107 protein-coding genes and 1 tRNA gene (2 of these 108 cut by a window edge) are annotated in these 113,778 nt (G+C 71.2%); 56 read left to right on the forward strand and 52 right to left on the reverse strand.

Annotated features, from left to right (window positions below):
- Window positions 1-157, forward strand: partial view of a hypothetical protein gene (locus ABZ459_RS04000; protein ID WP_357965510.1) — the 3' portion only. The gene continues 149 nt to the left of window position 1, outside the view; only the last 157 of its 306 coding nucleotides appear in the window; its start codon lies beyond the left edge, outside the window; the stop codon is at window positions 155-157.
- A gap of 33 nt (window positions 158-190) precedes the next feature.
- Here the strand turns inward: ABZ459_RS04000 and ABZ459_RS04005 are convergent, their stop codons facing one another.
- The 3 genes from ABZ459_RS04005 to ABZ459_RS04015 all read right to left on the reverse strand — a co-directional run bounded on the left by ABZ459_RS04005 (window position 191) and on the right by ABZ459_RS04015 (window position 1,429).
- Window positions 191-334 carry a hypothetical protein gene (locus ABZ459_RS04005; protein ID WP_357965512.1) on the reverse strand — a complete coding sequence of 48 codons (144 nt, stop codon included), beginning with the start codon at window positions 332-334 and terminating at the stop codon, window positions 191-193.
- Window positions 335-377: 43 nt separating this feature from the next.
- Complete coding sequence (locus ABZ459_RS04010; RefSeq protein ID WP_357965514.1) at window positions 378-524, reverse strand: hypothetical protein; 147 nt, start codon at window positions 522-524, stop codon at window positions 378-380.
- 110 nt (window positions 525-634) lie between these two features.
- Complete coding sequence (locus tag ABZ459_RS04015; protein ID WP_357965515.1) at window positions 635-1,429, reverse strand: GNAT family N-acetyltransferase; 795 nt, start codon at window positions 1,427-1,429, stop codon at window positions 635-637.
- Between the two features lie 155 nt (window positions 1,430-1,584).
- Here ABZ459_RS04015 and ABZ459_RS04020 point away from each other — a divergent pair, with 155 nt between their 5' ends.
- A complete protein-coding gene (locus ABZ459_RS04020) occupies window positions 1,585-2,958 on the forward strand; it encodes a hypothetical protein (RefSeq protein WP_357965518.1) in 1,374 nt (457 codons plus the stop codon).
- A gap of 27 nt (window positions 2,959-2,985) precedes the next feature.
- Window positions 2,986-3,831 carry an FkbM family methyltransferase gene (locus ABZ459_RS04025; protein ID WP_357965520.1) on the forward strand — a complete coding sequence of 282 codons (846 nt, stop codon included), beginning with the start codon at window positions 2,986-2,988 and terminating at the stop codon, window positions 3,829-3,831.
- On the opposite strand, the gene ABZ459_RS04030 is transcribed toward ABZ459_RS04025, so the two are convergent.
- From ABZ459_RS04030 to ABZ459_RS04065, 8 genes are all read right to left on the reverse strand, one after another.
- The gene (locus tag ABZ459_RS04030) at window positions 3,808-4,077 is read right to left on the reverse strand and encodes a hypothetical protein (protein WP_357965521.1); all 270 of its coding nucleotides are present in this window, start codon (window positions 4,075-4,077) and stop codon (window positions 3,808-3,810) included. The two genes, ABZ459_RS04025 and ABZ459_RS04030, sit on opposite strands and share 24 nt — an antisense overlap.
- The gene (locus ABZ459_RS04035) at window positions 4,074-4,346 is read right to left on the reverse strand and encodes a hypothetical protein (protein WP_357965524.1); all 273 of its coding nucleotides are present in this window, start codon (window positions 4,344-4,346) and stop codon (window positions 4,074-4,076) included. Before ABZ459_RS04035 ends, ABZ459_RS04030 begins: the two co-directional genes overlap by 4 nt.
- A 145-nt stretch (window positions 4,347-4,491) precedes the next feature.
- Entirely contained in the window at window positions 4,492-5,124 is a 633-nt protein-coding gene (locus ABZ459_RS04040) for a helix-turn-helix domain-containing protein (protein ID WP_357965526.1), read from the reverse strand.
- 51 nt (window positions 5,125-5,175) lie between these two features.
- Window positions 5,176-6,120, reverse strand: a complete 945-nt coding sequence (locus ABZ459_RS04045) for an LLM class flavin-dependent oxidoreductase (protein ID WP_357965529.1) — start codon at window positions 6,118-6,120, stop codon at window positions 5,176-5,178.
- Between the two features lie 105 nt (window positions 6,121-6,225).
- Entirely contained in the window at window positions 6,226-6,912 is a 687-nt protein-coding gene (locus tag ABZ459_RS04050) for an alpha/beta fold hydrolase (protein WP_357965532.1), read from the reverse strand.
- Window positions 6,909-7,385 (reverse strand): ester cyclase, encoded by a 477-nt coding sequence (locus ABZ459_RS04055; RefSeq protein ID WP_357965535.1) that lies wholly within the window; start codon window positions 7,383-7,385, stop codon window positions 6,909-6,911. The genes ABZ459_RS04050 and ABZ459_RS04055 overlap by 4 nt, the downstream gene beginning before the upstream one ends.
- A 9-nt stretch (window positions 7,386-7,394) precedes the next feature.
- Entirely contained in the window at window positions 7,395-8,300 is a 906-nt protein-coding gene (locus ABZ459_RS04060) for an NADP-dependent oxidoreductase (protein WP_357965538.1), read from the reverse strand.
- Window positions 8,301-8,488: 188 nt separating this feature from the next.
- Window positions 8,489-10,186, reverse strand: coding sequence for a hypothetical protein (locus ABZ459_RS04065; RefSeq protein ID WP_357965541.1), 1,698 nt, complete (start codon window positions 10,184-10,186; stop codon window positions 8,489-8,491).
- 259 nt (window positions 10,187-10,445) lie between these two features.
- On the opposite strand from ABZ459_RS04065, the gene ABZ459_RS04070 reads away from it, so the two are divergent.
- Both ABZ459_RS04070 and ABZ459_RS04075 read left to right on the forward strand, forming a co-directional pair.
- Window positions 10,446-10,817, forward strand: a complete 372-nt coding sequence (locus ABZ459_RS04070) for a hypothetical protein (RefSeq protein ID WP_357965543.1) — start codon at window positions 10,446-10,448, stop codon at window positions 10,815-10,817.
- Between the two features lie 16 nt (window positions 10,818-10,833).
- Entirely contained in the window at window positions 10,834-11,211 is a 378-nt protein-coding gene (locus ABZ459_RS04075; RefSeq protein WP_357965546.1) for a hypothetical protein, read from the forward strand.
- 71 nt (window positions 11,212-11,282) lie between these two features.
- Here the strand turns inward: ABZ459_RS04075 and ABZ459_RS04080 are convergent, their stop codons facing one another.
- Together ABZ459_RS04080 and ABZ459_RS04085 are read right to left on the reverse strand one after the other, a co-directional pair.
- A complete protein-coding gene (locus ABZ459_RS04080) occupies window positions 11,283-11,741 on the reverse strand; it encodes a GNAT family N-acetyltransferase (RefSeq protein ID WP_357965548.1) in 459 nt (152 codons plus the stop codon).
- 746 nt (window positions 11,742-12,487) lie between these two features.
- On the reverse strand, window positions 12,488-12,826 hold the full coding sequence (locus ABZ459_RS04085; RefSeq protein WP_357965550.1) for an NUDIX hydrolase: 339 nt from the start codon (window positions 12,824-12,826) through the stop codon (window positions 12,488-12,490).
- Between the two features lie 397 nt (window positions 12,827-13,223).
- Here ABZ459_RS04085 and ABZ459_RS04090 point away from each other — a divergent pair, with 397 nt between their 5' ends.
- Together ABZ459_RS04090 and ABZ459_RS04095 are read left to right on the forward strand one after the other, a co-directional pair.
- Window positions 13,224-19,433 (forward strand): RHS repeat-associated core domain-containing protein, encoded by a 6,210-nt coding sequence (locus tag ABZ459_RS04090; protein ID WP_357965552.1) that lies wholly within the window; start codon window positions 13,224-13,226, stop codon window positions 19,431-19,433.
- Between the two features lie 39 nt (window positions 19,434-19,472).
- Window positions 19,473-19,976, forward strand: a complete 504-nt coding sequence (locus tag ABZ459_RS04095) for a hypothetical protein (protein ID WP_357965554.1) — start codon at window positions 19,473-19,475, stop codon at window positions 19,974-19,976.
- A gap of 338 nt (window positions 19,977-20,314) precedes the next feature.
- On the opposite strand, the gene ABZ459_RS04100 is transcribed toward ABZ459_RS04095, so the two are convergent.
- Complete coding sequence (locus tag ABZ459_RS04100; RefSeq protein ID WP_357965557.1) at window positions 20,315-20,458, reverse strand: hypothetical protein; 144 nt, start codon at window positions 20,456-20,458, stop codon at window positions 20,315-20,317.
- 58 nt (window positions 20,459-20,516) lie between these two features.
- Between ABZ459_RS04100 and ABZ459_RS04105 the strand changes: the two genes are divergently transcribed.
- Window positions 20,517-20,642, forward strand: coding sequence for a hypothetical protein (locus ABZ459_RS04105; RefSeq protein WP_357965560.1), 126 nt, complete (start codon window positions 20,517-20,519; stop codon window positions 20,640-20,642).
- 50 nt (window positions 20,643-20,692) lie between these two features.
- On the opposite strand, the gene ABZ459_RS04110 is transcribed toward ABZ459_RS04105, so the two are convergent.
- The 7 genes from ABZ459_RS04110 to ABZ459_RS04140 form a co-directional block, all read right to left on the reverse strand.
- A tRNA-Val gene (locus ABZ459_RS04110) sits at window positions 20,693-20,764 on the reverse strand.
- Between the two features lie 17 nt (window positions 20,765-20,781).
- Window positions 20,782-21,723 carry an ROK family protein gene (locus ABZ459_RS04115; protein ID WP_357965562.1) on the reverse strand — a complete coding sequence of 314 codons (942 nt, stop codon included), beginning with the start codon at window positions 21,721-21,723 and terminating at the stop codon, window positions 20,782-20,784.
- A gap of 174 nt (window positions 21,724-21,897) precedes the next feature.
- Entirely contained in the window at window positions 21,898-22,227 is a 330-nt protein-coding gene (locus ABZ459_RS04120; protein WP_352321053.1) for a hypothetical protein, read from the reverse strand.
- Between the two features lie 14 nt (window positions 22,228-22,241).
- A complete protein-coding gene (locus ABZ459_RS04125; RefSeq protein WP_357965566.1) occupies window positions 22,242-22,703 on the reverse strand; it encodes a peroxiredoxin in 462 nt (153 codons plus the stop codon).
- A 29-nt stretch (window positions 22,704-22,732) separates the two neighbouring features.
- Window positions 22,733-23,161, reverse strand: a complete 429-nt coding sequence (locus tag ABZ459_RS04130) for a DUF3052 domain-containing protein (protein WP_352321051.1) — start codon at window positions 23,159-23,161, stop codon at window positions 22,733-22,735.
- A 118-nt stretch (window positions 23,162-23,279) separates the two neighbouring features.
- On the reverse strand, window positions 23,280-23,687 hold the full coding sequence (locus tag ABZ459_RS04135) for a secondary thiamine-phosphate synthase enzyme YjbQ (protein ID WP_357965569.1): 408 nt from the start codon (window positions 23,685-23,687) through the stop codon (window positions 23,280-23,282).
- Between the two features lie 9 nt (window positions 23,688-23,696).
- Window positions 23,697-23,993, reverse strand: coding sequence for a DUF1918 domain-containing protein (locus tag ABZ459_RS04140; protein ID WP_357965572.1), 297 nt, complete (start codon window positions 23,991-23,993; stop codon window positions 23,697-23,699).
- A gap of 959 nt (window positions 23,994-24,952) precedes the next feature.
- On the opposite strand from ABZ459_RS04140, the gene aceE reads away from it, so the two are divergent.
- From aceE to ABZ459_RS04155, 3 genes are all read left to right on the forward strand, one after another.
- Window positions 24,953-27,751: a pyruvate dehydrogenase (acetyl-transferring), homodimeric type gene (gene aceE / locus ABZ459_RS04145; RefSeq protein WP_357965575.1), complete on the forward strand. Its 2,799-nt coding sequence runs from the start codon at window positions 24,953-24,955 to the stop codon at window positions 27,749-27,751.
- 201 nt (window positions 27,752-27,952) lie between these two features.
- Entirely contained in the window at window positions 27,953-29,452 is a 1,500-nt protein-coding gene (locus ABZ459_RS04150) for an alpha/beta fold hydrolase (protein WP_357965577.1), read from the forward strand.
- Window positions 29,453-29,462: 10 nt separating this feature from the next.
- Complete coding sequence (locus ABZ459_RS04155; protein WP_357965580.1) at window positions 29,463-30,209, forward strand: maleylpyruvate isomerase family mycothiol-dependent enzyme; 747 nt, start codon at window positions 29,463-29,465, stop codon at window positions 30,207-30,209.
- Window positions 30,210-30,404: 195 nt separating this feature from the next.
- Here the strand turns inward: ABZ459_RS04155 and ABZ459_RS04160 are convergent, their stop codons facing one another.
- From ABZ459_RS04160 to ABZ459_RS04170, 3 genes are all read right to left on the reverse strand, one after another.
- A complete protein-coding gene (locus tag ABZ459_RS04160) occupies window positions 30,405-30,767 on the reverse strand; it encodes a VOC family protein (protein ID WP_357965583.1) in 363 nt (120 codons plus the stop codon).
- A gap of 73 nt (window positions 30,768-30,840) precedes the next feature.
- The gene (locus ABZ459_RS04165) at window positions 30,841-31,569 is read right to left on the reverse strand and encodes a YafY family protein (RefSeq protein ID WP_352357678.1); all 729 of its coding nucleotides are present in this window, start codon (window positions 31,567-31,569) and stop codon (window positions 30,841-30,843) included.
- 86 nt (window positions 31,570-31,655) lie between these two features.
- A complete protein-coding gene (locus ABZ459_RS04170) occupies window positions 31,656-32,678 on the reverse strand; it encodes a PHP domain-containing protein (protein ID WP_357965587.1) in 1,023 nt (340 codons plus the stop codon).
- Between the two features lie 90 nt (window positions 32,679-32,768).
- Between ABZ459_RS04170 and ABZ459_RS04175 the strand changes: the two genes are divergently transcribed.
- The 9 genes from ABZ459_RS04175 to ABZ459_RS04215 all read left to right on the forward strand — a co-directional run bounded on the left by ABZ459_RS04175 (window position 32,769) and on the right by ABZ459_RS04215 (window position 40,956).
- Window positions 32,769-33,170: a hypothetical protein gene (locus tag ABZ459_RS04175; protein WP_357965590.1), complete on the forward strand. Its 402-nt coding sequence runs from the start codon at window positions 32,769-32,771 to the stop codon at window positions 33,168-33,170.
- 1 nt (window position 33,171) lies between these two features.
- Window positions 33,172-34,317 (forward strand): glutathionylspermidine synthase family protein, encoded by a 1,146-nt coding sequence (locus ABZ459_RS04180; protein ID WP_357965593.1) that lies wholly within the window; start codon window positions 33,172-33,174, stop codon window positions 34,315-34,317.
- Window positions 34,318-34,341: 24 nt separating this feature from the next.
- The gene (locus ABZ459_RS04185) at window positions 34,342-34,773 is read left to right on the forward strand and encodes a DUF350 domain-containing protein (RefSeq protein WP_357965596.1); all 432 of its coding nucleotides are present in this window, start codon (window positions 34,342-34,344) and stop codon (window positions 34,771-34,773) included.
- A 95-nt stretch (window positions 34,774-34,868) separates the two neighbouring features.
- The gene (locus ABZ459_RS04190) at window positions 34,869-35,993 is read left to right on the forward strand and encodes a helix-turn-helix domain-containing protein (RefSeq protein ID WP_357965870.1); all 1,125 of its coding nucleotides are present in this window, start codon (window positions 34,869-34,871) and stop codon (window positions 35,991-35,993) included.
- 103 nt (window positions 35,994-36,096) lie between these two features.
- Complete coding sequence (locus tag ABZ459_RS04195) at window positions 36,097-36,993, forward strand: ACP S-malonyltransferase (protein WP_357965598.1); 897 nt, start codon at window positions 36,097-36,099, stop codon at window positions 36,991-36,993.
- The gene (locus ABZ459_RS04200) at window positions 36,990-37,943 is read left to right on the forward strand and encodes a beta-ketoacyl-ACP synthase III (protein WP_357965600.1); all 954 of its coding nucleotides are present in this window, start codon (window positions 36,990-36,992) and stop codon (window positions 37,941-37,943) included. Before ABZ459_RS04195 ends, ABZ459_RS04200 begins: the two co-directional genes overlap by 4 nt.
- 80 nt (window positions 37,944-38,023) lie before the next feature.
- Entirely contained in the window at window positions 38,024-38,263 is a 240-nt protein-coding gene (locus ABZ459_RS04205; protein ID WP_125639869.1) for an acyl carrier protein, read from the forward strand.
- Window positions 38,264-38,299: 36 nt separating this feature from the next.
- Window positions 38,300-39,532, forward strand: coding sequence for a beta-ketoacyl-ACP synthase II (gene fabF, locus ABZ459_RS04210; RefSeq protein ID WP_357965603.1), 1,233 nt, complete (start codon window positions 38,300-38,302; stop codon window positions 39,530-39,532).
- A complete protein-coding gene (locus ABZ459_RS04215; protein ID WP_357965605.1) occupies window positions 39,532-40,956 on the forward strand; it encodes a carboxyl transferase domain-containing protein in 1,425 nt (474 codons plus the stop codon). The genes fabF and ABZ459_RS04215 overlap by 1 nt, the downstream gene beginning before the upstream one ends.
- Before the next feature lie 136 nt (window positions 40,957-41,092).
- Here ABZ459_RS04215 and ABZ459_RS04220 read toward each other — a convergent pair whose 3' ends face one another.
- Window positions 41,093-41,587 (reverse strand): DUF3145 domain-containing protein, encoded by a 495-nt coding sequence (locus ABZ459_RS04220; RefSeq protein ID WP_352323642.1) that lies wholly within the window; start codon window positions 41,585-41,587, stop codon window positions 41,093-41,095.
- 176 nt (window positions 41,588-41,763) lie between these two features.
- On the opposite strand from ABZ459_RS04220, the gene ABZ459_RS04225 reads away from it, so the two are divergent.
- The 4 genes from ABZ459_RS04225 to ABZ459_RS04240 all read left to right on the forward strand — a co-directional run bounded on the left by ABZ459_RS04225 (window position 41,764) and on the right by ABZ459_RS04240 (window position 46,490).
- Entirely contained in the window at window positions 41,764-42,777 is a 1,014-nt protein-coding gene (locus ABZ459_RS04225) for a S8/S53 family peptidase (RefSeq protein WP_357965608.1), read from the forward strand.
- Between the two features lie 72 nt (window positions 42,778-42,849).
- Complete coding sequence (locus tag ABZ459_RS04230; RefSeq protein WP_352357697.1) at window positions 42,850-43,410, forward strand: sigma-70 family RNA polymerase sigma factor; 561 nt, start codon at window positions 42,850-42,852, stop codon at window positions 43,408-43,410.
- A complete protein-coding gene (locus ABZ459_RS04235; protein ID WP_357965611.1) occupies window positions 43,407-43,868 on the forward strand; it encodes a hypothetical protein in 462 nt (153 codons plus the stop codon). The genes ABZ459_RS04230 and ABZ459_RS04235 overlap by 4 nt, the downstream gene beginning before the upstream one ends.
- A gap of 69 nt (window positions 43,869-43,937) precedes the next feature.
- The gene (locus tag ABZ459_RS04240) at window positions 43,938-46,490 is read left to right on the forward strand and encodes a CHAT domain-containing tetratricopeptide repeat protein (protein ID WP_357965614.1); all 2,553 of its coding nucleotides are present in this window, start codon (window positions 43,938-43,940) and stop codon (window positions 46,488-46,490) included.
- Window positions 46,491-46,503: 13 nt separating this feature from the next.
- Here ABZ459_RS04240 and ABZ459_RS04245 read toward each other — a convergent pair whose 3' ends face one another.
- From ABZ459_RS04245 to ABZ459_RS04260, 4 genes are all read right to left on the reverse strand, one after another.
- Window positions 46,504-47,316 carry a sulfurtransferase gene (locus ABZ459_RS04245; RefSeq protein WP_357965617.1) on the reverse strand — a complete coding sequence of 271 codons (813 nt, stop codon included), beginning with the start codon at window positions 47,314-47,316 and terminating at the stop codon, window positions 46,504-46,506.
- A complete protein-coding gene (locus ABZ459_RS04250; RefSeq protein ID WP_357965620.1) occupies window positions 47,313-48,425 on the reverse strand; it encodes a nucleotide pyrophosphatase/phosphodiesterase family protein in 1,113 nt (370 codons plus the stop codon). Before ABZ459_RS04250 ends, ABZ459_RS04245 begins: the two co-directional genes overlap by 4 nt.
- Window positions 48,426-48,517: 92 nt before the next feature.
- Entirely contained in the window at window positions 48,518-49,108 is a 591-nt protein-coding gene (locus ABZ459_RS04255) for a DUF5998 family protein (RefSeq protein WP_352323634.1), read from the reverse strand.
- Between the two features lie 96 nt (window positions 49,109-49,204).
- Window positions 49,205-51,874: a GNAT family N-acetyltransferase gene (locus tag ABZ459_RS04260; RefSeq protein WP_357965623.1), complete on the reverse strand. Its 2,670-nt coding sequence runs from the start codon at window positions 51,872-51,874 to the stop codon at window positions 49,205-49,207.
- 167 nt (window positions 51,875-52,041) lie between these two features.
- On the opposite strand from ABZ459_RS04260, the gene ABZ459_RS04265 reads away from it, so the two are divergent.
- Window positions 52,042-52,935, forward strand: coding sequence for a sugar kinase (locus ABZ459_RS04265; protein WP_357965626.1), 894 nt, complete (start codon window positions 52,042-52,044; stop codon window positions 52,933-52,935).
- A 51-nt stretch (window positions 52,936-52,986) separates the two neighbouring features.
- On the opposite strand, the gene ABZ459_RS04270 is transcribed toward ABZ459_RS04265, so the two are convergent.
- Entirely contained in the window at window positions 52,987-55,074 is a 2,088-nt protein-coding gene (locus ABZ459_RS04270) for a RecQ family ATP-dependent DNA helicase (protein WP_357965628.1), read from the reverse strand.
- A gap of 155 nt (window positions 55,075-55,229) precedes the next feature.
- Between ABZ459_RS04270 and ABZ459_RS04275 the strand changes: the two genes are divergently transcribed.
- Window positions 55,230-56,057, forward strand: a complete 828-nt coding sequence (locus tag ABZ459_RS04275; RefSeq protein ID WP_357965631.1) for a hypothetical protein — start codon at window positions 55,230-55,232, stop codon at window positions 56,055-56,057.
- On the opposite strand, the gene ABZ459_RS04280 is transcribed toward ABZ459_RS04275, so the two are convergent.
- Complete coding sequence (locus ABZ459_RS04280) at window positions 56,047-56,883, reverse strand: TauD/TfdA family dioxygenase (protein WP_357965634.1); 837 nt, start codon at window positions 56,881-56,883, stop codon at window positions 56,047-56,049. The genes ABZ459_RS04275 and ABZ459_RS04280 overlap by 11 nt on opposite strands.
- A gap of 123 nt (window positions 56,884-57,006) precedes the next feature.
- Between ABZ459_RS04280 and ABZ459_RS04285 the strand changes: the two genes are divergently transcribed.
- On the forward strand, window positions 57,007-59,508 hold the full coding sequence (locus ABZ459_RS04285; protein ID WP_357965637.1) for a DNA topoisomerase IV subunit A: 2,502 nt from the start codon (window positions 57,007-57,009) through the stop codon (window positions 59,506-59,508).
- 90 nt (window positions 59,509-59,598) lie between these two features.
- On the opposite strand, the gene ABZ459_RS04290 is transcribed toward ABZ459_RS04285, so the two are convergent.
- Window positions 59,599-59,973 carry a VOC family protein gene (locus ABZ459_RS04290; RefSeq protein WP_357965639.1) on the reverse strand — a complete coding sequence of 125 codons (375 nt, stop codon included), beginning with the start codon at window positions 59,971-59,973 and terminating at the stop codon, window positions 59,599-59,601.
- Between the two features lie 51 nt (window positions 59,974-60,024).
- Between ABZ459_RS04290 and ABZ459_RS04295 the strand changes: the two genes are divergently transcribed.
- Entirely contained in the window at window positions 60,025-60,591 is a 567-nt protein-coding gene (locus ABZ459_RS04295; RefSeq protein ID WP_357965641.1) for a thioredoxin family protein, read from the forward strand.
- Window positions 60,592-60,597: 6 nt separating this feature from the next.
- Here the strand turns inward: ABZ459_RS04295 and ABZ459_RS04300 are convergent, their stop codons facing one another.
- Window positions 60,598-60,918 carry a hypothetical protein gene (locus tag ABZ459_RS04300; RefSeq protein WP_357965643.1) on the reverse strand — a complete coding sequence of 107 codons (321 nt, stop codon included), beginning with the start codon at window positions 60,916-60,918 and terminating at the stop codon, window positions 60,598-60,600.
- Between the two features lie 139 nt (window positions 60,919-61,057).
- Here ABZ459_RS04300 and ABZ459_RS04305 point away from each other — a divergent pair, with 139 nt between their 5' ends.
- A complete protein-coding gene (locus tag ABZ459_RS04305; protein WP_357965646.1) occupies window positions 61,058-61,552 on the forward strand; it encodes a carbonic anhydrase in 495 nt (164 codons plus the stop codon).
- Here ABZ459_RS04305 and ABZ459_RS04310 read toward each other — a convergent pair.
- From ABZ459_RS04310 to ABZ459_RS04320, 3 genes are all read right to left on the reverse strand, one after another.
- Window positions 61,533-62,549 carry a cytochrome d ubiquinol oxidase subunit II gene (locus ABZ459_RS04310; RefSeq protein ID WP_357965649.1) on the reverse strand — a complete coding sequence of 339 codons (1,017 nt, stop codon included), beginning with the start codon at window positions 62,547-62,549 and terminating at the stop codon, window positions 61,533-61,535. The two genes, ABZ459_RS04305 and ABZ459_RS04310, sit on opposite strands and share 20 nt — an antisense overlap.
- A gap of 2 nt (window positions 62,550-62,551) precedes the next feature.
- On the reverse strand, window positions 62,552-63,907 hold the full coding sequence (locus tag ABZ459_RS04315; RefSeq protein WP_357965652.1) for a cytochrome ubiquinol oxidase subunit I: 1,356 nt from the start codon (window positions 63,905-63,907) through the stop codon (window positions 62,552-62,554).
- 1,349 nt (window positions 63,908-65,256) lie between these two features.
- Complete coding sequence (locus ABZ459_RS04320; protein WP_357965654.1) at window positions 65,257-67,323, reverse strand: DNA topoisomerase IV subunit B; 2,067 nt, start codon at window positions 67,321-67,323, stop codon at window positions 65,257-65,259.
- A gap of 247 nt (window positions 67,324-67,570) precedes the next feature.
- On the opposite strand from ABZ459_RS04320, the gene ABZ459_RS04325 reads away from it, so the two are divergent.
- Window positions 67,571-67,801 carry a hypothetical protein gene (locus tag ABZ459_RS04325; protein ID WP_125639804.1) on the forward strand — a complete coding sequence of 77 codons (231 nt, stop codon included), beginning with the start codon at window positions 67,571-67,573 and terminating at the stop codon, window positions 67,799-67,801.
- 552 nt (window positions 67,802-68,353) lie between these two features.
- Here ABZ459_RS04325 and ABZ459_RS04330 read toward each other — a convergent pair.
- A complete protein-coding gene (locus tag ABZ459_RS04330) occupies window positions 68,354-69,055 on the reverse strand; it encodes a GNAT family N-acetyltransferase (protein WP_357965658.1) in 702 nt (233 codons plus the stop codon).
- Window positions 69,056-69,115: 60 nt separating this feature from the next.
- Between ABZ459_RS04330 and ABZ459_RS04335 the strand changes: the two genes are divergently transcribed.
- Entirely contained in the window at window positions 69,116-69,862 is a 747-nt protein-coding gene (locus ABZ459_RS04335) for a peroxide stress protein YaaA (RefSeq protein ID WP_357965661.1), read from the forward strand.
- 66 nt (window positions 69,863-69,928) lie between these two features.
- On the opposite strand, the gene ABZ459_RS04340 is transcribed toward ABZ459_RS04335, so the two are convergent.
- From ABZ459_RS04340 to ABZ459_RS04350, 3 genes are all read right to left on the reverse strand, one after another.
- On the reverse strand, window positions 69,929-71,596 hold the full coding sequence (locus ABZ459_RS04340; RefSeq protein ID WP_357965663.1) for an RNA polymerase sigma factor: 1,668 nt from the start codon (window positions 71,594-71,596) through the stop codon (window positions 69,929-69,931).
- A gap of 242 nt (window positions 71,597-71,838) precedes the next feature.
- A complete protein-coding gene (locus ABZ459_RS04345; protein WP_357965666.1) occupies window positions 71,839-73,929 on the reverse strand; it encodes a SpoIIE family protein phosphatase in 2,091 nt (696 codons plus the stop codon).
- Between the two features lie 206 nt (window positions 73,930-74,135).
- A complete protein-coding gene (locus ABZ459_RS04350; RefSeq protein ID WP_357965668.1) occupies window positions 74,136-74,705 on the reverse strand; it encodes an HhH-GPD-type base excision DNA repair protein in 570 nt (189 codons plus the stop codon).
- A 141-nt stretch (window positions 74,706-74,846) separates the two neighbouring features.
- Here ABZ459_RS04350 and ABZ459_RS04355 point away from each other — a divergent pair, with 141 nt between their 5' ends.
- The 6 genes from ABZ459_RS04355 (at window position 74,847) to ABZ459_RS04380 (ending at window position 79,704) form a co-directional block, all read left to right on the forward strand.
- Window positions 74,847-75,071 carry a hypothetical protein gene (locus ABZ459_RS04355; protein WP_352357735.1) on the forward strand — a complete coding sequence of 75 codons (225 nt, stop codon included), beginning with the start codon at window positions 74,847-74,849 and terminating at the stop codon, window positions 75,069-75,071.
- Between the two features lie 141 nt (window positions 75,072-75,212).
- Window positions 75,213-76,703, forward strand: coding sequence for a hypothetical protein (locus ABZ459_RS04360; RefSeq protein WP_357965873.1), 1,491 nt, complete (start codon window positions 75,213-75,215; stop codon window positions 76,701-76,703).
- A gap of 10 nt (window positions 76,704-76,713) precedes the next feature.
- Window positions 76,714-77,484: a thioesterase family protein gene (locus ABZ459_RS04365; protein WP_357965671.1), complete on the forward strand. Its 771-nt coding sequence runs from the start codon at window positions 76,714-76,716 to the stop codon at window positions 77,482-77,484.
- A 20-nt stretch (window positions 77,485-77,504) separates the two neighbouring features.
- Window positions 77,505-78,260, forward strand: a complete 756-nt coding sequence (locus ABZ459_RS04370; protein ID WP_357965674.1) for a 5-oxoprolinase subunit PxpA — start codon at window positions 77,505-77,507, stop codon at window positions 78,258-78,260.
- Entirely contained in the window at window positions 78,257-78,874 is a 618-nt protein-coding gene (locus ABZ459_RS04375; protein WP_357965677.1) for an allophanate hydrolase subunit 1, read from the forward strand. Before ABZ459_RS04370 ends, ABZ459_RS04375 begins: the two co-directional genes overlap by 4 nt.
- Window positions 78,871-79,704, forward strand: a complete 834-nt coding sequence (locus ABZ459_RS04380; RefSeq protein WP_357965679.1) for a biotin-dependent carboxyltransferase family protein — start codon at window positions 78,871-78,873, stop codon at window positions 79,702-79,704. The genes ABZ459_RS04375 and ABZ459_RS04380 overlap by 4 nt, the downstream gene beginning before the upstream one ends.
- Here ABZ459_RS04380 and ABZ459_RS04385 read toward each other — a convergent pair.
- The gene (locus ABZ459_RS04385) at window positions 79,682-80,500 is read right to left on the reverse strand and encodes a PhzF family phenazine biosynthesis protein (protein WP_357965682.1); all 819 of its coding nucleotides are present in this window, start codon (window positions 80,498-80,500) and stop codon (window positions 79,682-79,684) included. The two genes, ABZ459_RS04380 and ABZ459_RS04385, sit on opposite strands and share 23 nt — an antisense overlap.
- Window positions 80,501-80,559: 59 nt before the next feature.
- On the opposite strand from ABZ459_RS04385, the gene sthA reads away from it, so the two are divergent.
- Together sthA and ABZ459_RS04395 are read left to right on the forward strand one after the other, a co-directional pair.
- Entirely contained in the window at window positions 80,560-81,963 is a 1,404-nt protein-coding gene (gene sthA, locus ABZ459_RS04390; RefSeq protein ID WP_357965685.1) for a Si-specific NAD(P)(+) transhydrogenase, read from the forward strand.
- Between the two features lie 62 nt (window positions 81,964-82,025).
- Window positions 82,026-82,940: a DMT family transporter gene (locus tag ABZ459_RS04395; protein ID WP_357965687.1), complete on the forward strand. Its 915-nt coding sequence runs from the start codon at window positions 82,026-82,028 to the stop codon at window positions 82,938-82,940.
- Here ABZ459_RS04395 and ABZ459_RS04400 read toward each other — a convergent pair.
- Both ABZ459_RS04400 and ABZ459_RS04405 read right to left on the reverse strand, forming a co-directional pair.
- Complete coding sequence (locus tag ABZ459_RS04400; protein ID WP_357965690.1) at window positions 82,926-83,654, reverse strand: DoxX family protein; 729 nt, start codon at window positions 83,652-83,654, stop codon at window positions 82,926-82,928. The genes ABZ459_RS04395 and ABZ459_RS04400 overlap by 15 nt on opposite strands.
- Window positions 83,655-83,689: 35 nt before the next feature.
- Window positions 83,690-85,219, reverse strand: a complete 1,530-nt coding sequence (locus ABZ459_RS04405; protein WP_357965693.1) for an MFS transporter — start codon at window positions 85,217-85,219, stop codon at window positions 83,690-83,692.
- 254 nt (window positions 85,220-85,473) lie between these two features.
- Here ABZ459_RS04405 and ABZ459_RS04410 point away from each other — a divergent pair, with 254 nt between their 5' ends.
- The 7 genes from ABZ459_RS04410 to ABZ459_RS04440 all read left to right on the forward strand — a co-directional run bounded on the left by ABZ459_RS04410 (window position 85,474) and on the right by ABZ459_RS04440 (window position 96,236).
- On the forward strand, window positions 85,474-87,204 hold the full coding sequence (locus ABZ459_RS04410; RefSeq protein ID WP_357965695.1) for a hypothetical protein: 1,731 nt from the start codon (window positions 85,474-85,476) through the stop codon (window positions 87,202-87,204).
- A gap of 15 nt (window positions 87,205-87,219) precedes the next feature.
- A complete protein-coding gene (locus tag ABZ459_RS04415) occupies window positions 87,220-88,116 on the forward strand; it encodes a haloalkane dehalogenase (RefSeq protein WP_357965697.1) in 897 nt (298 codons plus the stop codon).
- A gap of 64 nt (window positions 88,117-88,180) precedes the next feature.
- The gene (locus tag ABZ459_RS04420) at window positions 88,181-90,529 is read left to right on the forward strand and encodes an AAA family ATPase (RefSeq protein ID WP_357965700.1); all 2,349 of its coding nucleotides are present in this window, start codon (window positions 88,181-88,183) and stop codon (window positions 90,527-90,529) included.
- Window positions 90,530-90,612: 83 nt separating this feature from the next.
- Window positions 90,613-91,596 (forward strand): ABC transporter permease, encoded by a 984-nt coding sequence (locus ABZ459_RS04425; protein ID WP_357965703.1) that lies wholly within the window; start codon window positions 90,613-90,615, stop codon window positions 91,594-91,596.
- Window positions 91,596-92,495, forward strand: a complete 900-nt coding sequence (locus tag ABZ459_RS04430) for an ABC transporter permease (protein ID WP_357965705.1) — start codon at window positions 91,596-91,598, stop codon at window positions 92,493-92,495. Before ABZ459_RS04425 ends, ABZ459_RS04430 begins: the two co-directional genes overlap by 1 nt.
- Window positions 92,492-94,522 (forward strand): ABC transporter ATP-binding protein, encoded by a 2,031-nt coding sequence (locus tag ABZ459_RS04435; protein ID WP_357965707.1) that lies wholly within the window; start codon window positions 92,492-92,494, stop codon window positions 94,520-94,522. Before ABZ459_RS04430 ends, ABZ459_RS04435 begins: the two co-directional genes overlap by 4 nt.
- A gap of 19 nt (window positions 94,523-94,541) precedes the next feature.
- Entirely contained in the window at window positions 94,542-96,236 is a 1,695-nt protein-coding gene (locus ABZ459_RS04440) for an ABC transporter family substrate-binding protein (protein WP_357965708.1), read from the forward strand.
- Window positions 96,237-96,243: 7 nt separating this feature from the next.
- Here the strand turns inward: ABZ459_RS04440 and ABZ459_RS04445 are convergent, their stop codons facing one another.
- Window positions 96,244-96,876, reverse strand: a complete 633-nt coding sequence (locus ABZ459_RS04445) for a LysE family translocator (RefSeq protein WP_357965710.1) — start codon at window positions 96,874-96,876, stop codon at window positions 96,244-96,246.
- A 70-nt stretch (window positions 96,877-96,946) separates the two neighbouring features.
- Here ABZ459_RS04445 and ABZ459_RS04450 point away from each other — a divergent pair, with 70 nt between their 5' ends.
- Entirely contained in the window at window positions 96,947-98,044 is a 1,098-nt protein-coding gene (locus ABZ459_RS04450; RefSeq protein WP_357965712.1) for a winged helix DNA-binding domain-containing protein, read from the forward strand.
- A 10-nt stretch (window positions 98,045-98,054) separates the two neighbouring features.
- Here the strand turns inward: ABZ459_RS04450 and ABZ459_RS04455 are convergent, their stop codons facing one another.
- Together ABZ459_RS04455 and ABZ459_RS04460 are read right to left on the reverse strand one after the other, a co-directional pair.
- On the reverse strand, window positions 98,055-98,306 hold the full coding sequence (locus ABZ459_RS04455; RefSeq protein ID WP_352326656.1) for a hypothetical protein: 252 nt from the start codon (window positions 98,304-98,306) through the stop codon (window positions 98,055-98,057).
- A 79-nt stretch (window positions 98,307-98,385) separates the two neighbouring features.
- On the reverse strand, window positions 98,386-99,492 hold the full coding sequence (locus ABZ459_RS04460; protein ID WP_357965714.1) for an MFS transporter: 1,107 nt from the start codon (window positions 99,490-99,492) through the stop codon (window positions 98,386-98,388).
- A 79-nt stretch (window positions 99,493-99,571) separates the two neighbouring features.
- Here ABZ459_RS04460 and ABZ459_RS04465 point away from each other — a divergent pair, with 79 nt between their 5' ends.
- From ABZ459_RS04465 to ABZ459_RS04475, 3 genes are all read left to right on the forward strand, one after another.
- Window positions 99,572-100,030, forward strand: coding sequence for a hypothetical protein (locus tag ABZ459_RS04465; RefSeq protein WP_352326658.1), 459 nt, complete (start codon window positions 99,572-99,574; stop codon window positions 100,028-100,030).
- A gap of 91 nt (window positions 100,031-100,121) precedes the next feature.
- Window positions 100,122-100,568, forward strand: a complete 447-nt coding sequence (locus ABZ459_RS04470; RefSeq protein ID WP_357965716.1) for a carboxymuconolactone decarboxylase family protein — start codon at window positions 100,122-100,124, stop codon at window positions 100,566-100,568.
- A gap of 308 nt (window positions 100,569-100,876) precedes the next feature.
- On the forward strand, window positions 100,877-101,050 hold the full coding sequence (locus ABZ459_RS04475) for a hypothetical protein (protein ID WP_357965718.1): 174 nt from the start codon (window positions 100,877-100,879) through the stop codon (window positions 101,048-101,050).
- 64 nt (window positions 101,051-101,114) lie between these two features.
- On the opposite strand, the gene ABZ459_RS04480 is transcribed toward ABZ459_RS04475, so the two are convergent.
- The gene (locus ABZ459_RS04480) at window positions 101,115-101,735 is read right to left on the reverse strand and encodes a pyridoxamine 5'-phosphate oxidase family protein (protein WP_357965719.1); all 621 of its coding nucleotides are present in this window, start codon (window positions 101,733-101,735) and stop codon (window positions 101,115-101,117) included.
- A 34-nt stretch (window positions 101,736-101,769) separates the two neighbouring features.
- Window positions 101,770-102,288 (reverse strand): helix-turn-helix domain-containing protein, encoded by a 519-nt coding sequence (locus ABZ459_RS04485; RefSeq protein WP_357965721.1) that lies wholly within the window; start codon window positions 102,286-102,288, stop codon window positions 101,770-101,772.
- 46 nt (window positions 102,289-102,334) lie between these two features.
- Here ABZ459_RS04485 and ABZ459_RS04490 point away from each other — a divergent pair, with 46 nt between their 5' ends.
- Entirely contained in the window at window positions 102,335-103,678 is a 1,344-nt protein-coding gene (locus ABZ459_RS04490) for an MFS transporter (protein ID WP_357965724.1), read from the forward strand.
- Between the two features lie 12 nt (window positions 103,679-103,690).
- Here the strand turns inward: ABZ459_RS04490 and ABZ459_RS04495 are convergent, their stop codons facing one another.
- Both ABZ459_RS04495 and ABZ459_RS04500 read right to left on the reverse strand, forming a co-directional pair.
- Window positions 103,691-104,776, reverse strand: coding sequence for a PrsW family intramembrane metalloprotease (locus tag ABZ459_RS04495; RefSeq protein ID WP_357965727.1), 1,086 nt, complete (start codon window positions 104,774-104,776; stop codon window positions 103,691-103,693).
- A gap of 75 nt (window positions 104,777-104,851) precedes the next feature.
- A complete protein-coding gene (locus ABZ459_RS04500; protein WP_357965729.1) occupies window positions 104,852-106,057 on the reverse strand; it encodes an amidohydrolase in 1,206 nt (401 codons plus the stop codon).
- A 117-nt stretch (window positions 106,058-106,174) separates the two neighbouring features.
- On the opposite strand from ABZ459_RS04500, the gene ABZ459_RS04505 reads away from it, so the two are divergent.
- Genes ABZ459_RS04505 through ABZ459_RS04515 form a run of 3 tightly spaced genes read left to right on the forward strand, consistent with a single transcriptional unit; the run spans window position 106,175 to window position 107,570 of the window.
- Window positions 106,175-106,639 (forward strand): hypothetical protein, encoded by a 465-nt coding sequence (locus ABZ459_RS04505; RefSeq protein WP_357965732.1) that lies wholly within the window; start codon window positions 106,175-106,177, stop codon window positions 106,637-106,639.
- 29 nt (window positions 106,640-106,668) lie between these two features.
- Entirely contained in the window at window positions 106,669-107,067 is a 399-nt protein-coding gene (locus ABZ459_RS04510) for an ester cyclase (RefSeq protein ID WP_357965734.1), read from the forward strand.
- A gap of 53 nt (window positions 107,068-107,120) precedes the next feature.
- Window positions 107,121-107,570 (forward strand): pyridoxamine 5'-phosphate oxidase family protein, encoded by a 450-nt coding sequence (locus tag ABZ459_RS04515; protein ID WP_357965737.1) that lies wholly within the window; start codon window positions 107,121-107,123, stop codon window positions 107,568-107,570.
- Here ABZ459_RS04515 and ABZ459_RS04520 read toward each other — a convergent pair.
- Window positions 107,518-108,921: an MFS transporter gene (locus ABZ459_RS04520; protein WP_357965740.1), complete on the reverse strand. Its 1,404-nt coding sequence runs from the start codon at window positions 108,919-108,921 to the stop codon at window positions 107,518-107,520. The genes ABZ459_RS04515 and ABZ459_RS04520 overlap by 53 nt on opposite strands.
- Window positions 108,922-109,020: 99 nt before the next feature.
- On the opposite strand from ABZ459_RS04520, the gene ABZ459_RS04525 reads away from it, so the two are divergent.
- Together ABZ459_RS04525 and ABZ459_RS04530 are read left to right on the forward strand one after the other, a co-directional pair.
- Window positions 109,021-111,582: a glycosyl hydrolase family 18 protein gene (locus tag ABZ459_RS04525; protein ID WP_357965742.1), complete on the forward strand. Its 2,562-nt coding sequence runs from the start codon at window positions 109,021-109,023 to the stop codon at window positions 111,580-111,582.
- A gap of 172 nt (window positions 111,583-111,754) precedes the next feature.
- Entirely contained in the window at window positions 111,755-112,585 is an 831-nt protein-coding gene (locus ABZ459_RS04530) for a glycerophosphodiester phosphodiesterase family protein (protein WP_357965745.1), read from the forward strand.
- A gap of 61 nt (window positions 112,586-112,646) precedes the next feature.
- On the opposite strand, the gene ABZ459_RS04535 is transcribed toward ABZ459_RS04530, so the two are convergent.
- On the reverse strand, window positions 112,647-113,778 hold the end of the coding sequence (locus tag ABZ459_RS04535; RefSeq protein ID WP_357965747.1) for a vitamin B12-dependent ribonucleotide reductase. It continues 1,688 nt past the right edge of the window; only the last 1,132 of its 2,820 coding nucleotides appear in the window; the start codon falls outside the window, past its right edge; it ends in the stop codon at window positions 112,647-112,649.

Here is a 113,778-nt window from a genome sequence, read left to right on the forward strand (position 1 = left end):
TTCCGGCAACTACGCCGTGGTCATCCGCGTCACCCATCCGGACCCCACGGTGGGCTCGTGGCCGGAGGTCGGCCCCTGCGTCTCCCCCGGCCAGCGGTCGGAGTACACGCCGTACCACAACATCCCGTTCACCGTCACCGGCATCACCTACTGCTGAACCGGGAACGGCCGGGCAGCCGGTCTCCGTCGCCTACGTGACGATGAGACCGGCGTCCGCCAGCACGGACATGAACAGGCCGCCGCACAACAACGCGATGGGCCACACCCGCTGGGTGAGGGCGACCAGGATCCCGGCGAGGAGTGCCAGCAGAGCGACGATGGTGAGGGCGTCCATGTGAGTGTTCCTGCCCGTAGGGGGTGGTCTCAGCCGCTGGGGGTCAGAGCTGGCCCAGCTTCGGGATGAGCTCGCTGAGCACCCAGAGCGCCAGACCGAGTGCGAGCAGGTTGACGCGCGCGCCGCCGATGTTGAAGGCGGACAGGACGAAGCAGGCCAGGGCGAGGATGAGCAGAATGAGAGTGATCATGCCGGCTTCCACTTCTGTAGCTGGGGTGGTTGCACAGCGCTACCCGTGATCATCCGATGTAGGCATGACCGCCCGTACGTCCGCCTGACCGGGCCGGACCGAGAGGCTCGTCAGGCCGGGGCGAGTTGGAGGAAGTGGATCGCCGTGTTGGCTCGGCAGCCGATGCGTTCGTAGACCGGCTGCCCGGCCGGCGTGGCGTGGAGGACCAGCCGCCGGTGCCCGCTCCGCCTGCCGCCTTCGTGGATCGCCTTGCGGGTGACGGCCTCGCCGTACCCCTTGCGCATCTCCGCCGGCAGGGTGGCGACCAGCGCCAGGAAGATCGAACGTGGGCCGGCGACGGTGGCGGCGCAGGTCACCGGCCGTCCGTCGCGGTATCCGAGGTAGGCGTGCACGTCTCCGCGCCACAGTTCGGAGCCGGCCAGGGCGAGCCTGCCCGCCTCGGGCGTCATGCCGTAGGCGCGTGCGTTGATGTCGCCGTACGCGGCGAGCTGCTCCTCGTTCTGCACCCGCCGGAACTCCAGGTCCGGATGATCCGGCTCAGGCACGGACAGGTCCCCCGCCATGCCCCGGCCCGAGAACGCCGGCTCCAGCCCGGCCTCGGCCGCGCGCCGGAACAGGCTCTCCCGCGCCTGAGGGCTCAACAGATCCTCGAAGATCCACAGATATCCGCTCTCGGACCTGGCCCTCATGAAGGACGCCGCCCGTGCCAGCCGGTCGCCGAGCGCGTCCGCCGGGATGTCCGTACCGGCCAGGGTCACGGTGTTCCAGAAGCCGAAGGGGCTGTCGGCCCACATGTGCACGACGCCGTCGTCCGTACCGATCCGGCCGCCTCTGTCCCGTACCAGCTCGCTCCAGACGGCGACGAGATGGTCCCTGGACTCCACGGCCTCTTCGAGCGATGACACAACCGGCCCCTTTCCCAAGGAGACGCCACCAGAGGCTCAAGCGGATGGTACGACGCGGGCCCGCCGGCCGTAGCCACTCTCCATGACAACCTTCCCTGCGGTACCCGGCTGTGCTTCCCTTAGGGGTGGCGACCGAAGGGTGGTATCTCGAAGAGATGAAGCGCGATGACTCCCGCTCCATCAACGCCTTGCGCGCCACGTCCCAATTCGCCGCCCTCGAACCGATCTGGGCCGGCATCAGTTCCACCATGCAGCTGCGGGCCCTGCTGGTGTTCGGGGCGCTCTTCAACGAGCGGGTCTACGTGCATGACACGCAGCTCGTGGACAACCCCAGGATCGTGGGCGACTTCAGCAGGTCGGACCTGCGGGAGAACAACTTCTACCGGCTGCTCAGAGATCTCGTCGCGACGGGTGTCGTCGCGGTCGGGCTCCGCGCCCACAACTACCTCTACCAGGAGGACCGGCTCGATCCCTGTGACTCTTTGGCCGCGGTGCTGAACAGCTGGAAGCGGAACAGCCCCGACGGGAAGGGCTGGGTCGTCTCGCCGGTCTCGGCCGCCCGCGACCGCATGATCAAGGAACTTGACGGCGTTCTCGCCGGAGACGGTTCCGTCGTCGTCCGCTATGACTATGTCACCGCCAAGGACGACTTCATGCGGCAGGTCCGCGAGGCCGCCAACGCGCCCGGATCGGTGCTGAGCGGCCTGCTGTCGGCGCAGCCGATCGAACTGAGAAGACGGTACGACGACATCCTGTCGAGGCCGCGGTTCTCCCACACCCCCATCTTCGCGCTGCTCCACGACTCCGGACTGCCGGTGAGCAGCGAGCTGATCCAGATCCACGGCCTCTTCGACGAGACCGCACACGCACGCGCGTTCAACGCGAGGATCATGGGCTCGGACTGGACCTCCGGGGACGGCACCGGCCTCGCCGAGGCCGTCCTCACCGATGCTGGCCGTGCGCACAGCCGGCCGGATCCCCAGCTCGACATGCGGGAGCTCGTCGAGACGGCCTATCGGATGGTGGAGGGGCCGCCGCCCGACCTGCTGGCCATGCTCCGTTTCGAGGAGATCGTCGAACTGCGCGAACAGGCCAGGGAGCTGTTCGAGATCCAGTCCTACCTCGAAGTCTCCGACGCCCGTGACGCGGACGACGCGCTGGCCACGGCCCTGGCCGACTGCGCCGCCGACTACTGGCAGCGCATATGCGACCACATCCGGGCGACCCGCCCCCATCTGGCGGTCAGATCCACGAAGCTCGGCATCTTCCTGCGCAGGAAGATGCCCGGACTGGCGAAGGTCGCCGAACGGTTCGCGATGACCGGTCTGTCGACGCTCACCGAAGTGGCGGTCAACGCGGTCCCGGTGGTCGGGGGCCTGCTGGGCGAGGAGGCGAAACGCAGCATGTTGCGGCGTGCCAACCTGGAGTTCGTCTTCTTCGCGGACTCCTCGCGCATGCGGGAACTCAGGAGCTTCTATCCACACCGAAGCTGGATCTCCTCCGACGCGAGATCGATCACACGTGGGTGAGCGCGGAACACCTCCCCGGGAGTCCTGATGCCGACGACACCTTCCCTCTCGCAGTGCGACGGACTCACCTGGGCCCTCCGGCCCGCCAGCGGTGACCGCGTCGGTCCCGGGCCGCACGAGCAGGACATCTGGCGCCTCCTGCGGTCCTTCGCCGAGCCGGGCTCGGCGTTCCTCGACGTCGGCGCCCACGTCGGCCACTACGCCCTACGGATGGCCAGGGCGTTCACGAAGGTGATCGCCGTCGAGCCGAACCCGGTCGCGCTGCGCGCGTTGCACCTCAATCTGCAGCTCAACGACCTGGGCAATGTCGACGTCCATCCGGTGGCCGCCCACGACTCCGGCGCACGACTGCGACTCTGGGATCCCTACGACGTCACCGCCGGCCCCTGCACGCGTACGCTCGCCGCCGGCGAGCCGGCGACCATCCCCGCCGGCTGCGCCACGTCCGCCCTCCACCACGGCGAGGAGGGGTACGGCGCGTTCCTCGGTGAGGCCGACGCCCTGCCGATCGATCTCATGACCTCCCGGTCCCGGGAGAGGATCCGGCTGGTCAAGGTGGACATCGAGGGTCATGAGGGGAAGGCGCTGGCAGGCGCGGCCGAGACGATCGCCCACCACCAGCCGGCCCTCCTGATCGAGATGCACGACTCCATGTACGGCGAACGCATCAGGGAGGAGGTGATCGAGCAGCTCGCGCGGCACGACTACGCCTGGTACGACTTCTCGCTGTACCAGCGGTCGAAGATGACGCGGTCGGACATGTGCCCTTACATCTACGCCGAGCCGGTCAGCACGCGGCGGATGCGGGACGTCCGCGACTTCGCCGTACGGGCGAACGAGGGCGCGGCGTCACGCTGGGTGACGACTCCGTGAGACGGTCAGGATCACCAGGCTCATCTCCTCGTGCCGCACCCAGCACAGGGCCTCGAAGTCGCCTATCTCCGCCTTCAGCAGCCCCGCTTCCTTGTCGATCGTGCGCAGCAGGCCCGAGTCGAGGTCGGTGGAGAGATACTCCAGGCAGTTGACGACGAACGTGGCGGCCATCGGCTCCGCAGCGTGCACGGCCCGGATCTGCCGCACCGCCGATGACGAGAGCTGGATCTCGTAGTAGCCCTTCATGAGGCCAGCTCACGGCGCAGGTCGCTGAGCCGCATCGTCTCCATGCCGCTCTCGAGCTCCGCGATCAGCCTCAGCCCCGACAGCCGGTCGGCGGCATCCTGAGCCTCGTTGAGCAGGTCGACGCCGGCGGCGGCCACCTCGTAGGGCACCACCGCGGCCACGAGGCGGCCGTCCTGCTCCAGGAGCACGACCTCGCCCGCGGTCGCCTGGTCGATGGCTTCCTGGACGGCGGCAGCGGTGGCGGGGATCCGCAACGTGCGATTTCGCATGGCAGGTGGCTCTCCGTTCGCGGGCTGCGCGGCCCCTTCGGCTGAAGAGTCCTTACCCCCGGGACCTCCACCACAATACGTCGCCGCCGTTACGGAGGCGTGGCAGCCGCTGCACATCGACCTGGCGATCGGAGAGTGTGGCCGGCTAGCTCGTGTGCAGGCAGCCCGGGGCGGAGAGACGGGCGACGCCGGCGAGCACCCGGTCGAGTTCGGCCAGCGCGTCCGCCAGCGCTGCCCGCTGGTCCGGGGCGCGGGCGATGTCCTGGGCGATCTCGCAGATCCCGCCGTACAGCAGCGAGGTGGCGGGGTCGAGCGGCCGGTCCGGGATGCAGCCGGCCTCGATGGCGATGGCCAGCCCGCGCCGCATCTGCTCCTTGCACCCGGCCTGGATGTCCCGCATGGCGGTCCAGCCGAGCGCGCCCGGCGCCTCGACCAGCGTGATCTGCCGTACGGCGGGTTCGAGGGACGCCTCCAGCAGCCGCCGGCAACCCGCCGACACCCCGCGCCACGGGTCCCGCTCGGCCTGGAACGCCTCCCGGACGATCACCGAGAGCGCCTTCTGCTCGGCGGCGTAGACCTCGCGGAAGATGTGCTCCTTGTTGCTGAAGTGGTGGTAGAACGCGCCACGCGTCACGCCGGCCCTGGCACAGATGTCGTCCACCGCGGTGGCGGCGAATCCGTCGCCGACGAAAAGCTCACGCGCCGCCGCGACCAGGGCGCCCGTGGTCGCCTTGGTGCGCTCGTGCTGGCTCCGCCGCACCCCCGTGCTCTCTGCCACCCGTGTGTCTCCTCTTGCTCCGAACCCGAGATGAGAAGACCATATGCGGCGTCACGGGTGCCCGTTCAGGTGGAGCAGGGGCAGTACCCGGGCCGCGACCGTCTCCAGGGCCGCGTGATGGTCGTCGGCGGCCAGCCGGATGACGACGTGTCGGGCTCCCGCCCGGATGTAGGAGTTCAGCCATTCGGCGGCGTCCGAGGGCCGGCCGGCGAACATGGCCTGGATCTTCTCCACCGCCTCCAGCCTGGCGTTGTAGTAACGCTCGATGCTCCGCCGCAGGGTCTCGCGCGCCTGCGCGGGGTCGTCGTCCAGGGACAGCGTCGCGTACAGGGCGTGGGTGACCGGACGGGACCCCTCCTGCTCGATGGTCGCCCGCTCGCGGGCGTAGTCCGCGACGGCGGGCGGATAGGGCAGCCAGCCGTCGGCCAGGCGGGCCACCCGCCGCAGCGCCGGCTCGCCGCTTCCGGCCAGCCAGATCGGCGGGCCGGACGGACGGGACGGCGTCGGGACCAGGGAGACGTCGCGGAAGTCGAAGTGCCGGCCGGTGAACGAGGCGCCCTGGCCGCCCCACAGCCGCCGCATCGCCTCGATCGACTCCTCGAGCCGGCTGACCCGAGTCCTGAACGGCACGCCGATCGTGTCGAACTGCGCCTCCGTGCTCGCGTTGGGAAAACCGCCGCCCATGCCCACGATCAGGCGTCCGCCGGCGATCCGGTCCAGCGAGGCGAGCTGGTGCGCCAGCAGGATCGGATGCCGGAGCGCGGGCAGCAGCACCGCGGTGCCGAGCGTGAGCCGCGGGGCAGTGACGGCCACGGCGGACAGCAGGAGCAGCGGATCGACCCGCGGCCGGGTCAGCGGGCTGTCACCGGCCCATACGGAGTCGAACCCGAGCGCGTCGGCGTGCCGGGCCTGGGCGATCATCAGCGCCGGGTCGTCGTCGCCGCGTACGGCCTGGTCGCGGGTCGGCAGCAGGTAGCCGACCTTCACTTCGGCCATGTGGCCGCCTCTCTACGTGGGTGGACCGCCGCAGCGGCGGGACCTCGGTTCACCGGAGCGGGCTCGGCCGCCCGGTCCGGCGGCGGACCGGGCGGCCGGGCCGGCTCAGGACGGGTGCTGCATCAGGACGTCCGCCAGCGCCCGCGGCGCGGTGACCATGGCGTCGTGGCCGACGTCCAGGACGGTGGTCTCCCAGCCGTGCTCGCCGGCCAGCCGCGCGAACGGCATGGGGCCCCCGGGCGTGCAGAGCACCGCTCGGCACGCGATCGTGTCGACGGCTCCGGACAATCTGGTCGGATCGGAGAACGTGCGCCGGGGATGGGCGGTCAGCAGGGGCTCCAGCCAGGCCACCTGATCCGGTTCCGTCACGCCGACGGCGGCCGCCGCCGAAGGCGGGATCATGCCGTCCACGGTGGCCGACCCGATCCAGTCGAGGAAGAACGCGGGAGCCAGGTCGTCCAGTGACTCCCCGTCGCGGGCCGCCCAGGCGTCGACCATGACGATCCGCGAGACGCGTTCCGGCGCGCGGTCGGCGGCCTCGCGCACCACCAGACCGGCGTAACTGTGGCCGACGAGCACGACGTCGCGCAGATCCTCGTACCGCAGCAGGCCCAGCAGGTCGTCCACGTGCGTCCGCAGGCCGACCTCGGGGCCGGCCAGGTGGGCCCGCTCGCCGAGGCCGGTCAGCGTCGGGGTGTGGACCTCGTGACCGGCCTCGCGCAACCGCGCGGACACCTGCCGCCAGCACCAGCCGCCGTGCCAGGCCCCATGGACCAGGACGTACGTCGTCATCGCGACACCGCCCGCGCCCGCTCGCGCCAGGCGGCGAACCGCGCCGCGACGGCGGCGGTGGACAGCCCGAGCTGCTCGCACATCTGGTGGAGGTCGAAGAAGAACCGCTCGTGCGCGATCAGCCCGTCCCGCACTCTCCAGTGGCAGGCGAACGGCAGCGCGAAGGCCCTGCCCGTGGCCGGGATGCCCACCAGGCTCTGCGTCATGGTGCCCCGGACCGTCCCGGCGCCGACGACCAGGTCGTCCGCCGCCGCGAGGTACTCCAGCTCCACGCCGTAGTCGGGGAAGGTGCGCAGGAACGCGGCGGTCTGCCGGGCGACCTCGTCGATGCCGGTTGCGACGGCCCGGAACGCGATCGTCTCGAAGACGGTGTCCGTACTGCAGTACCGCAGAGCCTCCTGGACATCGGCGCGGCTCTTGGCCCGCGCGTAGGCCCGCACCACGTCAGCGGGTGGGATGTGCTGTTCCGACACTGCTCCTCCTCAGTTCGGCTCGCCGACGGCGAGCACGACCTTGCCTCTGGTACGCCCCGCCCCGACCAGATCGTGCGCCTCGCCGGCCCGCGCCAGCGGGAACACCGCGTCGACGTGCACCTTCAACCGGCCCTCGGCCACGAGCCCGGCCAGCGCGTCGAGCCCGGCGCCGTCGGGATCGACGAGGTAGGCCGCGGCGCGCACGCCCAGCTCGGTGGCGCGCTCGTGCAGGCCCGGCGTCCAGGCCGCCTGCCCGCTGACCGGGATGCCGCCCGGCCGCAGGCACTCCAGCGCCCTGAGCCCGGCCTCGCCACCGAACATCTGGACGACGACGTCCATGTCCCGCGCCACGTCGGACACCACGGTCGTGGAGTGGTCGATCACTTCGTCGGCCCCCAGTTCGCGGACGAAGGCGTGCTTGGCGGCGCTCGCGGTGCCCGTCACGTGGGCGCCGCGGGCCGTGGCGATCTGGACCGCCAGGTGTCCCACGCCCCCGGCCGCCCCCGCCACGAGGACCCGCTGCCCCGGCGCCACGGCGGCGACCTCGGTCAGCATCTGCCACGCCGTCAGCCCGGCGAGCGGCAGCGCCGCCGCCTCGGTGAAGCCCATGCCCTCCGGCATACGGGCGAGGTGACGGGCGGGGGCGGTGACGTACTCGGCGTAACACCCTCCGGCCCGCGGGAACCACGGCATGCCGAACACCCGGTCGCCGGGCTGGAAACGGGTCGTGCCGTAACCGGTCCTCACCACGGTGCCCGCGACGTCCCAGCCGTTGATGAACGGCAGGTCCAGCACCCGGTTGTACGCCTGCCCCCGACTGGTGAAGACGTCCACCGGATTGACCCCGGCCGCCATGACCTCGACCAGTGCCATGGTCTCGGCCTCTCCCCACGCCGACTGCAGCATCGCCCGCATGACCGCCCCCTCCTGGAGTGTTTGACGACGCCACGGATGTTACATACATACATCATGTATGTAAATGCGAGCGAGAGGTGTGCCAGGGTGGCGAACCGACGGTCCTGGGGTCCTACGGTCCTACGGCCGGCGAGGCCGGCGCCGGTGGCCGGAAGCGCTGATAAGCCCCCGGCGCGCCCGGCCTCCGATCAGGACTTCAGCTTCAGCCGCTTCCTCGACGCGCCCGGGAACACGACGACCAGGTGCTGCTCCCCCGCCTCGCCGACCCGCACGTGGACACGGAGCCGGTAGCGGCCCTTCCCGGCGATCGCCAGGTTCGGCATCGGCGCACCCGCGCCCACGTCGCCGCCGTCGGCCATCTCGGGCACCGCGAGCCGGCCGCCGCGGCTGACGATCGGCACCTCGTGGACCTGGTCCCAACCGGCCGTCCGCGGTGGCGGCGCGGTGCGGAAGGCCTTCACCGTGAGGCACAGATCGACGACGTCCTCGACGTGCCCGATGAGCGCCGTGCCGCGGGCCACCCCGATGAGGGCGCCGTCTTCGTAGGACCGGGCCGTCGCCAGCTCCGCCTCCTCCATGGCCGCCTCGCCCTCGCCGTCCTGGACCAGGTATCCGGGATCGCCGTCGACGAACAGGAAATACTTGGCCGTGGCCTGGACGACACCCTTCGTCCGGGGCCACGGGTCCCGGCACTTCGCGTTCTCCCCGGCGATGTAGGCCGCGCTCGCCGCCTCCGTCTCCGCCGTCGACCGCAACAGGTCGGGACGGGTGGCGCCGATGATCTCCGGACAGACGTAGACGAGCTCCTCGGGGTCCACCCGCCAGGCGGCCCGGCCGCTGCCGGCCCGCGCGAGGATCGTCTCCTGCTCGCCGGTGTCCTTCGCACGGCACAGCGCCCGTCCGTACGCGAGGACCGCCTGGTCCGACGTGGTGTCCGGGAACATGGGCGGTCCTGCGCCGTCTCCGCTGCGCGCCCGGCACAGGAACACGGCGTCGCGTTCCGCGGGTTTCACGTCGCCGAAACTGGGCCGGTCGTAGCAGTCCGCCGACCCGGCGGTGTAGGTCAGGCGCGCGTTCTGCTCCGGGTTGATCAGTACGACGAGCGACAGCACGGCCACGGCCGCCACCGCGACGCGGAACCCGCGCCGCCGGACGGCCGGGAGATCCGCCGGACGGCCCTCGGCGGGCAGTTCACGAGCGGTCGCGGCGATCCACACGGTGCTGACGAGCCCCACCGCGTCCATCACGACCAGCGTCGCCAGACCGCCGCCGTAGTCCCCCCCGATGAGGAGGTTGAACGGGATCGCCAGCGCGTAACCGCCCACCGACAACAGCCCGGCGATCTGCGTGCCCCGGCTCCAGCGGCCGTCACGCCACTGCCCGAGGACGGTGACGAGCGTCGCCAGGACTCCGCCGCCGGTCAGGCCCAGGTCGAGGACGCCGCTCGGTCCGAGCTCCGGAAGGTCGAGTTCGTCGAGCAGTCCGTTGGCCACCCCGACCAGCTCGACCGCGAACAGCACTCCGGCCGCCCCGCGCAACAGGCGGGACCGCCACCGGATGACGAGCAGGTAGAGGACGTCGATCGCGGCCCACAGAACGAGCGTGAATGCCGCATCGACCGCGTCCGGGAGCAGCGCGATCGGGTACCACAGCACGAGCCCGTAGGCCACCGCCAGATACAGCAGCCGGCGCAGCGCCTTCTCCCTGCGGTCCAGCGGCCCCGGTACGGGGGCACGCAGGATCAGCCACAGGAGCGCGGCCTTCACCAGGGCGGCCCCGAACAGCGCCAGAGAGGCTGAGCTGTCGGACCCGTCGCCCGGGTAGAGATCGCCGAAAGTCGGCGGCGACCACTCGGCGGCCACCCAGAGCCAGGTGTCGCCGAGCACCAGTCCCGTGGCCGCCGCCAGAAGAATCAGACTTACTAATCCGATCCTGATAAACCGCCATAAATGTTCCGAAGACACGGGACGCGATCTTAGTGCGGCAATGCCACTCAGGCAGACACAGCGGATCAAACGATGCCGTACCGGTGGTGATCTGGTTTGATCATCACTGTTCGACCGGCATCAGCGCGCACGGGAGACCGCCTTGACCGCAGACAGCCGCACTTGGAATTCCCGCAGAACCGGGTACGTCATCGTCGTCATGCTCGTTCTGCTCGCCTGTCCGGCCGAAGGCGTGCACCTGTTCGGCGGGCGCACGGAACGCATGCGCGAGGTCTATGGCGGCGCCTTTCAGGTGGCGCATCCGGAGCACCACGTCGCCGTGGGCCAGGACGTGAGCGTGGGCCCTCTGTCGATGAGCATGGCGGCCGGCGGTTTGCAGTTGGGTTCGGGGCAGCTCAGCCGTCCGGCGTACGGACAGATGGTGACCGACGTGCTGGGCCGGACCTCCGCTCCCCCGCTTCCGGAGACGACGATGACCCCGTTGTTGCGCTCGTTCCACGGCGGCGAAGAGGCGGACGAGCCGGCCAGATCTCAGGCACCGCCAGGCGATAGCAGCCCTGGACGAAAATGAATTCTTCACCGCCGTCGTGGAACTGGCCGCCCCCATGACCGAGAACGAAGTGACCACCACCCTGGGCGTGCGAGGACTCCGATCGGACGCCGTATTTCTGTTCCTCTCCGGATCGCGCGGGGCCGCCGGCAAACCTGTCTACTGGCGGTCGTGCGCGGTCTACGGCACCGAATGCGAGAACACCTCGCCGATCGAGCTGTACAGACGCTGGGCGGCCAAGTTGCAGTGGACCGACGCACTGAGCCTCAAGTCTTTCGGGCTCGATCTCTTTCGTTTACGTCAGGCGGCACACGAGGGCAAGATCTATGGACTCGTCACCTCCGGATACTCGAAACCGGCGCTCGCCGAGCTGATCGCGAAGCCTGGAGTACGCACGATCAAGATCGTCACATGATCGCCCATAGCGGGATGACCACCGCTTGAGTCGAATCGCCGACGGTCATTGCACGATCGTTCACCCCTGCCTCAGAACGACAGCTTGAACCCGTCGTGGCTGCGTACGAAGCCGAGCGAGCCGTAGAAACGATGGGCCTCGGTGCGGCGCTTGTTGCTGGTGAGCTGGACCAGGGTGCAGCCGCGGGCGCGTGCCCGCTCGATCGCCCAGGTGAGCAGTTCGCGCCCGAGCCCTTCCCCACGTCGATCGGCACGCACCCGAACCGCCTCGATCAGCGCCCGCTCCTGCCCGTGCCGTCCCAGGCCAGGGATGTACGTCAACTGGAGGCAGCCGACGACCGTACCGTCTCCCTCGTCCAGAACGATCATCTCGTTGCGCTCGTCGGTGTCGACGTCCTGGAAGGCCCGCTCGTACGCCTCGTCGACCTCAACGGTCCGCGGATCGACCACGGTGTCCTCATCAGCCAGAAGCGCGATGACCGCGGGCAGATCCGGGCGCGTCGCAGTACGAATTCTCACGCCCCAGAGCATGCCAGGCACCTGAGCACAGTCGAGCGGCAGTCCCTCGGGAGAGCTCCCGCCCCGGCTGATGACACGTTGACGCCACTCTATCCGCGTGAAACGGATATGCGTCGCCGTGAGAGGAAGGCAGCGAACAACGTGGCCCCACCTGCGGCGATCAGTACGGTAGCGGGGATCTTGACGAGGTTCCGCAGGTCTGTGCAGTTGTCCAAATGGTGCAGCCTGTCGGCCAAGGCGGAGGACGGATCGAGCTGCGTCCAGGTGACTCCGACAAATGCCGAGCCGCAAGATGCACCGCCTGACGTAACGGACATCAGGCCGCTGAGAATGCCCGAGCCGATCAACAGGAAGGCGACGAACGCCATCGCTCTGGGAGACATGCCAGTCCTCACGTGGATCCAACCGCAGTGGATCATTTCATGGCGAGGCTTGAGTCGGGAAGACGTCTGCCCAGCCAGGGGGACAACAAGCGTCATCATCGGTGAAGCCCGGAAGCCTCACGTTCGGGACATTCGAATATGCTAATTGACGGCAATCTCGGCCCATGCGCAATTGACATCGGAGATGTGCAGAAAGCTGCCGAGCAGGCATACCCCGATCGTCTCGCCACCTGTCACGAGATCCACATTCACGTATCCCTCGATACAAGCTTTGGCGACGCCGCAGAGCGGGCCACCAAGAATCGCTCGGGGAAATCATCTGCCAGTGCCTCGGTCGGCATCGGTGGTCGATGTCCAAGGCACTCATGCTGCGGTCTACGGCGGCATCAAGGTTGCCGAGCCGCCGAGGTCTGTCGGGGCCGGCGGCGAGCCGGAAGAACGTCGTGCGCCGTGGCTGGCCGCGATCTTCACGAGGCCTGCGGTCCACCGCAATGGCCCGACGATGGCGACTTCGGCCAGACCGGCCTCCTCTGCGACTTCCCGCCGGACAACCTGTTCCGGGCTTTCATCCGGCAGGACCCTCCCGCCGGAACCTGGTTGCCGACTTCGGGCGCGTCGACATGATCGAAGACAAAGGGCTTCGCGGGGGCCGGTAACGGAGGACGTAGGCGGCGACGCGGAGCCTTTGGACCAGACATCCCTCCAGCACCCCAAGCGCCGATCTCGGAGGGCGTTCGCCAGAGCCGAGGACTTGACACCCCGGACACATGGCCCAGCGGGTCAATCCCTCCGTTGCCTACTTGTGCGTGCTGCCGGGAAGGGCCGCGCGAACAGGGTGTGATCGAAATCACACTCTCCAAGACGATGGGGAAGCGGTTGCCATGACAGGGCGGTTGACCATCGAACATGATCGCTGTTGATGACTGGCCGTGACTGTTCGCATCGGGAAGGCAACCTTCTCGGCATTGACCGATCTTTGATCGTCGCTCACTGTTCCCATTGATCGTCCTTATGTCTGCTTTAGGTCATTGAAGGCCTCCTCGCCCGAGGTCTGCGTCAGCGTGCCTAGAAGGGGAGCGGTATGCGGGTTCGGCGTATGCGGATGTGGTGGGTGACCCTCGCGGCAGTCTTAGTGGCATCGCTCCTGGTGTCCGGGCTGGGCGTCCCCGAACCACTGATGACACCGGCGGCCGCCGCCGGACCGGATCCGGAACAGCCGGTCGACGGGCAGCCACCTCCGCACAAGAAGGCCGTCAAGGGCGCAGAGGAGACGTCCCCGAAGGTGACCACCGTCAAGCCGGTCTGGCCCAAGCAGGGCAGCGCCGTGGTGGACATGCCCACGGAGGGCAAGGTGGTTGACGCCGGGTCCCTGCCGGTGCGGGTCGGTTCGGTCAAGGGCGGTTCGCCCAGCAAGGTCAAGGTGGAGACGCTGGCTCCGGACGCGGTGCGCGCGCTGGGCGGCGTCGGCCTGGCCGCACAGCTCGTGCGGGCCGATGACGCCGGTACGGCGGGCGCGGTGCGGGTGGAGTTTTCCTACGCCGCCTTCCGGGACGCCTACGGCGGCAACTGGGCCGGCCGCCTGCAACTGTTACGCCTTCCCGCCTGTGCCATGCAAAGCCCGCGCCCGCGCGAGTGCGTCGTACGCCCGGCCGTGGTGAAGGCCACCAACGACATAAAGGCCGGAACACTGACGGCCGATGTAGAGGCGTCGCCCGCCAACGCGACACAGCCTCAGCCGAAGCCGCTCACGCGTGGCAAGGACGCCAAGGTCAACGCGCTCCAGGCGGCGGACGCCGCTCAGGCGGCACAATTGGCCGCGGGATCGGTATATCTCCTGGCGGGCGGTTTGACCGGCTCGGATGGGAACTGGGGCGCTACCGATCTGAAGCCGTCGGGGACCTGGCAGGCCGGCGACTCCGGCGGCGGGTTCAACTACGAACTGCCGCTGCCCAAGGTGCCGGTGACGGCCGGGGACGGGCCGGATCTGGCGCTCTCCTACGATGCCTCCTCCGTGGACGGGCAGGGCGACTGGACCAACAACCAGTCCACCGCCGTGGGCGTGGGCTGGGAACTGAACGCGGGCTTCATCGAGCGACGCTACCGCCGCTGCTACGCCGACAACTACTACGACCCGTACACCGCCGAACTGATCTGGACCGCGGAGGAGAAGGGCATCGGCGGGGGCGCGCTCTGCTGGGAGTCGCCCGATTCCACCGATCCCGCAGGATCAGAGCTGGTGTTGAACGTGAGCGGCAGGTCGGCTCAGATCGTCAAGGACGCCACCTCGGGAACGTGGAAGACGGTCCCGGACTTCGGCTGGCGGATCGAGCAGGTCGCCGGTGGGGCGGACGGTCAGCCGTACTGGAAGGTCAGCAACCAGCAGGGGGAGGTGTGGCGGTTCGGCTTCACCAAGGACGCGCAGTGGCAGGTGCCCTACATCGGCAACGACTCTGGGGAGCCCTGTTACACCAAGTATCAGAACAACGACATCCCGCCGACATGTACCGGGGTGTGGCGGTGGAATCTCGATCAGCAGGTCGACCGTAACGAGAATGTCGTCGACTACGGCTACTCTTCCGAGACCAACTACTTCTGCCTGCCCTCGTGCGCGCACGAGCTGTACAAGGTGCTTCCGTACAACAGCGGCGGCTTGCTCCACCAGGTCGCGTGGGGGCACAACAGCCAGGTCAGCGGCAGCGTGCCGACAGCGCGCACCACGTTCAACACGGTGGACCGGGACGTCGCCGACTGGCCCACGGACTTTCGCTGCACCCAGGCCCAAGGATGCGCGAACGACAAGATCGCGTTCTACGGCACCAAGAAGCTGACCTCGGTCCTGGCCGAGTCGCTCAACCCCTCCACCAATGGTTGGGACCAGGTCGAACGGGTGGATCTGAAGCAGTCCTGGATCTACCAGCGCACCGATTTCGGCCCGCCGCGCGATCCCGCCTTGTGGCTGGACACGGTGCGGAAGACGGGGCTGGCCGGATCGCCGGTCACGTTGCCGCCGCAAGATTTCGACGCGGTGATGCTGGCCGGGGCGATGGATTACACCAACAACTCCGACTGGCCCGACCAGCTGTCGTGGCGGATGGTGCCGCGCATATCCTCCGTCGCCAACGGAATGGGGGGCCGCGTCGAGATCGCCTACGCTCAGAACGATCCATGCGGCGGCGGCAAGGGGCGGGACGGTTCCAACTACTTCGCCGACAAGACCGGCGACTGCTTCGACAAGGACAAGGGCAGTGACCCCGAAGCCGGCTACGAATCTTGGACCCGCTACTACAAGCAACTGACGACCAAGGTCGTCGAGCGGGACATGGTGGCCGGTTCACCTGACATGGTGCACGCCTACGAATACCTCGGCGCTCCCCTGTGGCTCACTCCGCCCCAGATCGTCGAGCCCGGCAAGGCGCCCGAGAAATCCGACTGGCGTGGGTACGGTGCGGTCCGCACGGTTGAGGGATCCGGTAGCGACGCATCGGCCTACACCGTGCGCACGACTACGTTCTTCCGCGGCGGCGGGGGGCAGATCACCGACTTCGACGGCAACACTGTCACCGACGCGGCACTGCTACAGGGAAATGTGCTGCAGGAGCAGGCGTGGAAGATGACCGCGCTCTCCCCACGCGCATACACGGAGATGTCGTCGACGCGATACGAGTACACCGTCCGAACCTCCGGCAACGGACCTGGCACCAACGATCCCGCCTTCGTCCTGAAGACTCGGGAGCGTTCGCGCGAAGCGGTCACCGGCGGAGCATGGCGGTACACCGACACCAGGACCGCCTACAACTCCGACGGTCTCCCCATCAAAATCAACGATTACGGCCAGGACGGCGTCAGCACCGATAACAGCTGCGTCTCTACCACCTATGCCCGCAATACCGATGCCGGCCAGTACCTGGTCGCCTTCCCTTCGGTGGTGGAGAAGCACACCGGCGACGACTGCACCGCCGGTGCCCTCATCGGCAAGACGGTCACCCTGTACGACCAGGGGTCAGATCCGGCCACCAACAAACCCAGCGACGGCAACACCACGGAGAACCGGTCCTACACGGACGCCTCCACCTTCTCCCCGACGAAGGCGTCCTTCGACGGGTACGGCAGGCCGTTGACCACCACCGACCCGCTCGGCAAGACCACCAGGACGACGTACACTCCGGCGATCGGCTGGCCCAAGGACGGGATCATCACGACCAACCCGCTCGGCCAGGTGGTCACCGCCAAGCGGTCTCACCTGAACGGCGCCGTCGTCTCGTCCACGGACGCCAACGGGAAGGTCACCGAGTCGGACTACGACTCGCTGGGTCGCACCACCGCGCTGTGGCGGCCGGGACAACCACGCAGCGGTGGCACTCCCAGCGCGACCGTCACGTACGACATCCCTTGGGATGGCAATCTCGGCCAACCCACTGCGGCGGTCAAGACGACCACGAAGCGCTTGCTGACCGGGACCGGATCCTCCGCAGTGTGGACCAGCACCGTCAACTACGAGGACGGGCTCGGTCGCAATCGTGAGGTGCAGACCGCCTCCCCCTCTGGTGGCCGGATCGTCGCCGTTACCGCCTATGACGCCCGTGGCCTGGAACTCGCGGCTTCCGGGCCGGTCTACAACAGCGCTGTGCCGGGCAGCAGCCTGCTCAATCCGGCGTTGACCGACCTGCCGCAGTGGATCAAGACGCTGTACGACGATCAGAAGCGTCCGATGGCGGCCATCTCCTACCACCTGGGCACAGAGCTGCGCCGGACCACCACGGCCTATCCAGGCATGGACAGGACTGAGGTCACCCCGCCGACGGGAGGGAAGACCGCCACTGTCACCGACGCCTTCGATCGCAAGGTCAAGGTCGAGGAGTGGACGGGTGCCGGCAGTCACAACGACTCAAGCTACGGCTACGACCTCAACGGCAACATGACCTCGATGACGGACGCCAACGGCAACGTCCGCGCCAACACCTATGACTGGCTCGGCCACCCCGCCACCGCCTCCGATCCCGATGCCGGCAAGTCCAGTTACGGCTACGACGCGGCAGGGCGGCTGGCCTGGAGCATCGACGGCAAGGGGCAGAAGGTCTCGCACAGCTACGACGACCTCGGGAGGCCCACGTTCCTGTGGTCCGGTGACGCCGACACCGGCGTCAAACTCGCCGAGTGGACCTACGATGCCGTCGCCAAGGGGCAACTCTCCGCCTCGACCCGCTTCGTCGACGGGCAGCCCTACACCGACACCATCACCGGCTATGACGGGGACTACCGCGCCACCGCCAGAAAGGTCACCATTCCCGCCGGTGAGGGGAGCCTGGCCGGAGAGTACGCCCTCACCTCAACCTACGACGCGGCTGGAAACCTGCGCGAGCAGACTCTACCGGCCGCCGGCGGCCTGCCCGCCGAGAAGATCACCCACAGCTTCACCGGGCTAGGCCTCGTCAAGGGCTTGACCTCGGATCTGGGCGGTGGTTTCACCTACCTCAAGGACACCGCTTTCACGGCTACGGGCCAGCTCGCGACGCGTCTCCTGGGCGCCGCCGGACAGATCAAGCGCAGCCTGGAGCGTGACCCGACCACCGAATGGCTGGCACGAGTCACCACCCAGACCAAAGCCGACACCGCCAGCCCGCAAACCGTTCAGGACGACCGCTACGGCTACGACACTGCAGGGCAGGTCGCCCGAATCCTGGACGCCACTTCCGCCATCCCCGGCAGCAGCGACGGCCAGTCGGAATGCTTCACCTACGACGCTCTGCGCCATCTGAAGACGGCCTACACCACCACGGCCGGCTCCTGCGCCGGGCAGGGAGACGGCCAAGGCGCCGACCCATACCAGCAGGCCTACGGCCATGACAAGGTCGGCAACCTCACCAGCCTGACCCACAACGCCACGACCGCCACCTACTCCTATCCCGGGGCCGGTGCCGGTGCTGTCCGTCCGAACGCCGTCACCGCGATCAGCCGCCCCGATGGCACCGACAGCTACTCCTACGACGGCAACGGCCAGCTCACCTCCCGCACCGTCGCGGGCAAGCAGTCCACCTTCGACTGGAACGAACTCGGCCAGCTCGCCTCGGCCACGGTCGACGGCAAGAAGACCTCGATGATCTACGGCGCCGACGGCAACCGTCTCATCAGGCGTGATCCCGACGGCAGCAGCACCCTCTACCTGGGCAGCACCGAACTCAAGCTCTCCGCCGGACAGATCACCGCAAAGCGGTACTACACCAGCGCGGATGGTGCGCAGATCGCCCTTCGCGAGGCGAGTGGCGTGACCTGGCTGCTGTCCGGCTCGCAGAACAGCGCCCAACTCGCGATCAACGACAGCAGCGGCGCTGCGGCCCGCCAGCGCTACCTGCCGTATGGCCAGCGCCGCGGCGGCGACCAGTTGCCCTTCACCGACCGCGGATACCTCGGCAAGGTCGAAGATGGCTCCACCGGCCTGGACTACCTTGGCGCTCGCTACTACGACCCAGCCATCGCCAGATTTGTCTCCACCGACCCCGAGCTCGACCCGCGAGCACCTGAATGGGCCAATCCGTACTCTTACGCGGGAAACAACCCCATCGGAATGTCAGACCCGAGCGGTCTGCGAACCAACCCCTGTGGCGAGACACTGGCCACGCCGTGCGACGACAAACCCGCGGGATACGAGTACTCCAACGAACTCCTCCTCAAGCTGGACCCGGTTCGGAAAGAAAGCCCAGTTGAGTACTTCTCGGTACATCCGCACTGGTCGCCGACAGACTACGGACGCCCGTACGGCGTCGGCAAGCCGAAGGCGCGGGACTGGTGGGTCAAGCAGCAGCTGAAGGCGCTCGCCGTCGGCGCGGTCTTCAAGGAGTGGCCCATCGCGGCCTACCTGCTCAGCCACTGGTTGGACAACACGGGCCAGGCCGTACGGGTCAGCGTGGAGGCGTTGATCAAACTCAGCGCCACACTCGCGAAGAACATCGAGAAATTCCTACAGAAACATGAAGGGGATATCGTCTTCGATTCCGGCTGGCGTAGCACGCGATTCAACGAGAAAGAGAACCTGGATCTGTACTATGCCTTCAACGGGTATCAGTACCGGATCCACGGATACTCGTTCACGAAGAACGGGAAAACTTACCAGTCGTACACCGTGGAGTTCTACAAGCGATACAACTTCGGAAACAGCCGTGAGAATCGCGGCCCAGGCCCCGTGTTCAAGACCCCCCAGCCTGCGATCTCGAATCTGCACACAGTCGGGCTGGCCCGGGACTTCGATGTCTACGGGTCGATGCGGTCGACCCGGGCCACCCCGAACGTAAAGCCGAAGGATATCGACTGGCCCGGACCAGGATAGTGTCATGGTATGGTGAGGCCCCTGCGTAAGGAGCGGCGCGTGGATATGGTCGTGAATAGATTCGGAGTGCTTTTCTTGCTCACGGTTCTCGTCGGCGCTCTGGGCGCATGCTCGTCGGGCCCTCCGCTGACCGACCGCAATCCGGATCCACGCGCACTCCCCGGCACAGCGCCCACTCTCAAATTCGACAACGTACTGGGCGACCATCAGATATCGCTCCCGCAGACCGCTGCCGGCATAAAGTTCAAATCCCGGATGGACAACGATCCTTACTGGCTGGAGCTGGCCTTCTCGGTGGACTGCGCTCAGGGACCCGCCTTCTTCAAGAAGGAGGGGCTCGAACGGCAGGACGACGACGGGGACCTCTATGACGAGACCAGGGTCGAGGAGGCGGCACGTTCCTTCGGGATAGAGCCGAGCCAATATTCGGTCCGCGGAACGTACGCCAAGGCCCCCGACGAATTCCGCAACAGCAAAATGGGAGTGCTGCTGGCCGGCGCGGGCAAATGCCAAGTGATCATCCTGTCCGATCGCTACAACTAGCGGACGGCCCCGGGAAAGGAGCTTCTCCTTTCCCGGGGCCGTCCGAACGCTTGGCTCGCCGAAGTTTTTCCGCCCCAGCTTCGCGAAGCTGGGGCACTGAACCTTTCCAACTTGGGTGGCCTGTGCGACGCCGTGATTCTGAAAGACGGCGATGCCTTGCAGAGATGGCCAGCCTCACCGGGGCTGGAGCGTAGCTTGCGAAGGATCTTCCAGCTCTTCAGGGTGCGCACCGCACCTGTGGCTCCCTGATACACCTTGTCGGCCAATGGACCGGATTTGGACCCGCGCGGCACTTGGTTGTGGCCGACGAGGAGTCGCCTGTGAACATCTCGACGAGTTCACGGATGCGGAAACAGCGCGCTGATCTTCACCGGAGCACGCGGCGGCATCCTCCGGCGCGGCAACTTCCGCCGCGCGGCCAAGTGGAACGCCAACACCAGGAAGATCGGCTTCCCGGCCTGCAGTTCCATGATCTCCGGCACACCGGAAACACGATCGCCGCCGGGCTCTGGCTCGAGCCTCAAAGATCTCATGCAGCGCGTGGGACACGACATCGTCCGAACCGCGCTGATCTACCAGCACAGCGCGGCGGAGACAGACTGCAACATCGCCGACGCCATGAACACCAAGATCGAGGGGAGCCCCGCACCGGCTGATGGCACGTGAATGGCATGCAGCCCCGTTTCCGCGATGGGAAACGGGGCTGTTCTACGAGGTGGGCGGTACTGGGTTCGAACCAGTGACCCCTCGCTTGTAAGGCGAGTGCTCTACCGCTGAGCTAACCGCCCCCTGATCGGCACTAACCTTACGACACCAGAGGGGCCGATCGCACATTCACCGTCCAGCCGGGGCCCAGTTCGGGGCGGCCGGCGGCGCGCCAGCCCAGCAGGGCGGCGCCCAGCATGCCGGCGTCGACGCCCAGCGCGGCCGGGACGAGCGGAGGCGCGTCCCGGAAGGCCAGGCGCTTGACCAGGCGGGTACGCACGGGGTCGAAGAGCGCGGGACCGGCCTCGGCCAGGCCGCCGCCGAGGACGATCACCGAGGGGTCCAGCAGCAGCGTGTACGTCGCCAGAGCGAGCGACAGAGCCTCCACGGCCTCGTCCCACACCTCGATGGCGATGGGGTCGTCCGAGGCGACCACCTGTTCGGCGCGTACGTCCTCCACGCCCGCGCGCTGACTGTAGCGGCGGCCGACCGAGGCCGCCGAGGCGTACGTCTCCAGGCAGCCGAACTGGCCGCACGCGCACTGTTCGCCGTCGGGGAAGACGGGGGTGTGGCCGATCTCGCCGGCCCAGCCGGAGGAGCCGCCGTACGGGTCGCCGTTGATGATCGAGGCTCCGGCGATACCGGTGCCGATGGGGAGGAAGAGGAAGTCGGAGACGCCCCTTCCGGCGCCCAGGATGCTCTCGGCCAGCCCGCCCGTGCGGACGTCGTGGCCCAGCATGACGGGGATGTCCAGGGTGGTGAAGTTCGAGGCGGGGACGTCACGCCAGCCCAGGTTCGCCGCATAGAGAGCCGCGTTCGCGGACACCAGCCCGGGGACGGCCAGACCGACGCCTGCGGGTTCGCCGTCGCCGGAGGAGGCCAGGTGGCCGATGAAGTCTGAAATGGCGGACACGACCGCCTCAGGGCCCTCCGCGCGAGGAGTGTGGCGCCGCTCGCTCAGCAACACCTCACCGGACTCGCTGACCAGGCCGCCCTTCATGGACGTGCCACCGACGTCGAGCGCGACGACGAACGAACTCATAGCGGACACGAAAGGAGACGATAGCGCAGGTCAGCAAATGTCTGAAAAGGCGCTTGAGAATCTCTCAGCTGGAAGGGTGGCACGGCGCCACGGTCCAGGACGGCCACACCAGGGCCCTGAACTGGCGATCAACCACCCGACGCCAGAGCCTTGGGCTCAAGATCACCCGGGCGGTCAGGCCCTGCCCAGCACTCGGTTCAGCGCCGCCTCGACCTCCGCCGACAACCCCGGCGGAGCACCCGACCCCACGTACGCCCCCTGTTCCTCGAACCCCTTCGGCGCCCGGGCCTGCCGGACGGCGCCGCAGCCGCGGCACTCGATCTCCCCCAGCCGGCAGATGAGCGCGGTAGACCCGCAGGTGGCGCAGGAGTCGAGGTCGAGGTCGTGCAGCCGTTGACAGTCCGGGCAGATCAGCACCTGGGACTCGTTGCGCACCCCGCGCTGCCACGGGCTGGCGCCACGGACCGGGTCGGTCTGCCGGGCCCCGCATCGGTAGCAGGGCATCGTTCCCTCCGAGGTCAAGAAATGTCGGCGAGTGCCTTGACGTAGTCGGCGACGTCACGTGCCGAGGAGATCGGACTGATCACCGACCACCGGATCACGCCCTCGCCGTCGATGACGAAGGTCCCCCGACGTGCGAGCCCCTTCGCCTCATCGAACACACCGTACGCCTGGGCGACCTGTCCATGTGGCCAGAAATCGGAGAGTAGGGCGAATCCGTAACCTTCCCGATCGGACCAGGCACGCAAGGCGAACACGGAGTCGACCGACACGGCGAGCACCCGCGCGTCGAGAGGCTGGTCACGCAGCGCGGTGAGCTCGCCCTCGCAGATCCCGCTGAAGGCAAGCGGATAGAAGACCAGCACGACCTTCTCGCCCCGGAACATGGACAGTCTCACCGGGGCGCCGTGCTGATCCTGCAGCTCGAAATCCGGAGCCAGTGCGCCGACCTCGGCAGGATGTGCGTTCACAGCCACCATCCTGCCGTATCGGCCGGCCTCGGAGTTTCCTAACGTCGGCCCTTCGGGGCGACGAGCCTGGTCCCGGACCAGTCCGGTGCGGCTGAGATGCTGCTGGTCTGCGAGAGACCCGCGGTAGCGGCATCCTCCCCGATGTCGCTCGGCTCCACGTGGCCATCGCGCCCGGCCTTGGGAGTCAGCAGCCAGATCTGGCCGGCTTCGGCGAGTGCTCGCATGGCGTCGCTGAGGGCGTCGAAGAGGTCCCCGTCGCCGTCGCGCCACCACAGCAGCACCACGTCGACAACGTCGTCACTCTCCTCGTCCAGCAGCTCGTTGCCGGTCAGGTCCTCGATGGAGTCGCGAAGCTCGTCGTCGACGTCCTCGTCCCAACCGATCTCCTGCACCACCTGACCCGGCTTGAGGCCGAGTCGTTCGGCCAGGCCGCGCTCGCCCTGCGCCTGACCCGCGGTCGCGCTCACGTTTATCCCTCCTGCTTGAGTGGCCCCGCTCTATGCGGTTTATCGCTTCGGCACAGTCCACACGCTGTGACCCTCAGTCGTCAACGGTCGCCACGGGTACGGCCGTAGTCGGCCAGAATCAATCTGACAAAAACGACAGGCGAACCTGGCGTTGCGTGTTGTCGACATTGAGGTCGACCAGCGCGACGGACTGCCATGTGCCCAACGCCATTCTCCCGCCCAGCACGGGGATCGTGGCGTACGGCGGGATCAACGCGGGCATGACGTGTGACCTGCCGTGACCGCGCGAACCGTGGGCATGACGCCAGCGGTCGTCGGCCGGGAGCAGGTCTCGCAGCGCGGCGAGCAGGTCGTCGTCGCTGCCGGAGCCGAGCTCCAGCAGCGCCACGCCCGCGGTCGCGTGCGGCACGAAAACGTGCAACAGGCCGTCATTTCCCTGCGCGCGCACGAATTCAGCGCATTCAGCGGTGATGTCGTGCACGGTCTCACGTGAACCCGTGGCCACGGAGATGATTTCTGATCTCACAGGGAAATCCTACTGAGGCACAACGACCGCATCAGGGCCGGGAAAGACCAGCCCGGTGTGGCCGTCGTCGAACCGCACCATGTACGGAGGCCCGCCATCCGTGCCGTGGACCTCGGTGATGACGCCGCTCCGATCCCCTTCGCCGACGGTGTTGCCGTGCATCAGGAGGCGGTCTCCTGCCGTCGCATTCATACCTTCCACATTGGTACGACGGATGGCCCAGGAAAAGAGCGGATCCCAAGGATGGCGTTTTTTTGCCCGGTATTCATGGGGGCCGAAAATGATGACCGAAACGTTACGCGGCACGGGCGCGGCGTTTCGGCCGTCACGGCCGGACCGTGGTCGTCGGATCACCTGACCATCAGGGCGTTGTCGCTGGTCAGAGCCTGGACGGCGGGGTCGCGTCCGGCTCTGTCGCCTGATGGTTCCGATATGGCCTCATTTCGGCAGCGGCCCGGCCGAGAGCCGTATGTGCGGGCCGGAACGAGATCGCATCCGGCATGGCCAGATGGGCCGCGAGCAGAGACAGCGGCTGGATGCGCGGTGGAGGGCCGACTCGACAAGAGACACAAGGAGAGCAGACGCCCAGGAGCCGGACATAGCTTCCTGTGGGCAGGAAGCCGCCCGGCTCCGCGACGGGCCCCACGGCTCCCTGCGCTCCCCGGGGGGCCACCGTGCGGACACTTCGGGCGGCGGGCGCGGGTGTGCGACCCGTCTGAGGGGCGGCCCGTCTCGGGTGCGGCCGGTCTCAGGCAGCCGGTCTCAGGCAGCCCGTCTCAGGGGCGGCCCGTATCGGATGCGCCCTGTCGCAGGCGTACAGCTCCAGGAGAACTCGGAGGGCTTCCCCCGAGCCCTCCCCTGGAACCGGCCGCATTCCGTGAAGGCCCGTGCGGCGGTTCCGGAGCGCGTACAGAAGCAAGGAGAAGAGGTGTGCGTGTGCCGCCCTCCCGGCGGACGCCGCCCCGCCGGGCTCCACCGGAAAGTGGGTGGCTAGACTCGCGCGGCGCGGCGCGGCCGCCCCCGCCGGGTGAGGACCGCCCCGTTCGGGGGAGGGGTGAGGGCGGAGGCCGACCCACCGGGCCAGCCCCCTAGGATTGGGGGGAAATTTCGTCCGTTTTCTAGTCTTGTTAAATTGCTCCACCGATGTAACCTTTGGTGGCGATTCGTCCTACCATCGGTGGTCTAGGCCACCAACATGGCCCTGCCAGCAGGGACGCTCTGGTTACCCGTCAGTAGAGATGCGTTTTCTACGACTAGCGACCAGGATGGAAAGCGACCCAGACCAGACTTCAGTCATTCTCGGAAGGCGAGACCCAGTGGCTTCCGGACGCCAGCGATTCTCGATCATCAGCGACGGCCTACCCAGCCAGCTGCCTGATGTCGACCCCAGTGAGACCAACGAGTGGCTCGAGTCTCTCGACAATGTCGTCAAGACCGAAGGCCGCACCAGAGCCCGCTACCTCATGCTCCGCATGCTGGAACGGGCCCGCGAGCACCAGGTCGGCGTGCCGGGCCTGCGCAGCACCGACTACATCAACACGATCCCGCCGGAGCGCGAGCCCTGGTTCCCGGGCGACGAGCACGTCGAGCGGCGCATCCGCGCCTACATCCGGTGGAACGCCGCGGTCATGGTGTCGCGGGCCAACGCCCGTACGAACGTGGGCGGTCACATCGCCACCTACGCCTCGGCGGCCTCGCTCTACGAGGTGGGCTTCAACCACTTCTTCCGCGGCAAGGACCACGGCGAGTCGGGCGACCAGGTGTTCTTCCAGGGCCACGCCGCGCCGGGCATCTACGCCCGCGCCTTCCTGGAGGGCCGCCTCAACGAGGCCCAGCTCGACGCGTTCCGGCAGGAGCTGTCGCACGGCTTCCACGGCCTGCCCTCCTACCCGCACCCGCGGCTCATGCCCGACTTCTGGGAGTTCCCGACGGTCTCCATGGGCCTCGGCCCGATCGGCGCGATCTACCAGGCGCGGTTCAACCGCTACCTGCTCAACCGCCAGCTCAAGGACACCTCGCGCAGCCACGTGTGGGCCTTCCTCGGCGACGGCGAGATGGACGAGCCCGAGTCGCTCGGCGCGATCGGCCTGGCCGCCCGCGAGGAGCTGGACAACCTCACGTTCGTCATCAACTGCAACCTGCAGCGGCTCGACGGCCCGGTACGCGGCAACGGCAAGATCATCCAGGAGCTGGAGTCGTACTTCCGCGGCGCCGGCTGGAACGTGATCAAGGTCGTGTGGGGCCGCGACTGGGACCCGCTGCTCGCGGCCGACGTCGACGGCGTGCTGGTCAACCAGATGAACACCACGCCCGACGGCCAGTTCCAGACCTACTCGGTCGAGACCGGCGGCTACATCCGCGACCACTTCTTCGGCGGCGACCCGCGCCTGCGCAAGATGGCCGAGCACCTGTCCGACGACGACATCCGCAAGCTGTCGCGCGGCGGCCACGACTACCGCAAGGTCTACGCGGCCTTCAAGGCGGCCCGTGAGCACGTCGGCCAGCCGACGGTGATCCTCGCCCAGACCATCAAGGGCTGGACGCTGGGCAAGGACTTCGAGGCGCGCAACGCCACCCACCAGATGAAGAAGCTCACCAAGGCCGAGCTGAAGGAGTTCCGCGACCGGCTCTACCTGCCGATCCCGGACTCGGCCCTGGAGGGCGAGCTGCCCCCGTACTTCCACCCGGGCGAGAACGACCCCGAGATCCAGTACATGAAGGAGCGCCGCGCGGCGCTCGGCGGTGTGCTGCCCAAGCGGGTCATGCGCGCCAAGCCGGTCAAGCTGCCCGGCGACGACGTCTACAGCCAGTTCCGCAAGGGCTCGGGCAAGCAGCAGGTCGCCACCACCATGGCGTTCGTGCGCCTGCTGAAGGACCTCATGCGCGACAAGGAGATCGGCCACCGGTTCGTGCCGATCATCCCCGACGAGGCCCGCACGTTCGGTCTCGACGCCATGTTCCCGACGGCCAAGATCTACTCGCCCCACGGGCAGACGTACGAGGCGGTCGACAGGGAGCTGCTGCTGTCGTACAAGGAGGCCGTGCAGGGGCAGATCCTGCACGAGGGCATCAGCGAGTCGGGCTCGATGGCCTCGACCATCGCGGCCGGCACCTCCTACGCCACGCACGGCGAGCACATGATCCCGGTCTACATCTTCTACTCGATGTTCGGGTGGCAGCGCACCGGCGACCAGATGTGGCAGATGGGCGACCAGATGGGCCGCGGCTTCCTGCTCGGCGCCACCGCCGGCCGCACCACGCTCAACGGCGAGGGCCTGCAGCACGAAGACGGCCACACGCCGCTCATCGCCTCGACGAACCCGGCCGCGGTCTCCTACGACCCGTCCTGGGCCTTCGAGGTCGCCCACATCGTCAAGGACGGCCTGCGCCGCATGTACGGCGAGCAGCCCGAAGACGTCTTCTACTACCTGACCGTCTACAACGAGCCCTACCTGCAGCCCGCGCAGCCGGCCAACCTCGACGTCGAGGGCCTGCTCAAGGGCCTGTACAAGTTCGCCGAGGGTCCGCAGACGCAGGGCCCGAAGGCCAACATCCTGTCCTCCGGCGTGGCGGGTCCGTGGGCCATGGAAGCCCAGCGCCTGCTGGCCGAGGAGTGGGGCGTGTCCGCCGACGTGTGGTCGGCGACGTCGTGGTCCGAGCTGCGGCGCGACGCGCTGGCGTGCGAGGAGCACAACCTGCTCAACCCCGACGCCGAGCAGCGCGTCCCGTACGTGACGCAGGCGCTCTCGCAGGCCAGCGGCCCGTTCGTGGGCGTCAGCGACTACATGAAGGCGGTCCAGGACCAGATCGCGCAGTGGGTGCCGGGTGACTGGTCCTCGCTGGGCACCGACGGGTTCGGCCTGTCCGACACCCGCTCGGCGCTGCGTCGCCACTTCCACGTGGACGCCGCCTCGATCACGCTGGCCGTGCTCACCCGGCTGGTCAAGCGGGGCGAGCTCGACGGCGAGGTGCTGCGCGAGGCCATCGCCCGCTACCACCTGAAGAACGGCGTCACCGAAGCCGGCGGCGCGGAGAGCAACGACACCCAGTCGATGGGCGTCTGAGTCATCCGGAAGGGGCGCTCCCGCGAACTGTTTCTCGCGGGAGCGCCGTCATGTCCGGGGCCTCCGCTCCGTTCGACGGATGAGGCGGCACGTCCAGGAGGGGTACGTGCCGCCTCACCCAGGGCCGCCTCACCCAGGTTCGACGCGAGGTCCCGTATCGTGGGCACTACTTCCCCCGAAGACACGAAGGGGAATGTACGTATGCGACGCGTCCTAGCCGCCGCCCTGCTCGTGACGGCCGCGGGCTGCGCGAGTGCACCCGCGGAGCCCGCCACCGACGGGCCCGCCGCCGACACCGACCAGATCGCGTGGGGGCCGTGCACCGACATCAAGCGCCCGGACGGCGAGCCACCGGCCCAGCAGGACGCCTCGGTGCGCTGCGGGAAGCTGGCGGTGCCCCTCGACTACTCCCGGCCCGACGGCGACAAGCTGGAGCTGGCGCTCATCAAGCTGGCGGCCACCGATCCGAAGAAGCGGCTCGGCTCGATGGTGTTCAACTTCGGCGGGCCCGGCGCCTCCGGCGTGGACACCCTCGACCAGGCCGCCAAGGCGCTCACCTCGCTGCGCGCCCACTACGACCTGGTCAGCTTCGACCCGCGCGGCGTCGAGCGCAGCGCGGGCGTACGCTGCGGCGACAGCGCGCAGATGGACCGGTTCGTCTCCCTGGACACGCTGCCCACCAACGCGCAGACCCACCAGGAGAGCCTGGACGCCAACAAGGAGTTCGCCCAGCTCTGCCAGCAGCACTCCGGCAAGGTCCTCCCCTACGTCGGCACCGTGAACGCCGCCCGTGACATGGACCGCATCCGCGCCGCCGTCGGCGACCCCAAGCTCAACTACGTCGGCATGTCGTACGGCACCCAGCTCGGCGCCGTCTACGCCACCCAGTTCCCGAAGAACGTGGGCCGCATGCTGCTCGACGCGCCGCTCGACCCGACGGTCACCTTCGAGCAGCGCACGCTGACCCAGACCCGCGGCTTCCAGCAGGCGTACGAGAGCTTCCTGCGCAGCTGTGTCAAGGGCGGCTGCGAGGTCGGCAAGGACGTGACCACCGCGAACGCCAACGTCGAGAACCTGATGAACCGGCTCACCACCAAGCCGCTGCAGGTGGACGGCCGGAAGCTGACCCAGGGCCTGGCCTCCACCGGCGTGGCCGCCGCCCTGTACTCCGAGCTGACCTGGCCGTTCCTGGAGAAGGCGCTCGGCGAGGCGCTGAAGGGCCACGGCGAGGCGCTGATGTACCTGGCCGACTCCTACACCGGACGCTCGGAGGACGGCACCTACTCCACGCAGATGACCAGCTTCCCGGCCATCACCTGCGTGGACACCGCCGAGCGGCCCAGCGAGGCCGAGCTGCGGCGCACCGAGGCGGCGGCGCTGCGGATCTCGCCGCTGTTCGGCAGCGAGGGCTCGGGCGGGTTGTGCCGGGTGTGGCCGGCCAAGGGCAGCAACCAGGCGCGGCACGTCAACGCCACCGGGTCGGCGCCGATCCTGGTCGTGGGCGGCAAGGGCGACCCCGCCACGCCGTACCAGTGGGCGCCGCGGCTGACGGCCCAGCTCAGGACCGCGCGGCTGGTGACGTACGAGGGCGAGGGGCACGGGGCGTACCTGTCGGGCAGCAAGTGCGTGCAGGGGCTGGTGGACGCGTACCTGGTGGAGGGCAAGCTGCCCGCCAAGGGCGCGACCTGCCCGGCGGCCTAGTGTGTGACGGGTGACCGACAACGACACCTTCGTCGCCCGGATCGAGGGCGAGGCCGCGCGGCTGGCGGCGCTGACGACCGACCTGTCCGTCCCGGTGCCGACGTGCCCGGGATGGACGTTCGGCGACCTCGTCACGCACGTCGGCCGGACCCATCGCTGGGCCACCTACGTGCTGCGCAACCAGGTCCAGGAGCGCGTCTGGTCGCGGCAGGTGCCCAGCGGCCTGGCCGAGGGCGCGAACGGCGACGCCGCCTGGCTCATGGAGGGCGCCGCCGACCTCCTGGACGTGCTGCGCACCACCGACCCGGACCTCGCGGTGTGGACGTGGGGCCCGGACCTGCGGGCCCGATGGTGGGCGCCCAGGATGCTCTTCGAGCTGGTGATCCACCGGGTCGACGCCGAGCTCGCACTCGGCCTCGACCCGGAGATCCCGGCGGCGACCGCCGTGGACGGCATCGAGGAGTTCCTGCACAACCTGCCGTACGCGTCCTGGGTGACCAGGTCGCTGGCCGGGCTCGGCGCGGAAGGGGCCACGATCCACCTCCACGCGAGCGATCTCGACGGCGAGTGGACCATCACGCAGGGCGCCGACGGGGCGGTCAGCTGCCAACGCGGCCACACCAAGGGCGACGTCGCCGTGCGCGGCCCGGCGAGCGAACTGCTCCTGCTGCTCTACGGTCGGCGGCCCCCGCGCTCGCCGGCCGTCTTCGGCGACCACGACCTGCTGACCCGCTGGCTGGCGGCCGCCGCCTTCTGATGCGAACCCCCTGCCGGGGAAGGGGCCCTGGACGCGCCGCCGCTCGGCGATCGGCGGCGTGTCCAGGGCGGGTGAACCGCTCCCAGGCGGGACGGCCCCCGTCGCGCGGCCCCGGTTCGGCGGGGAAGGTGCTTCCCCGGGGGCGCGATCGCGGCAACGTCCCGCGAGCTCCGGCGGCGTCGGCCGCCGGAGGGCTCACCTGCGGTGGAAGACTCCGAACAGGCTCCCCGAGACGTCACGCAGATAGGCGAAGTCGGTGCCGGCGCCGTCGTCGATCACCTTCATCTCGACCTTGCCGCCGAGCGACTCACTCTTGGCGCACGCGGCCTCGACGTCGGCGACCTGCACGTGGAACACCGCGTGGGCGGGGAAGTCGCCCTTGGTGTTGAACAGCCCGCCGCCGGGCCGCTCGCCGCCCGGGTAGCCGATCATGCGGTAGTCGACCGGGCCGTCGTCGTCGCGGCTGAACGACCAGCCGAACAGCTCGCCGTAGAAACGTTCGGCGCCTTCGGGGTCGTCGGTGGCGATCTCGAACCAGGTCACCGTGTTGTCCATCATCGTCTCCTCGTCTTTCGAACAAGACAACGATGTATCGCTATGGCGACAACCCTATGTCGGTGTTTTCGCATGATTAATCGAGCATGGTTCCGCGGACGACCATCTCCGGCACGTCGGGGGCGAACCCTTCGAGCGGCCGCTCCGGGCAGCGCTCGACGGTGACGACGGCCGCGGCGATGCGGTCGAGCCGGAAGACCCGGACGTCCTCCCGCAGCCGGCACCACGCCACGAGGTACCAGAAACCGCCGCGCCCGCCCAGGAACACCCCCGGCTCGACGTCGCGCGAGGTGAGCGCGCCCTTGGCGTCGGCGTAGTCGAGCCTGAGCACGCGCCGCCGCAGCAGCGCCTCCTCGATGGCCCTGGAGATGCCCTCGGCGCCGAGCGGCCGGCTCGGGGAGCCGGGCTCGGGCGGCTCGCTGACGAGCTGCACCCGCCGCGCCAGCTCCCTGGCCAGGTCGCCCTCGGGCCCCGGCATGGCCGAGACCACCTTGCGTAACGCGCTGCGGGCCTGGCGGCCGAACGGCTGGTCGCCGGCCTGGCTGAGCGCCACCGCGATGGCCACCGCCTCGGCCGGGGTGAAGTTGAGCGGAGGCAGCGACATCTTCTTGTCGAGGGCGTAGCCGCCCCTGCGACCGGGCTCGGCGTAGATCGGCACCCCGGACCCCTGCAACGCGGTGATGTCGCGCTCGATGGTGCGCACGCTGACCTCGAACCGCTCGGCGAGCTCGCGGGCGGAGCGGCAGCGTGGCGCGATGGCGCGCAGGTCCTCGACGAGCGCATAGAGCCGGTCGGTACGGTTCACAGCCGGAACGCTACGCGCCGCCACCGACAATCACCGGCCCCGCGCGGCCCCCGCGACAACGACCTGGCTCCGCCGCCACCCAGGGCTCACCCCGCCGTCCACTCCAGCAGCCGGTCCAGGGGCCAGGTGTTGACGATCCGCGCGGCCTCGATCCCGCAGCGGGCCGCCCGCTCGCAGCCGAAGCGCAGCCAGTCGAGCTGCCCGGGCGCGTGCGCGTCGGAGTCGATCGAGAACACGCACCCCGTCTCGTACGCCAGCCGCATGAGCCGCTTGGGCGGGTCGAGCCGGTCGGGCCTGGAGTTGATCTCCACGGCCACCCCGAACCGCCGGCACGCCTCGAAGACCAGCTCGGCGTCGAACTCCGACTCCGGCCTCTTGACCCCGCGCTCGCCGCCCGCCCGCACGACCCGCCCCGTGCAGTGGCCGAGAACGTCGACCAGGGGGTTCGCGACGGCGGTGACCATGCGGCGGGTCATCTCCTCGCGGTCCATACGCAGCTTGGAGTGGACGCTGGCCACCACCACGTCGAGCCGGGCGAGCAGGGCCGGGTCCTGGTCGAGCGAGCCGTCGAGGTGGACGTCGACCTCGATGCCGGTCAGGATCCGGAAGGGCGCCAGCCGTTCGTTGAGCCCGGCCACCACGTCGAGCTGCCGCTCCAGCCGCTCGGCCGACAATCCCTTGGCCACGGTCAGGCGCGGCGAGTGGTCGGTCAGCGCCCAGTACTCGTGCCCGAGCCCTCTGGCGGCCTCGGCCATCTCCTCGATCGGCGAGCCGCCGTCGGACCAGTCGGAGTGGCTGTGCAGGTCGCCCTTCAGCGCCTCGCGCAGGGCCGCGGTCTCGGCGTCGAGCTCGACGCCCTCGGTGGCCCGCAACCTACGCAAATACGTCGGAACCTGACCGTCGAGCGCTTCGTTGATCACGAGGGCGGTGACCTTGCCGATGCCGGGGAGGTCGCCCAGCCCGCCGGCTCCGGCCAGCCGCGCGAGCTCGCCTTCCGGCAGGTCGTCCACGACCGCGGCCGCGCGGCGGAACGCGCGGACCCGATAGGTGGGCTCACCTGCGCGTTCGAGCAGAAAGGCGATCTCGCGCAGGGCCTGGACCGGTTCCATGAGTCATTCATACCCGAGCCGACGACCACCGGCATTGAACGGGGGCGAAGCGCACCGATAGGCTGATTCGCCCAGGAAAGCAGGAGCTAGATGGCACACCCGCCGCGCAAGCCGGCCCCCCCACCCCCGCGCAAATCGTCCAAGGCCGTACCACTGACCATTCTCGGGGTCCTGTCGGTGATGCTGGTGGGCTACTGCGCCGCGACCCAGGACGACGACGACGTCACCGCCGACTGCGTGGTGCAGCTGGAGGACGGCACGTACGAGGTCGTCGACGACGACTACTGCGACGACGACGGCGGCAGCGGCGGCGGGTCCCACTACTACGCCGGTTCGCGCGGCGCCTACATGTGGTACTACGGCGGCCACCGGGTCGGCAACCGCATGCAGGGCGGCACCACGTACCGGCCGTCCGACGTGAACATCTCCAGCCGCAACGGCAAGTCGATCCAGCGCGGCGGCTTCGGCAACAGCTGGGGCGGCGGGAGCTGACGTGCGCCGCGAGCATGGCATCGCCCGGCCCGGCTGGGAGAGGACGATCGAGAGTCAGGGCCTGGCCTACCACCGGGCGGCCCACCCCGAGGGCCTGAGTAGGCCCTACTGGGACGAGTCGGTGCACTACGTGCTGTCCCTGGAGGAGGTGGAGTCGCTGGAGGAGCAGGTCGAGGAGCTGCACGGCATGTGCCTGCGGGCCGTCGAGCACGTCGTCTCCACCGGCCGCTACGCCGACTTCGCCGTCCCCGAATGGGCCAGGGACGCCGTGGCCCGCTCCTGGGAGCGCCGCGACCCCCACCTCTACGGCCGCTTCGACCTGCGCTACGACGGCACCTGCCCGGCCCGGCTGCTGGAGTACAACGCCGACACGCCGACGTCGCTGGTGGAGTCGTCGGTGATCCAGTGGTTCTGGCTGCAGGACGCCCACCCCGGCGACGACCAGTGGAACTCCCTGCACGAGCGGCTCATCGAGCGCTGGCGCGAGCTGCCGCTGCCGCCCGGCCCCACGCACTTCGCCTTCACCAACGCCGACGAGACGGGCGAGGAGGCCATGACGGTCGCCTACCTGCAGGAGACCGCCGAGCAGGCGGGCCGGCGGACGGTCGCCGTCGCCATGGAGGACATCGGCTGGGACGAGCTCAACCGCCGTTTCGTCGACGCCGGGGACGAGATGATCCGCTCGGCGTTCAAGCTCTACCCCTGGGAGTGGATGCTCGCCGACGACTTCGGCCGGCACGCGGTGCGCCACTCCACCTGGATCGAGCCGCTGTGGAAGGCGCTGCTGTCGAACAAGGCACTGCTCGCCGTGTTGTGGGAGCTCTACCCCGGCCATCCCAACCTGCTGCCCGCCTACCTCGACGGGCCGCGCGAGCTGACCTCCTACATCGCCAAGCCGCTGCTGGGCAGGGAGGGCGCCTCGATGCGCATCGTCACCCCCGAGGGCACCCAGGAGACCCCGGGCCGTTACGGCCGGGAAGGCTACGTCTTCCAGGGGTTCGAGGCCCTGCCCGCCTTCGAGGGCCAGCGGCCGGTGCTCGGGGCCTGGATGGTCGCCGACGAGGCCGCCGGGCTCGGCATCAGGGAGACCACCGGCCTGATCACCGACGACACCTCCTCCTTCGTCCCTCATCGCATCGCGATCTGAAGCACCCCCGTGATTGGAAATGACGTGACCCTTCTCGAAGTCCTGGCCCGCGGCGCCGGCGCGATCGCCGCGTACGCCGCCGTCGGCGTGATCCTCCTGATCGTCGGCTTCTACGTGATCGACTGGGCCACGCCCGGCAAGCTGAGCGAGATCATCCGCACCGAGCGCAACGCCAACGCCACGCTGCTCACCACGTCCGCGCTGGCGGCGATCGGGCTCATCGTGGCCGCGTCCATCTGGTCCTCCGGCGGCCGGCTGGCCGAGGGGCTCGCGGGCACGGCCGTGTTCGGGCTGGTCGGCATCGTGGTGCAGACGGTGGCGATGCTGGTGTTCGACAAGGTCGTCGGGATCTCCGTACGCGAGCTGGTGAAGGAGCCGGAGCTGCAGCCCGGCGCGCGCCTGCTGGCGGTCACCCACGTGGCGATCGGCCTGATCACGGCGGTTGCGGTCATCTGAAACACCACCGTTCCGGTCATCGGAACCGACCTGGCACTCTAGGAGGCGTGACAGACCGGACCCGGGAGGACACCACGCGAAGGCTCGAGCGCGCCATGGGCGCGCTCGGCACGGCGGCGATGGCCCGCATGGACGACCAGCTCCCCTGGTTCCGCGCGCTCAGCGCCGAGGACCGCTCGTGGGTGGGCCTGGTGGCCCAGGCCGGCATCGCCGCGTTCGTGGAGTGGTTCCAGCACGCCGGCGAGAACCGGCCGACGCCCAGCATCGAGTTCTTCGGCACGGCCCCGCGCGAGCTCAAGCGCTCGATCTCGCTCCAGCAGACGGTCGACATCGTCAGGGTCGTGGTCGAGGTGGTCGAGGCCCAGACCGACGAGCTGGCCGCGCCGGGCGGCGAGGACCAGCTCCAGCAGGCCATGCTCCGCTACACCCGCGACGTGGCCTTCGCCGCCGCGCACGTCTACGCCCGCGAGGCCGAGGCCCGCGGCTCCTGGGACGCCAGGCTGGAGGCGCTGATCGTCGACGCGCTGGTGCGCGGCGAGGTCGACGACGGCCTCCACTCCTGGGCCGCCGCGCTCGGCTGGACCTCCTCCCCCGTCGTCGTGATCGCCGGGCACGCCCCCGACGACGACCCGCGCGCGGTCATCGACGGCCTGCGCGACAAGGGCCGCCGCATCGGCATGGACCTGCTGGCCGGCGTGCAGGCCGACCGGCTGATCGTGATCGTGGGCGGCGCCGACAGCGTCCACGACGCGGCCCGGCAGGTCGTGGCGCGCTTCGGCGTGGGCCCGATCGTCATCGGTCCCGAGGTCCCCGACCTGCACGCCGCCGCGCGGTCGGCGCGGGCCGCGCTGGCCGGGCTGAAGGCGTCCGCGGGCTGGCCGGACGCCCCCAGGCCGGTGCACGCCGAGGACCTGCTGGCCGAACGCGCCCTCGACGGCGACGCCGACGCCAGGGAGCAGCTCATCGAGAACGTCTACCTGCCGTTGGCCGGCACACCCCTGCTCGATACGCTGGCCACCTACCTCGAACAGGGCACCTCCCTGGAGGCGACGGCCCGGCTGCTGTTCGTGCACCCGAACACGGTCCGCTACCGTCTGAAGAAGATCACCGAACTCACGGGCTACCAGCCCACCGAGGGCAGGTCGGCCTTCACGCTGCAGGTCGGTCTCATCCTGGGCCGGCTTTCCGAAGGCGCCGCGGCATGGCGGGCCCTAACGTAACATTCCCGAAATCTTCACTGTAGGGTTCCTACAAAACACCCGGGACAAAGTTCGTACGGATCTCCATCCGCGTGTCGAAGTTCTACAGGGCATGGTGGTTTTTGTGCTTGTACTCGTCGCTCCGGGCCAAGGCGCCCAAACCCCAGGCTTCCTGACCCCCTGGCTCGAGTTGCCCGGTCTGGCCGACAGACTCGGTGCGTGGTCGGAGGTCGCCGGGATCGACCTGGTCGCCTACGGCACCACCGCCGACGCCGACGAGATCCGCGACACCGCCGTGGCCCAGCCGCTGCTCGTGGCCGCCGCGCTGGCCGCCGCCGAGGCGCTGGGGGCCTCCCCCGACCTGCTGGCCGGCCACAGCGTGGGCGAGTTCGCCGCGGCCGCGCTGGCCGGGGTGCTCACCTCCGAACAGGCGCTGGGCCTGGTCCGCGAGCGCGCCCAGGCCATGGCCAAGGCCGCCGCCGTCACCGAGACCGGCATGACCGCCGTGCTCGGCGGCGTGGAGGCCGACGTGCTGGCCGCGATCGAGCGCCACGGGCTGACCCCGGCCAACATCAACGGCGCGGGCCAGATCGTGGCGGGCGGCACGCTGGAGCAGCTCGCCGCCTTCAAGGACGACGCGCCCGCCCGCGCCAGGCTCATCCCGCTCAAGGTGGCCGGCGCGTTCCACACCGGTCACATGGCCCCCGCCGTCGACGCCCTGCGCGAGGCGGCCTGGAACGTCGTGCCCGGCGACCCGCAGGTCACGCTGCTGTCCAACGCCGACGGCCGGCCCGCCGCCACCGGCGCCGAGTTCGTCCAGCGGCTCATCTCGCAGATCAGCAGCCCCGTCCGCTGGGACCTGTGCATGGCGACGATGGCCGAGCTGGGCGTGACCAAGATGATCGAGCTGCTGCCCGGCGGCACGCTGACGGGGCTCGCCAAGCGCGGCCTGCGCGGCGTCGAGACCGTGGCGCTGAAGACACCCGACGACCTCGACGCGGCCAGGGAGCTGATCAAGTGAGGATCCCCGACATCGCCCCCGGCGCCCGGATTCTGGCCCTCGGCCATTACCAGCCGGACAACGTCGTCACCAACGACGACCTGGCCAAGACCATGGACACCAACGACGAGTGGATCCAGTCCCGCGTCGGGATCAAGGAGCGCCGGGTCGCCTCGGCCACCGAGTCCGTCGAGGACATGGCGGTCCAGGCCGGCGGCAAGGCGCTGGCCGCCAGCGGCCTGACCCCCGACGAGATCGACCTGGTGATCGTGGCCACCTGCACGCTGGAGACCCAGATCCCCAACGCCGCGGCACTCGTGGCCCACCGGCTGGGCATCCAGTCCCCGGGCGCCTTCGACGTCAACGCCGCCTGCGCCGGCTTCTGCTACGCGCTGGCCACCGCCAGCGCCGCGGTCCGCGGCGGCGCCGCCAGGAACGTGCTGGTCATCGGCTCGGAGAAGCTGTCGCAGTGGGTCGACTGGACCGACCGGTCCACGGCCGTGATCTTCGCCGACGGCGCCGGCGCCGCCGTGGTCGGCCCGACCGACACGCCCGGCATCGGCCCGGTCGTCTGGGGCAGCGCCGGCGACAAGTCCGAGGCCATCTCCATCGCCGACCGCACGAAGTTCCTCTCCCAGGAGGGCCAGACGGTCTTCCGCTGGGCCACCGCGCTGCACCCGGTGGCCCTGGAGGCGTGCGCCCGCGCCGGGGTCGACCCCTCGGAGCTGGCGGCGTTCGTCCCCCACCAGGCCAACCTGCGCATCATCGAGGCCATCGCGCGCAAGCTCGGTGCCGACAAGGCCGTCATCGGCCGCGACATCGTCACCGCGGGCAACACGTCGGCGGCCTCCATCCCGCTCGCGCTCTCGCGGATGCTGGAGCGCGGCGAGGTCCGCTCAGGCGACCTCGCGCTCATCCTCGGCTTCGGCGCCGGTCTGACCTATGCGGGCCAAGTGATCGAGATTCCGTAGGATCCGGTACGGCTCCCGCCGTACCTCAGCTCGTACGGCGGACGCCGTACAGAAACCAGAAATGAAGGAGAAATAGCGACATGGCTGCCACCGAGCAGGAGATCCTCGCGGGCCTCGGCAAGATCATCAACGAGATCACCGGCATTCCGGCCGGCGAGGTGACCCCCGAGAAGAGCTTCGTCGACGACCTCGACATCGACTCCCTGTCCATGGTCGAGATCGCCGTGGCCGCTCAGGACGAGTTCGGCGTCGAGATCCCCGACGACCAGCTGAAGAACCTGAAGACGGTCAAGGACGTCCTCAACTTCATCCAGGCCTGACGCCCAACAGTTCTGACCAGTAAGGAGCGCGAAAACGTGAGTGCGAACCGGGTACGTGTCGTCGTCACCGGGCTCGGCGCGACGACGCCCGTCGGTGGAGACGTCACCTCGACCTGGACGGCGCTCCTCGCCGGTCAGTCGGGTGTGGAGACCCTCACCACGGAGTGGATCGACTCCGTCCCCGTGCGGTTCGCGGGGACGGCGGCGGTCGACCCCACCGAGGTGCTGCCCCGCCCCGAGGCCCGCCGTCTCGACCGCAGCGAGCAGTTCGCCATGGTCGCCGCCAGGGAGGCCTGGCAGGACGCCGGCGCCCCCGAGGTGGCTCCCGAGCGGCTGGGCGTCGTGGTCTCCAGCGGCATCGGCGGCATCACCACCACCCTGACCGCGTACGACACGTGGAAGGAGCGCGGCTGGAACCGGCTGTCGCCCTTCACCGTGCCGATGCTCATGCCCAACGGCCCGGCCGCCTGGATCGGCATCGACCTGGGCGCCCAGGCGGGCGTGCACGCCACCGTCTCCGCCTGTGCCTCCGGCGCCGAGGCGATCGGCTACGCCATGGACATGATCCGGCTCGGCCGCGCCGACGTGGTGGTCGCCGGCGGCACCGAGGCCGCCATCCACGGCCTCAACATCGCCGCCTTCGCCGCCGCGCGGGCGATGTCCACCCGCAACGACGACCCGCAGGGCGCCTCCCGGCCGTGGGACCGCGACCGTGACGGGTTCGTGCTCGGCGAGGGCGCCGGCATCGTGGTGCTGGAGTCGGAGGAGCACGCCAAGGCGCGCGGCGCGCGCATCTACGCCTACGCCTCCGGCGTGGGCTACTCGGCCGACGCCCACCACATCACCCAGCCCGAGCCCGAGGGCCGCGGCATCATCATGGCGATGACGCAGGCGCTGACCGACGCCGAGATCACCGGCCTCGACGTCAAGCACGTCAACGCGCACGCCACCTCCACCCCGGCGGGCGACGTCGGCGAGGTGCAGGCCGTGGCCAAGGCCATCGGCACCCACCCGCTGGTCACCTCGACCAAGTCCATGACCGGTCACCTGCTCGGCGGCGCCGGCGGCATCGAGTCCGTCTTCACGATCAAGGCGCTGCAGGAGCGGATCGTCCCGGCCACCATCAACCTCGACAACCTCGACGACGGCATCGAGGTCGACATCGTCCACGGCGCCAACCGCTCGCTGCCGCAGGGCGACATCGCCGCGGTCAACAACTCCTTCGGGTTCGGCGGGCACAACGTGACCGTCGTCTTCAAGGGGGCTTGATGACCGTACTGGACAGCCGGGTGGTGGGTGAGGGCTCCGGCCAGGAGCCCGCCGACCCCCGCGATCCAGTCGTCCGCCTGGCAGCGCTGCTCGACGAGGGCTCGCTGCGGCTCATCACCCCGCAGGACAACAGCGGCGTCCTGGCCGCCATGGGCAGGATCGAGGGCGTGCCCGTCGCGGCCTTCTGCAGCGACGCGCGCTTCCAGGGCGGCGCGATGGGCAGCGAGGGCTGCGAGCACATCGTGCACGCCTACGACGTGGCCGTCCGCGAGCGGGTGCCGGTCATCGGCATCTGGCACTCCGGCGGCGCCCGGCTCGCCGAAGGCGTCGAGTCGCTGCACGCCGTCGGCCGGGTGTTCGCGGCCATGACCAAGGCGTCGGGCGTCGTGCCGCAGATCTCGGTGGTCGTCGGCCCGGCGGCCGGCGGCGCCGCCTACGGCCCGGCGCTCACCGACCTGGTGATCCTGGCCGACACCGGCCGCATCTTCGTGACCGGCCCCGACGTCGTGCGCAGCGTCACCGGCGAGAGCGTCGACAGCGAGGCGCTGGGCGGCCCCGAGCCGCACAGCAGGCGCAGCGGCGTCGTGCACGTCGTCACCAAGACCGAGGCCGACGCCTACCTCCAGGCACGCCGGCTCGCCACGCTGCTCGGCCACCAGGGCCGGGTGCGGCCCGGCGCGGTCGAGGAGGTCGACTTCTCCTCACTGCTGCCGGAGTCCGCGCGCCGGGCGTACGACGTCAAGCCGCTGGTCAACGGCCTGCTCGACGAGGCCGGCGTCGAACTGCACGCCAAATGGGCGCCCAACGTCGTCACGTCGCTGGGCCGCCTCGGCGGCCGGACGGTCGGCGTCGTCGCCAACAACCCGCTGCGGCTGGGCGGCTGCCTCGACGCCACGTCCGCCGAGAAAGCCGCTCGCTTCGTACGTATGTGTGACGCCTTCGGAGTGCCATTGGTTGTCCTCGTGGACGTGCCCGGTTACCTGCCGGGCGTCGGCCAGGAGCACGACGGCGTGGTCCGGCGCGGCGCCAAGCTGCTGCACGCCTTCGCCGAGGCGTCGGTGCCCCGGGTCACGCTGGTCACCCGCAAGGCGTACGGCGGGGCGTACATCGCGATGAACTCGCGGGCGCTGGGCGCCACCAAGGTGTTCGCCTGGCCGACCACCCAGGTGGCGGTCATGGGGGCCGTGGCGGCGGTGCGCGTGCTCAAGCGGCGCGAGCTCGCCGCGGCGCCCGAGGAGGAGCGGCCCGCGCTGGAGCAGCGGCTCGCCGAGGAGCACGAGAGGCTCGCCGGCGGCCTGGCACGGGCCCAGGAGCTGGGCGTCATCGACGAGGTGATCAAGCCCGCGGAGACGCGCGGCGCCATCGCCAAGGTGCTCGCCCAGGCCACCCCGGCCAGGGGCGCACACGGCAACATCCCGCTGTAGAGGTCGGTTCCGCGAAAGGCCCCGCACCGAGACCCGGTGCGGGGCCTTTCCGTTGTTCGAGAAGCCGGGGGGCTCAGGGCATGACGTGCCTGCCGCGGGCCGCCCCCGGCAGGCGCTCGGCGGGAGGTGGGTCAGGTCAGACGGCGGCGTGCAGCCAGCGGACGGGAGCGCCGTCGCCGGCGTACCTGAACGGCTCCAGCTCCTCGTCCCACGGCCGGCCGAGCAGCTTGTCGAGCTCGTCCTCCAGCACGCACCGGCCCTGGGCGGCCATCATCATGGCGGCACGCAGGCGGTCTTCGGGGATCATGATGTCGCCGGCCGCGCCGATGACCGCGGTGAAGGCGCCGAGCGTCGGCGTGTAGGCGTGTCTGGAGCCGTCGACGCCGGGCGAGGGATCCTCGGTGATCTCGAATCTCAGGCGCTGCCAGCCCATGAGGGAAGAGGCGATGGCCGCCGCGATGCCGGCGCGGCCCTCCCACTCCGCCTGCGCGCGCACGACGTTCGGCGCGGCTGGTTGCGGTGTCCACGTCAGATCAACGGGCACGCCGAGGACACCCGCGACTGCCCATTCGATGTGAGGGCACAGCGCGGGCTGAGCCGAGTGGACGTAAAGGACGCCACGAGCAGACACCGGACCTCCCGTTTCGGTACGAGGTGCGCCTTCCCCAACGGCCTCGCCCCGGGATGATCACAAGTGACTAGGGGAAGACTACCGTCGGTCGCCATCGGACACCAGAGGGGGGCCATACCAAGTTGGTGCGGGCGTGTCACGTGACAGTTGTGGCGGGCGGGGAAACATACCGGCTCATGGACATGCAATCTGTCGGCGAGGCGTTCATCCGGCCAGGTCAGGTGCTGGTCGACCGGGGCGCGGTGTCGGCCGCCGCCCGCTGGACGCAGGCGGTCTCCGAGGCCGACGGGGTCACCGTCCTGCACCTGTCGGCCGGGGTGGACCCGTGCGAGATCACCGCCGAGCTGCGCGACCGGGGCTTCCGGGCCTCACCCAACCACGTGCTCACCGGACAGCCGCTGTTCTTCGGCGGGCCGGCGTCCCGGCCGTTCCCCACGCCGCCGGTCTCCTTCCGGCCGGCCAGGTCGCGTTCGGAGGTGGTCGTGGCCCTGCTCGACACCGGCGTGGCCAAGCACCCGTGGTGGTCGGGCAGCGACTGGTACGCCAGGCTCGGCCCGGAGAGCGCCGACGCGGCCCAGGGGGCGCAGGCCGGGCACGGCACGTTCGTGGCCGGCCTGCTGACCCGCCGGGCGCCGGGCGCCAGGCTGCGGGTCCGCCGGGTGCTCGACGGCGACGGCCTGGGCGACGAGGCGACCGTGGTGCGCACCCTCCACCGCATGCGCGAGGACCCGCCCCAGGTGCTCAACCTCTCCTTCGGCTGCCACTCCTTCGACGACCGGCCGCCGCCCCTGCTGTCCGACGCCATCGGCGCGCTGAAGGACACGGTGACGGTGGCCTGCGCCGGCAACACCGCCTCCGACCGGCCGTTCTGGCCCGCCGCCCTGCCGTGCGCGGTGGGCGTGGCGGCCCTCGACGCCGCCCAGGAGCGCCGCGCGCCCTTCTCCGGGTACGGCACCTGGGTCGACGCCTGCGCCCGCGGCGACTGGCTGACCAGCAGTTTCCTGGACACGGGCGAGTTCGCCGGCTACGCGGCCTGGAGCGGCACGTCGTTCGCCACCGCACTGGTGTCGGGGGCCGTGGCCGACGCCGCCCGGCGCGAACCGGCCAAGGAAGCCGTCGAACGACTGCTCGACCCCCGGCAGTCCCGGCAAATTCCCGATCTGGGAGTTCTCGTACCCACGAGTCTGTAGAGTTTACGCTCAGTCCTCGGCCAATCACGCGGAGGCAGGATGACCTCCCCGTTCGGGACGAAAGGAGGCCGCATGAGCGACTTGCGCGATCCGGCGGAGCTGCTCCGCGACGCGGCCGACGGCGACCGATCCGCCTGGGACGAGATGGAGTCCCGGTTCGGCCCGCGCATGTGGGCGCTGGCCCGTTCGTGCGGGCTGGGCGAGGCCGACGCCGCCGACGCGGTCCAGGGCGCCTGGCTGCGGCTGCTCCAGCACATGCACGACATCCGCGACCCCTCGCGGGTGGGCGGCTGGCTGATGACCACCACCCGCCGTGAGGCGCTCCTCCTGCTGCGGAAGGAGCCGTCGGGCCTGCTGGTCGCCGATCCGGAGGGCAGGCCCACCTTCGGGGCCGTCGAGGAGCCCGACCCCGCGTCCGCCGTGCTGGAGGCCGACGGCAGGCGTCTGCTGTGGAAGTCGGTCTCCGCCCTGCAGGAACCCTGCCGCACTCTGCTGCAGCTGGTCGCGACCGATCTCGGAAACCAGCAGATGGCGATGCGGCTCGGGTTGCCCGTGGGCAGCGTGGGGCCGACCAGGGCCCGCTGCCTGGAGAAACTGCGCACTCTGCTCTCACTACAGGAGACAGCGCAATGATCAACGACGAGTACTTCCTGGCCGCGCTCCGGCTGGCCGCCGGCATGGATCCGATGCCCGGGCACGTGTCGGCCGCCGCGCGTGACATCTACGGGCTGCGCGTTCCCCAGGCGGTGACCGCCAACCCGGCCGACCACGGCGGGGGCCGCGCCGCGCGGTCCGGTGCGCCCGACCGCGACGACGGCTCCCATCTGGTGCGGTTCGTCACCGACGGTCTCACCTTCGACCTGGAGGTGACCGTGGGCGACGGGCTGATCGACGTCGCCGGGCAGATCTTTCCCGATCCCGGGGAGGGCGCCGTCATCGACGTGCGCACCCCCCACCTGACGCTCACCCGGCAGGTCACCCAGAACGGCCGGTTCGCCGCCACCGGGCTGCCGCCCGGATGGCTGAGCGTCGTGTACCACCGTCCCGGTCACGCCCCCGTCCAGACCAGGTGGGTGCGCATCCGGCCCTGACGCCGCCGCCGCCCAGGCACGCGCCCGCGCCGTACGCCCCCACCCCTCCTCCCCGCCGGTCAGCCCGCCATGAGCGTCACTTCTCCCCCACCAGGATCAGCAGCCGACCACGGTCCGCTCGTCGAGGCGGCCGAGGCCGCCGTGCTGCGCGCGCACGTCGATCCCGAGCAGGCCCTTTACGCCGGCCGCACCGTCCTGGCCGCCGCCCGCCGCGCCGAGGCCCCCGAGGCCGAGGCGATCGCGCTGCGCGCCATGGCGCTGGCCGCCCGCGAGCTGGGCGATCTCCTGGCCGCCGAACACTGCCTGCGGCAGGCCATCGCCATCCCGGGCGCTCCGGCCGAGCGCCAGGCCCAGGCGCGGCTGTCGCTGGTCACCGTGCGCACCGAGCGCGGGCACCCGCTCCAGGCCCTGCGCGTGGCCGCCCTGGCCTGGGCCTACCTGTCGCCGCTCGACCGCGCCAAGCTCGACACGCAGCGCGCGGTCGCCCTGGCCCACCTGGGCCGCCACCAGGAGGCCATCGCCGCCTGCGACCGGTCGCTGCGGGCCCTCGTGTCCGCGCCCGGCACGGTCGACGACCGGCGGTTCCTGGCCGGCGGCCTGCTCAACCGCGGCCTGATCCACGCCTACCGCGGCGACTGGGACGCCGCCATGCGCGACATCGCGGCCTGCCTGCAGATCGCCCAATACGCCGGCCTGCGCCACCTGGCCCGGCTGTCGGCCGCCAACCTGCCGTTCCTCGCCGTGCGGCGGGGGGACATCGCGGGCGCGTTCGAGCACTACCGGGAGGCCGAGGACACCCTGTTCGGCTTCCCCGAGCGGCTGGCCACGATGCGGGCCGACTTCGCCGGCGCGCTGCTGGCGGCGCACCTGCCCGGTGAGGCCAGGGCGATGCTGAGCCTGGCCGTGCCCGATCTGGAGTCGTCCGGCGCGCAGGTGGCGCTGGCCGAGGCGCGGCTGAAGCTGGCCCAGGTCGAGCTGCTCACCGGCGACCCCCACCGGGCGCGGCAGGTGGCCGAGCAGGCGGCGCGCGAGCTGGCCGAGCAGGAGCGGCTGTCGTGGCTGCCGCTGGCCGGCGAGGTCGTCCTGCGCGCCCGGCTGGCGGTCGGGCCGGTCACGTCCGAGCTGGTCACCGATCTGATCAAGTGCGCCGACGAGCTGGAGGACGTCTCCTCGCACGTGGCCGCCGCCGCGGCGCTGCGGCTGAGCGCGGCCGAGGCGGCGCTCTCCGTCGACGACCATCCGGTGGCCTCGGCCCAGTTGCGCAGGCTCACCCGGCACGCCGAGCGCGCCGAGCGCTGGATGCCGGCCGGCACCCGCCTGACCTCGCTGGCCCCCGAGCCGCAGACCACGCAGCTCGCGCAGATCCCGGCGACCGTACGCCAGCACGCCCTGGCTCTGGAGGCGGCGCTGCGGGAGGACGTCACGGGGGCGCTGCGGGCGGTCCGCGACGGGCTGGCCGAGGTGAGCGGGCAGGTGGAGACGTTCGAGGATCCGGCGCTGCGGGCGCACGCGGCCCGGTCCGGGGAGCGGCTGGCCGCCTTCGGGCTGGGCCTGGCGGTGCGCGACGGGTGCGCGGGCGAGGTGTTCGAGTGGGCCGAGCGGTGGCGCGCGGTCGCGGCGCCGGAACACGCGTGCGGCCTGGTGGAGATCGACCGGGTCCGGGCGGCGCTCGACGGCGCGGCGCTGGTGGAGTTCGTGGCCGACGAGGAGACGCTGCTGGTGGTGCTGATCACCGCCGACCGGCTGATCCTGCGGCGGCTGGGCGACGTGCGGCAGGCGCGTGAGGCGATCATGCGGCTGCGCCACGCCCTGCGTCAGTGGGGTGCGGGGCTCGACGTGGCCGGTCCCGCCCAGGCGCTCACCGAGCTGACCGACGCCGGCGCGGAGCTGGAGCGGCTGCTGCTGGGGCCGCTCGTGGCCGAGCTGGGTGACCGGCCGCTGGTGGTGGTGCCGGTGGGGCCGCTGCACACCCTGCCCTGGGGTGCGCTGCCGGGGCTGCGTGAGCGTCCCGTGAGCGTGGCGGCGAGCGCGGCGGCGTGGGTGGGCGCGCGGCGGCGGGCCCGCGTGCGGGAGGGAGCGCCGGTGGTGCTGGCGGCGGCCGGGCCCGAGCTGGCGCACGCGGAGGAGGAGGTGGCCCGCGTGCTGGCCTGCCATCCGGGCGCGCGGGCGGTGCCCGGCCGCAGGGACGACGTGCTGGCGGCGCTCGGCGAGGCCGACGTCCTCCATCTGGCCGCGCACGGCGCCTTCCACGCCCGCAGCCCGCTGCTGTCCGGCATCACCCTCGGCGACGGGCAGCTCATGGCCTACGACCTGCTGGGCCTGCACCGCGCGCCGGAGCTGGTCGTGTTGTCGGCGTGCAACTCGGGCATGGCCCGTACGCCGGCGGAGGGGGCGCCGCTGGGGCTGCCGGGCACGTTCCTGGCGCGTGGGAGCTCGTGCGTGGTGGCGGGGATGGTGCCCATCGGGGACGAGGCGGCGATGGCCATGATGGGCGCCTTCCACGAGCTGCTGGCCGCCGGGCAGGCGCCGGACGCGGCTCTGGCCTGCGCGTCGGCCAAGACCGGCCTGCTGGGGTTCGTCTGTTTCGGGGCGGGCGACCGGCCGCTCCACCCGGCCGGCTGACCGCGTTCCGGCCTCAGCCGGTGGCCACCGGGCGGGCCGGGTCGGCGACCCAGTTCGACCAGGAGCCGACGTAGAGCGCCGCGGCCACGCCGGCCAGCTCCAGGGCCAGCACCTCGTGGGCGGCGGTGACCCCCGACCCGCAGTAGGCGCCCACCGGGACGCCCTCGCGCACGCCCAGCCCGGCGAAGCGGTCGCGCAGGACGGCGGGGGCGAGGAACCTGCCGCCCTGGTCGACGTTGCCGGTCGTGGGCGCGTTCACCGCGCCGGGCACGTGCCCGGCCACCGGATCGACGGGCTCGACCTCGCCCCGGTACCGTTCGGCGGCGCGGGCGTCGAGCAGCACGCCCTCGGCGGCCACCGTGGCGGCTTCGTCGGCGGTCAGCGTCGGCATGCCGCCGGGCCTGGCGGTGAAGTCGCCCGGCGCGACGTCGGGCTCGTCCTTCGTGACCGGCAGGCCGGCCTCGGCCCAGGCCGCCAGGCCGCCGTCGAGCACGCGTACGGACCGGTGGCCGAAGTAGCGCAGGGCCCACCAGGCGCGGGCGGCGGTCGTGGAGCCGGCGTCGTCGTAGACCACGACCGGGCGACCGTCGGACACGCCCAGCGCGCGCATGGCCCGCTGGAACTCCTCGGCGCCGGGCAGCGGGTGGCGGCCGGCGGGGCCGGGGGGCGCGGCGAGGTCGGCGTCGACGTCGCAGAAGACGGCGCCGGCGAGGTGCCCCTCGCGGTAGAGCTCCACGCCGGGCGGGCCGCCGAGCCGCCAGCGCACGTCGAGCACGGACACGTCGGGCAGCGCGGCGAGCTCGGCGGGCGTGATCAGCGCACTCATCGGGTGGATACCTCCAGCAGCGGGACGTTGAGCTCGGCGGCGGTCAGCGAGCCGTGGTAGCCGGTGAACAGCGCCTCGATCGGATGACGGGTGGGGGCGGTGACGGCCAGACCGGCGCGCGGCACGGCCACGACGTCGCCGATGCGGCCCAGCCACGCCTCGCGCACCCGGGGCCCGAACCAGCCGGACTCGACCGCCTCCTGCCTGGACACTACCCAGGCGCGGTCGCCGAGGGTCGCGCGCCACGCCTCCAGGACGTGCCCCGCGGCTCCGGGCTCGGCGTAGACGTGCCTGGCCCGGGCCTCGCCGCCGAGCAGCGCCACGCCCTCGGTCAGCGCGGGCACCCGCTCGGCGTCGATCTTCTCGGTGGCGTTGACCATGCCGTGGTCGGCGGTGACGTAGAGGGCCGTACCGGGCGGCAGGGTCTCGGCCAGCCGCCGGGCCAGGCCGTCGACCACGGCGAGCTCGCTCAGCCACTCCTCGCCACCCCATCCGGCCAGGTGGCCGACGGCGTCGAGCTTGCCGTAGTAGGCGGTGACGTGGGTGCGGGGCGCGGCGCGCAGCACCTCGCCGACGCGGGCGACGATGTCGTCGACGCCGTCGGCGGCCACGTAGCGGACGCCGCGGTAGACGGCCCTGGTCAGGCCGGAGCCCTCGAACTCGGCGGGGGCGACGTAGACGGCGTCGACGCCCTGGGCGGCGGCGCGCTGGTAGACGGTGGGAGCGGGCTGCCACTCCTCGGGGTCCATCGTCAGGCCGCCGGGAAGGGTCCAGCGCAGGCAGTTGAACAGGTGGCCGGTGCCGGGGACGGCCAGCGTCAGGCCGACCATGCCGTGCTCGCCGGGGGTCAGGCCGGTGCCGAGCGAGCACAGGCTGGTGACGGTGGTGGCGGGGAAACCGGCGGTGAGGGTGCGGGCGGGCAGGGCGGACAGGAAGGGGGCGGTCTCGGGGTGGGCGCGGAGCAGCTCGGCCCCCAGGCCGTCGACCAGGAGCAGGCAGACGCGCGCCGCGGGGTCGAGGGCCAGCGGGTTGGGCTCGGTCAGGCCGAGGGCGGCCAGCAGCGAACCGGGGAGGTCCGCCAGCGACCCGGAGCCGTAGTCCGGCAGCATCCCCACATCCTAGTGGCCGGGGGTGGTCAGGCGGCGGCCCTGACGGTGACCGGGTGCGGGCGGGCGATGCTCCGAACGGCGGGCCGTCGTGGTCAGGCGGCGGCTCGGGCGGTGGCCTCGGACAGGGCCTTGGCGAAGGCCAGCACGTGGGTGACCGCCTCTGGGCCGTCGGCCGCCTCGCTGACCCGCAGCGACAGGTCGTCGGCCGTGATCGCGCCGGTGTAGCCGTGGTCGGCGTCGCAGTTCTCGTCGCCGCAGGTGGCGGGCTCCAGGTCGACGTGGGAGATGGCGCCCCAGCCGATGGTGAGGGTGACCTCCGTGGGCGGGACGCCGGGCACGTAGGAGGCCGGGTCGGGCACCACGCGGGTGACGGCCACCGACTGGACGCGGCTCAGCCGGACCGCCTCGGTGGTCGTGGACGCGTGGGAGGCCGAGACGCCCTCGACCGCCGGGTGTTCGTCGGTGTGGCAGACCAGCAGCCTCGTCGTCGACAGCACCAGGACGGTGACGTGCCTGCGGACCTCCATCGCGGGATCGAAGGTGGCCTCGTGGTGGACCACGAACGCGGTCACGGCCTCCTTGCCCAGCGCGGATTCGACCGCATCGGTGACGAGGTCGGGGTAGTAGCCGCTGCGCTCGATCGCTTCACGCAGGCCCGCGGCTGAGACTCGGGTTTCCCTCATGCCTCCATCCTGCCAGGGCCGCGCAGTGCACTCACCCGCCAGACATAACGCTCTATCAACGTCTTTGTCTAGACATGAACGACATTGTGGGCGTGGTCAGGAGAGCCGTCTCGGGCCGCCGTCCAGGCGTGGTCCGGCCGGGGTGCGCAGGGTGGCGCGGGCGCCCAGGATCAGCACCTCCGACTCCCCCACCAGCACCTGGTCGAGGTCGAGCCGGGCCACCTGCGGCAGGTCGTTGGCCAGGCGGCCCACGCGTACGAGCAGCTCCTCCAGGGCGGGGACGGCGACGGGCGGGTAGCCGTACTGGCCGAACAGCAGCGGGGCCGCGCGTACGGAGCGCACCAGGGCGGCGGCGTCCTCGCCGGTCAGCGGGGCCAGCCGGAAGCCCTGGTCGAGCAGCAGGCGGGCGGTGACCTCGCCGAGCCCGAACGAGACCACCGGCCCGAACGCGCGGTCCTCGACGACCCCCACGACGGTGGGCACGGCCGGCTGCGGCGCCATGCGCTGCACGGCCAGCTCGACCCGCTCGCCGAGCTGGTCGGCGAACTCGGCGTAGGCGTGGCGCACCATCTCGGGACCGGTGAGCCCCAGGCGTACGGTGCCCGCGCGGCGCGAGGCGCCCGGGTCGGCCACCTTGAGCACCACGGGCCAGCCGAGCCGTTCGGCGGCGCCGACGGCCTCCTCCGGCGAGCGGACGACCTCGGCGGGCCAGACGGTCAGCCCGTAGGACGACAGCAGCTCGGTGGCGTCGATCTCGACCGGCGGGCCGGGCTCGGCGAACCCGCCCGGCTCCTCCCCCGCCGGGGCCGGGGCGCCGGACAGCGCGGCCAGCACCAGCTCGCGGGCGCGGGCGGTGTCGAGGCCGTCGAGCTCGGGCGGCGGCACGGCCGGATGCGCCCGCCAGGTGGCGTACCGCACCACGTGGGCCAGGGCCCTGACCGCCTCCTCCGGCGCCGCGTACGACGGGATGGAGCCCCGTGCGGGCGTGCCGCCGGAGCCGCTGGGCACGCGCAGCGACGGATGCATGCCGAGATGCCCGCGGAACGTGGCCAGCACCGGCTTGGCGGACACCTGCGAGACGCGCAGCAGCTCGGCCGCCACCTCGTCCGACTCGCCGGGGATCGGCGGCATGTAGATCACGACGGCCGCGTCGACCTCCTCGGCGGCCAGCTCGCCGGCGAGCGCAGCGCCGAACTCGGCCGGCCCGGCCGCGGCGCCCAGGTTGACCGGCGGGCGCGGTTCGAGGCCGGCCGCCAGGCAGGAGTCGGCGGCCAGCAGGCCGAGGGCGTCGGAGTTGGTCACGAGCGCGACCCTGGGCCCGGCGGGCAGCGGCTGGTAGGCCAGCAGCTGGCCCACGTCGAAGAGCTGGATGAGGTCGTCGACCCTGATCAGGCCCGCCTGGGCGAACAGGGAGCTGATCGCGGAGTCGGGCAGCCCGAGCTCCTCGGCCGAGTGGCCGGCCGGGGTGCCGCCGCTCTTGACCACCACGATCGGCTTGTTGCGCGCGATGCGCCTGGCCAGCCGGGTGAACTTGCGCGGGTTTCCCAGCGACTCCAGGTAGAGCAGGATCACCTCGGTCGCGGCGTCCTCCTCCCAGTACTGCAGGAGGTCGTTGCCCGAGACGTCGGCGCGGTTGCCGGCCGAGACGAACGACGAGATGCCCATGCCGCGCTGGGCCACGCGCTGGAGCAGCGCGGTGCCGAGCGCGCCCGACTGGCTGAAGAAGCCCACCCGGCCGCGGCCCGGCACGGTGGCGGCCAGCGTGGCGTTGAGCTTGACGGCCGGGTCGGTGTTGGCGATGCCCAGGCAGTTGGGGCCGACCACGCGCAGGCCGTAGGAGCGGGCGATGCGGGCCAGCTCGTCCTGCCGGGCGCGGCCGGACGCGCCCGTCTCGCCGAACCCGGAGGAGACCACGACCAGCCCGTGGACGCCTTTCTCCGCGCACTCCTTGACCACGTCGAGGACGCCCTCGGCGGGCACGGCCACGACCGCCAGGTCGACCTCGCCGTCGATCTCGGTCACGCTCGGGTAGGCCCGCACGCCCGCGACGGCCCGCACCTGGCGGTGGACGGGGTAGACCGGGCCGGTGAAGTCGGCCGCCAGCAGGTTGCGCAGGACGGTCTGGCCGACGCCGCCGGGCTCGCGCGAGGCGCCGATGACCGCGACCGAGCCGGGGGCCAGCAGGCGCGCGATCGACCGGGACTCGGCCCGGTGCTCGCGCGAGGTCGTCACCTCGGCCGAGGTCTCGGTCGGGGTCAGGTCGAGGGTCATGCGGACGACGCCGTCGGCGAACTGGCTCTGCGCGGTGTAGCCGGCCTGGCGCAGGACGCCCATCATCTTCATGTTGGCGGGCAGCACGTCGGCGACGAACCGCTCGATGCCGCGCTCGCGGGCCGTGGCCGCCAGGTGCTCCAGCAGGACGGAGGCCACGCCCCTGCCCTGGTGGGCGTCCTCGACCAGGAAGGCGACCTCGGCCTCGCCCGGCTCGGTGCGGTCGTAGCGGATGACCGCGACCATCTCGGCGCCGATGGTGGCGATGAGGGCCACGCGGTTGTCGTAGTCGACGTTGGTGAAGCGCTCGACGTCGCGGTCGGACAGCCGGGGCCGGGGGCCGAAGAACCGGAAATAGATCGACTCGGCCGACAGACGGGAGTAGAAAGCACGGAGACGGTCGGCGTCGGCGGGCCTGATGGGGCGCACGTGCGCGGTGCCCCCGTCGGCCAGGACGACGTCGGCCTCCCAGTGAGCCGGATACTGTGCCTCCACGCCACGAGCGTAAACCCGCATCCCACATGCCAAGACCGGTGGGCCTCTTGGGCAACGCTTGTGCATCGACTGCTGCCCGGTGTCCGGGGTCAGCCCCACGAACAGCCCGGAAGCTGTTAGTTTTGCCGTGGCCAGGGTCGTTCTGAAGGCAGCAAGGTGGTGGCATCATGACGCGGGTCGTCGTGGTGGGCGATCTCATGACCGACGCGGTCGCGCGCGCCCGTTACGCGCTCGCCCGCGCGAGCGACACGCCCGCGATCGTGACGATGCACGGCGGCGGCTCCGGCGCCAACATCGCCTCGTGGCTCGCCGTCGAGGGCGCGGAGGTGGCCTTCATCGGCCGCCGGGGCGCCGACATCACCGGCCGCAACCGCGACATGGAGCTGATGGGCTACGGCGTCGACGCCCGGCTCGTCATGGATCCCGAGCGGCCCACCGGCACCTGCGTGGTGCTCGTCACGCACAAGGGCGAGCGCACGATGCTCTCCGACCCGGGCGCCAACGCCGCCCTGTCCCCCGAAGACCTGCCGCGCGACCTGTTCACCTCGGGCGCCCACCTGCACCTGTCGGGCTACACGCTGGTCAACGAGGGCTCGCGCGACGCCGGCCTGGCGGCGCTCGACATGGCGCGCCGCACGGGCATGTCGATCTCGGTCGACTGCGCCTCCTCGGCGCCGCTGGAGCGCACGGGCGCCGAGCCGTTCCTCGAATGGACCAACGGCGCGAAGCTGCTGTTCGCCAACATCGACCAGGCCAAGGTGCTGACCGGCCGCGACGACGCCGAGGCCGCCGCCAAGGTGCTCACCGCGTGGTTCCCGCAGGTCGTCATCAAGATGAACGCCGAGGGCGCGCTGTGGTTCAGCAACGGCCGCCCCGACCCGGTCCGGGTGGCCGCCGAGCCGGTCGACAAGATCGTTGACGGCACGGGCGCGGGCGACGCGTTCTCGGCCGGGTTCCTGCCGCCGTGGCTGGCCGGCAAGCCGCCGGCCGAGTCGCTGGCCGCCGGGTGCCGGCTCGCCGCCAAGGCCATCATGCACCTGGGCGCGCGCCCGCCGTTCTGACCCGCTCCCCGGCCGGGCTTCTCCTGCCCCGGCCGGGCTTCCTCTCGCCGGTCAGGACGTGGTGGCCAGCGCGAGCGGCAGCACCGCCGGCGCGCCCGCGTGCCGGATCAGGGCCGCCGCCAGGGTCATCGTCCAGCCCGTGTCGACGCGGTCGTCGATCAGCAGCACCGGGCCGCCGCACTGGGCGATCGCGACGCCGAGGTCTTTGGGCATCGCCAGCGTGCCCCTGATCGCCTGGACGCGCTTGGCGCTGTTGAACTGCCGGCCGGGCGACCCCGCCCGGTAGCCCAGCTCGCCCAGGTAGGTCAGCCGGCCCACCTGGGCCAGCCGTTCGGCGAAGCCGCGCACGAGCTGCGGGCGCGTCGCCGACGGCACGTTGACCACGGCCACCGGCCGTTCCTGCCAGCCCCAAGCCGACAACACCTGGACGACGGCCTTGAACATGTCGTCGGCCATCGGCCCGTCGGCTCCGGCGAGCAGCTCGCGCAGCCGGTTGCCCCAGCCGATGTCGGTCAGCCGGCCGAGCGCGCGGCCGGGCTCGGCGCCCAGCTCGGGCTTGATCCTGCCGGACAGGTCGGCCAGGCCGGTGGGCCACTGCCTGCGCGCCTCGATCTCGACGCCGGGCCTGCTCAGGCGTTCGCGGGCGGTCTCGACGGCCTGGGCGGCGATCTCCGGCGAGCGGTGGCGGCCGGTGCAGTTGTCGCAGCGGCCGCAGGGCGTGGCGGTCTCGTCGTCGAGGTGCCTGCGCAGGTACTGCTCGCGGCACTCGTCGGTGGTCAGGTAGCGCAGCATGGCGTCCTGCTCGGCCTTGCGCTCGGCGGCGATGCGGGCGTAGCGCTCGGCGTCGTAGGCCCAGGGCTCGCCGGTCGACTCCCAGCCGCCCTTGACCCGGCGCACGGCGCCGTCGACGTCGAGGACCTTGAGCATCATCTCCAGGCGGCTGCGGCTCAGGTCGACCGCGGTCTCCAGGGCCTGGGTGGACATCACGCCGCCCTGTTCGAGCGCCTGCAGCGTGGCGCGCACGACGGGCTCGGGAGGGAAGGCCAGGGAGGTGAAGTAGGCCCAGATCTCGCGGTCTTCCGTGCCGGGCAGCAGGATGACCTCGGCCCGCTCGACGCCGCGCCCGGCCCGGCCGACCTGCTGGTAGTAGGCGACGGGCGACTGCGGCGCGCCGACGTGCACGACGAAGCCCAGGTCGGGCTTGTCGAACCCCATGCCGAGCGCGCTCGTGGCGACCAGCGCCTTGATCTTGTTGTTGAGCAGCGCCTCCTCCGCGGCCAACCGCTCGGCCGGGTCGGTCTGGCCGGAGTAGGCGGCCACCTCGTGGCCCTGCTCGCGCAGGTAGCCGGCGATCTCGTGGGCGGCGGCGACGGTGAGCGTATAAACGATGCCGGAACCCGGCAGCTCGCGCAGGGTCTGGGCCAGCCAGGCCAGGCGCTGCTCGGCCGAGGGCAGCTGGACGACGCTCAGGTGGAGGCTCTCGCGCTCCAGCGGGCCGCGCAGCACGAACGTGCCCTCGCCCATCTGCTCGGCGACGTCGCGGGTGACGCGGGCGTTGGCCGTGGCGGTGGTGGCCAGCACCGGGATGCCGGGCGGCAGCTCGTCGAACAGCGTGGCGAGCCGGCGGTAGTCGGGCCGGAAGTCGTGGCCCCAGTCGGAGATGCAGTGGGCCTCGTCGACGACCACGAGCCCGGCGCTCTCGGCCAGCTCGGGCAGCACGTTGTCGCGGAAGTCGGGGTTGTTGAGCCGCTCGGGGCTGACCAGCAGCACGTCGACCATGCCCTCGGCGACCTGGCCGTAGATCTCCTCCCACGCCTCGGGGTTGGCGGAGTTGATCGTGACGGCCCTGATGCCGGCGCGCTCGGCGGCGGCGATCTGGTTGCGCATGAGGGCGAGCAGCGGCGAGACGATGACCGTGGGGCCCTCGCCGAGCTCGCGCAGCAGGGCGGTGGCCACGAAGTAGACGGCGGACTTGCCCCAGCCGGTGCGCTGCACGACGAGGACCCTGCGCCGGTCGAGCACGAGCGCCTCGATGGCGGACCACTGGTCGTCTCGCAGCCGGGCGTGGTCGCCGGCCAGGGCTCGCAGCCGCTCCTCGGCCTCTTCGCGCAGCATCGCCGCGTCGGGGGCTTCAATCATGCCCCCCTTATTACCAGCTTCCACCGACGGAACAGGCCCACCGCGCGTCTCCGACCGGTCGAAGGGCCGGAAGGCGCGGGCCCCGTCGTCCGGAACCGGGGGGCCGGACGGGACGTTGAGCAGTCGTCAAGCGCTTTCGCCCCCCAGGAGGGCTGATGACGGGGCTTGTCCACACCCCGGTCGTACCGGCGGCGACGCGTCGCCGGAGGAGCACGAAAGATCACTTCGAGATGATGGCCCGGGTGGTGCTGGCCGTCATGATCCTCACCACGGCGGGCTGCGCCGGGACCGACGTGAAGGCGTCCTACCACCCCGCCTTCCTGCCGGTGAAGCTGGAGTGGGGCAGCGACGGCGTCGTGCGGCTCTCGGGGGAGACCTCGCTGGTCACGCCGGTCGGCGTCTTCTCGATCGGCGCCGAGTACAACCTGCCCGAGGCCGACGACGACGCCTTCTACGTGGTCGTCCGCGACGCCCGCAAGAGCCCGGACAAGCCGGACGTGGCGGGCTTCGACCACATCTACAAGGTCAACAGCGGTTCCGGCGAGTTCATGGCCGTGGTGAACGGCACGGCCGTGATCCAGGTCGTCCGCCGGCAGGTGCTCATCGACGTGACGAACGGCACCGTGCAGACCATCGAGTTCAAGAACGCCCAGGCCGCCGTCAAGGAGCGGTCGGCGGGCGTCGGGGAGCGCTGGCAGGAGTACTGGGACACCTCCTTCTACTCCCCCATGGCGCTGTCGAGGTGGGCCTACGACGACTCCACGATGTCGAGCTGGTTCGGCCTGGGCTTCCTGTGGTTCCTGGTGCGCCTCGCGCTGGCGATCGTGCTGGGGGTGGTGGACGTGCTCCTCGTGGTCGGGTGCACGCTCGCCGCCGTGGCGTACGTGCTGTTCGGCCCGACCGGACGCAACATCGTCTACGGCGTGGAGGTGCTGCTGTTCCTGTTCTTCGCCCTGTCGAGCTGGGCCTCGCTCAGGCTGTGAGTCGCTCCTTGTCCGCGTGCTCGGGGAAGGCGTTGATCGTGACGCGGTGCATGCGGCGGCGTTCGGTGTAGTCGGCGACCGCGTAGTGCTGGGTGGGGCGGTTGTCCCAGAAGGCCAGCGTGCCGGGACGCCAGTTCAGCCTGCACTGGTACTCCGGCGAGCGGATGTGGTCGATGAGCAGCGGCAGCAGGGCCTCGTTCTCGCGGTCGCTCAGCCCCACCAGGCGGGTGGTGGACGCGCGGTTGACGAACAGGGCCTTGCGCCCGGTCTCGGCGTGCACGCGGACCACCGGGCGCTCTATCGGCGGCCATTTGGCCTGGATCTCGGCCAGGTCGAACGGGTGCCCCTTGGAGATCGCCTTCTTCATCGACATCGTGATGTCGTGCACGGCGGTCAGCTCGTCGCACAGCCGCTGGATCGACGGCGACAGCGTCTCGTAGGCCAGGTAGGTGTTGGCCCAGCAGGTGTCGCCGCCCACGCTCGGCAGTTGCATGCAGCGCAGCAGCGAGCCCATCGGCGGCGTGGGCTCGAAGGTGTTGTCGCTGTGCCATTCGTCCCCGCCCTCGCCTTTCGGGGAGGTCTGGTCGAGGACGTGGATCGGGCTGCCGGAGTCCTTCTTGAACGCCGGATGGTTGAGCGTGCCGAAGTTGAGGGCGAACTGCAGGTGCTGCTCGTCGTCGATGTGCTGGTCGCGGAAGAACAGCACCAGGTGCCTCAGCCATCCCGCGCGCAGGGTCGCGACGTCTTCCGGGGAGAGGGGTTTGCGCAGATCGACCCCGGTGACCTCGGCGCCGATGTGCTTGGTCACGGGATGGAACTCGATCATGGCGGAGCCTCCGGAGGCGGGGGGACGGGGTCCTCGCCTCCGACGTTAAGACCCAAGCAATTGCTTGGTCAAGACCAGGGCGGCGCGCCGACGAGTCGCGGGCACCCGAGTCTCTTCGGCACAATGTTCGACATGGCCCGACGTACGACTGCACCCCCGCCTGAGGACTTCGAGGAGCGGATCGTCGACATCGACGTCTCCTCCGAGATGCGCAAGAGCTATCTCGAGTACGCGTACTCGGTGATCTACCAGCGGGCTCTGCCCGACGCTCGCGACGGCCTCAAACCGGTGCAGCGGCGCATCCTCTACTCCATGAGCGAGATGGGCCTGCGTCCCGACCGCGGCCACGTCAAGTCCTCGCGCGTCGTCGGCGACGTCATGGGCAAGCTCCACCCCCATGGCGACAGCGCCATCTACGACGCGCTCGTGCGTCTGGCGCAGCCGTTCTCGATGCGCCTGCCGCTGGTCGACGGCCACGGCAACTTCGGCTCCCCCGACGACCTGCCCGCCGCCATGCGGTACACCGAGGCCAGGCTGGCCCCGGCGGCGATGCTCATGGTGGAGTCGCTCGACGAGGACACCGTCAACTTCAAGCCCAACTACGACGGCCAGGAGACCGAGCCCACGGTCATGCCGTCGGCGTTCCCCAACCTGCTGGTCAACGGCACCACCGGCATCGCGGTCGGCATGGCGACCAACATGGCGCCGCACAACCTCGCCGAGGTCGTGGCCGCCGCCCGCCACCTGATCAAGAAGCCCGACGCCACGCTCGACGAGCTGATGAAGTTCGTGCCCGGCCCCGACCTGCCGACCGGCGGCTCGATCATCGGGCTGCAGGGCGTGCGCGACGCCTACGAGACCGGGCGCGGCACGTTCCGCATGCGGGCCAGGTGCGCGGTCGAGCAGATCACGCCGCGGCGCAAGGGCATCATCGTCACCGAGCTGCCCTACAACGTCGGCCCCGAGCGCGTGGTCACCAAGATCAAGGAGCTGGTGACCAGCAAGAAGCTCCAGGGCATCGCCGACCTGAAGGACCTCACCGACCGGCACAAGGGCCTGCGCCTGGTCATCGAGATCAAGAACGGCTTCATCCCCGAGGCCGTCCTGGAGGAGCTCTACCGGCTCACGCCGATGGAGGAGACCTTCGGCATCAACAACGTCGCCCTGGTCGACGGCGAGCCGCGCACGCTCGGCCTGCGCGAGCTGCTGCAGGTCTACGTCGACCACCGGCTGGAGGTCGTGCGGCGCAGGTCCGAGTACCGCCGGCGCAAGCGCGAGGAGCGCCTGCACCTGGTCGACGGCCTGATCATCGCGCTGCTCAACATCGACGAGGTCATCCAGGTCATCCGTTCCTCCGACGACTCGGCGCAGGCCCGCGCCCGGTTGATGGAGGTCTTCGACCTGACCGAGATCCAGGCCGCCTACATCCTCGACACGCCGCTGCGCCGGCTGACCAGGTTCGACAAGCTGGAGCTCGACCAGGAGAAGGAGACGCTGAGCGAGGAGATCGCGGCGCTCACCGAGATCCTGTCCTCGGAGGCGAAGCTGCGGCAGGTGGTCTCGGGCGAGCTGGCCGAGGTGGCCAAGAAGTACGCCACGCCGCGCCGTACCGTGCTGCTGGAGGCGCCGGGCGTGGCCCGCACGCCGGTGGCCTCGCTCCAGGTGGCCGACGACCCGTGCTGGGCGCTGCTGTCCTCCACGGGGCTGCTGGCCCGCACCTCCGACGCGGCTCCGCTGGCCGGTGAGGGCGATCGGTCGGCGCACGACGTGCTGGTGTCGGTGGCGCGCACGTCCGTACGCGGCGAGGTGGGCGTGGTGACGTCCTTGGGCCGGTTGATCCGGGTCCAGGTGGTCGACCTGCCGACGCTGCCGCCCTCGGCCAACCCGCCGACGTTGTCGGGCGGCCATCCGGTCTCCGAGTTCGTCTCGTTGCAGCCCGACGAGAAGGTCGTCGGCCTCGGCTCGCTCGACCCCGACAGCCCCGGGCTGGCGCTCGGTACGGCCCAGGGCGTGGTCAAGCGGGTGGTGCCCGACTACCCGGCCAACCGCGACGACTTCGAAGTGATCACCCTCAAGGACGGCGACACCGTGGTGGGCGCCGCCGAGCTCGACTCCGAGGACCACGACCTGGTCTTCATCTCCTCCGACGCCCAGCTCCTGCGTTACCCGGCCTCGCTGGTGCGTCCTCAGGGTCGTCCGGCCGGCGGCATGGCCGGCATCCGGCTCGACGACGGCGCCCGGGCGATCTGGTTCGGCGTGGTCGACCCCTCGCGCCCGGCGCAGGTGGTCACCGTGGCCGGGTCCTCGACGGCGCTGCCGGGCACGCAGGTCGGGGGCGGCAAGGTCTCCGACTACGCCGAGTTCCCGCCCAAGGGCCGGGCCACCGGCGGCGTGCGGGCCCAGCGGTTCCTGAAGGGCGAGGACGAGCTGCTGCTCGCCTGGGCCGGCCCCGCGCCCGCCAAGGCCGTGTCGGCGGTGGGCAAGCCGGTGCCGCTGCCGGAGGAGATCGGCCGCCGCGACGGCTCCGGCGTGCGGCTGACGCACACCATCGGCGCCGTCGGCGGCGCCCTGGCCGCGGGGCCGGAGGGCGACGCGCCGCCGCCGGCGGCGGCCGCGGAGGAGTGATCCCCGGCCGGCGGAGGGCGGCCTCGGCCCCCTCCGCCGGCTCCGGGCTCCCTGAACGGCCTGGAGGCCCGTGCGGGAGCGGGCGTCCGGTCAGTCGCGGCAGAGGCAGAACGTGTGGCCGGCGGGGTCGAGGAAGACCCGGAAGCTGTCGTCCTCGCTCGGCTGCCGCTCGTGCTTGGTCGCGCCGATCTCCAGCACCTGCCGCTCGGCCTTGTCCATGTCGGTGACGGTGACGTCGATGTGGAGCTGCTGCGGCCGGTCGCCCTCCGGCCAGGTCGGCGGCCGGTGGCCGGGCACGCGCTGGAAGGCCAGGCGCTTGGGCGAGCCGCCGTCCTCGACGACCACCCAGGTCTCGTCCTCGTACGTGACGGGCCAGCCGAGCAACCGCGAGTAGAACTCGGCGAGCGCCCGGGGCTCCGGGCAGTCGAGGACCGTCGTACGGAACTCCGCGATGCCGGTCATCATTCACCTCCTGGACTTGTTTCGCCGGCATCCCGGCCGACGAGAATGAAGGTCATGGCCGCCAATTCGTTCATGGTCCCCCTGGGCACCCCCGCGCCCGCCTTCGACCTCACCGCCATCGACGGCGGCAGCGTCTCGCTCGCGGACCTCAAGGGCTCCCCCGCCACGCTCGTGGTCTTCCTGTCCAACCACTGCCCCTACGTACGGCACCTCGAGGCGGGCCTCGGCACGCTGGCCGCGGGCTACGGCTCCAGGCTGTCGGTCGTGGGCATCTGCAGCAACGACAGCGTGAACTACCCCGACGATGATCCCACACACCTTGCCGAACAGGCCCGGCGCGCGGGGTTCCCGTTCCCGTACCTGCTGGACGACACCCAGGACGTCGCCAAGGCCTACCGCGCGGCCTGCACGCCCGACTTCTTCCTCTACGACGGCGATCTGCGGCTCGTCTACCGGGGAGAGTTCGACGGGTCGCGGCCGGGCAACTCGGTCCCGGTGACCGGCTCCTCGCTCCGGGCGGCGATCGACGCGCTGCTCGCGGGCGATCCCGTCCCGGCCGACCAGCGCGCCTCGATCGGCTGCGGCATCAAGTGGCGGCCGGGGAACGAGCCCGCGGCCTGACCGCCGTCAGGCGGAGGTGGCGGCCTCGATGGCGGCGGGCAGGGCGAGCAGGAGTTCGTGGGGCTCGCCGCCGGTCCACGACCGGATCAGCCGGACGCCGGCCTCCCCCGGGTCGAACTCCTCGCAGCCGAGCGGCCCGTAGCAGCCCGCCTGGTCGAGCATGAGGATGATCGGGTCGTCCTCGGGCAGGCCGGCGGCGTACGCGGCGGTGTCGAGCAGGGCCAGCGCGCATCTGGCGTTGCGCCCGTCGTCGTTGGACTCCACACGGTCGAGGCGGCGCCGGGCCTGAGCGCGGAGATACGCGGCGAGCGATTCGGACCTACTCACGACTGACCTTCTTCGACGGCATACAGATGGTGACGACATCATCACTCAAGGTGAGTGAATTTCGTGGGACCTTCGGGAACTCGCGCCAGTCGCCACCCCGGAAAGCATCATCTTTGGGACGTAAGGGAAGATCTGAGGCATGACTGCGTTCGACGACCTGTATGCCGCCAACGCGAAGTACGCCAAGGACTTCGGCGACTCCGGGCTCACCGGCCGGGCAGCCCGCGGGCTTGCCGTGGTGACCTGCATGGACTCCCGCATCGACCCACTGGGCCTGCTGGGCCTCCAGCCAGGCGACGCCAAGATCCTGCGCAACGCCGGCGCGCGGGTCACCGACGACGTACTGCGCACGCTGGTCCTCGCCGTGTACCTGCTCGGCGTCGAACGCGTCCTGGTCATGCCGCACACCGACTGCGGGATGACCAAGGTGACGGACGCCGACGTGCACGAGCTGACCAGCGCCCGCGGCGTGGACACCCGCAGCCTGGAGTTCCACACCGTCCCCGACCAGGGCGAGGCGCTGCGCCACGACCTCACGCGCATCCGCTCGACCCCGTTCCTGCCCGCCGGCATGCCGGTGACGGGCGCGATCTACGACGTGCGCACGGGCCTGCTCACGCCGGTCGGCGACTGACCTCGCCGCGCTCGCGCTGGAAGGTGGCGTACAACCACCACAACGACGGGACCAGCAGGACCGCGCCGACGGCCAGCGAGCCCAGGCTGGCCCCCAGCACCGCGTCGGTGGCCGCGGCCTGGTCGAGGGTGAGGCCGGGGAGCAGCACGGGGTACTGCCCCACGCCCCAGCCCCACAGCAGCCCGGTCACGGCCAGCGCGGCGCTGAGGCGTACCGCCAGATAGGCCCGTCGCCACAGCAGCACCAGCGAGGCCAGCCCGGCCAGCACCGACAACGCCAGCAGCGGCAGGGCGCGGCCGGTGGTCAGCTCGGCGAACAGGGCGGGCGCGTCGGCGCGCAGCACGAGCAGGCTCACCGCCGCCAGCACGCCGACCACCGCGCCGCAGCCCAGCGCCCGCCGCCGGAACTCCTCGGCCAGGTCCTCCTGGCCGCCGCGCCGGGCGTCGCGGGTCAGGTAGACGGCGGCCAGGTACGCGGCCGTGCCGACGCCCAGCGCGCCGACCGCCATCGACGTGGGGTTGACCCAGCTCCCGACCAGGTCGCCCTTGGCGATGCCGGGCGGCACCCGTCCGGAGGCGATGCCGCCCGCCGCGGCGCCGAGGAAGAACGGGGTCACCACCGAGGAGAAGGCGAAGGTGGCGCCGAACAGCCGCCGCTGCCAGAGCCGCGCGGAGACCTTGCGGAACGCGAACGCCGCGCCGCGCCCGATCACGCCCAGCGCCACCAGCGTGAGCGGGATGTAGAGGGTGGAGGCCACCGAGGCGAACACCGCCGGCACGCCGGTCCAGGCCAGCACGATCACGAAGATCAACCACACGTGGTTGGCCTCCCAGACCGGGCCGATGGAGTGCTCCACCAGGTCCCGCCGCCGCCGGCCGCGCTCGGCGCCGCCCGCCAGCAGGTCCCAGACGCCGCCGCCGAAGTCGGCGCCCCCGAACAGGACGTACGCCGTCAGCCCGATCCACAGGACGGCCAGCATGATCTGCGGCAGCGGCATCGTCACACGACCTTGTAGCCGGTGACGTCGGGCTCCTGCGGCGCCAGCGGCACCGGCACGTCGCGGGACAGGCGGCGCATCACGTACACGGTGGCCACGGTCAGGGCCACGTAGACGGCCGTGACCAGCGCGAACCCGTACACCAGGCCGGGTGCGGGGTTGACCGCCTCCGACGTGCGCATCACCCGGAACACGATCCACGGCTGGCGTCCGACCTCCGTCACCACCCAGCCGCTCTCCAGCGCCAGCACGGCGGCCACGCCCGACAACGCGGCGGCACGCAGGAACCACGGGGACTCAGGCAGGTCACGCCGCCGTTTCCAGGACAGCGCGAGGCAGGCCGCGAGCAGCAGCAGGGCGAACCCCATCAGCACCATGATCTGGAACGCCCAGTGCACCATGTTGACCGGCGGCCGGTCGGCGGCCGGCACCTGCTCCAGGCCGGTGATCTCCGCGTCGGGGTTCCAGTGGGCCAGCAGGGACAGGCCGTAGGGGATCTCCAGGGCGTACTTCAGCTCGCCGTCCACCGCGATCCCGCCCAGGTGCAGCGGCACGCCGCGGCCCGTACGGAACACGCCCTCCATGGCGGCCAGCTTGACCGGCTGGTACTCGGCCACGAAGTGCGCGGCCCAGTCGCCGACGCCGATCTGCACGGGCGTGACGGCCGCCGCGACCGTGAGCGGCAGCAGCAGGCCGAGCCGGTGGTAGCGGTCGCGCCGGCCGCGCAGCATGGCGACCGCGTACACGCCGGCCATCAGGAAACCGGCCACCATGAACGCCGCCAGGATCATGTGCACCGTCTGGGGCGGCGTGGCCCGGTTGAACATCGCCGCCCATGGATCGACGGCCACGATCCGGCCGCCCGCGACCTCGTACCCGGTGGGCTGCTGCATCCAGGCGTTGGCGGCGACCACGAAGAACGCGCTGGCAACCCCCGCCAGCACGATCGGGATCCCGGTCAGCAGGTGCGCGACGGGCCGCAGGCGGTCCCAGGCGTAGAGGTAGATGCCGAGGAAGATGGCCTCGACGAAGAACGCGATGCCCTCCAGCGAGAACGGCAGGCCGATGACCTCGCCGTACACGCCCATCATGCCCGGCCACAGCAGGCCCATCTCGAACGACAGGATCGTCCCCGAGACCGCGCCGACCGCGAACAGCACCCCGAGCGCCCTGGCCCACCGCCGTGCCAGCAAGCGGTAGTTGTTGTCCCCGGTGCGATGCCCCCGCCACTCGGCCAGCAGGGTGATGGCCGGCATGCCGACGCCGAGACAGGCGATGACGATGTGCCAGCCGAGCGACAACGCCATCTGCATGCGCGCCGCGTCCAGATCCACCACCGCCCCCGCGGTCGCCCCCATCGACACCCTCTCCCTGCCCCTCGGCCCGTGACTTCGTGGGGGATCTGGCATGACTCGTCCGCGAAACGGCGGCGTCCGGCCCGTACCCGCTGGCCGGTCGATCACACCGTCCTTCCGCCAGGTCACCCCACGAACTCCGCCAGCGCGGCCACCAGCCCCACCAGGAGGCCCCAGGAGCCCCCAGAACACCCATGGGGCGCCCTGGCCCCAAACCGCGACTTCAGAGCCCGCCTGAGGCCCTGAGAGCCTTGGGGGCAGTGCTGGTTCGGTGCGACGCCGTCCAACGAAGCTTCTGCAAGGCCCTCGACGCCCCAAGCACGACATGCTCCCACCAGCGGCCACCGTGATGACCGGCTCCCACGCCCAGCACGGGCACACCCGAAGGGCGCAGGCGACGGGTGACGGCCCGACACGCCGACGCCGGTCGATGCACTCGGCTCCGACTCTCACCTGGGCCCGAGCGGCCGCCACCGCTGCTCATCTCGGCGGCGACGCAGCAGACACAGAACCAAGGCGCGCTGCGCTGTTCACGAGCCCCTCCCCACTCTCACAGCCGAACCGTCGGTGGCTCTGAGACGAATTGCCGGAGAAAGACCACATGCGACAGAAGGCGCATCACCGCACGCCCCTCAACGTCCCAAGACCGACGCACCACAAGGGCGGGCCCTCCGAGGCGGAGGAAGCAACCGCCCCTCCGAGGCCGCGGGTACGGGACGGCCCCGCCGAGACCGGTCGCCCGGGTCGCTCGGGTCGTCAGGCAGACTCTCGCCCTACCGCACGCCGGCGCACGCGCATCCGCCGGGAGGTTCACGCCGACCTCCCATGAGGACTTCCCCAAGCCAGCCCGCGTGCCATCCACCGGCAACGCCACACCTACTTGGGCCAGAAGTCCTGATACGGGGGTGCCGCCCCGAGGCCCGGGATATCGCCTTGAGCCCGATAACGCCCAGAATCCGGCGTCCTTCTGAGCCCGGCGTCGCCCTGAGGCCGATGCCACCCCAAACTCGGCATCTTCCTGGGCCAGGCGTCGCCCTGGGCCCGCTGGCGCCCGAAGTCGAGCACTACCTTGAGGCGCGGTGACGTGACATTGGGTCGTCGCCCTGAAGCCCGACCAGGGCGCAGCCCGGTAACACCAGGGGTCGTCTTGCGGTGGACGACATGTTGGAGAGCATTGTGGAAGCCCGGTGTCACGTTAAGGCCCGGTATCGCCCTGTCAGTGCAGTTGAAGCATGGTGGTCACCGAGAGGTGGGCGCGAGGCCCCGAAATCCTTGGGACCCGAGACCTTCCTTGAGCCGTCGTCGCAGGAACCCGGGGCCAGGTGTCCGGCCCCGGGAGCACCCGTCCGGGCTCAGGCGTCGATGTGGTCGCGGTCGACCTCGGCCGCGCTGCTGACGATGAACTCCCGCCGCGGCGCCACGTCGCTCCCCATCAGCAGGCTGAAGATGGCCTCGGCCCCCTCGGCGTCCTCGATGCGCACCCGGCGCAGCACCCGGTGCCGCGGGTCCATCGTGGTCTCGGCGAGCTGGTCGGCGTCCATCTCCCCCAGACCCTTGTACCGCTGCACCGGGTCCTTCCAGCGCTTGCCCCGCCGCTCCAGGTCGCGCAGGACCTTCTGCAGCTCGCCGTCGGAGTAGCAGTAGATGTACTTCTCCTTGCCGCGCCCGGGGTTGGTGAGCTCGATGCGGTGCAGCGGCGGCACGGCCGCGAACACCCGGCCGGCCTCCACCATCGGCCGCATGTAGCGGTGGAACAGGGTGAGCAGCAGACAGCGGATGTGCGCGCCGTCGACGTCGGCGTCGGCCATGAGGATGACCTTGCCGTAGCGGGCCGCCTCGATGTCGAACGAACGCCCCGACCCCGCCCCCACCACCTGGATGATCGCGGCGCACTCGGCGTTCTTGAGCATGTCGCTCACGGACGCCTTCTGCACGTTGAGGATCTTGCCGCGGATCGGCAGCAGCGCCTGGAACTCCGAGTCGCGGGCCAGCTTGGCCGTGCCGAGCGCGGAGTCGCCCTCGACGATGAACAGCTCGCTGCGGTCGACGGCGTCGCTGCGGCAGTCGACCAGCTTGGCGGGCAGCGCGGAGTTCTCCAGGGCGCTCTTGCGCCGCTGGTTGTCACGGTGCTCGCGGGCCGCGATACGGGCCTTGGCGGCGGCGACGATCTTCTCCAGCACGGCCCGCAGCGGCTGCTTGAACCCGCGCGGCGGGTTGGCGAACAGCTCCTTGAGCTCGCGCGAGACCACGTGGGAGACGATGCGGGTGGCCGCGGAGGTGCCGAGCACCTCCTTGGTCTGCCCCTCGAACTGCGGCTCGGGCACCCGGACGGTGACCACGCCGGTCAGCCCCTCGGAGATGTCCTCCTTGTTGACCGGGTCGTCACCGCTCTTCAGGAGCCGGGTCTCGCGCAGCAGCTCGTTGATCGTACGGACCAGGCCGCGCTCGAAACCGGTGATGTGGGTGCCGCCCTTGGGCGTGGCGATCACGTTGACGAACGAGCGCACGGTCGACTCGTAACCCTTGCCCCAGCGGACCGCCACGTCGACGGTGAGCTCGCGCTGCACCTCGGTGGGGGTCATGTGGCCCTGGTCGTCGAGGACCGGCACGGTCTCGTGGAAGTGGCCCACGCCCTGCAGCCGCAGCACCTCGCAGACGGGCTCGTCGCGGGCCAGGAACTCGGTGAACTCGGAGATGCCGCCGTCGAAGCGGAACTCCTCGCCGGTGCGCTCCTCGCCCCTGCTGTCGAAGACCGCCAGGGTCAGGCCGGGCACCAGGAACGCGGTCTGCCGCAGGCGCACGTGGATCTCGTCGAGCGAGACCTCGGCGTCGGGCAGGAAGATCTGCTTGTCGGCCCAGAAGCGCACGCGGGTGCCCGTGACGTTCTTGGGCAGGGAGCCGCCGATCCGCAGCCCGGACTTCTTCTTGAACTTGGCCGTGGGCCCGTCGCCGTCGAAGACGCCGGGCACGCCGCGCCTGAAGCTGATCTCGTGGACCCGCCCGTCGAGGTCGACCTCGACGTCGAGCCGGGAGGACAGGGCGTTGACCACTGAGGCGCCCACGCCGTGGAGGCCGCCGGAGGCGCCGTAGGAGCCGCTGCCGAACTTTCCGCCGGCATGAAGCTTGGTGTAGACGAGCTCGACGCCGGCCAGGCCGGTCTTGGGGTGGATGTCAACGGGGATGCCGCGGCCGTTGTCCCGCACCTCGATGGAACCGTCGGCGTAGAGCTCGACCTCGATGCGGTCGCAGTGGCCCGCCAGGGCCTCGTCGACGCCGTTGTCCACGATCTCCCAGAGGCAGTGCATGAGCCCGCGGCTGTCGGTGGACCCGATGTACATGCCCGGCCGCTTGCGTACGGCCTCGAGGCCCTCAAGCACCGACAGGTGACGAGCTGTGTAACCCGCCTCCACTACCGTCACTCTTGCTCCCCTGGTCTAAGCATCGAACACGTGTGCGTAGCCTACCGTTCTTCCCTCAGGCGCGCGTACAAGCTTGCCATGGCGACACGTTTGCCGTTACCAACCGGCTGATCACCATTACTTTCGGACACATTCTGCTCTGGGCGTAGCGAGGCGGAGGTTGGGAACGTCCACGTCCGGTTAGATGTTGTCTCAAGTGACTGACGCCAGATCCTCGCTTCGGCGGGGGTGACCCGAAAGGCGATACGTGACTGGAGCTCTCGCCCCCGTTAAGCCGCTGACGGCCCTCGACCGCTGCGACCGCTGCGGCGCCCAGGCCTACATTCGCGCGACCCTGCCTGTTGGTGGGGAGCTGCTGTTCTGCGCCCACCATGGGCGTCAGCACGTCGCAGCGCTGCGCGAAAAGGGCGCCGACATCCTGGACGAGTCGGCTCGCCTCAGCGAAACCCCGTCAATGAACCCCAACGACGACCGCTGACGCGTTCGTTGTGATCACATAACCACATATTGCACGTCCAGTTCGGCGATCCCGGCGCACCACGCCGGGGTCGCCGTTCTGCGTTCAGACCCACGCAAGCCGTGACTCCGGGGTACGCAGGCGGTGGCTGGGTTGCACGCACGCGGTGATCCAGGCCGCACCCGCCGTACACCAAGCCCGACCCACGGCGGTCAGGGCCGCATCCACGCCATAGCCCCAACCCTCCACACCCGGCGGTTCAGGCCGCGCACAGGGCGGTGGCCCAGGGCGCGCCCACCATGCACCAGGACCGCCGCACGGTGGTCAAGGCCACATACGCGCCGTAGTCCCAACCCACCGCACGCGGCGGTTAGGGCCGCACGTAAGCGCTGGCCGGGTCGCATGCAAGGGGCCGTCCAAGGCGCGCGCAGGCGGTGGTCCAGGGCACGCCCGCCGTACACCACGGTCGCCGCACGGTGATCAGGGCCGCATGCGCGCCGTAGTCCCAACCCTCTGCACGCGGTGGTTCGGCCGCTCGCGCGCCCTTGGTTCAGGCCCTTCGTACGGCGGGTGTCAGGTCGTACGCACTCTGTAGTGGTATCGGCCGACGGTCTGGAAACCCTCGCCGCGGTACAAAGCCTGAGCCCCGTGGTTCGGCTCGGTGGTGACCAGGTACGCGTTCTTCGCCCCGGTATGCCTGGTCAGGGCGCGCAGCACCGTACGGGCCAGTCCGCGCCGCCGGGCCCGCGGCAACGTCGCCATGCAGAAGATCCCCGCCGTGTCGCCCTGCGGCACGACCCGGCCGACCGCGACCGGCACGCCGTCCTCCTCGACGGCCCCGTACCAGGCGGGCACGCCGGTGCAGATGCGGGCGGCCTCCTCCAGGCCGGCGCCGTACCGGCCGTCCACGGACCACCAGGTCTCCAGCCATTCCGGCCACGGGTGGTCCTCGATCCGGACCGGGCCGCGCGGCTCGGCCGACGGCGATCCGGCCATGATGACCGTCGGATCGACCAGCTCGTACCCGCGGCGGGCCAGCTCGGCGTCCAGGCCGGGCCAGGTGCCGGGGCCGACGGAGAAGGCGCAGCTCTGTCCCCGCTCGCCGTAGAACGCCTCGGCGGCGCCGATCGCGGTGTCCAGGTCGGCGGGGGCGTTCAGGGCGAGCACCGAGTTCGCCCGTTTGGTCACGCCGCCGGCGGAACGCAGCACCCAGCCGTCGTGAACACGCTGCTCGTAGGCCGGCCACGCCTGGTGCACCAGCAGGTCGACGTTCATCCGCGCAGCCTAGCCGACCAGCGCGAACACCCTCTGACCGGCCCGTTAGGGTGTGGGGTTGTGCTGATTCTGCTGCCGCCGTCCGAAGGAAAGGCCGCCGAGGGAAGCGGGCCGCCGCTCGGGGAGCTGTCCTTCCCCAAGCTCGACCGTGCCCGCAAGCGGGTCATGACCGCGCTCATCCGGGCCTCCAAGCGCCGCGACGCCGCGCAGGTGCTCGGGCTGACGCCCGGTCTGGCGGGCGAGGCGGCCAAGAACACGGTGTTGCGGACCGCGCCCACCCTTCCGGCCGCCGACCTCTACACCGGCGTCCTGTACGACAACCTCGGCCTGAACACCCTGGACGACGCCGCCCGGGCCAGGGCGGAGGAGTCCGTGCTGATCTTCTCCGGCCTGTGGGGCGTGTTGCGCATCTCCGACCAGGTGCCCCCGTACCGCCTGTCGATGGGCGTCAGCCTGCCGCCGCTGGGCGGCCTGGCCGCCTACTGGCGCACGCACCTGTCCAAGGAACTGGACCGGATGCCGGGGCTGGTGGTGGACCTGCGCTCGGCCACGTACGCGGGGGCGTGGCAGCCCGGCGACCGGTCGGTGTCGGTACGCGTCTTCCGCGACGGCAAGGTCGTCAGCCACATGGCCAAGGCCACCCGGGGCGAGATCGCCCGCGTCCTGCTCCAGCAGGAGGAGGCCCCCGGCACGCCCGGCGAGCTGGCCAAGACCCTCGGCAACCTGGGCTGGACGGTCGACCTCGCCGAGCCCGCGCGGACGAACCGCCCCTGGCTGATCGACGTGCACGTCACCGACCCGGCCTGACGACCTCCGGAAACGGCGATCGCCCCGCCCGGAGGGTTCCGGACGGGGCGATCGACGAGGTGGCTCCTAGTCCAGGTAGTCGCGCAGCACCTGGGACCGGGACGGGTGACGCAGCTTGGACATGGTCTTCGACTCGATCTGGCGGATGCGCTCACGGGTGACCCCGTAAACCTTGCCGATCTCGTCGAGCGTCTTCGGCTGCCCGTCGGTGAGGCCGAACCGCATGGACACGACGCCCGCCTCCCGCTCCGACAACGTGTCGAGAACGGAGTGCAGCTGCTCCTGCAGCAGCGTGAAGCTGACGGCGTCGGCCGGCACGATGGCCTCGGAGTCCTCGATGAGGTCACCGAACTCGCTGTCGCCCTCCTCACCCAGCGGGGTGTGGAGGGAGATGGGCTCGCGGCCGTACTTCTGGACCTCGACGACCTTCTCGGGCGTCATGTCCAGCTCGCGGGCCAGCTCTTCCGGCGTGGGCTCGCGGCCGAGGTCCTGCAGCATCTGCCGCTGGACCCGGGCCAGCTTGTTGATCACTTCGACCATGTGGACCGGGATGCGGATGGTCCGCGCCTGGTCGGCCATGGCACGCGTGATCGCCTGCCGGATCCACCACGTGGCGTAGGTGGAGAACTTGTAGCCCTTGGTGTAGTCGAACTTCTCCACGGCCCTGATCAGGCCGAGGTTGCCCTCCTGGATCAGGTCGAGGAACAGCATGCCGCGCCCGGTGTAGCGCTTGGCCAGCGAGACCACGAGCCGGAGGTTGGCCTCCAGCAGGTGGTTCTTGGCCCGGCGGCCGTCTTCGGCGATCCATTCGAGCTCGGCTCGGACGTCGACCGGCAGGCTCTCGGTCTCGCCGCCGCCGAGCTGCTCCTCGGCGAACAGGCCGGCCTCGATGCGCTTGGCCAGCTCGACCTCCTGCTCGGCGTTGAGCAGGGGGACCTTGCCGATCTGCTTGAGGTAGTCCTTCACCGGGTCGGCGGTGGCGCCGGCGGCGGCCACCTGGGCGACCGGGGCGTCGTCGTCGTCGTCGGACAGGATGAGGACCTCGTCCTCGCTCTTGTCCGCGGTGGCGGCGACGGCGACGTCGGCGGCCTTGGGCTCGTCGTCGGAGTCGTCGTCGGAGTCGGAGTCACCCTCGGCTTCGGCGTCGTCCTCGGCCACGATGTCGTCGACCTCGATGTCCTCGAGGTCCTCCAGCTCCACGTCGCCGTCGAGCTCGAGATCGTCGTCGTCGTCCGCGTCGGTCGCCTTGGCGCCCTCGGGTGCCTTCGGCTTGGTCTCGGCAGGCCCAGCGCTGACTTCTGGCTTGGCCTTCTTGGCGGCGGCCGGAGCCGCCTTCTTCGGAGCGGGAGCGGCCTTCTTGGCCGGAGCCGGCTTCTTGGCGGCCGGCTCGGCCTCAGCGGCGCCCACGACCGCGGTCACGGTCTCGGGCTGCTGCTCTTTGGCGGCCGCTGCCGTCTTGGTCTTGACGGGGGCAGCGGTGCGGCGCTTTGCTGGACCACGAGACTTCTTCGGCGCAGCCGAATCCGCGGCGGTCACCACCACGGTCACGCCCTCTTTGCTGAGGTTCCGCAAGAACGCGGCGGCGTGCGACATGGGGATGTCCGCCTCCTCGAAGGCCTGACGGACATCCTCAGACTCGAGGAAACCCTGCGAGCGCCCACGCTCGAGCAGTCGCTGAATGACGGGCTCGTTCAGCTCTTGTGGCTTCGAGCGAGTCGAACTTGCAGGCGACACGAACACCTCTCGAACGAACGCGTGGCGACAATGGACCCAGATGCCCGCTGGGGGCTGTTGCCTCTCTCGGAGATCGGTGAGGCCGTGCGAAGCGCGACGGACCTGACACAGCATTGTGGCACGACCCCGCACTCCATACGGCCACCTCCCGGCGGTTGTCCTCCACCCTAGGCCGACCAAGACAGTAGTGCGTACGTAAGCGGGGCACTGATACCCGAAAGCAACCGTTATGACTGTTTCATTCAGTCACTCTTCGTGGCCGGCGGGACGTGAATTGCGAGCGCGGTAACGTCATCATCCTGTTCATATCCAGACAACATCCGGTCAACCAGGAAGTCCAGCAACATGTGCGGACTGCTGACCACCTCAGGCGGCGCTTCGGTCACAACACTGCAAATCTCTGCGAGACCGGCGTCAAGCCCTCGCTTCCTGTTCTCCACGAGACCGTCTGAGTAGAGCACCGCGGTGTGTCCCGGCGGCACCACGAACCGGAACTGCCGGCGGCTGGTGGGCCAGCCCAGCGGCGTGCCGGGCTCGGCGTCGCACAGGATCGCCGTGCCCTGGGGCGAGACGAGGACGGGTGGCGGGTGGCCGGCCATGGCCAGCGTGCCCTCGCCAGTGACCGGCTCGACGACCATGTAGGCCAGCGTGGTGACCTGCTCCTCCTCTTCCGTGGCCTCGAAGACCCGGTCGAGGCCCGTGAGCACGGCGGCGGGCGGCGGATTGGTGAGCGCGAGGGCCCGCATCGCGTTGCGGATGCGGCCCATGCCCGCCGCGGCCTTGACGCCCTTGCCCATGACGTCGCCGACGACCGCCGCGACACGCCCGTCCTGCAGGACGAACGCGTCGTACCAGTCGCCGCCGACCTGGACGTGGCGGCTACCAGAACGGAAGCGCTGGGCCAGCACCAGGCCCTTGACCACGGGCAGGCGGTCGGGCAGCAGGCTGCGCTGCAGCGTCTCGGCCGTGCGGTGCTCACGCTCGAACAGCGTGGCCCGCTCCACGGCCAGGGCGCACTGCCCGGCCAGCGCCTCCAGGAAGACGCCGTCCTCCTGGGAGATCTTCTGCGGGCGCGTGAACGAGAAGCGCAGCGCGCCGAGCGCCCGGCCGGCGGCCAGCAGCGGCAGGCCGACCCAGGCCCGCTCGTCGCCCTGGCTGATGAACCCGGCCAGCGCCTCCTCGTCGTCGCCGGCCTCCAGCAGCTGGGCCTTCAGCGACTCCGGCGACTCGGCGAAGACCGGACGGCGGCTGTTGACGGCCATCGTCATCACGTTGGAGTGGGACAGCGGGATCTCGTCACCCGAGCCCTGGACCTCGGGGATGCCCTCGCCGTTGACCAGCTTGAGCGCGGCGCGGTCGGTGTCGAGCAGCGCCACGGCCGAGCGGTCGGCGGCCAGGGCGGTGCGGCCCACGTCGATGATGACCTGGACGACCTGCTCGACCGTCAGGGCCTCGGCGAGCTGGGCCGTCGCGCCCTGGAGCCGGGCGGTGCGCAGGGCGGCGGCGCCGAGCTGGTCGGTCAGCCTGCCGCGCATCTCCTCGGCCTCGCGCTGCGGGGTGACGTCGGTGTTGGCGCCGACCCACTCCACGACCCTGCCGTGCCTGATGATCGGCACCGCGCGCACCTCGAAGTGGCGGTAGCCGCTGGCCCGGGTGCGGACCCGGTAGTTCCACTCGAACATCGTGCGGCCGCGCAGCGCCTCGCGCCAGGCCTCCTCGGTCTGCTGGCGCTCCTCGGGGTGGACGACCTCCAGCCAGCCGTTGGCGAGGTACTCCTCCAGCCCCTGACCGGTGATGGCGCGCCACTGGGGCGCGTCCTCGACGACGGCGCCCGTGGGCGAGGTGATCCAGACGAGCTGGGACTGCGCCTCGACCAGCGAGCGGTAGCGCTCCTCGCTGCGGCGCAGCGCCTCCTCGGTCTGCCTGCTCTCGGTCACGTCGAGGCCGACCAGCGCGATGGCGCGCAGCTCGCCCGCCTCGTCGTGGACCGGCGAGAACGACAACGACCAGTGACGGGTGTCGCCCTCGGCGGAACGCACCCGCACGCGGCCCTCGGTGACCGGCGCGTCACTCTCGATGACGGCCTGGACGGCGTGGGTGATGATCTGGCTCAGGTCGGCCGCCAGCACCTCGACCGGCGAGCGGCCCACCAGGCGCTCGGCGGGCACGCTGACGACGTCGCTGAACACGTCGTTGACCCGCTGGACGCGGCCATCGCCGTCGAAGAACGCGAAGGCGAACTCGGCCTCCGACAGCATGCCCTTGAACAGGGCGGAGTCTGAGATGTCCACATCCGACTCCCGGGGACGGGGAACGGAGGTCTCGGCGCTCATGGTCGGCACCTCCGTCGCGTGCCAGGGTCTCCCACGCGGCACATCTCCATAACTGTGTATCGGCGTAGCGCAGCTCCGGGCGACCGGATTCTGCAGTACATCATCGGCGATGGGCATGCGCCGACGGAAGCCCCCGCCGCCGCCCGGTCGCCATAAGGGTCAACGCATCCTGTCAAAGTCGCTCCACATTGCGCAGCAAGATCAGGTTACTCGCCCTTGGCCGCGCGCTTGGCCTCCTGCTTGGCGGCGCGCACCCGGCCCAGGCTGTCGGTGTCGACCACGTCGGCGACCGAACGGTATGACCCCTCCTCGCCGTAGAGTCCGGCTGCCTCACGCCAGCCTGACGGCTGGACCCCCAGCTGCTTGCCCAGCAATGCCAAAAAGATCTGGGCCTTCTGCTTGCCGTATCCCGGAAGGGCCTGCAGTCGTTTCAACAAGTCTTTCCCGTCGGCCGCGTCGCTCCAGATGAGCTCGGGCCGCCCGTCGTAGTGTTCGACGAGGTAGGCCGCGAGCTGCTGGACGCGGGCGGCCATCGACTTGGGGTAACGGTGCACGGCCGGCTTCTGCGCGAGCAGCGCGGCGAACGCCTCGGGGTCGCAGGCGGCGATCTCCTCGGCGGTCAGGTCGTGCCCGAGCCGCTCCGAGATGGTGTGCGGCCCTGTGAACGCCCATTCCATGGGAATCTGCTGGTCGAGCAGCATGCCGACGAGCAGGGCGAGCGGGCTGCGGCCGAGGAGCTCGTCTGCCTCGTCCCGCTGGGCGAGCTGGATGCGCATGGAAACAGCTTTGCACGAGAAGCGAACACAGGCGCCTCAGAGCCTTGACACAAGGCCGAGAAAAGATGAAATGGGAGCGCAAGTCACCCTGCATACGTTCCTGGGGGTTTGCTCCCGGGTCTCCAGAGGAATCTCACATCTATGCTCGCTCTGGCCACACGCTTCCTCAGGGAGCCGGTCAGTCTCAGGCTGGCCGAAGAGTTCCTGACCGTACCCGTGGACACGATCGACCGGTGCGTGGCCGACGTGTGCGCGTGCGCCGAGCATCTCGGCGTCCCGGCCACGCCCGAGGTGGTGGAGCGCATCGCGCGCGAGCACCTGCTCGCCATCGTGAACTCCGCCCCGCCGCCCCGAAGTCCCCGCTGATCGCGGCTCCACCGATAACATCGGGGTCACCAGGCCGAGTTCTCTTCACCGTTTGCGCCTGGAATACGAGAGAGTGAGGGCGTGCGCCGACACCGACGAGATCCCCGGGAGAGCAGCCCGCCCGACGACGTGTTCCAGGAGATGGTGCAGGCGGCCCGCGAGCTGCTCGCGGTGCGCAGCCCTCTCGACGCGGAGCTGATGGTCTCAGACATGATCGGGGCCTGGTGGGGCAGGCGGGTCAGGGGCGGTGACGTGGAGCAGGTCCTCGGGGAGGGCCTGGTCGACTACGCGGCCAAGGCCGGCACCCCGGCCTCCCTGACGCTGCTGGTGTGCCTGGCCTACCTGGGCACCGCCCGCCAGGGCGCCAAGGCCGAGGGCGCGGCCCTGGCGATGATGGAGTCGGGCGTGGCCAGGCCCGGGTGGGCCGACAAGGTCGGCGCGGTCAAGCCCACCGGCTGCTACGTCTCCCGCGACGCCTACGGCGACCAGGACACGGTGATCTGCACGTTCGCCTACCGCTGGAACGAGGCATCGGTGCCGAGCGACCGGCACGCGCTGGTCGTGGTCGTCGACCACAACATGAGCGGCATGGCCCGCGACGCGTGGGTGTCCTCGCACGTCGACAAGCTGCTGGAGCAGGCCAGGGCCGAGGCGGCGGACAACCCGATGCTGCTGTTCGAGGAGATCCAGCCCGAGCAGGCCAGGGCGCTCCTGGACTCGGCCATGAAGGCCACCAGGGAGCCCAAGACGCCGCCGCCGGTGAGCGAGAGCTACAGCGCCTACCACGCCTTCGCCCGCGCCCGGCTCAAGGCGCTGCCGCCGGGCCGCAAACGTCCGGCGCCGCTGCACATCGAGGCGCCCTACAGCCGCGAGCGGCGGGCCATGCTGGCCGCCGAGTTCCTGGCCTCCGACGCCGCCGAGCACCTGTCGGACCCGTCGGCGGCCTCGCGCTGCGCCGACCACATCATCGACTACGGCTGCGAGCGCGACTTCAACCGGCCGCTGCGGGTCAGCCCGACCAAGTGCGAGACGTTCCTGCTCGACTGGCTGCCGCGCAAGGTGATGCTGAGCGTGGCCGAGCAGGAGGCGATGCCGCACGTGCTGTCGGCGTGGGTGCGCTTCGCCGCGCGCCGCACCGGCCTGCCCGAGCAGGGGCTCAAGGCCACGCTCGACGCGGTGTGGGAGGCCACGGGCAAGTTCCCCGAGGCCTACCGCGACCCGACGTCGTTCGGGCTCGACCGGCCGCTGCTGGAGCGGCTGCTGCCCGACGGCGACCTGTCGGCGCTGGCCAGGCGGGTGTTCGCGTTCCCCTACCTGCAGGGCGTGCACAACGGGATCGACCTCGACCGGCTCAACCCGGCCGACGAGGCCGACCGGCGCACGTTACTGGAGATCGACCACGGCGGCGTGATCGACCAGGAGCACCTGGCCTGGCACGAGGAGATCGCGACCCGGCTGTGGGACGGCGACCCGCCCCAGCTGTGGGAGGCCGCCCAGCGCCTGCTCGACCTCGGCCACGACCGTCACGACGTGCTCCACGTGCTGATCGAGATCGCCGAGCGCATCGGCGGCGACCCCGACGAGCTGGCCGCGGCGCTCGACGACATCGCCGACATCCCCGACGAGATCTAGAGTCCGTCCCATGTCGATGTACCGCCGGCTGGCCATGGGCCGCTACCTCGCCTCCGAGCACACCCAGGGGCCGTGGGACCCGGGCTCCCAGCACATGGGCCCGGTGACCGCCCTGATCGTCCATGAGCTCGACCGCACCGCGCCCCTGCCCGGCCTGGCGCTGTCCAGGCTGGCGGTCGACGTGTTCGCCCCGGTGCCCGTGGCCGAGCTGGAGGTCGTCACCGACGTCGTCCGCGACGGCAAGCGGGTGCAGTGCCTGTCGGCGGCCGTGCTGTCCGGCGGGCGCGAGTACGCCAGGGCCACCGCGTGGCGCATCCGCGAGGCCGACACGCCCGCCACGCCGGCCGCCGGGCCGCCCGCGCCCGTGCCGCCGCCCTCGCCCGAGCACGCGGGGTCCTACCTGGTGTCGGGCTTCGGCTACGGCAGGGCGTTCGACTGGCGGTTCGCCCGCGGCGGCCCGATGCTGAGCGGCCCGGCCACGGTGTGGGGCAGGCTGACCGTGCCGCTGGTGGAGGGCGAGGAGACCACCCCGTTCGAACGGCTGGCCGCGTTCGCCGACAGCGGCAACGGCGTGAGCCCGGCCGTCGACTTCGCCACCCACCTGTTCGTCAACGTCGACCTGACGATCTCGCTGTTCCGCACGCCGGTGGGCGAATGGACCTGCATGGACGCGGCCACCGCGATCGGCCCCGCCGGCCGCGGCCTGACCCGGACCACCCTGTACGACGAGCGCGGCGAAGTCGGCTCGGCGACTCAGACGTTGTACGTCGCGCCGAGGTAGCGCTGCGCCATGATGGTGGGATGGTGATCGACCTCAACGCCGACCTCGGTGAGGGTTTCGGCATCTGGCGGCTCGGCGACGACCTGGCGCTGCTCGACATCGTCACCAGCGCCAACGTCGCCTGCGGCTTCCACGCGGGCGACCCCGTGACGATCAGGCGCACGTGCGCCGCGGCCGTCGACCGCGGCGTGTCGATCGGCGCCCAGGTGTCCTACCGCGACCTGGCCCACTTCGGCCGCAGGGAGATAGAGGTCGAGCCCGAGGAGCTGTGCGCCGAGGTGCTCTACCAGCTCGCGGCCGTCGACGGCATCGCCAGGGCGATGGGCGGCCGGGTCTCCTACGTCAAGCCGCACGGCGCCCTGTACAACCGGGTCTGCCGCGACGAGGTGCAGGCGGCGGCGGTGATCGACGCCGTGGCCGACTACGACCCGTCGCTGCCGGTGCTGACGCTGCCGGTCTCGGCCGTGCACGAGGTGGCCGCGGCGGCGGGCGTCCCGACGGTGAGCGAGGCGTTCGCCGACCGGGCGTACACGGCGGCGGGGGCGCTGGTGCCGCGGCGCGAGGCGGGCGCGGTGATCCACGACGTGGCGGCGGTGACCACGCGGGCCCGCCGGATGGCCCTGGAGGGCTCTGTGACGGCCGTCGACGGCAGTCCGGTGTCCGTCTCCGCCCGGTCGCTGTGCGTCCACGGAGACACCCCTGACGCCGTCGGGCTGGCCCGTGCCGTGCGCAACGACCTGCTGGCGGCCGGAGTGGTCCTGCAGGCGTTCGCGTGATCCGTGCGGCGGGAGAGCACGCGCTGCTCGTGGAGACCGGGTCGCTGGCGGCCTCCCACCGGCTCGACGCGGCTCTGCGGGCCGAGCGGCCCGAGGGGGTCGTGGAGGTCGTGCCGGGGCCGGAGACCGTGCTCGTGGTGGCGCCGGGCGCCGATCGGGAGCGGTTGCGGGTCAGGCTGGCGGCCATGACCCGAACGGCGGGCGGGGCGGCGGGAGGGGCCGACGCTCCGGCCGGGCCGGTGGTGACGATTCCCGTCGTCTATGACGGCGCCGATCTCGATTCCGTCGCGGCGCTGGCCGGGATCTCGGCCGAGGAGGTGGTCGCCCGGCACACCGGGCGCGAGCTGGTGGTCGGGTGGCTGGGGTTCGCCCCGGGGTTCGCCTATCTGACCGGGCTCGACCCCGTGCTGGAACTGCCCCGGCTGGACACGCCGCGCACGTCGGTGCCGGCCGGCTCGGTGGCGGTCGCGGGGCCGTACTCGGCGGTCTACCCGGCCGCCTCGCCCGGCGGGTGGCGGCTGCTGGGTCGCACGGCGACGCGGGTGTGGGACGTGACGGCCGAGCCGCCGTCGTTGTTCCGGCCGGGGATGCGCGTGCGGTTCGAGCGCGCATGATCGAGGTGATCGCGCCCGGTCCGTACGCGACCGTCCAGGATCTGGGGCGGCCCGGCCTGGCCCATCTGGGCGTCCCACGTTCGGGGGCGGCCGACGCGCCGAGCCTGCGGCTGGCCAACCGGCTGGTGGGCAACCGCGAGGACGCGGCGGGCATCGAGGTGACGTTCGGGCTGGCGCGGCTGCGGTTCCGCGAGGGCGCGTGGGCGGCGCTGACCGGCGCGCCGGCGGAGGCGCGGATGGGGGGGCCGTTCTGGGTGCCGCCGGGGGGCGAGCTGCGGCTGGGGGCGCCGGAGTGGGGGCTGCGCACGTACGTGGCGGTGCGCGGCGGCATCGCGGTCGAGCCGGTGCTGGGCAGCCGGTCCACCGACTCGCTGTCGGGGCTCGGCCCCGAGCCGTTGCGGGCCGGGGCGCTGCTGCCGGTGGGCGGGTCCGTCGCCGAGGAGATCTCGGTGGACCTGGCGCCGCCGCCGGGGCCCGCGCCCGCCGTGCTGCGGGTGCTCGCCGGGCCGCGGGACGACTGGTTCGTCCCGGAGGCGCTGGAGGCGCTGTGCGGGGGGCCGTACGCGGTGAGCCAGGACAGCAACCGCGTCGGTGTGCGGCTGCGCGGGCCCGAGCTGACGCGGGCCAGGAAGGGCGAGCTGCCGAGCGAGGGCATGGTCACCGGCGCCGTGCAGGTGCCGCCGAGCGGGCAGCCGATCGTGTTCCTCGCCGACCACCCGCCCACGGGCGGCTACCCGGTGATCGCGGTGGTGCGGCAGGCCGACCTGCCGGTCGCGGCGCAACTGCGGCCCGGCGACGAGGTGCGCTTCACAACGCGACCTGGCCGCTGACGCAGGTGACGACCGCCCCGCCGACCCACACGTCCCGCTCGTCGGCGGTGATCCGCACGCGCCCGGCCCGGCCGAGCACGGTCCCCTGCCCCGCCGTGTACGGCGCCTTCACCCGCCCCGTGCGCAGCAGGAACTGCGCCAGGGACGCGTGCAGGCTGCCGGTCACCGGATCCTCGACGTCGGGAGCGAACACGCGCACCTCGTAGGCGTACGGCGAGCCCTCCCGGCACGGCCCCGCCACGCCGACCATGTGCTCGATCGCGCCCGGCCGCAGCTCCAGCACCTCCTCGGCGGCGGCCAGCAGCACCACCACCACCCATCCGGGCCCGTTGTCGGCCCATTCGACGGCCAGCATGCGTTCGCGCCCGATGCGCAGGGTCTCGGCCAGGCGCTCGGCGAGCTCCTCCTCGACCGGCCCCGACCGCACCAGCTCGGGCGCGGCGAAGGCGAGCCCGTCCTCGGTCCTGCGCACCCGGATCAGCCCGGCGTCGCACTCCTGGACGATCTCCGCCGCGTCGCGCGGCCGGCCGCCGCTCTCCAGCCAGGCGTGGCAGGTGCCGAGCGTGGGATGCCCGGCGAAGGGCAGCTCGCCGCTGCCGGTGAAGATCCGGACCCGGTAGTCGGCCCCGGGCACGGTCGGGGGCAGCACGAACGTCGTCTCGGACAGGTTCGTCCAGGCGGCGAAGCGCCGCATCTCCTCGGTGTCCAGCCCTTGGCCGTCGAGCACGACCGCGAGCGGGTTGCCGCGATAAGGGACGGAGGTGAACACGTCGACCTGACGGAATGCACGTTGCATACGCGCAGTCTGGCCGACGGGTCTTCCGCCGGTAACCCCGCGCGCTCACACTGGGCGATGTGGCGGACTACGACGTGCTGGTGCTCGGCTCCGGTCCCGGCGGGCAGAAGGCCGCCATCGCGGCGGCGAAGCTGGGCAGGCGGGTCGCCGTCGTCGAGAAGCGGAACATGATCGGCGGCGTCTGCATCAACACCGGCACGATCCCGTCCAAGACGCTGCGCGAGGCGGTCCTCTACCTCACCGGCCTCAACCAGCGCGAGCTGTACGGCGCCAGCTACCGCGTCAAGGACGAGATCACGGTCGCCGACCTCGGGATGCGCACGCAGCACGTGATCGGCCGCGAGGTCCAGGTGATCCGCAGCCAGCTCGGCCGCAACCACGTCACGGTCCTGCCCGGCACCGGACGTTTCCTCGACCCGCACACCATCGGGATCAGCGGCGACGAGGAGCGCAAGGTCACCGCCGACCGGATCGTGATCGCCACCGGCACCTCCCCCGCCCGCCCGGACAGCGTGCAGTTCGACGAGCGCACGGTCATCGACTCCGACGCGATCCTGCACCTGGACCGGGTGCCCGAGACCATGGTCGTGGTCGGCGCCGGGGTCATCGGCATCGAGTACGCCTCCATGTTCGCCGCCCTCGGCACCAAGGTGACCGTGGTCGAACGGCGCGAGCGCATGCTGGAGTTCTGCGACCTGGAGATCGTGGAGGCGCTCAAGTACCACCTGCGCGACCTGGCGGTGACCTTCCGCTTCGGCGAGCACGTCGCCGCCGTCGAACGCCGCCCGCGCGGCGCGCTGACCCTGCTGGAGAGCGGCAAGCGCATCCCCGCCGACTGCGTCATGTACTCGGCCGGACGCCAGGGCAGGACGGCCGAGCTGAACCTGGTGGCCGCCGGGCTGGCCGCCGACGACCGCGGCCGGATCCGGGTGGACGAGCACTACGCCACGGCCGTGCCGCACATCTACGCGGTCGGCGACGTGATCGGCTTCCCGGCGCTGGCCGCCACCTCGATGGAGCAGGGCCGGGTGGCCGCCCAGCACGCCTGCGGCGAACCCGTGGAGCAGCTGCGGGAGCTGCCGCCCATCGGCATCTACACGATCCCGGAGATCAGCTTCGTCGGGAAGTCGGAGGACGAGCTGACCCGCGACCGCATCCCGTTCGAGGTCGGCATCTCGCGCTACCGGGAGCTGGCCAGGGGGCAGATCATCGGCGACTCGTACGGGATGCTCAAGCTGCTGGTCTCCTCCGATGACCGGCGGCTGCTCGGCGTGCACGTGTTCGGCACGGGGGCGACCGAGCTGGTGCACATCGGCCAGACCGTGATGGGCTGCGGCGGGACCGTGGACTACCTGGTCAACGCGGTGTTCAACTATCCGACGCTGGCGGAGTCGTACAAGGTGGCGGCGCTGGACGCGATGAACAAGATGCGGGTGGTGGCCCGGCTCACCGCCGACATGTAACTTCTGCCAATTGTCGGTTCTGACCGCTACGCTCCTCGATGGTTCATCTAGGGGAGGCGTACGTGCGCAGCGAGACCGCGGGGAGGTGGCTGCCCGCGTTCCTGCTGCTGGCCGCCATCTGGGGCAACAGTTTCTTCTTCATCAAGGTCGCCGTGGGGGCGCTGCACCCGCTGCAGGTGTCGTTCGGACGCATGGCGGTCGGCGCGGCCACCCTGCTCATCGCGCTCGCGGTCACCAGGCGGGCGCTCCCCCGCGACCCGCGGCTGTGGGGGCACTTCCAGATCGCCTCCGTCGTGCTCACCACGCTGCCCTTCACCCTGTTCGCCTACGGCGAGCAGTACGTCTCCTCCGTCGTCGCCGCCATCTGGAACGCCACCACGCCGCTGTGCACTCTGGCCTTCACGCTGGTGCTGCGCGCCGAACGGGCGACCGCCGCGCGGGCGGCCGGGCTCGGACTCGGGTTCGCCGGCGTCATGGTGGTGCTCGGGGTGTGGCAGCCCATGGCGGGCGGGCAGCTCGGCGGCAGCCTGGCCTGCTTCGGGGCGGCGCTCTGCTACGGGGTCGGCGGGGCGTACATGGGGCGTTTCATCACCGGGCGGCGGTCCGAGCCGCCGGTGGTGCTGGCCGCGGGACAGCTGCTGACCGGCGCGGTCCAGCTCGCGGTGATCACGCTGGTGGCGGGCGTGCCGCTGGTGGACACCGCGGCGCCCGCCGAGGTCTGGTGGAGCCTGCTGGGCCTCGGCGGCCTCGGCACCGGCGTGGCCTACCTGCTGCTGTACCGGGTCCAGGCCCTGGCGGGCGTGACGACGACCTCGACGGTGACGTACCTGCTGCCGGTGTTCGCGGTGGCCTCCGGCGTGCTGCTGCTCGACGAGACGATCACCTGGAACCAGCCGGTGGGCGCGCTGGTCATCCTGCTGGCCATCGCGCTCACCCAGGGCGCGCTGCGCGTGCCCGCGCGCTCAGCCCTCCGATGAGGGACGGCGGCCGCGGGGCGCGGGCTTCTTGCGGCCCGCCACCAGCGTGTCGCCGGTCGCCGGGGCCGGCGCGGGCTCCTCGGTCGCCGGCGGGCCGGCGGGCCGCGTGCGGGGCCGCGGGTGCGGCATGGTGTCCGTCATGGGCGAGGGCGCGTCCCCGGCCTGCTGCCCGGTCTCCTCGGCCTGCCGCCCGGTCTCCTCGGTCTGGGGGACGGCGTCCTCGGCCGGTCTCGACTGGCGGGCGGGCGTGTCGGCGTCGCGCAGCGAGGCGATGACCCGGTCGGCCTCGGCGTCGGCGGCGAACTCGTCGGCCGCCTCGCTCTCCCGCCTGCGGATCACCACCATGTGGTCGACCGACAGCCGTCCCGCGCCCACGACGGCCAGCAGAATGGCGGCCGCCCCGAGCAGGATCAGCTCGTTCATGCTGATGGGGTTGAGCGGCGGGGCCACCAGGAAGACGCCCAGCGCCTCGGCGAACAGGATCAGCCCGGTGACGGCGACCCCCAGCCCGGCGATCAGCAGCGCCCCGCCGATCAGCTCGGCGAGCATGGTGACCGTGGCCCACGCGCCGGGCGCGGGCGCACCCTGCTGGAGGAACTTCGCGCCGGTGGCGGTGAGCCCGTCCTCCAGCTTGGTCCAGCCGTTGGCGAAGAAGATGCCGCCCACGCCGACGCGGGCGACTAAGGCGGCGACATCACGCAGGGCCTGTTTCACGGTATTTGTCTGCCCTGTTCGGGTCATGGCACACCTCAATCACGGCTGAGCAGCACGGCCACCGCGACGGCGGTCAGGCCGAGCAGGACGACGCTGACGACCACGGTCGTGTGCAGCGCGTTGACGAAGGCCCAGCGTGCGGCGCCGAGCAGCGCGTCGCCGGTGCTGCCGCCGATCTCGCGGGCGACGTGGGCGGCTCCGGCCAGCGACTGCCTGGCCTGGTCCATGCGGCCCACGGACACGCCGGGCACGGCGGGCAGGGCGGGCGCGTAGGCGAGCGTGGTGATCGTGCCGAGCACCGCGACGCCGAGGCCCGCGCCCAGCTCGTACGCGGTCTCCTCGATGGCCGCGGCCCCGCCGGCCCGGGACTCGGGGACGGAGGACATGATCGTGTCGGAGGCGGCCAGCAGCGCCACCTGCACGCCGAACCCGATGCCCACGAAGCAGACCGCCAGCATCACGGGATGGCCCTCGACGCCCCAGTCCAGCGTGGGGGTCAGGGCCAGCGCGACGAGCCCGAGCCCGCCGCTCATCGTGGCGCGCATGCCGATCCTGGGCAGGATGTGGGCCGCGGCGAGGCCGCCGGTGACGGCCGACAGCACCAGCGGCAACATCCTGATCGCCGCGCGCACCGGGCTGTCGCCCAGCACCAGCTGCAGGTACTGGGCCAGCATGAGCTGGAGCCCGACCAGCGCGAACACGCCCAGCAGCACGCCGGCCACGCCGGTGGTGAACTCGCGCCGCCGGAACAGGGCCAGCTCCAGCAGCGGCGCCGGCAGACGGGACTGACGGCGGACGAACGCGACCAGCAGGCCCGCCCCGCCGAGGAAGACCAGCACCGAGGCCCAGAACGGCAGCAGGCTCCCCGCCCCGGCCTCCTTCAGCCCGAAGGCCAGGGCGAGCAGGCCGAGCACCGACAACACGGCGCTCGTCGAGTCCCAAGGGCGTTCCCTGCGCAGCGGCGACTCCGGCAGCAGCCGGACGGCCAGGGGCAGCAGCACCAGCAGGATCGGCACGTTGATCAGGAAGACCGCGCCCCACCAGACGCCGACCAGCACGCCGCCGATCAGCGGGCCCACCGCCGCCCCGGCCGCGGCCACCGCGCTCCAGACGCCGAGCGCGACGGCCCGTTCGCGGCGGTCGGTGAACACCTGGCGGATCAGTGAGAGCGTGGCCGGCATGATCATGGCGCCGCCGACACCGAGCAGCGCCCTGGCCAGGATCAGGGTCAGCGGCGTGGGCGCGAACGCCGCTCCCGCCGAGGCCACGCCGAACAGCACGAAGCCGCCCAGGACCAGCCGCTTGCGGCCGTAGCGGTCGCCGAGCGTGCCGAACACGATGAGCAGCGGCGCGACGACGAGCGAGTAGCTGTCGATGATCCACAGCAGCTCGACGGAGGACGGTTCGAGCGCGGCCGTGAGCGCGGGCACCGCGATGTGCAGGACGGTGGCGTCGACCGTGATCAGCAGCAGGCTCAGGCACAGCAGCACGAGGACGGCCCAGCGGTTGTCCCGTCGCGGGCGATCGGCACGCCGTACGAGGGGTGCGGCCTGTGTGACGGTCATGGGCCTCCTTGCAGGCCGATCCGGTCACCAGGGCCTGCACGCGCAGAACGGTCGAAAGCGGGGGAACTCACGGGGGCGGTCTCGCGCCCTCTCCTGCCGTGGCTCTCCACTCCGGCTTGCGTGGCAGCTTAGGCCATGCCAGGCGCTCGGCATAGCGGTATGGGCCGATCCGCGACGCCCCCCACCTCTCTAGTGAGATACAGCCATATGTCTGGATCTACCCAACCTCCATCCGTCACCCGATCATGGAAGCCGTGGGGAACGATGGAAGTGCCGGGAAAGACGATATTTCCGATAAGTCCTCACGCGAGTGGTGCACCGAGGCCCTGACCAGGCTGAACGCGGGCCGTCCCGAATCGGCGCTGGAGGCCGCGCGCCGGGCGGCCGACCTCGACCCCGGCGACGAATGGGCCTGCCGCCTCATCAGCCTGGCCCACGAACGCCAGGGCCGCGACGCCGACGCCCTCCCCCCGGCCGAACGCGCCGTGGACCTCGCGCCCGGCTCCTGGTCCGCCCGCCTGCGCCTGGCCGCGATCTCCCGCCGGATCCCCGGCCGCTGGTCCGCGGCGGTCGCCGACGCCGTGCTGGCCGCGCGGTTCGCCCCCGAGGAGGCCGACCCCCAAGTCCTGCTCGGCGACCTGGCGCTGCTGCGCGGCGACCATCCGGAGGCCGGGCGGGCCTACCGCGCCGCGCTCGCCACGGCTCCGGCCCATCCGCAGGCCCGCGTGAACCTGGCCCTGTGCCTGCTGCGCTGGGACCGTCCGCGCCCGCACCACGACCCCGCCTGGCCGGTCGACCCGCGCCAGACGGGACGGGCCAGGCGGGCGCTGGAGGTGTGGGCGCGCCAGGCCCGGCTGCTGCTCGCCCTGGCCACGATCGCCGTCACGGCGGCCGCGCCGGCCCTCGACTCGGCGGTGTGGGCGCGGTGGTGCGGGTTCGCCGCGCTGGCCGCGCTGGTGCCGCTGACGGTCCGGCAGGCGCGGCGGGTGGGGGTCTGGGCGTACGTGCCGGCCATGGCCGGGCGCGATCCCTGGCTGGGCGCGGCCGTGGTGTCGGCCGGGTTGTCGGCGCCGGCGTTCGCGGGGTGGCTGCTGCTGGGCGCGGTGCCGGCGGCGCCGTCCTGGCGGGATCCGGTGTGGGCGGGGCTGGCCGGGATCGTGGTGCTGATGTGGCCGGCGCTGGCGGTCGTCCGGGTGCTGGCGGAGGCGTGGCGGGGGCGGCCGATGCCCGCGCTGGCCGAGCTGGCCCGCGCCACGGGCGAGCGCACGGCGGCCAGGAACGCCGGCGTGACGTTGTGGATCGTGCTCATCAGGACCTGGTCGGTGCTGGTGCCGCTGGTCGGCGGGGCGCTGGCGGTCGAGCCGCGGGCCGCGGTGGCGGCGGTGGCGGTGCCGTTCCCGATGCTGCGGGCCTGGCTGCGGGCGCGCCGCGGGGGCGACGGGTGGCTGCTCGCCGCGGGCGGTTTCGTGGCGCTCGCCGCGCTCGGCTGCGCCGTCGGCGGCGCGCTGGGGTCGGCGTGGGGATGGCGGGCGGGGCTGGGCGCGCTCGGCGCGGCGATGACGGTGTTCGCGGCGCACGCCCTGCGCGCGTGGTGGCGCGGCGCGCCGGGGCCCTGGCGGGCCTCGCTCGTCATGTGCGACCTGCCCATGGGCGGCGCGCCCTCGGTGACCCTGCCCCCGGAGGCGCGCCAGGCGTTCTCCTACGCCAGGAGCCTCGTCCTGTCCTACGGCGACCCGACGGGGCCGCGGGTCGTGGGCGCGGCCGGGTCCGTCACCTCCTCCGGCGAGCTGCGGCTGATCGCGGGGCCCGAGGCGTGGGAGGGCGTGGCGGGCGACCCGCGCGTCGCGGTGTTCGCGGCCGACCCGTTGCAGCGGCGGTTCTGGGTGGAGGTGCGGGGCGTCGCCCTGGCCGGCCCGGACGTCCTGCGCGTCACCCCCAAGCAGGTGCTCGTCGGCGAGTTCCCCGGCAGACACCAGCGACGGTGAATAGAGTTTTGTTCTATGCGGACCCTGCGCACCCCCGAAGAGCGTTTCGCGAGCCTGCCCGACTTCCCCTACGAGCCCCGCCACGCCGACCTGCCGGACGGCCTGCGCATGGCCTACGTCGAAGCCGGCCCCGCGGACGGCGAGCCGGTCGTCCTGCTGCACGGCGAGCCGAGCTGGTCCTTCCTCTACCGCCACGTCATGCGCGAGCTGGCCGCGGCCGGGCTGCGCGCGATCGCCCCCGATCTGATCGGTTTCGGCCGCTCGGACAAACCCGTGGACCCCGCCGAGCACACCTACGCCAGGCACGTCGAGTGGACCCGCGCGCTGCTGTTCGACGCGCTGGCCCTGGACCGCGTCACCGTCGTCGGCCAGGACTGGGGCGGCCTGATCGGGCTGCGGATCGCCGCCGAGCACCCTGAGCGCGTGGCCAGGATCGTGGCCGCCAACACGGGGTTGCCCTCGGGTGACATTCCCATGCCCGACGTCTGGCACCGCTTCAAGGACACCGTCGCCGGCGCCCCCACGCTGGACATCGCCCGGCTGGTCCAGGCGGGCTGCCGGACGCGCCTCAGCGACGAGGTGCGGGCGGCCTACGACGCGCCGTTCCCGGACGAGTCGTACAAAGCGGGCCCGCGCGCCCTGCCCGGACTCGTGCCGATCACGCCCGACGACCCCGCCGCGCCCGCCAACCGCGCTGCCTGGCAGATCCTCACCACGCTCGACCGCCCGTTCCTGGTGGCCTTCTCCGACGGAGACCCCATCACCGGCGGCATGGCGCCCATCATGCTCAAGGCCGTCGCGGGCACGGCCGGGCTGTCCCATCCGGTGATCGCCGGCGCCGGCCACTTCCTCCAGGAGGACGCCGGCACCGAACTCGGACGTCGGATCGCCCTTTTCGTGACCTCCACCTAGCGTGTCAGGCCCGCCCAATCGTCGGTCGGGTGCGGTATAACCGGGGGCGGACCGGGGAGGCGTGATGCGTGAGTCCGACAGGGCCCAGGCCGCGGGGCGGGCCGCGGCGCGGGATCTGTTCGAGCAGGTGAGACTGCGTTATTTCCAGATTCCCCCCGCCGTGCGCCGGGTGCTCTACGCCGTGCTGCTCATCGTCGTCATGGGCGTGGGCGCGGCGCTCGGCTGGGATCTGCTGAAGACGTTCCCCCTCGTCCTGCTGGCCCTCGCCTTCGTGGCGCTGACCATGCGCTTCCCGCGGGCCGCCGCGACCGCGCTGGTCGTGGCCGGCTGGGTCGTGGTGGCGCTGCCGCTGTTCTCCTGGCTCTTCCCCCCCGGCTCCATGGCGCTGCACGCGATGGTCGGGCTCGCCCTGCCCGTGGCCGCCGCCGCCCACCTCATCCGCTGGGTCACGCCGTGGGTCACCACGCTGGCCGCGCTCGTGTCGGCCGGGGTGCTGGCCTTCGGGCTCTCCTTCGTGTCGGCCGCCGTCGCGCTCTGGGGCGCCTGCCTGGCGGCCGTCGTCGTGCTGGCCCACCGGTTCCTCCAGGCGCGCCGGGCCAAGGCCGAGCTGTCGGCCGAGGAGCAGCAGGTGCGCGTGCGCGCCCGCGAGGGCCGGCCCGAGCCGCAGGCCGACAAGGCGGGCGCGCCGCCGCAGATCTCCGTCGAGGAGGCGCTGGCCGAGCTGGAGGGCATGATCGGGCTGGCGCCGGTCAAGGAGCAGGTCCGCTCGATCGCCGCCTCCATCGAGGCCACCCGGCTGCGGGCCGAGGCCGGCTACACCGCCGAACGCCCGACCAGGCACTTCGTCTTCGTCGGCCCGCCGGGCACCGGCAAGACCAGCGTGGCCCGCGCACTGGCCAAGATCTTCTACGCGTTCGGCCTGCTGGAGACCCCCTACGTGGTCGAGGCGCAGCGGGCCGACCTGGTGGGCGAGTTCCTGGGCGCGACCGCGATCAAGACCAACGAGCTGGTCGACCGGGCGCTCGGCGGCGTGCTGTTCGTCGACGAGGCCTACAGCCTGGTCAACTCCTCCGACGGCCAGCCCGACAGGTTCGGCGCCGAGGCCGTCCAGACCCTGCTCAAACGGGCCGAGGACGACCGCGAGCGGCTGATCATCATCCTGGCCGGCTACGAGCAGGAGATGGCCTCGTTCCTGTCCAGCAACCCGGGCCTGGCCAGCAGGTTCGCCACCCGGGTGCGCTTCCCCAGCTACTCCGCCCCCGAGCTGGCCGAGATCACCGAGGTGCTCCAGCGGCGCCGGGGCGACACGATGGCCCCCGACGCCGGGCGCGCCCTGCTCGGCCTCTACGAAGACGTCCAGCGGCGCGGCCTGGTCGACGAGCTGGGCAACGCCCGGTTCGTGCGCAGCCTGGTCGAGGCCGCCGCGCAGGCCAGAGACGTGCGCGTGGTGGGCGCCGGCGGCACCCCGACCACCCACGACCTGGTGACCACCACCACGCCCGACGTGACCAAGGCGTTCGAGGAGCTGACCGCCCGCTTCCGCGGCTACGTGGCCACGCCCACGCTGGAGGAGGCGCTGGCCGACCTCGACACGATGGCCGGTCTGGAGCCGGTCAAGCGGCAGGTGCACGCCATCGCCGCCCAGCTCCAGGTGGCCCGCATGCGGCAGGAGCGCGGGCTGCCCACGCCGCCGCAGATGCGCCACTTCGTCTTCGCCGGGCCGCCCGGCACCGGCAAGACCACCGTCGCGCGGGTGCTCGGCCGCGTCTTCGCCGCGCTCGGCCTGCTGGCCAGGCCCGACGTCGTCGAGGCCCACCGGGCCGACCTGGTCGGCCAGCACCTCGGCGCGACCGCGATCAAGACCAACGAGCTGGTCGACCGGGCGCTCGGCGGCGTGCTGTTCATCGACGAGGCCTACAGCCTGGTCAACCCCGGCTACGCGGGCGGCGACGCCTTCGGCTCCGAGGCCGTCCAGACCCTGCTCAAACGGGCCGAGGACGACCGCGACCGGCTGGTCATCGTGCTGGCCGGCTATCCGCGCGAGATGGACTCCTTCCTGGCCACCAACCCCGGCCTGGCCAGCCGGTTCAACCAGCGCGTGGCCTTCCCCAGCTACTCGCCGCGCGAGCTGTCGCAGATCGCGGTGCTGCTGGCCGGCAAGGCCGGCGACAGCTTCGACGAGCAGGCCCTGCGTGACCTCGACGAGGTGTTCGCCTGGGTGTGCGAGGAGCGGCTGATCGACGGCCTGGGCAACGGCCGCTTCGCCCGCTCGCTGTTCGAACGGGCCGCGATGCGCCGCGACGTGCGCCTGGCCGCCCACGCGTCGGGCGGCGGGTCGGCCAGCGCAGCCGACCTCACGACGATCACCAGCGACGACGTGCGCACCGCCGTGGATGAACTTTCCGGACGTTAACCCCTCTTTGGCATTTCCCCGCGCCACGATGCTGCTGCCTGTAGCAGTATGATTACCTATCGTGCGCATCCGGGAGGGGGACGATGGCGGGGTTCCTGGCCCGCAGGCTGCTCAACTACGTGGTGCTGGTCGGCGTGGCCGCGAGCCTGGCGTACCTGCTGGCCGCCGGGGCGCTCGACCCGCGTTCCAACTACGCCGACCGCACCCCGAAACCGCCGCCCGCCGTCGTCGACGCCCAGCTCACCGCGCTCAACCTCAACGACAAGACCCCGCTGCTGCAGCGCTACGCCACCTGGGCCGCGGGCGTGCTGCACGGCGACTTCGGCAGGACGGTCACCGGCTCGCCGGTCAACGACGACCTCAGGCGGCGGATGGGGGTCACGTTCCGGCTGGTCATCCTGGGTCTGCTGTTCGGGAGCCTGCTGGGGGTGCTGGTGGGCGCGTACGCGGCGGTGCGGCAGTACGGCTGGTTCGACCGGCTCTCGACGGGCCTGTCGTTCGTCGTGCTCGCGGTGCCGGTCGTGGTGCTGGCCAACATGCTGATCCTGGCCGCCGCCTGGGCCAACGACAACCTCTTCGGCCGCCAGGTGCTGCTGGTCAGCGGCGAGTACAGCGTCGGCCTGGAGACCGGGTTCTGGGGTTACGTGCTCGACCGGCTGCAACACCTGATCCTGCCGACGATCTCGCTGTCCGTCGGCCTGGTCGCGGTCTTCAGCCGCTACCAGCGCAACATGATGCTCGACGTGCTCGGCGCCGACTTCGTCCGTACGGCCAGGGCCAAGGGGCTGAGCAGGGGCCGGGCGCTGACCCGCCACGCGCTGCGCACCGCGCTGATCCCGGTGGCCACCTACTTCGCCTTCACGTTCGGCACCCTGCTGACCGGGGCCACCTTCACCGAGAAGATCTTCGGCTGGCACGGGCTGGGCGAACAGCTGATCAACTCGATCTTCACCAACGACGTCAACACCGTGGCGGCGATCTCCTTCCTGGCCGCCGTGGCCGTGCTGTGCGCCGCGCTCGCCTCCGACCTGCTGCACGCCGCGCTCGACCCCAGGGTGCGGGCGTGATGACGCTCTCCGAGGAGGAGCTGGCGGAGGAGCTGACCGGCGACCTGGGCCGGGCGCCGTCGCGGCTGCGGGTGGTGGCCGGGCGCTTCTTCCGCTCGCCGCAGGGGCTGGTCGGGTTCGCGGTGCTGGCGCTGATGTTCCTGCTGGCGTTCGTGGGGCCGCTGTTCAGCCCGTGGTCCTACACCGACAAGGACTTCACGGCGTTCCTGCAGCCGCCCTCGCCCCGGCACTGGTTCGGAACGCTCCAGACCGGCGCCGACGTCTACGCGGTGACCCTGCGCGGCATGCAGAAGTCGCTGATCGTGGGCCTGCTGGCGGCGCTGGTGTCCACGGCGGTCGCGGCGGTGGTCGGCGCCTTCTCGGGCTACTTCCTGGGCTGGACCGACCGGGCGCTGAGCTGGGTGACCGACCTGCTGCTCGTGCTGCCCGCGTTCCTCATCCTGGCGATCATGTCGCCGCTGTTCGGGGCCGGACAGTGGGTGCTGTTCGTGGTCATGCTGGCGCTGTTCCTGTGGATGGTGACCTCGAAGATCGTCCGGGGGATGACGATCTCGCTGAAGGAGCGCGAGTACATCCAGGCCGCCCGCTTCATGGGGGTGCCGCCGGTGCGGATCATCTTCCGGCACGTGATCCCCAACCTGTCCTCGCTGCTCATCGTCGACGCCACGCTCAACGTCAGCGCGGCCATCCTGACCGAGACCTCGCTGTCGTACTTCGGGTTCGGCATCCAGCCGCCCGACGTGTCCTTCGGCACGCTGATCGCCGACGGCTCGCGCACGGCGGTCTACGCGCCGTGGACGTTCTGGTTCGTGGCCGGGCTGCTGGTGGTCACCGTGCTGGCGGTCAACCTCATCGGCGACGCGCTGCGCGACGCCTTCGACCCGGCGGCGCGGCGATGAGGCCGGCGGCGAACCCCGTCCTGGAGGTCAGCGACCTCCACGTGTCCTTCGGCGACGTGCGCGCGGTGCGCGGGGTCAGCTACTCGGTGAGCCCGGGTGAGGTGCTGGGCATCGTGGGCGAGTCCGGGTCGGGCAAGTCGGTCACCTCGGCCGCGGTCATGGGCCTGCTGCCGCCGAGCGCCCGGGTCACCGGGTCGGTGCGCCTGCACGGCAAGGAGCTGATCGGCGCCTCCGAGCGGGAGCTGACCCGCTTCCGCGGCAAGACCGTGTCGATGGTGTTCCAGGACCCGCTGTCGGCGCTCACGCCCGTCTACCGGGTGGGCGACCAGATCGCCGAGGCCGTCCGCATCCACCAGCGGGTGACCAAGGAGAACGCCGCGGTCAAGGCCGTCGAGCTGCTGGAGCTGGTCGGCATCCCGTCGCCGAGCGAGCGCGCGCTCGCCTTCCCGCACGAGTTCTCCGGCGGCATGCGGCAGCGCGTGATGATCGCGATGGCCATCGCCAACGACCCCGACGTGATCATCTGCGACGAGCCCACCACCGCGCTCGACGTGACCATCCAGGCGCAGGTGCTGGAGGTGCTGAAGAAGGCCCAGCGGGAGACCGGCGCGGCGATCATCATGATCACGCACGATCTCGGCGTGGTGGCCGGCTTCGCCGACCGCGTCCTGGTCATGTACGCCGGGCGCCCGGTCGAGATCGGCGACGTCGACGACATCTACTACCGGATGCGCATGCCGTACACGGCCGGGTTGCTGGCCTCGATCCCGCGGGTCGACCGCGGCGGCCGTCAGCCGCTGCTGCCGATCGCCGGGAACCCGCCCTCCCCCGCGGCGCTGCCGCCGGGCTGCCCGTTCGCGCCGCGCTGCCCGCTGAAGATCCACGAGTGCGACGCGGCCGAGCCGCCGCTGTTCGAGGTGGCGACGGGCCACCGGGCGGCGTGCATCCGCTGGGAGGTCGTACGCCCCCAGGGCCCCGGCCGCCACGCGGCCGGTGAGCCCGTCGCCCCCGCGGTCCGCGCCGAGCAGCCGGTGCTGGAGGTCGACGGCCTGGTCAAGGACTACCCGCTGCTCAAGGGGGCGCTGTTCAAGCGCAGGGTCGGCACGGTGCACGCGGTGGCCGGCGTCAGTTTCGACATCCGCCGCGGCGAGACGCTGGGCCTGGTCGGCGAGTCGGGCAGCGGCAAGACCACCACGCTCACCCAGATCCTGGAGCTCGTCCCGCCGCAGGAGGGGCGCGTGGTCGTGCTCGGCCGCGACACCGCCCGGCTGGACGGCGCCGGGCGCACCGCGATCCGGCGGGACATGCAGGTCGTCTTCCAGGACCCGATGGCCTCGCTCGACCCGCGCATGACGGTCTACGACATCCTGGCCGAGCCGCTGCGCACCCACGGGGAACGCCGGCCGGGCCGGCGGGTGGGCGAGCTGCTCGCCCTGGTGGGCCTCGACCCGGCGCACGCCGCCCGCTACCCCCAGGACTTCTCCGGCGGCCAGCGGCAGCGCATCGGCATCGCCAGGGCGCTGGCGCTGGAGCCCAGGCTGCTGGTGCTGGACGAGCCGGTCTCCGCGCTCGACGTGTCGATCCAGGCGGGGATCATCAACCTGCTCGGCTCGCTGCGGTCCAGGCTCGGGCTGTCGTACCTGTTCGTCGCGCACGACCTGGCGGTGGTGCGGTACATCGCCGACCGGGTGGCGGTCATGTACCTGGGCAGGATCGCCGAGATCGGGCAGGTCGACGCGGTCTACGGCGCTCCGGCGCATCCGTACACGCAGGCCCTGCTGTCGGCGATCCCGCTGCCCGACCCGGCGCGCGAGCGCGTACGCGAGCGCATCCTGCTCGAAGGCGATCTGCCCAGCCCGGCCCACCCTCCGACCGGCTGCCGGTTCCGTACCCGCTGCCCGAAGTTCCGCTCGGTGCTCACCGACGACGAGCGCGCGCTCTGCGTGGGCGTCGAGCCCGAGGTGCTGCCGGTGGCCGACGACCAGGAGGCGGCCTGCCATTACGCCGAGAGGCTCGACGTCGTCTAGATCAGGAGGAATGCGCTCGATGAAAGCTTCACGTCTTGTCGTGGCCGTCGCCGTGACCGGCTCGCTGTCGCTGGTGAGCTGTGGCGGCGGCGGCTCGGGGGGCGGCTCGGCGAGCGGCACGGAAGGCGCGCACAAGACCATCAAGGCCTTCGACATCAACCCGCAGCCGCGCGACAAGGTCAAGGACGGCGGCACGCTGCGCTGGGGCATCAACGAGTTCCCCACCCAGTGGAACAGGAACCACGTCGACGGCAACCTGGCGATGGCGGCCGTGATCAGCAACGCGTTGCTGCCCTCGCCGTTCGTCTCCGACGAGAAGGCGGAGATCACCGTCGACACCGACTACGTGCTCGACGCCAAGGTCACCGACCAGAGCCCGAAGCAGGTCGTCACCTACACGCTCAATCCCAAGGCCAGGTGGTCGGACGGGCAGCCGATCACCTGGGCCGACTACCAGGCCCAGTGGCAGGCGCTCAACGGGCGCAACCCCGAGTTCCACATCGTCTCGGCCACCGGCTACCAGGACATCGAGAAGGTCGAGCGGGGCAAGGACGACCACGAGGTGAAGGTCACCTTCACCAAGCCGTTCGGCGACTGGCAGTCGCTGTTCGGGCCGCTGCTGCCGGCCGCCACGAACCGGACCCCGCAGGCCTTCAACACCTCGTGGCTGAACAAGATCCCGGTGACCGCCGGGCCGTTCAAGTTCAAGGGCTTCGACCAGACGGCCAAGACGATCACGATCGTCCGGGACGACGCCTGGTGGGGCAACCGGGCCAAGCTCGACCAGATCATCTACCGGGCCTCGGAGCAGGACTCACTGATCGGCGCGTTCAGCAACGGGGAGCTCGACCTCATCGACGTCGGGCCGTCGGCGCCCGACTACGCGCGGGCCAGGGCCACGCAGGGCGCCCAGGTACGCCAGGCCGCCGGGCCCGACTTCCGGCACTTCACCTTCAACGGGTCGAGCGAGCCGCTCAAAGACGTGAACGTGCGCCAGGCCATCCAGCTCGGCATCAACCGGCAGGCCATCGCGCAGTCCGACCTGCAGGGGCTCGACTGGCCGATCGCGCTGCTGAACAACCACTTCTTCATGAACACCCAGGAGGGATACCTGGACAACGCCGGAAATCTCGGCGTCTACAACCCCGAGCGCGCCAAGCAACTGCTCGACGCGGCCGGCTGGAAGCTGAACGGGGCCGTCAGGCAGAAGAACGGGCAGCCGCTCGACCTGCGGTTCGTGGTGCCGTCGGGGGTGCAGCTCAGCAAGTCGGAGGGTGAGCTGGCCCAGAACATGCTGGCCCAGATCGGGGTGAAGCTCACCATCAAGGCGGTACCGAGCGACGACTTCTTCACCAAGTACGTCATCCCCGGCAACTTCGACATCACGCCATTCGCCTACATCGGGACGCCTTACCCGATCTCGAGCAGCTACGGGATCTACGCGAACTCGGCGAACGGCAAGACCTGGAACGCCAACTTCGGCCGTACCGGCTCGCCGGAGATCGACCAGGCCATGGACAAGGCGGCCCAGAACCTCGACCCGGCCGGGGCCCGCACCCAGACGAACGAGGCCGACGGGCTGATCTGGAAGCTGGTCAACGTCCTGCCGCTCTACCAGCGTCCGCAGAACGTGGCGGCCAAGCAGACGCTGGCCAACGTCGGCGCACGCGGCTTCTACGACCTGCGCTACGAGGACATCGGCTTCACCGGCTGACCGGCGCTCAACGCTCCACGGCCAGCTTCACGCCGAGCCCGACGAAGATGCCGCCCGTCGCCGTGTTCACCCGGCGGCGGGCGACGGCACTGCGGCGCAGCCATCCGCCGATGCGCCCGGCCAGCACGCCCACCGCGCCGTCCACGACGAACTCGAAGGCGATCAGGACGGCGCCGAGCACGGCGAACTGCAGCCACATCCGGCCCAGCCCCGGATCGACGAACTGCGGGAGGAAGGCGACGGTGAAGGTGACCATCTTGGGGTTGAGCAGGTTCGTCAGCAGACCGCTCAGGTAGGCCCGGCGACCGGACATCCCGGTGCCCGGCTCGGGCATGTCGCTCACCCCGCCCTTGCGGTCCCGCAACATCCGCACGCCCAGGTAGATCAGGTACGCGGCGCCGGCGATCCGTACGACGGTGAAGGCGACCGGCACGGCCGCGAAGAGCGCGGCCAGCCCCGCGGCGGCCACGGCGACGTGGATCGCCTCGCTGGTCGCCACCCCGGCCGTGGCCAGCAGCCCGGCCCGGGGGCCGCCCCGCATCCCGCAGCCCAGGACGAACAGCATGTCAGGGCCGGGGGTGATCATCGCCACGATGGTGGTGACCGCAAACAGCGCGAGAAGGTGACCGTCGAGAGGCATGCTTGATCTTCCCATATCCCCCTTTTCGCCCAATGTGCGGAATGTCGGCGGGAGGCGGTAAAAGTGACGCATGACGATGGAGCTCACCTGGCCGCAGATCCTCACCTGGCGGCTGCGCAGGCAGTTCGTGGCGGCGGCCGACGGGCCGGACGCGGTGTCGATTGCCCGCCGGCTGTGCGGGGTGCAGGCGCAGGTCGCCTCCTCGGCCCAGCTCGCGGTGGCGGTCAGGAGCGCCCGGCCCGACCCCGGTGAGATCGACCGGGCCCTGTGGAGCGAACGCGCCCTGGTCAAGACCTGGCTCATGCGCGGCACCCTCCACCTGGTGCCCGCCGACGAGCTGGCCGGCCTGTGCGCGGCCCTGAGCACGCTGCGATTCTGGGAGAAGGGCTCCTGGCAGCGCGGCCACGGCGTGACCGCCGCGGAGATCGAGGCCGTCATCGAGGCCGTCCCCGAGGCGTTGAAGGGATCGCCGCTGACCCGCGAGGAGCTGGTCGACGCGATCGTGGCGCTGACCGGCGACGCCCATCTCCGTGAGGCGCTGACGTCCGGCTGGGGAGCGCTGCTCAAGCCGCTGAGCCGGCTGGGCGAGCTGTGCTACGGGCCGCCCCGCGAGGGCAAGGTGACCTTCACCGCGCCGCGGTCGTGGGTCCCGGGCTGGCCGGGGGCGCTGCCCGACCAGGAGGAGGCCGGCGTGCGGGTGCTGCGGGCGTTCCTGGGAGCCCACGGCCCGGCCACGCCGGAGATGTTCGACACCTGGCTGTTCGGCGGGGTGGCCAGGAAGGCGGTGCTCAGGGCGTGGGTCAAGGGGCTGGCCCCGGAGCTGGTGGAGGTCAGGGCCGACGACGGCACGACCCTGTACGCGCTGGCCGAGCACGCCGACGACCTGGCCGCCACCCGCCCGTCGGAGGAGGTCCACCTGCTGCCGGGCTTCGACCAGTTCATCCTGGGGGCGCCGCGGACGCTCGCCCCGCTCGTCCCGCCGCCGCTCAAGCCCAAGGTCAGCCGCCAGGCGGGCTGGATCTCGCCCGTCGTGGTGCACGAGGGCCGGGTGGCCGGTGTGTGGGAGGCCAAGAACGGCGCCATCACCCTCGACCTGGCCGCGCCGGTGCCTCAGGACGCGCTCGACCGCGCCCTGAGCCGCATGCGGACGCTGCTGGCCCCGGCCTGACGCCGTCCGGTCAGGCGGACGAGCTCGCCATCACCCGGTCGACGATGCCCTTGTTGCCCTCCTCGCGGGCGCAGTGGGCGCAGCAGTACCAGTGCTCGCCCGACTGGACGCCGTGCCCGATGACCTTGGTGCCGCAGTGCTCGCAGATCGGCGCCATGGCCTCGATCGCGCACTGGAAGCAGTCGAAGGTGTGCACGGCTCCCTGCGCGTGCACCTCGAAGGCCATGTCGTAGTCGTTGCCGCAGTTGTCGCAGACGGCCATGGTGATCCCCTCTTCACGTCCGAATCACCTGGGGCAATACCCGGAACCATGGTGCGCTTTCCCCAACGAAACGCCATATTCAGGCCGAGTCACCCTCGATGATGACGAACCGTACGAGCAACGGCAGCCCCAGGAGGCCGAGCGCGGCGAGCGCGACGGGCAGCCCGAACGGTCCGGTCAGCCCCGCGACCAGCAGCGGGCTGACGACGAACCCGGCGTAGGAGACCATGGAGACGCCCCACACCAGCGTCCCGGTCGGGTCGTCGGCGGCCGAGCGGCTGAGCAGCGCGGGCACCAGCGGCCCGAGCGCCAGCCCGGTCAGGGCGAAGCCCGCCATCGACAGCGGCACGCCGTCACCGAGCCCGGCCAGGCCGATCCCGGCCGCGCCGCCCACCCCGGCGGCCAGGTACAGCGCGCGCAGGGGCACCGGAGGCAGGATGTGCGCGGCGAGCCGGCCGGCCGTGAGCGCGGCCATGTAGACCGAGGGGGTCAGGCTCGCCGTGAGGGGCGTGGCGCCTCTGTGCTCCTCCAGCAGCAGCACCGACCACTGCTCGACCGCGTTCTCGATCACCAGCACGCATCCGGCCAGCGTCCCGAGCAGCAGCGCGACGCCCCACAGCCGGCGCCCCACGTGGTTGTCGCCGGAGGGGGCGGCCCGGCCACGGCCCACGGGCAGGGCGGGCAGCGACAGGGACGTCGCCGCCACCAGCACCGCGATCACCAGCAGCACGGCCCGGACGTCCATGCCGAGCGACCGGGCCAGGCCGGTGAGCGGGGCGGCCACGATGACCGCGAGCGGGAAGGCCGCGTGCACCGCCTGGAAGAGCCGCCGGCCGCGCTCGCGCTCGACGCGTCCCGTGGTCAGGTTGAGCGCCACGTCGAGCGCCCCGCTGGCTGCGCCGAGCAGCAGCAGCCCGGCCACGAGCGGCCAGTACGCGGTGACCGCGGCCAGGCCCGCCACGGTCAGCCCGAACAGGACGGTCGCCGCCATGAGGGCATGGCGCTCGCGCCCGCGGGCCAGCCGGCCGGTCAGCGCCATCGCGGGCAGGGCTCCGACGGGCACCGCGCCCAGCGCCGCGCCGAGCTGCGCCGCCGAGACGCCGAGCTCCTGCTTCACGGCCGGCAGCAGAGCCGCCCAGGACCCCCAGAACACCGCCCAGACGGCGGACACCGCGATGAGCGGCATTCACCAACCCCCTTGAATTGCGGTCAAGTCTCGGTAAAGATCGACGACGTCCTTAATGTCCCCCGCCGAAGGGAAAAACGTGCTGACGCGAACGGTCATCGCGGCCGGACTGGTCGCCGCCGGTATCGCCGCCACCCCCTCCTCCGCCTACGCCGCCTCCGCGGCCGCCGCCCCCGAGACGCCCGAGCGCGTCTGCGGCGCGGGCTACCACCGGGTGCAGGACGGCCACCGCGCGATGAAGACGCGCGACGGAAAGGTGCTCGGGCACGTCTACCTCATGTACAACAAGCGCGCCGGGAAGAACTGCGTGGCGGCCATCAAGACCGCCTTCCGCGGCACCCCTACGGTCACCGGCGCCTCCATCGAGGTCCGCGGCGGCGGCCGGAGCGAGGACGTGCAGCGTTACCGCTTCTACGCCGAGACCGGCCACATCGACGGTAGCTGGAAGTGCGTGAAGTACGCGGGCTGGACGCGCACCCCGGACAACCGTGTCGAGGCGTGGGGCGGCCGCGGCTCGTGGGGCAACTGCCGGGGCTGAGACGGATCCCGTCCGCCCCGCCCGGAGCTGTCACATCGCGCCGGGCCACCTCGTCCTGTGTCATGGAAGCGACGACACAGGGAGGACCACCATGACCCAGCGCATCGACATCGCCAAGCTCGCCCCGGAGGCGTACCGGGGGTTCCTGGCGGTGGAGGCGTACATGCACGGCAGCGACCTGCCCGCGGCCACGATCGAGCTGGTCAAGCTGCGGGCCAGCCAGATCAACGGCTGCGGCTACTGCGTGCACATGCACAGCAGTGACATGAAGAGGGCCGGGGAGAGCGACGAGCGGCTGTGGTCGGTCGCCGCCTGGCGGGAGGCCACGGTCTTCACCCCGGCCGAGCGGGCGGCGCTGGCGCTGACCGAGGAGGCGACCCGCCTGGCCGACCGCGGCGAGGCCGTGCCGGACGAGGTGTGGGAGCAGGCGGCCGAGCACTATGACGACAAGCAGCTCGCCGCCCTCGTCGTCTCCATCGCGATGATCAACGCCTGGAACCGGGTCGGCGTGACCGCTCGCCTGGTTCCGGGGACGTGACGGGGGCGCACCAGCGCGAAGCCGTAGAAATGCGTTGAGCGGCCCCGGGGGCCCCGGTTAGGTTGACGCGCAAGGCGGGTGGCAGCACCCGCCGAGCCGCCGTCAGCCGGCGGCGGCCCGGAAGGGGGAAGACCGTGAAACGTGTCAGAGTCCCGAGATCGACGGTCAGCAGGCGTCCTCACCCGTCGGCCGAACCGGATCTACGCACCCCGTCGGGGCGAAAGTTGCCCTATTAGCTACCCTTTACAGCGAACTTACGGCTGTATCGGTAGATAACAGAGGTAACAGAAACATCACGGGGGGCTCACATGAAGAGGCTTGCGGTGGTGCCGCCGCACATCGCCAGGCACAAGATCCGCGACATCCGGGCGGCGGTCCGCCACAGAAGGACCGAGGCCACCGACCCGAAGGTGGTCGACCTGCGGGCCTACAGCGGCCGGAACGTGATCCGCTTCCCCGGCGGACCGACACCAGCCGCCTGACCCGCACGAACCACCGCACCGCCGAGGCCCGACGTGACCGGCTCCCCCCGCCGGCCGTCCGGTTTCAGCCGTAGAGCCTCTTGGCGTAGGACTCGCCGTAGTACGTCTCCAGTTGCTCCAGCGTCTCCTCGACCACCTGCAGCTCCTTGATCAGCCTGGCGTGCGAGGGCAGGACGGACGGGTTCCACGAGTCGGGCGCCCAGACCTGCGAGCGCATGAACGCCTTGGCGCAGTGGAAGAAGATCTGCTCGATCTCCACCACCAGGGCCAGCCGCGGCCGGTGACCCTTGACGATCATCTCGTCGAAGAACGGCGCCTCGCGCACGAGCCGGGCGCGGCCGTTCACGCGCAGGGTCTCGTTGCGGCCCGGGATCAGGAAGATCAGGCCGACGTGCGGGTTCTTCAGCACGTTGTGGAACCCGTCGGCCCGGCGGTTGCCCGGACGGTCGGGAATGGCGATCGTGGTGTCGTCGATGACGTGGACGAACCCGGCCGGGTCGCCCTTGGGCGAGACGTCGCAGTTGCCCTCGGCGTCGGACGTGGCGATCAGGCAGAGCGGGGAGGCCGCCAGCCAGTCGCGGTCACGCGCGTGCAGCCGGACGCGCTCCTTGGTCACGGCCCTCGGCATCACCTCGCCCAGCAGCTCCCGCAACTCCTCCTCGGACCCGATCTCCGCCCAGCTCATCTGATCTCCTTTCGGGGGTTACCGCCCGATTTTGTCAGGTGATCGGAGCAAGCATCCTGTGGGGTGCCCGCAGCAGCACGCTGACCGGATCGTGCCGGTTGTCCGTCAGGCCGGGGCCGGGGCGCACCTCGATCTCCTCCAGCCCGACGGCCGTGCCGCACGACGGGCACCGGGACACGGGGTCGATTCGGGTGCCGCAGGCGGCGTGGTGGAACAGGCGGCGTGGGCCGGCCCCGCCGAGGTTGCGCTCGCCCCACTGGGACAGGGCCAGCATGGGGACCCACAACTCGCGGCCTGTGGCGGTCAGGACGTACTCGTCGCGGGGCGGGTTGTCCTGGTAGCGGCTCCTGGCCAGCACGCCGGCCTCGACCAGCGCCCCGAGCCGCTGGGACAGGACCGCCCTCGGGATGTCGAGGTGAGCGAGGAAGTCGCCGTAGCGGCGTACGCCGTACATGGCGTCGCGGACGACCAGGAGCGTCCACCGTTCGCCGATCACTTCCAGGGCCCTGGCCAGCGAGCAGTCCTGGCCTTCGTAGTTCTTGCCGAGCGCCATGGATCCCATGTTAGTTCATTCACCGAACCGTGATACGTTGCGCCGCATGAGTTCAGTGACCGAACTGACCCGGGTGCGGCCGGGCACGCTCGCCGTGGCGTCCTCGGCGCCCCTGCTGGTGCTGACGAACTACACGGTGCCGATGGTGACGTTGCCGCAGACGGCCGCGTCCTTGGGCGCCGGGCCGACGGGGCCGGTGTGGATGCTGGGCGGCATCTCGCTCGGGCTGTCGGCGTTGCTGCTGGTCTCCGGCGGGCTGGCCGACGACCACGGGCGCAGGCGGGTGCTGGTGTGGGGGTCGGCCGTGCTGGCCGCCGCCGGGGTGGCGGCCGCGCTGAGCACGTCGGTGCCGGTGTTCGTGCTGGCCAGGCTGGCGCAGGGCGGGGCGAGCGCGGCGATGCTGGCGGCCAGCCTGGGCATCGTCGGCCACGCCTTCCCCTCGGGCGCCGAGCGGGTGCGGGCCACCGGGCTGTACGGCGCCATGATCGGGCTGGGCACCGCGCTCGGCCCCCTTGCCTCCGGCGCGCTGGCCACGGCGGTGAGCTGGCGGGCGGTCTACTGGGTGTTGTCGGCCGCCGCGCTCGCCCTGGCGGTGGCCTCGGCGCGGCTGCTGGCCGAGTCGCGCTCCCCCGCGCCGCGCCGGTTCGACGTGCCCGGCGTGGTGCTGCTCAGCCTGGGCGTGGGGGCACTGGTCGCGGGGGTCACCGAAGGGCGTGCCGGGTGGGGGCGTCCGGTGGTGATCGGGGCGTTCGCGCTGGCGGCGCTGCTGGTGGCGGCGTTCGTGTCGGTGGAGCGCCGGCGACCGGAGCCGCTGCTCGACCTGGAGCTGTTCGGACGGCCGGTGTTCCTGGTCGCCACCGGCGGCGCGCTTATCGTCGGGGCGGCGGTGGTGGGCCTGCTCAGCTACCTGCCGACCGTGCTCCAGACCGCGCACGCGCTGACGCCGCTGCAGACCGGTCTGCTGTTCTGCCTCTGGTCGGGCACGTCGTTCGCGGTGTCGCTGATGTCCCGGCTGGTACGCCTGCGCACCGCCGCCCGGCTGGCCCTCGGCCTCGGCCTGACCGCGCTCGGGTTCGCCGGCCTGCTGGGCGTGGGCGGCTCACTTGACCTGCCACTGGTCATGGCCGGACTGGTGGTGAGCGGCGCCGGGTCCGGGCTGATCAACTCCTCGATCACCCACCTGGCCATCGAGAGCGTGCCGGCCCACCGGGTCAGCATGGGGTCGGGCGCCAACAACACCGCCCGGTACGTCGGCTCCTCCCTGGGCGCGGCCGGCGTGGCCGCGGTCGTCGGCGCGTTCGGCGTGGACCGGGGGGCGACGGTCGCGGTGGCGGCCTGCATCGTGCTGGCGGCGGTGACGGCCCTGGCCGCCGTGCTCACCCGCCCCTGAACCCGGCCCCGGCTACCAGCGCCGGGCGTGGGCCATCGAGGTGAGCAGGGCGTCGCGTTCCATGGCGAACCTGGCCGGGTCCATGCCCTGCCGTTCGGCCCGTAGGTGCAGCACGGTCAGCTCGGTCGCCGCCTGCTGGTAGTCGCTCATCGCGCGGCCGAGCCCGGCGCCCCTGGCCCACCTGCGGGCCGCCTTGCGGGCCTTGAGCGTGCTGAGCATCTTCAGGTCGTCCGCCGTGACCAGGCCGGTCTGGCCGTAGCCGGGCAGGTAGACGCCCATCTTCGAGACGAGCTGGCGGCGTTCGACGACGGTGACCACGATGAGCAGGACCAGCGCCACCATGATCACCAGGTACGCCGTGCCCAGCCAGGCCAGCGACTGGGTGGAGGCGGCGCCGTTCCAGAGCCCGTGCAGGACGACCGCGCCCAGGTAGCCGAGCGGGATCGCGGCGAACCTGGCGGGCGTGCGGCGGGTGAGCGCGTAGGCGACGCCGAGCCCGATCATCGAGGTGTAGATGGGGTGGCCGAGCGGGTCGATCAGCCCCCTTAGCACGAACAGCCGGACCGCGGCGCCGGTGCCGTCCTGGCCGAACGCGATCAGGTAGTAGCCGATGTTCTCCACGGCGGCGAAGCCGAGCCCCGCCATGGAGGCGTAGACGATGCCGTCGGTCAGGCCGTCGATCTCCTGCTTCCTGCGCAGGAGCAGCAGCAGCGCCGACCCCTTCAGCGCCTCCTCGATGACCGGGGCCAGGAACACGGTGCCGACGTCGTTGACGAGCTGGGCGCCGTACCCGGCCCGCAGGAACAGCGCCTGTCCGGCCAGCGTCAGCCCGACGCCGAGCACGATCGCCAGGCCCGCACCCCACGCGAAGGCGAAGGCGAGGTGCAGCTTCGGCTCAGGCTCCAGCCGGTCGAGCGAGAGCACGGCGGCCAGCAACACCGGCAGCGGCGCCAGCCCGAGCACCGCCGACAGCCCGAACCCGACCGGCCCGCCCTTGTGCAGCATGAGACCGAGGACGATCAGCGCGAGGACGCCTGAGACCACCAGTCCGATCAGGAGCGCCTTGCTGGGTCTCTTGGCGAGCTGCGGAGCTGTCATGGGGGGCGCCTTTCTCCGACTCAGTGCACCTACTATGAGCGTTCCCGGCCGTCGCACACTTGACAGACGCCTACATCACCGTGACTCGCGGTAATAGGGATCGGCCACGACGGATTCCCCGTCCACGTAGGAGTACACCTCACGCCCGGCGATGAACACCCTCAGCGCCCGGCTCATCACGTCGAGCGGATCGCCCGACCAGATCACCACGTCGCCGTCGAGGCCGGGCCGCAGCGAGCCCACCCGGTCGTCGAGGCCCATGATGCGGGCCGGGTTGACGGTGATCGAGCGCAGCGCGGTGTCCCGGTCGAGCCCTTCCTTGACGGCGAGGGTGGCCTGGTGGACGAGGAAGTGGATGGGCACCACCGGATGGTCGGTGGTGATCGCCAGCTCGACCCCGGCCCGCGCGAGGATGCCCGGGTTGCGCAGGGCGCGCTGCCGCAGCTCGACCTTCGACCGGCTGGTGAACAGCGGGCCGATGATGACCGGCACGTTCCGCTCGGCCAGCGTGTCGGCCAGCAGGTGACCCTCGGTGCCGTGGTTGAGGATCAGCCGGTGGCCGAACTCGTCGGCCAGGCGCAGCGCGGTGGCGATGTCGTCGGCGCGGTGCGCGTGCTGGCACCACGGCAGCTCGCCGTCGAGCACGCGGACCAGGATCTCCAGCGTGCCGTCGCGGTCGAACGGCTTGTCCTCGCGCTCGGCCGCGGCCTTCTTCGCCTTGTAGTCCTGCGCCTTCATGAGGGCGTCGCGGATCACCGCGGCCACGCCCTGCCGGGTGGAGGGCAGCTTCTTCTGGTCGCCGTAGACGCGCTTGGGGTTCTCCCCCAGCGCGCTCTTGACGCTCACCGGCTCTCTGACCAGCATCTCGTCGACCGACCTGCCCCAGCACTTGACCGCGACCGTCTGGCCGCCGATCGGGTTGCCGGAGCCCGGCTTGATCACGACCGTGGTGACGCCGCCGGACAGCGCGTCGGCGAAACCCTGGTCGGCCGGGTTGATGGCGTCGAGGGCGCGCAGCCGGGCCCCGTTGGGGTCGGTCATCTCGTTGGTGTCGTTGCCCGCCCAGCCCTCGGCCTCCTCGTACACGCCCAGGTGGCCGTGCGCCTCGACGAAACCGGGCAGCACCCAGCCGCCGTCCGCGTCCACGGCGGTGGCGGAGTCGGGGATGCGTACGTCCCGGCCCACGGCGACGATCTTCCCGTCGCCGACCAGGACGGTGCCGCCCTCGATGGGGTCTCCGTCGACCGGCACGACGTATCCGTTGATGATGGCGAGAGTCATGGCGGAAACCTACCGTTGCCACGCTTTCGCCGGTAAAGCCTGGACCGATAACCAATTTTCGGGCATGCTTGTCGAGATCTTCAGTCAAGGCCAATCGAAAGGGACGTACTGGTGCGCATGCCCGCAAAGGCAATCCTTCTGACGGCAGCGATCGGCCTCAGCGGCGTGCTCGCGGCCCCGGCGAACGCCACGGCCGCGAGCAGCCCGCAGGGCATCTGCGGCTCCGGCTTCGGGCTCGTCTCCGGCGGCGCGCAGCCCGTCAAGACACAGAGCGGCAAGCGCTACGGCACGGTCTACCTCCTGTTCAACCGCGGCACCGGCGAGAACTGCGTGGTCACGATCAAGTCAAGCTTCATCGGCTCGAAGACGCAGATGAGCGCCAGGCTCACCGTCATGGCCAAGCCGCGCAAGGACGAGAAGCAGGACCCGATCACGCGCATGGACGCCGGCAAGTTCGGGCAGTACGCCGGGCCCGTCAAGTACTGGGCCAAGGGCGCCTGCGTGAAGTTCTGGGGCACGATCCAGGCGACCACGGGGTCCATCGCCGGCGGTGGCCGTACCAGCTGGGGCAACTGCGGCTAGAGGCCTCCCCCGCGGGTAGTCGTGCCGCCATGCTGATCGAACTGTACGAGCGCTGGCTGCTCGAACTGTGGAACGGCGACTTCCCCCTCGCGCACGACCTGGTGACCCCCGGGTTCGTCGGCCACTGGCCCGGCACGGACGTGCACGGCCCCGACGGGCTGATCGAGGCGATCCGCCAGGGCCACGAGCCGTTCGACGACGTCCGGGTCACGCTCGACGTGGGCCCGGCCGTCGACGGCGACCTGATCGCCGCCCGGTGGACGTTCACCGGCGCCTACCGGGGCGGCCTTCCCGGCGCGAGCGCCCCGCCGGGCACCCTCGTCTCCTTCTCCGGGCACGACCTCCTGCGTGCCACGGACGGACGATTCTCCGAATACTGGGTGATCTCCGACGTCCAGTCGTTCTCCCGACAACTCGGGATAGGCTGACATCTTCGCATCACGACGGGGGTCGAAGGATGTCACAGGAGGCAATGGGGGCAATGGGCGCACAGCCGCTGGAGCTGCCCGAGGAGGACCTTTCGGCGCTGCTCGCCGGCCAGCGCTTCGGCGCGCTCGCCACCAACGGCGGCGGCCGTCCGCAGTTGTCCACGGTGGTCTACACCTGGGACGCGCCGCGGCGGGTGGTGCGGATCTCGACCGTCGCCGACCGGCTCACGGTGCGCCGCCTGCACAAGGACCCCCGCTGCGCGCTCTACGTCGCCAGTGACGACTTCGGCTGCTACGCCGTCGCCGAGGGCGAGGCCGAGCTGTCCCCCGTGAGCGACCGGCCGGGTGACGAGGTGGGCCTGGAGCTGCTGGCCATGCAGCCGTCCTTCGGTGACGCCGCGGGCGAGCTGGCGTTCCTGCACCGGATGGTCGCCGACCGCCGGCTGGTGGTCAGGATCCGGGCGAGACGGCTCTACGGGGCCCTGCTGCCGACGCCCTCCTGACCGCGCGCCGCCAGTTGTAGGCCACCATCGCGACCACCAGCAGGATCAGTGCCAGGTCGATGGCGGCCGACCAGCGCATGGCCCGCGCGTGGTGGCCGCCCTCGGCGACCGCGAAGTAGACCGCCCCGATCACGGCGACGCCGCCCGCGCCGGCGAACTGCTGCGCCGTGCTGAGCACGCCCGACCCGATGCCGGCCTGGTACGGCGCGACCTCCACCAGCGCCGCGCCGATGAGCCGCGGCAGGACCAGGCCGTTGCCCGAGCCCACGAGCATGAGCGCGACCATGACGTACGGCAGCCCGCGCCCGGCCCCGGCCACCAGCAGCGCCAGCCCCAGGGCGGTGACCAGGCCGCCGATCATGACGACGACCAGCCCGTACCGGCCGACCAGGCGGGTGCCCAGCAGCGAGGTCACGGTGAACAGCACGCCCATCGGCGCGAATGCCAGGCCCGCCTGGAACGCGGTGAGCCCGAGCCCGCTCTGCAACAGCAGCGTCAGCGTGAACATGAACGAGGCGAAGTACGCCATGAACGCGACGATCGCCCCGACGCCCGCCAGGTAGGAGTGGACCTTGAGCAGGCCGAGGTCGAGCACCGGCTGCCCGCCCCGGGCGGCCAGCGCCCGCTGCCACCACCAGGTCAGCGCGAACACCGGCGCGCTCGCCGCCATGGCGGCCCACGTCCAGACGGGCCAGCCCAGGCTGTTGCCGAGGCCGAGCGGCACCAGCAGCAGCGCCAGCCCGGCGGCCAGCCCCGCCGCGCCCGGCAGGTCGAACGCGACGGGCTTGTGCGGGTCGGCCTCGGGCAACAGCCACCGGGCCAGCGGCACGACGACCAGACCGACCGGCAGGTTGATCAGGAAGATCACCCGCCAGCCGAGCCCGAACACGTCGGCGGTGAGCAGCAGGCCGCCGAGCACCTGGCCGGCGATGGAGCCGAGGCCGCCGGCGGCGCCGTACCAGCCGAGGGCGCGGCCGCGGCGCTCCGGCGGGTAGACGGCGGAGATCATGGCCAGCACCTGGGGCACCATGACGGCTCCGGCCAGGCCCTGGAGCAGGCGGGCGGCGACCAGCCAGGCGGCGCCGGGCGCGAGGCCGCACAACACCGAGGCGACCGTGAACCCGGCCACGCCGAGGACGAACAGCCGCCGGTAGCCGTAGCGGTCGCCGAGCCGGCCGCCGGTGATCATGCCGGCCGCGTACGTGAAGGCGTACCCGGCCACGATCAGCTCCAGGGCCGCCGGACCGGCGCTCAGGTCGTGCTCGATGGCCGGTGCGGCCACGTTGACCACGAAGAAGTCGAACTGGGCCATGAACCACGCCGACAGCAGGACCGGCAACACCCCTCGCATCTTGTCAGGCTAGATCAGACAGGCTCTTGCAAGTTGAGTGGGAGGGGCTTACGATCCGCGTAATTGTTAGGAAACTTTCTTTAAAGAAAGGTCCTTGACGTGCGCCGATTAGTCACCCCCCTGATCGCCGTTCTCGTGATCATCGGCATGTGCACCCTTCCCGCACAGGCCGCGAGCCGGCTCATCGCCACGTTCTCCCTCTCCGGGAACACCGGCACCTTCCTGGTGAGCAACCCGGGCACGACCGCCGTCAGCGGCTGGTCGATCGTCTTCGAGCTGCCTTCCGGGGTCACCGCGAGCAACCCCCAGAACGCCACCATCCGCCAGAACGGCACCAAGGTGACGCTCACCCCCGCCTTCTACATCAACAACGTGCAGGCGGGGAAGAACACCGAACCCTACAGCCCCAAGGTCACGCTGAGCTCGGCCGTCCAGCCGACGAGCTGCCTGATCAACGGCGCCAACTGCGACGGCACCGGCGGTGACCCGCCGGCCAAGCCGCCGGTCAGCGCCACGTACGACGTCAGCGGCACCTCGGCCAAGTTCATCGTCGCCAACAACAGCACCACCGCGCTGAACGGCTGGTCGATCGTCTTCGACCTGCCCGCGGGCGTCACCGCGAGCAACGCCTCGAACGGCTCGCTCACCCAGAGCGGACGGACGGTCACGCTGACCCCCGTCCACTACAACACCACCGTGAACGCGGGCGCGACCACCGAGCCCTACAGCCCGAGCTTCACCGTGAGCACGGCCAACGCCGAGCCGACGAGCTGCCGGATCAACGACGTCAACTGCGACGGCACCCCCGACGCGCCGCCCGGCGCCCCCGGGAACCTGCGCTCGCCGGTCAAGACCACCAAGACCGTCTCGCTCGCCTGGGACGCCGCCACCCAGGGCAGCCTGCCCATCGTCGGGTACGAGATCTACAACGGCTCCGCCCTGGCCGCCTCGGTCACCGAGACCTCCGGCACGGTCTCCGGCCTGACGCCGAACACCGAGTACACGTTCACCGTCAAGGCCAAGGACCGCAAGGGCACCCTGTCGGCCGCCTCCGCGCAGCTGAAGGTGACCACCCGCAACCCGGCCGACGACTCCCAGGCGCCGTCGGTGCCGTCGGGCCTGCGCAGCACGGCCAAGTCGTCCAGCAGCGTCACGCTGTCCTGGACGGCCTCCACCGACAACACCGGCGTGGCCAACTACGACGTCTTCGTCGGCTCGACCCTGGCCACGACCGTCACCGGCACGACGGCGGTCGTCTCCGGCCTGTCCCCCTCGACCGAGTACTCCTTCACGGTCAAGGCCCGCGACCTGTACGACAACCTCTCGGCCGCCTCCGCCCCGGTGAAGGTGACGACGTCGGACATCGTCGAGACCGGGTACGCCCGCGTCGGCTACTTCGTCCAGTGGGGCATCTACGGCCGGCAGTACTTCGTCCGCAACCTCGACACCACCGGGGCCGCGGCGAAGCTGACCCACATCAACTACGCCTTCGCCAACATCGACCCCAAGAACCTGACCTGCCTGCAGGGCGTCACCAAGGGCACCACGTCCGACCCGCAGGACCCGAACCAGGGCGACGGCGCCGGTGACGCCGAGGCCGACTACGGCAGGCCGTTCAGCTCCGCCCAGTCGGTCGACGGCGTCGCCGACACCGGCTGGGAGAAGCTGCAGGGCAACTTCAACCAGCTCAAGAAGCTCAAGGCGAAGTACCCGAACCTCAAGGTGCTGATCTCGCTCGGCGGCTGGACGTACTCCAAGTACTTCTCCGACGTGGCGGCCACCGACGCCTCCCGCAAGAAGTTCGCGGCCTCCTGCATCGACACCTACATCAAGGGCAACCTGCCCGACTACAACGGCAAGGGCGGTCCGGGCACGGCCGCGGGCATCTTCGACGGCATCGACCTCGACTGGGAGTGGCCGGGCGCCGAGGGGCACGCGGGCAACCACATCGGCCAGAACGACAAGGCCAACAACACGCTGCTGATCGCCGAGTTCCGCCGCCAGCTCGACGCGCTGACGACGACGACCGGCAAGCGGTACCAGCTCACGGCGTTCACCCCGGCCGACCCGGCCAAGATCGCCGCCGGCTGGGACCTGCCCGAGGTCGCCAAGTCGCTGGACATCTTCAACGTCCAGGGCTACGACTTCCACGGCGCGGGCAGCGACAACTCCTGGGAGCCGAACCGCACCGGCCACCAGGGCAACCTGTACCTCGACGCGGACAGCCCGTACAACCCGGACTTCAGCGTCGAGAAGGCCGTGGACGTCTACCTCCAGGCCGGCGTGAACCCGCGCAAGCTGACCATCGGCCTGGCCTACTACGGCCGCGGCTGGCAGCAGGTGACCGACGGCGGCAAGGCCGGCGAGTGGCAGGACGCGCACGGCGCGGCTCCCGGCCAGTTCCAGGAGGAGGCGGGCACGCGCGGCTACAGCAACCTGCTCGCCATGGTGCCCGGCTGCACGGTCCGCCACGACGAGGTCGCCGTCGCCACCTACTGCTACACCGGCAACAACGGGCAGTGGTGGACGTTCGACGACGCCTGGTCGATCGGCAAGAAGACGGCCTGGCTGAAGAGCAAGGGCCTGCTGGGCGCGATGATCTGGGAGATGTCCGGCGACCCGGGCGTCCTCACCACCGCGCTGGACGCCGGGCTGAGGTAACCCCGGCCTGGTAAGACCTGAGGGCGGGCCGCCGCGGGCGGCCCGCCCTCTCGCATGTCCGCGTGTCGAAGCCTCATCCGGTGGGCACCGCTGCGTTACTCTGCCCTCAACTCACGGTCATCATGCCTTGTCATGGTCGGGGTTGTCGGTCTCTCCCCCACCGAGGAGATCCATGTTGCGGCGACTCGCCCTGTTCCTGCCCCTCGCCCTCCTCCCCCTGGCCTCCCCGCCCACCGCCGCCGCCGCTGTGACCACAGTGGTCAACGTCGCCCACCGGGGCGCCTCGGCGTACGCGCCGGAGAACACCGTCGCCGCCTTCCAGCTGGCCGCCCGCCAGGGGGCCGACATGTTCGAGCTGGACGTCCAGGAGACCAAGGACCACGAGCTGGTCCTGATGCACGACACCACCCTCGTCCGGACCACCGACGCCGAGCGCGTCCTGCCCGGCCTGGCGCCCTGGCGGGTGCGCGACCTCACGCTCGCGCAGATCCGCAGGCTGGACGCGGGCTCCTGGTTCGACCGGGAGTACACCGGCGAGCGGGTGCCGACCCTGCAGGAGGCACTGCGCGCGATGGCCGGGTCCGGCGCCGGCATGCTGCTGGAGGTCAAGGAGCCGCGGCTCTACCCGGGCATCGAGGCCCGCATCGTCCGTGCGCTGCGCGCCGAGCCCTCCTGGCTCGTGCCGGGGCGGCTGGTGGCGCAGTCGTTCGACTGGGACTCGATGCGCGCCTTCCACCGGCTGCTGCCCGGCGTGCCGATCGGGCTGCTCGGCACGCCGGGCACCGCCGCGCTGCCCGGTCTGGCCAGGTTCGCCGACCACGTCAACCCGCCGTACTCCGCGCTCACCCCTTCGTACGTGAAGCTGGCCCACGAGCACGGCATGAAGGTCTTCGCCTGGACGGTCGACAACCCCGACGACATGCAACGCCTGCTGACGTACCAGGTGGACGGCATCATCACCGACAAACCCGACGTCCTACGCGACCTCCTGACCCGAACCTGACCCCGGAACGCCGATGAGGGGGACCCGTTCCCGGGCCCCCCTCATCTCAGTTCAGCGTGGATCAGCTGCAGCCGCTGGTCGAGCCGCAGCCCTCGCACACGTAGCAGCTTCCGGCCGGCCGCATCTTGGTGCCGCAGGTCATGCAGAGCGGCGCGTCGGCGGTGAACCGCTGGTGGCTCTCCAGCGTCAGCTCCCGGACCGGCTCGTCCTTCGGCTCGTCCTTGGGCTTCTCGATGGGCGCCGACTGGGCCAGCGCCTCCCGGTCGACCGCCTCCTGCAGCGCCGCCGGGTCCTCGCCGCGCTGCTGCGCGGCGCGCTCGGCCGCCGAGAAGATGCCGAGCGCCGCCCGCTCGTCGTAGGGCAGGTGGTCGAGGGCCAGGCGGCGGAAGATGTAGTCCATCACCGACGTGGCCATCCGGATGTCCGGGTCGTCCGTCATGCCCGCCGGCTCGAACCGCATGTTCACGAACTTGCTCATGTACGTCTCCAGCGGCACCCCGTACTGGAGGCCGATGGAGATCGCCACCGAGAAGGCGTCCATGACGCCCGCCAGCGTCGAGCCCTGCTTGGACATCTTGAGGAAGACCTCGCCGAGCCCGTCGTCCGGGTAGGACGAAGCGGTCATGTAGCCCTTGGCGCCGCCCACGGTGAAGCGGGTGGTCATGCTGGGACGCTGGTTGGGCATGCGCCGCCGGGTCGGCCGGTTGACCTCGATGACCTTGACCTCGGGCTCGGCCTCGACGGCCTTCGGCTCGTCCTTCTTGGCGCCGGTGCCGGCCGACAGCGGCTGGCCGACCTTGCAGTTGTCGCGGTAGACGGCCAGCGCCTTCAGGCCGAGCTTCCAGCCCTCCAGGTAGACCTGCTCGATGTCGTCGATCGTGGCCGACTCCGGCAGGTTGACCGTCTTGGAGATCGCGCCGGACAGGAACGGCTGGGTCGCCGCCATCATCCGCACGTGGCCCATCGGCGCGATGGCCCGCTCGCCCATCGCGCAGTCGAACACCTCGTAGTGCTCCTTGCGCAGGCCGGGGGCGTCGACGACGTGGCTGTGCTCGCCGATGTACTCGACGATGGCCTCGATCTGCTCCTGCTGGTAGCCGAGCTGCTTGAGCGCCCGCGGGATCGTCTGGTTGACGATCTGCATCGAGCCGCCGCCGACCAGCTTCTTGAACTTGACCAGCGCGAGGTCCGGC

The sequence above is a fragment of the Nonomuraea sp. NPDC005692 genome (genome assembly GCF_040631115.1).
Classification (GTDB): domain Bacteria; phylum Actinomycetota; class Actinomycetes; order Streptosporangiales; family Streptosporangiaceae; genus Nonomuraea.

Coding starts and splice junctions, on each gene's coding strand:
- ABZ459_RS04490 (WP_357965724.1), top strand. CDS start 102,335: ATGAGTTCAGTGACCGAACTGACCCGGGTGCGGCCGGGCACGCTCGCC.
- ABZ459_RS04440 (WP_357965708.1), top strand. CDS start 94,542: ATGAAAGCTTCACGTCTTGTCGTGGCCGTCGCCGTGACCGGCTCGCTG.
- ABZ459_RS04385 (WP_357965682.1), bottom strand. CDS start 80,500: ATGCAACGTGCATTCCGTCAGGTCGACGTGTTCACCTCCGTCCCTTAT.
- ABZ459_RS04305 (WP_357965646.1), top strand. CDS start 61,058: ATGACTGCGTTCGACGACCTGTATGCCGCCAACGCGAAGTACGCCAAG.
- ABZ459_RS04285 (WP_357965637.1), top strand. CDS start 57,007: ATGTTCGACATGGCCCGACGTACGACTGCACCCCCGCCTGAGGACTTC.
- ABZ459_RS04235 (WP_357965611.1), top strand. CDS start 43,407: ATGATCAACGACGAGTACTTCCTGGCCGCGCTCCGGCTGGCCGCCGGC.
- ABZ459_RS04215 (WP_357965605.1), top strand. CDS start 39,532: ATGACCGTACTGGACAGCCGGGTGGTGGGTGAGGGCTCCGGCCAGGAG.
- ABZ459_RS04315 (WP_357965652.1), bottom strand. CDS start 63,907: ATGGGGGCGACCGCGGGGGCGGTGGTGGATCTGGACGCGGCGCGCATG.
- ABZ459_RS04420 (WP_357965700.1), top strand. CDS start 88,181: ATGCGTGAGTCCGACAGGGCCCAGGCCGCGGGGCGGGCCGCGGCGCGG.
- ABZ459_RS04425 (WP_357965703.1), top strand. CDS start 90,613: ATGGCGGGGTTCCTGGCCCGCAGGCTGCTCAACTACGTGGTGCTGGTC.
- ABZ459_RS04275 (WP_357965631.1), top strand. CDS start 55,230: ATGACGGGGCTTGTCCACACCCCGGTCGTACCGGCGGCGACGCGTCGC.
- ABZ459_RS04020 (WP_357965518.1), top strand. CDS start 1,585: ATGAAGCGCGATGACTCCCGCTCCATCAACGCCTTGCGCGCCACGTCC.
- ABZ459_RS04265 (WP_357965626.1), top strand. CDS start 52,042: ATGACGCGGGTCGTCGTGGTGGGCGATCTCATGACCGACGCGGTCGCG.
- ABZ459_RS04345 (WP_357965666.1), bottom strand. CDS start 73,929: ATGAGCGCCGAGACCTCCGTTCCCCGTCCCCGGGAGTCGGATGTGGAC.
- ABZ459_RS04255 (WP_352323634.1), bottom strand. CDS start 49,108: ATGAGGGAAACCCGAGTCTCAGCCGCGGGCCTGCGTGAAGCGATCGAG.
- ABZ459_RS04380 (WP_357965679.1), top strand. CDS start 78,871: ATGATCGAGGTGATCGCGCCCGGTCCGTACGCGACCGTCCAGGATCTG.
- ABZ459_RS04125 (WP_357965566.1), bottom strand. CDS start 22,703: ATGGTGGCTGTGAACGCACATCCTGCCGAGGTCGGCGCACTGGCTCCG.
- ABZ459_RS04250 (WP_357965620.1), bottom strand. CDS start 48,425: ATGCTGCCGGACTACGGCTCCGGGTCGCTGGCGGACCTCCCCGGTTCG.
- ABZ459_RS04495 (WP_357965727.1), bottom strand. CDS start 104,776: ATGACAGCTCCGCAGCTCGCCAAGAGACCCAGCAAGGCGCTCCTGATC.
- ABZ459_RS04530 (WP_357965745.1), top strand. CDS start 111,755: ATGTTGCGGCGACTCGCCCTGTTCCTGCCCCTCGCCCTCCTCCCCCTG.
- ABZ459_RS04520 (WP_357965740.1), bottom strand. CDS start 108,921: ATGCGAGGGGTGTTGCCGGTCCTGCTGTCGGCGTGGTTCATGGCCCAG.
- ABZ459_RS04475 (WP_357965718.1), top strand. CDS start 100,877: ATGAAGAGGCTTGCGGTGGTGCCGCCGCACATCGCCAGGCACAAGATC.
- ABZ459_RS04460 (WP_357965714.1), bottom strand. CDS start 99,492: ATGCCGCTCATCGCGGTGTCCGCCGTCTGGGCGGTGTTCTGGGGGTCC.
- ABZ459_RS04045 (WP_357965529.1), bottom strand. CDS start 6,120: ATGGCCGAAGTGAAGGTCGGCTACCTGCTGCCGACCCGCGACCAGGCC.
- ABZ459_RS04025 (WP_357965520.1), top strand. CDS start 2,986: ATGCCGACGACACCTTCCCTCTCGCAGTGCGACGGACTCACCTGGGCC.
- ABZ459_RS04415 (WP_357965697.1), top strand. CDS start 87,220: ATGCGGACCCTGCGCACCCCCGAAGAGCGTTTCGCGAGCCTGCCCGAC.
- ABZ459_RS04515 (WP_357965737.1), top strand. CDS start 107,121: ATGGGCGCACAGCCGCTGGAGCTGCCCGAGGAGGACCTTTCGGCGCTG.
- ABZ459_RS04120 (WP_352321053.1), bottom strand. CDS start 22,227: ATGCCCTGCTACCGATGCGGGGCCCGGCAGACCGACCCGGTCCGTGGC.
- aceE (WP_357965575.1), top strand. CDS start 24,953: ATGGAAAGCGACCCAGACCAGACTTCAGTCATTCTCGGAAGGCGAGAC.
- ABZ459_RS04205 (WP_125639869.1), top strand. CDS start 38,024: ATGGCTGCCACCGAGCAGGAGATCCTCGCGGGCCTCGGCAAGATCATC.
- ABZ459_RS04435 (WP_357965707.1), top strand. CDS start 92,492: ATGAGGCCGGCGGCGAACCCCGTCCTGGAGGTCAGCGACCTCCACGTG.
- ABZ459_RS04170 (WP_357965587.1), bottom strand. CDS start 32,678: ATGGAACCGGTCCAGGCCCTGCGCGAGATCGCCTTTCTGCTCGAACGC.
- ABZ459_RS04330 (WP_357965658.1), bottom strand. CDS start 69,055: ATGAACGTCGACCTGCTGGTGCACCAGGCGTGGCCGGCCTACGAGCAG.
- ABZ459_RS04080 (WP_357965548.1), bottom strand. CDS start 11,741: ATGCTCTGGGGCGTGAGAATTCGTACTGCGACGCGCCCGGATCTGCCC.
- ABZ459_RS04480 (WP_357965719.1), bottom strand. CDS start 101,735: ATGAGCTGGGCGGAGATCGGGTCCGAGGAGGAGTTGCGGGAGCTGCTG.
- ABZ459_RS04030 (WP_357965521.1), bottom strand. CDS start 4,077: ATGAAGGGCTACTACGAGATCCAGCTCTCGTCATCGGCGGTGCGGCAG.
- ABZ459_RS04470 (WP_357965716.1), top strand. CDS start 100,122: ATGACCCAGCGCATCGACATCGCCAAGCTCGCCCCGGAGGCGTACCGG.
- ABZ459_RS04310 (WP_357965649.1), bottom strand. CDS start 62,549: ATGCCGCTGCCGCAGATCATGCTGGCCGTCCTGTGGATCGGGCTGACG.
- ABZ459_RS04500 (WP_357965729.1), bottom strand. CDS start 106,057: ATGACTCTCGCCATCATCAACGGATACGTCGTGCCGGTCGACGGAGAC.
- ABZ459_RS04430 (WP_357965705.1), top strand. CDS start 91,596: ATGACGCTCTCCGAGGAGGAGCTGGCGGAGGAGCTGACCGGCGACCTG.
- ABZ459_RS04505 (WP_357965732.1), top strand. CDS start 106,175: ATGCCCGCAAAGGCAATCCTTCTGACGGCAGCGATCGGCCTCAGCGGC.
- ABZ459_RS04360 (WP_357965873.1), top strand. CDS start 75,213: ATGGTGCAGGCGGCCCGCGAGCTGCTCGCGGTGCGCAGCCCTCTCGAC.
- ABZ459_RS04350 (WP_357965668.1), bottom strand. CDS start 74,705: ATGCGCATCCAGCTCGCCCAGCGGGACGAGGCAGACGAGCTCCTCGGC.
- ABZ459_RS04485 (WP_357965721.1), bottom strand. CDS start 102,288: ATGGCGCTCGGCAAGAACTACGAAGGCCAGGACTGCTCGCTGGCCAGG.
- ABZ459_RS04280 (WP_357965634.1), bottom strand. CDS start 56,883: ATGATCGAGTTCCATCCCGTGACCAAGCACATCGGCGCCGAGGTCACC.
- ABZ459_RS04160 (WP_357965583.1), bottom strand. CDS start 30,767: ATGATGGACAACACGGTGACCTGGTTCGAGATCGCCACCGACGACCCC.
- ABZ459_RS04295 (WP_357965641.1), top strand. CDS start 60,025: ATGGCCGCCAATTCGTTCATGGTCCCCCTGGGCACCCCCGCGCCCGCC.
- ABZ459_RS04290 (WP_357965639.1), bottom strand. CDS start 59,973: ATGATGACCGGCATCGCGGAGTTCCGTACGACGGTCCTCGACTGCCCG.
- ABZ459_RS04070 (WP_357965543.1), top strand. CDS start 10,446: ATGCTCGTTCTGCTCGCCTGTCCGGCCGAAGGCGTGCACCTGTTCGGC.
- ABZ459_RS04445 (WP_357965710.1), bottom strand. CDS start 96,876: ATGCCTCTCGACGGTCACCTTCTCGCGCTGTTTGCGGTCACCACCATC.
- ABZ459_RS04405 (WP_357965693.1), bottom strand. CDS start 85,219: ATGACCGTCACACAGGCCGCACCCCTCGTACGGCGTGCCGATCGCCCG.
- ABZ459_RS04230 (WP_352357697.1), top strand. CDS start 42,850: ATGAGCGACTTGCGCGATCCGGCGGAGCTGCTCCGCGACGCGGCCGAC.
- ABZ459_RS04510 (WP_357965734.1), top strand. CDS start 106,669: ATGCTGATCGAACTGTACGAGCGCTGGCTGCTCGAACTGTGGAACGGC.
- ABZ459_RS04010 (WP_357965514.1), bottom strand. CDS start 524: ATGATCACTCTCATTCTGCTCATCCTCGCCCTGGCCTGCTTCGTCCTG.
- ABZ459_RS04005 (WP_357965512.1), bottom strand. CDS start 334: ATGGACGCCCTCACCATCGTCGCTCTGCTGGCACTCCTCGCCGGGATC.
- ABZ459_RS04050 (WP_357965532.1), bottom strand. CDS start 6,912: ATGACGACGTACGTCCTGGTCCATGGGGCCTGGCACGGCGGCTGGTGC.
- ABZ459_RS04450 (WP_357965712.1), top strand. CDS start 96,947: ATGACGATGGAGCTCACCTGGCCGCAGATCCTCACCTGGCGGCTGCGC.
- ABZ459_RS04060 (WP_357965538.1), bottom strand. CDS start 8,300: ATGCGGGCGATGCTGCAGTCGGCGTGGGGAGAGGCCGAGACCATGGCA.
- ABZ459_RS04455 (WP_352326656.1), bottom strand. CDS start 98,306: ATGGCCGTCTGCGACAACTGCGGCAACGACTACGACATGGCCTTCGAG.
- ABZ459_RS04115 (WP_357965562.1), bottom strand. CDS start 21,723: ATGAGTTCGTTCGTCGTCGCGCTCGACGTCGGTGGCACGTCCATGAAG.
- ABZ459_RS04355 (WP_352357735.1), top strand. CDS start 74,847: ATGCTCGCTCTGGCCACACGCTTCCTCAGGGAGCCGGTCAGTCTCAGG.
- ABZ459_RS04245 (WP_357965617.1), bottom strand. CDS start 47,316: ATGAGTGCGCTGATCACGCCCGCCGAGCTCGCCGCGCTGCCCGACGTG.
- ABZ459_RS04270 (WP_357965628.1), bottom strand. CDS start 55,074: ATGATTGAAGCCCCCGACGCGGCGATGCTGCGCGAAGAGGCCGAGGAG.
- ABZ459_RS04240 (WP_357965614.1), top strand. CDS start 43,938: ATGAGCGTCACTTCTCCCCCACCAGGATCAGCAGCCGACCACGGTCCG.
- ABZ459_RS04190 (WP_357965870.1), top strand. CDS start 34,869: ATGGGCGCGCTCGGCACGGCGGCGATGGCCCGCATGGACGACCAGCTC.
- ABZ459_RS04370 (WP_357965674.1), top strand. CDS start 77,505: ATGGTGATCGACCTCAACGCCGACCTCGGTGAGGGTTTCGGCATCTGG.
- ABZ459_RS04175 (WP_357965590.1), top strand. CDS start 32,769: ATGGCACACCCGCCGCGCAAGCCGGCCCCCCCACCCCCGCGCAAATCG.
- ABZ459_RS04365 (WP_357965671.1), top strand. CDS start 76,714: ATGTCGATGTACCGCCGGCTGGCCATGGGCCGCTACCTCGCCTCCGAG.
- ABZ459_RS04150 (WP_357965577.1), top strand. CDS start 27,953: ATGCGACGCGTCCTAGCCGCCGCCCTGCTCGTGACGGCCGCGGGCTGC.
- ABZ459_RS04035 (WP_357965524.1), bottom strand. CDS start 4,346: ATGCGAAATCGCACGTTGCGGATCCCCGCCACCGCTGCCGCCGTCCAG.
- ABZ459_RS04225 (WP_357965608.1), top strand. CDS start 41,764: ATGGACATGCAATCTGTCGGCGAGGCGTTCATCCGGCCAGGTCAGGTG.